Annotated in this window: 92 protein-coding genes (1 of these 92 cut by a window edge); 51 read left to right on the top strand and 41 right to left on the bottom strand. The window is 73.2% G+C overall.

From position 1 onward, the window contains the following. On the bottom strand, positions 1-227 hold the start of the coding sequence (locus H7344_RS06945; protein WP_186345283.1) for a thiolase family protein. Its footprint begins 1,000 nt before the window's first position; 227 of the gene's 1,227 nt are visible here — the first part of the coding sequence; the start codon lies at positions 225-227; its stop codon lies beyond the left edge, outside the window. Positions 228-383: 156 nt separating this feature from the next. Here H7344_RS06945 and H7344_RS06940 point away from each other — a divergent pair, with 156 nt between their 5' ends. Genes H7344_RS06940 through H7344_RS06925 form a run of 4 tightly spaced genes read left to right on the top strand, consistent with a single transcriptional unit; the run spans position 384 to position 4,293 of the window. Then, positions 384-1,535 carry an acyl-CoA dehydrogenase family protein gene (locus H7344_RS06940; protein WP_186345282.1) on the top strand — a complete coding sequence of 384 codons (1,152 nt, stop codon included), beginning with the start codon at positions 384-386 and terminating at the stop codon, positions 1,533-1,535. Positions 1,536-1,578: 43 nt separating this feature from the next. Next, positions 1,579-2,721, top strand: coding sequence for an acyl-CoA dehydrogenase family protein (locus H7344_RS06935; RefSeq protein WP_222130337.1), 1,143 nt, complete (start codon positions 1,579-1,581; stop codon positions 2,719-2,721). Beyond that, positions 2,721-3,470 carry an SDR family NAD(P)-dependent oxidoreductase gene (locus H7344_RS06930; RefSeq protein ID WP_186345281.1) on the top strand — a complete coding sequence of 250 codons (750 nt, stop codon included), beginning with the start codon at positions 2,721-2,723 and terminating at the stop codon, positions 3,468-3,470. Before H7344_RS06935 ends, H7344_RS06930 begins: the two co-directional genes overlap by 1 nt. A 25-nt stretch (positions 3,471-3,495) precedes the next feature. Further along, complete coding sequence (locus H7344_RS06925) at positions 3,496-4,293, top strand: amidohydrolase family protein (protein ID WP_186345280.1); 798 nt, start codon at positions 3,496-3,498, stop codon at positions 4,291-4,293. Between the two features lie 109 nt (positions 4,294-4,402). Here the strand turns inward: H7344_RS06925 and H7344_RS06920 are convergent, their stop codons facing one another. From H7344_RS06920 to glnA, 6 genes are all read right to left on the bottom strand, one after another. After that, positions 4,403-5,140 (bottom strand): FadR/GntR family transcriptional regulator, encoded by a 738-nt coding sequence (locus H7344_RS06920; protein WP_222130336.1) that lies wholly within the window; start codon positions 5,138-5,140, stop codon positions 4,403-4,405. Continuing rightward, positions 5,137-6,210, bottom strand: a complete 1,074-nt coding sequence (locus tag H7344_RS06915; RefSeq protein WP_186345279.1) for an alpha/beta hydrolase — start codon at positions 6,208-6,210, stop codon at positions 5,137-5,139. Before H7344_RS06915 ends, H7344_RS06920 begins: the two co-directional genes overlap by 4 nt. Positions 6,211-6,214: 4 nt before the next feature. Next, complete coding sequence (locus tag H7344_RS06910; RefSeq protein WP_186345278.1) at positions 6,215-7,420, bottom strand: CaiB/BaiF CoA transferase family protein; 1,206 nt, start codon at positions 7,418-7,420, stop codon at positions 6,215-6,217. After that, positions 7,417-9,030, bottom strand: coding sequence for a flavin-containing monooxygenase (locus H7344_RS06905; RefSeq protein WP_229707062.1), 1,614 nt, complete (start codon positions 9,028-9,030; stop codon positions 7,417-7,419). Before H7344_RS06905 ends, H7344_RS06910 begins: the two co-directional genes overlap by 4 nt. Before the next feature lie 103 nt (positions 9,031-9,133). Beyond that, positions 9,134-9,547 carry a universal stress protein gene (locus H7344_RS06900; RefSeq protein ID WP_186345276.1) on the bottom strand — a complete coding sequence of 138 codons (414 nt, stop codon included), beginning with the start codon at positions 9,545-9,547 and terminating at the stop codon, positions 9,134-9,136. Positions 9,548-10,574: 1,027 nt separating this feature from the next. Beyond that, on the bottom strand, positions 10,575-11,999 hold the full coding sequence (gene glnA, locus H7344_RS06895; RefSeq protein ID WP_186345275.1) for a type I glutamate--ammonia ligase: 1,425 nt from the start codon (positions 11,997-11,999) through the stop codon (positions 10,575-10,577). A 195-nt stretch (positions 12,000-12,194) separates the two neighbouring features. On the opposite strand from glnA, the gene H7344_RS06890 reads away from it, so the two are divergent. Together H7344_RS06890 and H7344_RS06885 are read left to right on the top strand one after the other, a co-directional pair. After that, positions 12,195-12,614, top strand: coding sequence for an RDD family protein (locus tag H7344_RS06890; RefSeq protein WP_186345274.1), 420 nt, complete (start codon positions 12,195-12,197; stop codon positions 12,612-12,614). A 101-nt stretch (positions 12,615-12,715) separates the two neighbouring features. Beyond that, positions 12,716-13,627 (top strand): hypothetical protein, encoded by a 912-nt coding sequence (locus tag H7344_RS06885; protein ID WP_186345273.1) that lies wholly within the window; start codon positions 12,716-12,718, stop codon positions 13,625-13,627. A 96-nt stretch (positions 13,628-13,723) separates the two neighbouring features. On the opposite strand, the gene H7344_RS06880 is transcribed toward H7344_RS06885, so the two are convergent. Together H7344_RS06880 and lipA are read right to left on the bottom strand one after the other, a co-directional pair. Further along, the gene (locus H7344_RS06880; protein WP_186345272.1) at positions 13,724-14,482 is read right to left on the bottom strand and encodes a DUF4191 domain-containing protein; all 759 of its coding nucleotides are present in this window, start codon (positions 14,480-14,482) and stop codon (positions 13,724-13,726) included. Between the two features lie 52 nt (positions 14,483-14,534). Further along, positions 14,535-15,479 (bottom strand): lipoyl synthase, encoded by a 945-nt coding sequence (gene lipA / locus H7344_RS06875; protein ID WP_186345271.1) that lies wholly within the window; start codon positions 15,477-15,479, stop codon positions 14,535-14,537. Between the two features lie 98 nt (positions 15,480-15,577). Between lipA and H7344_RS06870 the strand changes: the two genes are divergently transcribed. Further along, on the top strand, positions 15,578-16,066 hold the full coding sequence (locus H7344_RS06870; protein ID WP_186345270.1) for an SRPBCC domain-containing protein: 489 nt from the start codon (positions 15,578-15,580) through the stop codon (positions 16,064-16,066). Between the two features lie 15 nt (positions 16,067-16,081). On the opposite strand, the gene H7344_RS06865 is transcribed toward H7344_RS06870, so the two are convergent. The 3 genes from H7344_RS06865 to lipB are packed head-to-tail and all read right to left on the bottom strand — an operon-like array spanning position 16,082 to position 18,740. Next, the gene (locus tag H7344_RS06865; protein ID WP_186345269.1) at positions 16,082-17,038 is read right to left on the bottom strand and encodes a hypothetical protein; all 957 of its coding nucleotides are present in this window, start codon (positions 17,036-17,038) and stop codon (positions 16,082-16,084) included. Then, positions 17,035-17,952 (bottom strand): ABC transporter ATP-binding protein, encoded by a 918-nt coding sequence (locus tag H7344_RS06860; RefSeq protein WP_186345268.1) that lies wholly within the window; start codon positions 17,950-17,952, stop codon positions 17,035-17,037. The genes H7344_RS06865 and H7344_RS06860 overlap by 4 nt, the downstream gene beginning before the upstream one ends. 59 nt (positions 17,953-18,011) lie before the next feature. After that, positions 18,012-18,740 carry a lipoyl(octanoyl) transferase LipB gene (gene lipB, locus H7344_RS06855; protein WP_229707063.1) on the bottom strand — a complete coding sequence of 243 codons (729 nt, stop codon included), beginning with the start codon at positions 18,738-18,740 and terminating at the stop codon, positions 18,012-18,014. Positions 18,741-18,812: 72 nt separating this feature from the next. On the opposite strand from lipB, the gene H7344_RS06850 reads away from it, so the two are divergent. From H7344_RS06850 to H7344_RS06840, 3 genes are read left to right on the top strand one after another with little or no spacing between them, the layout of a single operon-like run. After that, positions 18,813-19,313, top strand: coding sequence for a hypothetical protein (locus H7344_RS06850; protein ID WP_186345266.1), 501 nt, complete (start codon positions 18,813-18,815; stop codon positions 19,311-19,313). Positions 19,314-19,345: 32 nt separating this feature from the next. Further along, positions 19,346-19,858 (top strand): GNAT family N-acetyltransferase, encoded by a 513-nt coding sequence (locus H7344_RS06845; protein ID WP_186345265.1) that lies wholly within the window; start codon positions 19,346-19,348, stop codon positions 19,856-19,858. A gap of 24 nt (positions 19,859-19,882) precedes the next feature. After that, a complete protein-coding gene (locus H7344_RS06840; RefSeq protein WP_186345264.1) occupies positions 19,883-20,518 on the top strand; it encodes a maleylpyruvate isomerase family mycothiol-dependent enzyme in 636 nt (211 codons plus the stop codon). Here H7344_RS06840 and H7344_RS06835 read toward each other — a convergent pair. From H7344_RS06835 to lpdA, 3 genes are all read right to left on the bottom strand, one after another. Beyond that, complete coding sequence (locus H7344_RS06835; RefSeq protein WP_186345263.1) at positions 20,499-21,389, bottom strand: TIGR01777 family oxidoreductase; 891 nt, start codon at positions 21,387-21,389, stop codon at positions 20,499-20,501. The genes H7344_RS06840 and H7344_RS06835 overlap by 20 nt on opposite strands. 76 nt (positions 21,390-21,465) lie before the next feature. Next, positions 21,466-23,403, bottom strand: a complete 1,938-nt coding sequence (gene sucB, locus H7344_RS06830) for a 2-oxoglutarate dehydrogenase, E2 component, dihydrolipoamide succinyltransferase (protein WP_186345262.1) — start codon at positions 23,401-23,403, stop codon at positions 21,466-21,468. A gap of 31 nt (positions 23,404-23,434) precedes the next feature. Next, a complete protein-coding gene (gene lpdA, locus H7344_RS06825; RefSeq protein ID WP_229707064.1) occupies positions 23,435-24,826 on the bottom strand; it encodes a dihydrolipoyl dehydrogenase in 1,392 nt (463 codons plus the stop codon). A gap of 118 nt (positions 24,827-24,944) precedes the next feature. Here lpdA and H7344_RS06820 point away from each other — a divergent pair, with 118 nt between their 5' ends. The 3 genes from H7344_RS06820 to H7344_RS06810 all read left to right on the top strand — a co-directional run bounded on the left by H7344_RS06820 (position 24,945) and on the right by H7344_RS06810 (position 27,570). After that, complete coding sequence (locus tag H7344_RS06820; protein WP_222130335.1) at positions 24,945-25,304, top strand: hypothetical protein; 360 nt, start codon at positions 24,945-24,947, stop codon at positions 25,302-25,304. A 252-nt stretch (positions 25,305-25,556) separates the two neighbouring features. Continuing rightward, entirely contained in the window at positions 25,557-26,870 is a 1,314-nt protein-coding gene (locus H7344_RS06815) for an HNH endonuclease signature motif containing protein (protein ID WP_186345260.1), read from the top strand. Positions 26,871-26,964: 94 nt separating this feature from the next. Continuing rightward, a complete protein-coding gene (locus tag H7344_RS06810) occupies positions 26,965-27,570 on the top strand; it encodes a class I SAM-dependent methyltransferase (protein WP_186345259.1) in 606 nt (201 codons plus the stop codon). A gap of 37 nt (positions 27,571-27,607) precedes the next feature. On the opposite strand, the gene H7344_RS06805 is transcribed toward H7344_RS06810, so the two are convergent. Together H7344_RS06805 and H7344_RS06800 are read right to left on the bottom strand one after the other, a co-directional pair. Continuing rightward, positions 27,608-28,642 (bottom strand): MerR family transcriptional regulator, encoded by a 1,035-nt coding sequence (locus H7344_RS06805; RefSeq protein ID WP_186345258.1) that lies wholly within the window; start codon positions 28,640-28,642, stop codon positions 27,608-27,610. A gap of 80 nt (positions 28,643-28,722) precedes the next feature. Continuing rightward, entirely contained in the window at positions 28,723-30,234 is a 1,512-nt protein-coding gene (locus H7344_RS06800) for a leucyl aminopeptidase (RefSeq protein ID WP_229707065.1), read from the bottom strand. A 39-nt stretch (positions 30,235-30,273) separates the two neighbouring features. Here H7344_RS06800 and gcvT point away from each other — a divergent pair, with 39 nt between their 5' ends. The 4 genes from gcvT to H7344_RS06780 all read left to right on the top strand — a co-directional run bounded on the left by gcvT (position 30,274) and on the right by H7344_RS06780 (position 34,042). Continuing rightward, positions 30,274-31,413 carry a glycine cleavage system aminomethyltransferase GcvT gene (gene gcvT, locus H7344_RS06795; RefSeq protein ID WP_186345256.1) on the top strand — a complete coding sequence of 380 codons (1,140 nt, stop codon included), beginning with the start codon at positions 30,274-30,276 and terminating at the stop codon, positions 31,411-31,413. Beyond that, on the top strand, positions 31,410-31,667 hold the full coding sequence (locus H7344_RS06790) for a hypothetical protein (RefSeq protein WP_186345255.1): 258 nt from the start codon (positions 31,410-31,412) through the stop codon (positions 31,665-31,667). The genes gcvT and H7344_RS06790 overlap by 4 nt, the downstream gene beginning before the upstream one ends. Positions 31,668-31,685: 18 nt before the next feature. Then, positions 31,686-33,152 carry a hypothetical protein gene (locus H7344_RS06785; RefSeq protein WP_186345254.1) on the top strand — a complete coding sequence of 489 codons (1,467 nt, stop codon included), beginning with the start codon at positions 31,686-31,688 and terminating at the stop codon, positions 33,150-33,152. Positions 33,153-33,277: 125 nt separating this feature from the next. Further along, positions 33,278-34,042, top strand: a complete 765-nt coding sequence (locus H7344_RS06780) for a hypothetical protein (RefSeq protein WP_186345253.1) — start codon at positions 33,278-33,280, stop codon at positions 34,040-34,042. A 12-nt stretch (positions 34,043-34,054) separates the two neighbouring features. Here H7344_RS06780 and H7344_RS06775 read toward each other — a convergent pair whose 3' ends face one another. Together H7344_RS06775 and H7344_RS06770 are read right to left on the bottom strand one after the other, a co-directional pair. Beyond that, a complete protein-coding gene (locus tag H7344_RS06775; protein WP_229707066.1) occupies positions 34,055-34,744 on the bottom strand; it encodes a response regulator transcription factor in 690 nt (229 codons plus the stop codon). Continuing rightward, complete coding sequence (locus tag H7344_RS06770; protein ID WP_186345252.1) at positions 34,741-36,201, bottom strand: sensor histidine kinase; 1,461 nt, start codon at positions 36,199-36,201, stop codon at positions 34,741-34,743. Before H7344_RS06770 ends, H7344_RS06775 begins: the two co-directional genes overlap by 4 nt. 612 nt (positions 36,202-36,813) lie before the next feature. Between H7344_RS06770 and H7344_RS06765 the strand changes: the two genes are divergently transcribed. The 5 genes from H7344_RS06765 to H7344_RS06745 are packed head-to-tail and all read left to right on the top strand — an operon-like array spanning position 36,814 to position 43,559. Beyond that, on the top strand, positions 36,814-38,508 hold the full coding sequence (locus H7344_RS06765) for a P-loop NTPase family protein (RefSeq protein ID WP_186345251.1): 1,695 nt from the start codon (positions 36,814-36,816) through the stop codon (positions 38,506-38,508). Continuing rightward, on the top strand, positions 38,505-40,187 hold the full coding sequence (locus H7344_RS06760) for a lipopolysaccharide biosynthesis protein (protein ID WP_186345250.1): 1,683 nt from the start codon (positions 38,505-38,507) through the stop codon (positions 40,185-40,187). The genes H7344_RS06765 and H7344_RS06760 overlap by 4 nt, the downstream gene beginning before the upstream one ends. Beyond that, entirely contained in the window at positions 40,169-41,068 is a 900-nt protein-coding gene (locus H7344_RS06755; protein ID WP_186345249.1) for a sulfotransferase family protein, read from the top strand. The genes H7344_RS06760 and H7344_RS06755 overlap by 19 nt, the downstream gene beginning before the upstream one ends. Further along, complete coding sequence (locus H7344_RS06750; RefSeq protein WP_186345248.1) at positions 41,065-42,390, top strand: methyltransferase domain-containing protein; 1,326 nt, start codon at positions 41,065-41,067, stop codon at positions 42,388-42,390. Before H7344_RS06755 ends, H7344_RS06750 begins: the two co-directional genes overlap by 4 nt. Beyond that, the gene (locus H7344_RS06745) at positions 42,387-43,559 is read left to right on the top strand and encodes a hypothetical protein (RefSeq protein ID WP_186345247.1); all 1,173 of its coding nucleotides are present in this window, start codon (positions 42,387-42,389) and stop codon (positions 43,557-43,559) included. Before H7344_RS06750 ends, H7344_RS06745 begins: the two co-directional genes overlap by 4 nt. Here the strand turns inward: H7344_RS06745 and H7344_RS06740 are convergent. The 3 genes from H7344_RS06740 to H7344_RS06730 form a co-directional block, all read right to left on the bottom strand. Continuing rightward, positions 43,549-44,601, bottom strand: a complete 1,053-nt coding sequence (locus tag H7344_RS06740; RefSeq protein WP_186345246.1) for a glycoside hydrolase family 26 protein — start codon at positions 44,599-44,601, stop codon at positions 43,549-43,551. The two genes, H7344_RS06745 and H7344_RS06740, sit on opposite strands and share 11 nt — an antisense overlap. A gap of 172 nt (positions 44,602-44,773) precedes the next feature. Beyond that, positions 44,774-45,712 carry a glycosyltransferase family 2 protein gene (locus H7344_RS06735; protein WP_186345245.1) on the bottom strand — a complete coding sequence of 313 codons (939 nt, stop codon included), beginning with the start codon at positions 45,710-45,712 and terminating at the stop codon, positions 44,774-44,776. 48 nt (positions 45,713-45,760) lie between these two features. Further along, on the bottom strand, positions 45,761-47,872 hold the full coding sequence (locus H7344_RS06730) for a hypothetical protein (protein WP_186345244.1): 2,112 nt from the start codon (positions 47,870-47,872) through the stop codon (positions 45,761-45,763). 151 nt (positions 47,873-48,023) lie between these two features. Here H7344_RS06730 and H7344_RS06725 point away from each other — a divergent pair, with 151 nt between their 5' ends. From H7344_RS06725 to H7344_RS06715, 3 genes are read left to right on the top strand one after another with little or no spacing between them, the layout of a single operon-like run. After that, the gene (locus H7344_RS06725; protein ID WP_186345243.1) at positions 48,024-50,102 is read left to right on the top strand and encodes a delta-60 repeat domain-containing protein; all 2,079 of its coding nucleotides are present in this window, start codon (positions 48,024-48,026) and stop codon (positions 50,100-50,102) included. Beyond that, positions 50,099-50,974, top strand: coding sequence for a LamG domain-containing protein (locus tag H7344_RS06720; protein WP_186345242.1), 876 nt, complete (start codon positions 50,099-50,101; stop codon positions 50,972-50,974). The genes H7344_RS06725 and H7344_RS06720 overlap by 4 nt, the downstream gene beginning before the upstream one ends. Then, on the top strand, positions 50,971-51,690 hold the full coding sequence (locus H7344_RS06715) for a response regulator transcription factor (RefSeq protein ID WP_186345241.1): 720 nt from the start codon (positions 50,971-50,973) through the stop codon (positions 51,688-51,690). The genes H7344_RS06720 and H7344_RS06715 overlap by 4 nt, the downstream gene beginning before the upstream one ends. Before the next feature lie 100 nt (positions 51,691-51,790). On the opposite strand, the gene H7344_RS06710 is transcribed toward H7344_RS06715, so the two are convergent. From H7344_RS06710 to pssD, 4 genes are all read right to left on the bottom strand, one after another. Beyond that, the gene (locus H7344_RS06710; RefSeq protein WP_186345240.1) at positions 51,791-53,344 is read right to left on the bottom strand and encodes a cellulase family glycosylhydrolase; all 1,554 of its coding nucleotides are present in this window, start codon (positions 53,342-53,344) and stop codon (positions 51,791-51,793) included. Between the two features lie 275 nt (positions 53,345-53,619). Then, a complete protein-coding gene (locus H7344_RS06705) occupies positions 53,620-55,137 on the bottom strand; it encodes a sugar transferase (RefSeq protein WP_186345239.1) in 1,518 nt (505 codons plus the stop codon). Then, positions 55,134-55,724, bottom strand: coding sequence for a glycosyltransferase (locus tag H7344_RS06700; RefSeq protein WP_186345238.1), 591 nt, complete (start codon positions 55,722-55,724; stop codon positions 55,134-55,136). The genes H7344_RS06705 and H7344_RS06700 overlap by 4 nt, the downstream gene beginning before the upstream one ends. After that, positions 55,721-56,170: a PssD/Cps14F family polysaccharide biosynthesis glycosyltransferase gene (gene pssD, locus H7344_RS06695; protein WP_186345237.1), complete on the bottom strand. Its 450-nt coding sequence runs from the start codon at positions 56,168-56,170 to the stop codon at positions 55,721-55,723. Before pssD ends, H7344_RS06700 begins: the two co-directional genes overlap by 4 nt. A gap of 207 nt (positions 56,171-56,377) precedes the next feature. On the opposite strand from pssD, the gene H7344_RS06690 reads away from it, so the two are divergent. The 4 genes from H7344_RS06690 to H7344_RS06675 are packed head-to-tail and all read left to right on the top strand — an operon-like array spanning position 56,378 to position 66,035. After that, positions 56,378-63,778, top strand: a complete 7,401-nt coding sequence (locus tag H7344_RS06690) for a PKD domain-containing protein (protein ID WP_186345236.1) — start codon at positions 56,378-56,380, stop codon at positions 63,776-63,778. A 52-nt stretch (positions 63,779-63,830) separates the two neighbouring features. Then, positions 63,831-64,703 (top strand): PhzF family phenazine biosynthesis protein, encoded by an 873-nt coding sequence (locus H7344_RS06685; protein ID WP_229707067.1) that lies wholly within the window; start codon positions 63,831-63,833, stop codon positions 64,701-64,703. Between the two features lie 34 nt (positions 64,704-64,737). After that, a complete protein-coding gene (locus H7344_RS06680) occupies positions 64,738-65,547 on the top strand; it encodes a thymidylate synthase (RefSeq protein WP_229707068.1) in 810 nt (269 codons plus the stop codon). Next, positions 65,544-66,035 carry a dihydrofolate reductase gene (locus H7344_RS06675; RefSeq protein ID WP_186345234.1) on the top strand — a complete coding sequence of 164 codons (492 nt, stop codon included), beginning with the start codon at positions 65,544-65,546 and terminating at the stop codon, positions 66,033-66,035. Before H7344_RS06680 ends, H7344_RS06675 begins: the two co-directional genes overlap by 4 nt. A gap of 170 nt (positions 66,036-66,205) precedes the next feature. On the opposite strand, the gene H7344_RS06670 is transcribed toward H7344_RS06675, so the two are convergent. Beyond that, positions 66,206-66,796, bottom strand: coding sequence for a hypothetical protein (locus tag H7344_RS06670; protein ID WP_186345233.1), 591 nt, complete (start codon positions 66,794-66,796; stop codon positions 66,206-66,208). A 39-nt stretch (positions 66,797-66,835) separates the two neighbouring features. Here H7344_RS06670 and H7344_RS06665 point away from each other — a divergent pair, with 39 nt between their 5' ends. The 3 genes from H7344_RS06665 to H7344_RS06655 are packed head-to-tail and all read left to right on the top strand — an operon-like array spanning position 66,836 to position 70,403. Beyond that, entirely contained in the window at positions 66,836-67,774 is a 939-nt protein-coding gene (locus tag H7344_RS06665; protein WP_186345232.1) for an LLM class F420-dependent oxidoreductase, read from the top strand. A gap of 9 nt (positions 67,775-67,783) precedes the next feature. Next, complete coding sequence (dapA, locus tag H7344_RS06660) at positions 67,784-68,707, top strand: 4-hydroxy-tetrahydrodipicolinate synthase (RefSeq protein ID WP_186345231.1); 924 nt, start codon at positions 67,784-67,786, stop codon at positions 68,705-68,707. Between the two features lie 10 nt (positions 68,708-68,717). After that, on the top strand, positions 68,718-70,403 hold the full coding sequence (locus H7344_RS06655) for a ribonuclease J (protein ID WP_186345230.1): 1,686 nt from the start codon (positions 68,718-68,720) through the stop codon (positions 70,401-70,403). Positions 70,404-70,502: 99 nt separating this feature from the next. Here H7344_RS06655 and H7344_RS06650 read toward each other — a convergent pair whose 3' ends face one another. After that, complete coding sequence (locus H7344_RS06650; protein WP_186345229.1) at positions 70,503-73,388, bottom strand: M4 family metallopeptidase; 2,886 nt, start codon at positions 73,386-73,388, stop codon at positions 70,503-70,505. Positions 73,389-73,620: 232 nt separating this feature from the next. Here H7344_RS06650 and H7344_RS06645 point away from each other — a divergent pair, with 232 nt between their 5' ends. The 7 genes from H7344_RS06645 to H7344_RS06615 all read left to right on the top strand — a co-directional run bounded on the left by H7344_RS06645 (position 73,621) and on the right by H7344_RS06615 (position 84,211). Beyond that, on the top strand, positions 73,621-76,308 hold the full coding sequence (locus H7344_RS06645; protein WP_186345228.1) for a DNA translocase FtsK: 2,688 nt from the start codon (positions 73,621-73,623) through the stop codon (positions 76,306-76,308). Next, a complete protein-coding gene (locus H7344_RS06640) occupies positions 76,305-78,242 on the top strand; it encodes a helix-turn-helix domain-containing protein (protein WP_222130334.1) in 1,938 nt (645 codons plus the stop codon). Before H7344_RS06645 ends, H7344_RS06640 begins: the two co-directional genes overlap by 4 nt. Positions 78,243-78,377: 135 nt before the next feature. Further along, positions 78,378-80,447 (top strand): binary toxin-like calcium binding domain-containing protein, encoded by a 2,070-nt coding sequence (locus H7344_RS06635; RefSeq protein WP_186345227.1) that lies wholly within the window; start codon positions 78,378-78,380, stop codon positions 80,445-80,447. Positions 80,448-80,635: 188 nt separating this feature from the next. Further along, the gene (locus H7344_RS06630) at positions 80,636-82,003 is read left to right on the top strand and encodes a GntP family permease (protein ID WP_186345226.1); all 1,368 of its coding nucleotides are present in this window, start codon (positions 80,636-80,638) and stop codon (positions 82,001-82,003) included. 112 nt (positions 82,004-82,115) lie between these two features. After that, entirely contained in the window at positions 82,116-82,277 is a 162-nt protein-coding gene (locus H7344_RS06625; RefSeq protein WP_186345225.1) for a hypothetical protein, read from the top strand. 32 nt (positions 82,278-82,309) lie between these two features. After that, entirely contained in the window at positions 82,310-82,744 is a 435-nt protein-coding gene (locus H7344_RS06620; RefSeq protein WP_186345224.1) for a VOC family protein, read from the top strand. A gap of 72 nt (positions 82,745-82,816) precedes the next feature. Then, positions 82,817-84,211 carry a GntP family permease gene (locus H7344_RS06615; protein WP_186345223.1) on the top strand — a complete coding sequence of 465 codons (1,395 nt, stop codon included), beginning with the start codon at positions 82,817-82,819 and terminating at the stop codon, positions 84,209-84,211. A gap of 102 nt (positions 84,212-84,313) precedes the next feature. Here H7344_RS06615 and H7344_RS06610 read toward each other — a convergent pair whose 3' ends face one another. The 4 genes from H7344_RS06610 to H7344_RS06595 are packed head-to-tail and all read right to left on the bottom strand — an operon-like array spanning position 84,314 to position 88,248. Further along, positions 84,314-85,126: an ABC transporter ATP-binding protein gene (locus tag H7344_RS06610; protein ID WP_186345222.1), complete on the bottom strand. Its 813-nt coding sequence runs from the start codon at positions 85,124-85,126 to the stop codon at positions 84,314-84,316. Beyond that, positions 85,123-86,157, bottom strand: coding sequence for a FecCD family ABC transporter permease (locus H7344_RS06605; RefSeq protein WP_186345221.1), 1,035 nt, complete (start codon positions 86,155-86,157; stop codon positions 85,123-85,125). The genes H7344_RS06610 and H7344_RS06605 overlap by 4 nt, the downstream gene beginning before the upstream one ends. 13 nt (positions 86,158-86,170) lie before the next feature. Continuing rightward, entirely contained in the window at positions 86,171-87,220 is a 1,050-nt protein-coding gene (locus tag H7344_RS06600) for a FecCD family ABC transporter permease (protein WP_229707069.1), read from the bottom strand. Then, a complete protein-coding gene (locus tag H7344_RS06595) occupies positions 87,217-88,248 on the bottom strand; it encodes an iron-siderophore ABC transporter substrate-binding protein (RefSeq protein WP_186345220.1) in 1,032 nt (343 codons plus the stop codon). The genes H7344_RS06600 and H7344_RS06595 overlap by 4 nt, the downstream gene beginning before the upstream one ends. A gap of 124 nt (positions 88,249-88,372) precedes the next feature. On the opposite strand from H7344_RS06595, the gene H7344_RS06590 reads away from it, so the two are divergent. After that, positions 88,373-89,173, top strand: coding sequence for a siderophore-interacting protein (locus H7344_RS06590; RefSeq protein ID WP_186345219.1), 801 nt, complete (start codon positions 88,373-88,375; stop codon positions 89,171-89,173). 12 nt (positions 89,174-89,185) lie between these two features. Here H7344_RS06590 and H7344_RS06585 read toward each other — a convergent pair whose 3' ends face one another. From H7344_RS06585 to H7344_RS06560, 6 genes are all read right to left on the bottom strand, one after another. Beyond that, a complete protein-coding gene (locus H7344_RS06585) occupies positions 89,186-89,527 on the bottom strand; it encodes a hypothetical protein (protein WP_186345218.1) in 342 nt (113 codons plus the stop codon). 1 nt (position 89,528) lies between these two features. Next, positions 89,529-90,662, bottom strand: a complete 1,134-nt coding sequence (locus tag H7344_RS06580) for a glycosyltransferase family 2 protein (RefSeq protein WP_186345217.1) — start codon at positions 90,660-90,662, stop codon at positions 89,529-89,531. A 152-nt stretch (positions 90,663-90,814) separates the two neighbouring features. Continuing rightward, on the bottom strand, positions 90,815-91,504 hold the full coding sequence (locus tag H7344_RS06575; protein ID WP_186345216.1) for a VC0807 family protein: 690 nt from the start codon (positions 91,502-91,504) through the stop codon (positions 90,815-90,817). A gap of 152 nt (positions 91,505-91,656) precedes the next feature. After that, entirely contained in the window at positions 91,657-93,144 is a 1,488-nt protein-coding gene (locus H7344_RS06570) for a sensor histidine kinase (protein ID WP_186345215.1), read from the bottom strand. An 84-nt stretch (positions 93,145-93,228) separates the two neighbouring features. Further along, complete coding sequence (locus H7344_RS06565; protein ID WP_229707070.1) at positions 93,229-93,918, bottom strand: response regulator; 690 nt, start codon at positions 93,916-93,918, stop codon at positions 93,229-93,231. Continuing rightward, a complete protein-coding gene (locus tag H7344_RS06560) occupies positions 93,905-95,566 on the bottom strand; it encodes a sensor histidine kinase (protein ID WP_222130333.1) in 1,662 nt (553 codons plus the stop codon). The genes H7344_RS06565 and H7344_RS06560 overlap by 14 nt, the downstream gene beginning before the upstream one ends. An 85-nt stretch (positions 95,567-95,651) precedes the next feature. On the opposite strand from H7344_RS06560, the gene H7344_RS06555 reads away from it, so the two are divergent. The 8 genes from H7344_RS06555 (at position 95,652) to H7344_RS06520 (ending at position 106,656) form a co-directional block, all read left to right on the top strand. Beyond that, positions 95,652-96,638: a Bug family tripartite tricarboxylate transporter substrate binding protein gene (locus tag H7344_RS06555; RefSeq protein WP_186345213.1), complete on the top strand. Its 987-nt coding sequence runs from the start codon at positions 95,652-95,654 to the stop codon at positions 96,636-96,638. Continuing rightward, a complete protein-coding gene (locus H7344_RS06550) occupies positions 96,635-97,156 on the top strand; it encodes a tripartite tricarboxylate transporter TctB family protein (protein WP_186345212.1) in 522 nt (173 codons plus the stop codon). The genes H7344_RS06555 and H7344_RS06550 overlap by 4 nt, the downstream gene beginning before the upstream one ends. Next, positions 97,156-98,709, top strand: coding sequence for a tripartite tricarboxylate transporter permease (locus H7344_RS06545; protein WP_186345211.1), 1,554 nt, complete (start codon positions 97,156-97,158; stop codon positions 98,707-98,709). The genes H7344_RS06550 and H7344_RS06545 overlap by 1 nt, the downstream gene beginning before the upstream one ends. Beyond that, complete coding sequence (locus tag H7344_RS06540) at positions 98,706-99,104, top strand: universal stress protein (protein ID WP_186345210.1); 399 nt, start codon at positions 98,706-98,708, stop codon at positions 99,102-99,104. The genes H7344_RS06545 and H7344_RS06540 overlap by 4 nt, the downstream gene beginning before the upstream one ends. 55 nt (positions 99,105-99,159) lie before the next feature. After that, complete coding sequence (rimO, locus tag H7344_RS06535) at positions 99,160-100,662, top strand: 30S ribosomal protein S12 methylthiotransferase RimO (protein WP_186345209.1); 1,503 nt, start codon at positions 99,160-99,162, stop codon at positions 100,660-100,662. Beyond that, positions 100,659-101,276 (top strand): CDP-diacylglycerol--glycerol-3-phosphate 3-phosphatidyltransferase, encoded by a 618-nt coding sequence (gene pgsA / locus H7344_RS06530; protein ID WP_186345208.1) that lies wholly within the window; start codon positions 100,659-100,661, stop codon positions 101,274-101,276. The genes rimO and pgsA overlap by 4 nt, the downstream gene beginning before the upstream one ends. A 251-nt stretch (positions 101,277-101,527) precedes the next feature. Beyond that, positions 101,528-103,741 carry a bifunctional metallophosphatase/5'-nucleotidase gene (locus H7344_RS06525; protein WP_222130332.1) on the top strand — a complete coding sequence of 738 codons (2,214 nt, stop codon included), beginning with the start codon at positions 101,528-101,530 and terminating at the stop codon, positions 103,739-103,741. Between the two features lie 86 nt (positions 103,742-103,827). Then, complete coding sequence (locus H7344_RS06520) at positions 103,828-106,656, top strand: ExeM/NucH family extracellular endonuclease (protein ID WP_186345207.1); 2,829 nt, start codon at positions 103,828-103,830, stop codon at positions 106,654-106,656. Between the two features lie 106 nt (positions 106,657-106,762). Here the strand turns inward: H7344_RS06520 and H7344_RS06515 are convergent, their stop codons facing one another. Next, positions 106,763-108,565: a glycoside hydrolase family 15 protein gene (locus tag H7344_RS06515; protein WP_186345206.1), complete on the bottom strand. Its 1,803-nt coding sequence runs from the start codon at positions 108,563-108,565 to the stop codon at positions 106,763-106,765. An 86-nt stretch (positions 108,566-108,651) separates the two neighbouring features. Here H7344_RS06515 and H7344_RS06510 point away from each other — a divergent pair, with 86 nt between their 5' ends. Next, a complete protein-coding gene (locus tag H7344_RS06510) occupies positions 108,652-109,140 on the top strand; it encodes a CinA family protein (RefSeq protein ID WP_229707071.1) in 489 nt (162 codons plus the stop codon). Between the two features lie 32 nt (positions 109,141-109,172). Then, the gene (locus tag H7344_RS06505) at positions 109,173-109,490 is read left to right on the top strand and encodes a helix-turn-helix domain-containing protein (RefSeq protein WP_186345205.1); all 318 of its coding nucleotides are present in this window, start codon (positions 109,173-109,175) and stop codon (positions 109,488-109,490) included. Positions 109,491-109,503: 13 nt separating this feature from the next. Here H7344_RS06505 and H7344_RS06500 read toward each other — a convergent pair whose 3' ends face one another. Together H7344_RS06500 and H7344_RS06495 are read right to left on the bottom strand one after the other, a co-directional pair. After that, positions 109,504-110,304, bottom strand: a complete 801-nt coding sequence (locus tag H7344_RS06500) for an Fpg/Nei family DNA glycosylase (protein WP_186345204.1) — start codon at positions 110,302-110,304, stop codon at positions 109,504-109,506. After that, complete coding sequence (locus H7344_RS06495; protein WP_186345203.1) at positions 110,297-114,943, bottom strand: ATP-dependent helicase; 4,647 nt, start codon at positions 114,941-114,943, stop codon at positions 110,297-110,299. The genes H7344_RS06500 and H7344_RS06495 overlap by 8 nt, the downstream gene beginning before the upstream one ends. A gap of 92 nt (positions 114,944-115,035) precedes the next feature. Between H7344_RS06495 and H7344_RS06490 the strand changes: the two genes are divergently transcribed. Continuing rightward, entirely contained in the window at positions 115,036-115,266 is a 231-nt protein-coding gene (locus H7344_RS06490; protein ID WP_186345202.1) for a hypothetical protein, read from the top strand. The last annotated feature ends 77 nt before the right edge of the window (positions 115,267-115,343 follow it).

Here is a 115,343-nt window from a genome sequence, read left to right as displayed (position 1 = left end):
TGCGAGACGCAGCCCATGATCACGTCGTCGACCGTGCCAGGGTCGACCTCGGGGGAACGGGCCAGCAGGGCCGCCATCGTCTGGGCGAGCAGGTCGACCGGGTGCACGTCGGAGAGCGCGCCGCCGGGCTTGCCCTTGCCCACCGGTGAGCGCACCGCGTCGACGATCACGACGTCGCGGGCACCTCCGGCCTGGCGAGGGCTGCTGTTCCCTTGCGTCTGAGCCATGCCTATTGCTTATCATGATTGTCATGCCTGTGTCCACGGGCGTGCTCAGGGTGGCCGACGCTCGCCGGCGGGTCCTCGGTCTAGCGAAACGAATCCTTGACATGAATTCGACCCGGAATCTAGGATAATGATTACAACCAAGGAGGAGGTGATCCCGTGACGGACCAATATGCGGAGATCCGGCAGCTCGCAGCCCAGGTGGCGCGCGAGGTCTATGAGCCCATGGCGGAGTCGCTCGACGTCAACCGGACCCCCATCCCCATGGAGGAGCGGCGCCGTCTCGGCGACCTCGGCTTCCTCGGCATCGCCCACCCGGAGAAATACGGCGGCTCCGGCGCCCCGCTGGAGGAGGCGCTCGTGGTCATCGAGGAGCTGGGCAAGGTCTGTCGCCCCGCTGCCTTCCAGGTGTTCGAGGCCAACACCGGGCCCGCCCAGGTGATCACCCACCTCGGTTCCGAGGAGCAGCGCGAGCGCTGGCTTCCCCCGGTCATCAGCGGCGAGAAGACCATGGCGGTCGGCATCTCCGAGCCGGACGCCGGTTCCGCGGCCACTGACATGCGCACCACCGCCAAGCAGGTCGGCGACAAGCTGGTCATCAACGGCACGAAGCGGTGGATCTCCAACGGTGGCGAGGCAGACCAGTACCTGCTGTACTGCCGCCTCTCCGACGCGCCAGGGGCCAAGGGCATCGGTGCGGTCGTCGTGGAGAAGGGCACTCCCGGCTTCAGCTTCGGCGCCAGCGAGCGCCTCATGGGGTTCCGCGGCATCCCGTCGGCCGACCTCTACTTCGACAACGTCGAGGTGCCGGTCGAGGACGTCGTCGTCCCCGCCGGCTCGTTCAGCAAGCTCTTCGGCATCTTCTCGATCGAGCGGATGGGCAACACCACGATGAGCCTCGCCATCGGCCAGGCCGCGCTGGACAAGACCCTGAGGTACGTCGAGGAGCGCGAGCAGTTCGGCAAGCCGCTCGTCGAGTTCCAGTCGATCCAGGTGATGCTGGCCGACATGGTCCTCCAGGTCGAGGCCGCCCGGCTGCTGCGCGACCGTGCTGCCGCCACCGCCACGGAGACCGGCATCCCGGACCCGCTCGCGGTCTCGCTGGCCAAGTGCACCGCCAACGAGATGGCCAAGAAGGTCACCGACCTGGCCATGCAGATCCACGGCGGCAACGGCTACACGGAGGAGTACGGTCTCGAGCGGCTGCACCGCGACTCCCACGGCTGGGCCATCGCCGGCGGCACCCCCACGATGCAGCGGATCCGCATCGTCTCCGAGGTGCTCGGCCGCAAGTTCGACCAGCGGCGCTGACCGACCCGGTCCGACCCCAGCAGACTTCGAGAAGGGACCCATCGTGGAAGACAGCCAGTTGTTCGACCTCGGCAGTGAGCACCGCAAGGTCCAGGAGGTGGCGCGCGAGGTGGCCGCGAAGGTCCAGCCCTTCGCGGCCGAGGCCGACGAGGCTGTCACCGTGCACCATGGGTGCCTCGACGCGCTGCGCAACAGCGGGCTCGCCCGCTACGTCGTCCCTGCGGCGTACGGCGGCCACGACGAGGTCCTCGACCCGCTCACCCTCGCGGTGGTCCGGGAGGCCCTGATGTACTCCTCGGCCCACCTCGACTCGATGTTCGGGATGCAGGGTGTCGGCAGCTACTCGCTGTCGGTGGGCGGCGCGGAGGAGCTCAAGCAGGAGTGGCTGCCCAAGGTGGCCACGCTCGACGCGATCGCCGGGCTGGCGCTGACCGAGCCCGACGTCGGGTCGGACCTGCGCGCCATCACCACCACGATGGTCGCCGACGGCGACGAGCTGGTCGTCAACGGCCGCAAGTCGTTCATCACCAACGGCGGCGCCGCGGACTTCTACTGCACCCTGGTCCGCGAGGACGAGGGCTGGTCGATGGTGCTGGTCCCCGCGGCCACGCCGGGCCTGGGCATCGAGCGCGGCGCCGACCTGATGGCTCCGCACATCCTCGGCGAGCTCACCTTCACCGACGTGCGGGTGCCGGCCAACCACCGGCTCGGCGTCCCCGGCAAGGCGTTCTCCCTGATGCTGCAGACCCTCGCGGTCTTCCGCGTCACCGTCGCCGCGTCCGGGGTCGGCCTGGCCCAGGCCGCGCTCGACGAGGCGAAGCAGCACGCCCTGAGCCGCGAGCAGTTCGGCGCCCCGCTGATCGAGCTCGGCGCGGTCTCGCAGAAGCTCGCCCAGTCGTGGACCGACGTGGAGGCCGCCCGCGCGTTCGTCTACCGCGCCGCCGCGCTGGCCAAGAGCGACCCGCTCGGCCACCTCGACTACTCCTCGATGGCCAAGGTGCACGCCACCGAGGCCGCCGCCCAGGTGGTCGACCGCTCCGTGCAGACGATGGGCCGCTTCGGTCTGGTCCGCGGCTCGAAGATCGAGCGGCTCTATCGCAACGCCCGACCGCTGCGCGTCTACGAAGGGGCCACCGAGGTGCTGCTCGACTCCCTGGCCCGACGTCTCGCGAAGGGTGCCCGCTGATGGACCTCCAGCTCGAGGGCACCGTCGTCCTGGTCACCGGCGCCAGCCGCGGCCTCGGCGCCGCCATGGCGCTCGCCCTGGCCAAGGAGGGCGCCACCGTCGTTGCGGCCGCCCGCTCCAAGGACAGCCTCGCCGAGGTCGCCGCGCAGGGCGAGGGCCGGATCTCGGCCGTCACCGTCGACATGCGCGACGAGGAGTCGGTCAAGGCGCTCGTCCCCGAGGTGATGTCCCGGCACGGACGGATCGACGGCCTCGTCAACAACGCCGGGATCGCGCCGGCCGGCAAGTTCGCCACCCAGGACCCCGAGATCTGGAAGGACGCGATGGCGGTCAACGTCATCGCCCCGATGCTTCTGGCGCAGGCCGCCGGGCAGCACATGATCGAGCAGGGCGCGGGGCGGATCGTCAACATCGCCTCCACCACCGGGGTGCGCGGCAAGCCGTTCCTGGTGCCGTACTCGACGTCCAAGGGCGCGGTCGTCCGGTTCACCGAGGCGCTCGCCGCCGAGTGGGCCGCGAAGAACGTCCAGGTCAACTGCATCGCCCCGGGCGCCTTCGTCACCGAGGCGCAGAAGGCGGTCACCGAGTCGCCCGAGCTGCACGCCAAGCGGGTCGCCAAGATCCCCGCCGGCCGGATGGCCGACCCGTCGGAGATCGTGCCGCTGACCTGCCTGCTCGTCTCCCCGCTCTCCTCGTTCACCACCGGCGCGATCTTCGTCGTCGACGGTGGCGAGTCCGGCAAGCTCTGACCCCCACGCCCGGAAGGACGCGCTCGTGATCATCGACGCCCACACCCACGTCTGGCCCGACAAGATCGCCCAGATCGCCCTCGGCGGCAACCGGGTCGAGGGCCTCGAGGCCCGCGGCGACGGCACCGTCAGCGGCCTGACCGAGGACATGGCCGCCAGCGGCGTCCAGGTCAGCTGCTGCCTCGCGATCGCCAACGAGGCCCGCCACGTCGACTCGGTCAACCGGTTCGTCGCCGGCCTGGCGGACGACACGCACGTGCCCTTCGGCACCGTGCACGTCGAGCTCTCCGTCGAGGAGAACCTCGACAGCCTCCAGCGACACGGGGTGCGCGCGGTCAAGATCCACCCGCTGTTCCAGAAGTACGCGCTGGACGACTCCCGTCTCTGGGAGATCTTCGAGGCGTTCGGCAACGACTACGCCGTGATCACTCACGTGGGCGAGGGCGGCGACGCCTTCACCAACAGCCTGTCCAACCCGGGGATGATCCGGGACATCACCAGGCAGTTCCCCGGCCTGCGGCTGATGGCCTGTCACTTCGGCGGATACAAGATCCTCGACGACGCCGAGGAGATGCTGGCCGGCACCGACGTGGTCCTCGAGACCTCTTGGCCCCCGTCACTGGCGACCCTGCGCCCCGAGCGGGTGCGTGACCTGATCCGCAAGCACGGCGCCGAGCGGATCGTCTTCGGTTCCGACTGGCCGATGACCAGCCCCGCGGAGGAGATCAGGGCGATCGAGGCCCTCGGACTCACCGACGACGAGGTCAAGATGGTGCTCGGCGGGACCCTCGCCAGCGTGCTGGGAGACCGGCTCCCCGGCTGAGTTGTTCTCCTGTCGGCAAGCGGTCGGGCGTCATGTCCGGCCCTTGCTGCGTCCTGCGGGTCCACCGAGCTCGAGTGACGCGCGGCCGGGCTCGGCGGCGGCGCTCAGGTCAACCCTGGCCCCAGACAATGGGGGCGTCGAGGACCTCGGGGAACTTCTTCTCCGCGTAGCGCACGTACTGCTGGATGTGTTCGTGCATCGAGGCGGCCGCGGCGCCGGGGTCCCGGGATGCGATGGCCTGGTAGATCTGGAAGTGGGCGTCGTGGACGGCCTCGCGGCGGTACTCCGGGTACTCGATGCCGATCGCGGAGCCATCGAGGATGCCGAGCAGCGCGTCGACCAGGTAACCGAACATCGCGTTGCCGGAGCCGTGCGCGATCACGTCGTGGAAGCGCTTGTTCTCCTCCAGGAAGACCGTTTGGTCATCGAGGTTGTTCCGCATCGTCTTGACGCTGTCCTCGAGGGAGGCGATGTCCTCCTCGTTCATCCGCTCGGCGCACAGCTGCGACATCATCGGCTCCAGGCCGAGCCGGGCCTCCGCGATAGTGCGGAAGGGCGCGTTGGAGAACTGGAGCAGCAGCGTCAAGGCGGTGGCGAGGCTCGAGGCGTCGGGCTGCACGACGACGGGGCCGCCGCCGGGACCGGGCTTTAGCGTGATCACGCCCTGGAGCTCCAGGAAGCGCAACGACTCGCGAAGCGTCCCGCGGCCGACCTCGTACTTCTCGAGCATCAGGCGCTCGGGCGGCAGGCGGTCGCCGACCACGTTGCCGCGGTCGTTGATGTCCGCGACGATGCGCTGGGCGACCAGCATGGCGGTCTTCATGGGGCGCAGCGGGTTGGCGGTCATCTGGTGTCCCCCTCTAGGAACCGGCGACGCGTGAGCGACAGATCCGAGCAATGGTAATCATCTAATTCGCGATCTGCAGCAGTCGCGTCGCCCCGGGCGAGGCGCGCCACGAGTCCGACCAGGTCGTCCCGCGCCGCGGTGGAGGCGGGGGAGGCGCCGGTGAAACGAAGGAATCCGTGGCACAGGGTCGGGTGGTCCACCAGCGTCACAGGTACGCCTGCATCCTGGAGGCGTGCCGCGTGGGCGACCCCCTCGTCGTGCAAGGGGTCGTGCCCGGCCACCACGACCAGCGCCGGGGGCATCCCGCTGAGGTCCGCGCGGACGGGGGAGACCTCGACGCCGACGCGGACCGCCGGGTCGGGGGCGTAGTGGGCGAAGCAGTGCTCCAGGTCGGCGCGGCCCAGGGGGAAGCCGTGCTCGCAGGCGCGGTACGAGTCGCGGTCGAAGTCGCTGTCCGTGACCGGGTAAACCAGCACCTGGAAGGCCACCGCCGGGCCGCCGTCCCGGGCGCGGAGCAGGGTCGCTGCGGCGAGGTTGCCGCCGGCGCTGTCGCCCGAGATCCCGAGCGGAACGTCGGGGAACTCGGCCGCGGCCCATGCCAGCGCAGCTTCCGCATCGTTGAGCGGCAGCGGGTACGGGTGCTCCGGGGCGAGCCGGTAGTCGACGCTCACGACCCGCAGCCCGGCGTCCTGCGCCAGGAAGCGGCACAACTCGTCGGCGTAGTCCAGGTCGCCCGTGAACCAGCCGCCACCGTGCAGGTAGACCAGCGTCGCCGCGACCTCCGCGTCCGGCGTGTAGACCCGGACCGGGACGGCGGCGCAGTCGGCGTTCGCAGCGACCGCCAGCTCCTCGACCTTCGCCACCTCGGGGCCGGCCGAGCACAGCCGATGACCAGCGACGATGCGCGCCCGGTTCTCCTCGACCGAGGCCCGCGTCATCGGTGTCGCCCCCGACGCGTCCCGCCCCTGGCGCAGGGTGTCGAGCCCGGCGTCGAGTGGCTGAGATGCGGCTGGGCGGACGCTCGGGAAGCCGCCGGTCGTGATCGGCGAGGTCGCCCGAGAGGTGGTCATGAGGTCAGGCCTCGCTCACCACGCCGCGCCCGGCGAGCTCGGCGATCCGCTCGGGGCTCAAGCCGAGATCGCCCTCGAGCACCTGGCGGGTGTGCTGGCCGACGGTGGGGACGCCGTCGTACACCGGTCCGTCGTAGTCCTTGACATGGAGGATCGGGCCCGGCATGAGCGCCTGGCCGAAGACGGTGTTCGCCAGCTCCACGAGGGTTCGCTCGGAGAAGTGCGGGTCCTCGGTGACATCCTTGGCGTCGTTGACCGCGGCCGCGACGACCTCGTGCTGGTCGAGGATCTCCAACGCCTTGTCGCGCGGGTAGGACTTCACCCAGTCGATGACGATCTGCTGCATCGCCTCGTTGTTGGTCATCCGGGCGGTGTTGGTCGCGAACCGCTCGTCGTCCTTGAGATCCGGGCGGCCCATCGCCTCGAAGAGGCGCATCGCGATCGACTGGTTGGACGCCGCGATCGAGAGCCAGCCGCCGTCGGCCGCCTCGTAGATGCCGCGCGGGGAGGCCGCACCTGAGGCGTTGCCGTGGCGCTGCATGATCGTGCCGCTGGCGGTGTAGTTGAGGACGGCGTCGCCGAGGATGAACATCAGCGGCTCGTAGAGCGCCACGTCGACCTCGGAGCCCTGGCCGCTCAGCTCCCGCCGGAAGAGCGCCATCGAGGTGCCGAACGCCGCGGAGATGCCAGCGATCGAGTCGGCGAAGCCGAACGGCGGCGCGGTCGGAGGAGTGTCGGGCCACCCGTTGAGGAAGGCGTAGCCGCTGGCAGTCTCCGCGACCGTGCCGAAGCCCGGGCGCTCGCTGTAGGGACCGGTCTGGCCGAAGCCGCTGACCCGGGTCATCACCAGGCGCGGGTGCTCGGCGCTGAGCTGCTCGTAGCCCATGCCCCAGGCCTCCATCCGGCCCGGGCGGAAGTTCTCGATCACCACGTCGGCGCCCCTGATCAGCTCCTTGGCGACCGCCCGGCCCTCCTCCTGGCGCATGTCGATGCCGACGGAGCGCTTGCCGGAGTTGAGCCGGGAAAAGCCGATCGCCAGGCCCTCGTGGGCCGGCTGCCACTGGCGGGCGAAGTCGCCGGAGGTCGGGTCCTCCACCTTGACGACGTCGGCGCCGAAGTCGCGGAGCATCCGGCCGGCTGTGGGGGCGGCGTACATCGAGCCAAGCTCGACGACCTTGATCCCCGCGAGGGGGGCGTGCTGGCTGCTCATAGGGTGGCGAACCCTTCGTACTCGTTGTCGGCGACCTTCTGGCAGATCTGGCGGTAGGTGCCGACGCCGCCCAGGTACAGGGCGAAGACCCGCGGCTTCCCCGGGACGTTGGCGCCGACGTACCAGCTGTTGCCCTTCATGAAGAGGGTGGGCTGGGCGACCTCGTACACGTGGTGGGTCCACTGCTCCTGGTGGTCCAGCTCGGCCTCGGAGCGGCGCAGCCCGTTCTTGGCGAGCCAACCGATGTGGTCGGTGATCCACTCGACGTGCTGCTCGATCGAGATCAGCACGTTGCTGATCACCGAGGGGCTGCCGGCGCCCGCGACGACGTACATGTTGGGGAAGCCGTGCGTGCTGATGCCCAGGTAGGTCTGCGGGCCGTCCTTCCACGCCTCGGAGAGCCGCTGCCCGCCGACCCCGACCGGGTCGATGTTGAAGAGCGCGCCGGTGAGGGCGTCGAAGCCGGTGGCGTGGACCAGCACGTCGAGCTCGTGCTCGGCGCCGCTCACCAGCCGGATGCCGCGCTCGGTGATCCCGTCGATGGGGTCGGCCTTCACGTCGACGAGCGAGACGTTGTCGCGGTTGTAGGTGTCGTAGTAGTCGATCTCGAGCACCAGCCGCTTGGAGCCGAACGGGTAGCCCTTGGGCTGGAGGATCTCGGCCTTGACCGGGTCCTTGACCAGCTGCTTGATCTTGTCGCGCACGAACGAGCCGGCCCGCTCGGCCGCCTCCTCGTTGGTGCGGATGTCCTTGTACGCCGCGAGGATGTCGGGGCCACCGCGCTCCCAGTGGCCCTCGAAGGTCTCGATCACGGCCTCGGGGTCGACGTCGAGGGCGGAGTCCTCGCCGATGTGGCGGTGGGTGCCGCCGGGGTGGTTGCGGGCGATCTCGCGGTACTCCTCGAAGCGCTCCTTGAGGTCCGCGGCGTACTCCTGGTCCAGCGGGCGGTTGCGCGCCGGGATGGCGTAGTGCGCGGTGCGCTGGAAGACGGTGAGGTGCTCGGCCTGCTTGGCGATCTGCGGGATCACCTGGACGCCGGAGGAGCCGGTGCCGATCACGCCGACCCGCTGGCCGGATAGGTCGATGCCCTCGTGCGGCCAGTTGCCGGTGTGGATGGTCTGCCCGCCGAAGTCGTTGACCCCGGGGATGTCGGGGAGCTGCGGGACGGCGAGCTGACCGGTCGCCATGACCACGTGCTGCGCGGTGATCTCGTCACCCCGGTCGGTGGTGACGTGCCAGACGCAGGCGTCCTCGTCCCAGACCATCGAGTCGACCTCGGTGTGGAACGAGATGCTCGAGCGGAGGTCGAACTTGTCGGCCACGAAGTTGATGTAGGCCAGGATCTCGGGCTGCGCGGGGTAGCGCTCGCTCCAGTTCCACTCCTGGACCAGGTCGCGGGAGAAGGAGTAGCAGTAGTCGACGCTCTCGATGTCGCAGCGGGCGCCGGGGTAGCGGTTCCAGTGCCAGACGCCGCCCACCTGGTCGGCGCGCTCGACCAGATGGGCCGTGTGCCCCATCTCGCGGAGGCGGTGAAGCGCATACAGGCCGGAGAATCCGGCGCCGACGACCAGCGTGTCCAGCCGAGCGGGGGGTGCGATGCGATCTGTCACGGTGGTCCTCTCATGGCAATCAATGCATATGAATACTAGCATTGGGAGAGAGGAGGTACAAGGGTTCGGAGCGCTCGGGCCTGTCCGACCTCGGGGGGCGCCGTCAGTTGGTGTAGGCGACGTAGACGTCGCACGGCGCGTGAGCCGCAACCGCGCCGGCCACGGTGCCGAGCGCGCGGACCAAGCTCTGCACCCGCTTGTTGCCGACGACTATCAAATCGGCGGAGAGTCGCTCCGCCTCGGCGACCAGCACCTCTGCGGGCCGGCCGCGGGTCGCCGAGCTGGTGGTGCGAGAGGGGTCGCGGGTGATCCGGCCTGCGACCTCGGCGGCGATCCGGGCCGACTCCTCGGCGATCGAGATGCGCTGCATGCGCCCAGCATCCTCGACCTCCGCCACCTCGTTGCGAGGGTAGGCGCAGACCACGTGCAGCCGGGCGCCCGTCGCCTGGGCAAGGTCGGCGGCGGTCCTGGCGGCGCGCTCCGACGGCTCATTGCCATCCACGCCGACGATGATCATGTCCATGGGGGTCCTTGTCGTAAGGGAGCGAGGTCCGCAGGAAGATGATAACCATCCTGTTAGTTTCCGGGTAGTTCCCGATAATGGGTTCCTGTTGCGGCGGGGAGCGCTGCCCAAGCACGGTCGAGCTCAGACCTTCCCGCGTGGGTGCCCCTGCAGCCGGTCGGACCTTTCGGCCCCGTGTCGCCTGAGATTGACCGCGGCAGGTTGATTGCGCGGACGTCGACGAGCCGGTCGTCCGAGAGCTCCTTCAGCAGTTGAGTGCCGTCGCCGGCTCCGTGCCCGGTCGACCCGCTCGTCAAGGCCCGAGTGCGGCTGTCGAGTCAGCCGTCCGGGACGAGAAGGGTCCCTGGTGGTGGCCGGACATGAGTCCTTACCTCGTGCGTTGTGTCATGGCCGACGGAGGGCCCTGCGTGGTGAGGGTGGCGATGCCCGACCAAGTCGCCGGGCGGCACGCGTGGGCTGCCATTGAAGAACCGCGAGGAGCAGATGGCGGTGTGTGGCGCCTCCGAGACGTAGGCAGCTACCGGGAAGCGGCCGCTGACTGCGGCACGACCCACAGGGCCGTCGAGCGGACCGTCGCGGCCCACCCGGCGAACGGCGACGGCGCGGTGATGCCGGCGCGGCGACCGCGGGCGAGGAACGACGACGAGGTCACCGACCTTTCGCCGGCGCGGTCGCGAAGGAGCCTTGCGGTCAAACGACGATGACACCGACGTGCAGTCGCGAGCGTGGTCCGCGGCTGGGTCGCGCGCCGCCCCGGACGTGGGCGACCGCAACGAGCGCTTCGTCCCTCTCGAGTAGCTCGCACTAGCAGTGCGGTGGTCAGGAAGCGGGATGAAGCACCCGTGTCCGCTGAGTCGTGCGCGGCGCGATCGCCTACGGCACCGCACCTGTTTGGCCGCGCGGGCCCCACTGGGGCCGCAGCGAACGAGGAACGACCCCTGACACTGGAAGACGTTGGAACGTGTCTTCACAGGTCAGGGGCCGTTCTCGGCGGGTGTCGCGTGGCCGTTCGGTCGCCGGCTCAGATGTCGTAGTACAGCTCGAACTCGTGCGGGTGAGGACGGGCCTGGACGGGCGCGATCTCCTGGGTCCGCTTGAAGTCGATCCAGGTCTCGATCAGGTCCGGCGTGAAGACGTTGCCGGCGGTGAGGAACTCGTGGTCGGTCTCGAGGGAGTCGAGGACCTGGTCCAGGCGCGTGGGCACCTGGTCGATGTCGGCCATCTCGTCCGGCGGGAGCTCGTAGATGTCCTTGTCGATCGGGGCGGCCGGCTCGATCTTGTTCTTGATGCCGTCGAGGCCGGCGAGCAGCAGCGCCGAGAAGGCGAGGTAGGGGTTCGCCGACGGGTCGGGGCAGCGGAACTCGATGCGCTTGGCCTTCGGGTTCGAGCCGGTGATCGGGATGCGCACGCAGGCCGAGCGGTTGCGCTGGGAGTAGACCAGCGAGATCGGGGCCTCGAAGCCGGGGACCAGGCGGTGGTAGGAGTTCACCGTCGGGTTGGTGAAGGCCAGCAGCGACGGGGCGTGCTTGAGGATGCCGCCGATGTAGTAGCGCGCCATGTCCGAGAGGCCGGCGTACCCGGTCTCGTCGTAGAAGAGCGGCTCGCCGTTGTTCCAGATCGACTGGTGGCAGTGCATGCCCGAGCCGTTGTCGCCGAAGATCGGCTTCGGCATGAAGGTCGCGGTCTTGCCGTTGCGCCAGGCGACGTTCTTGACGATGTACTTGAACTTCATGACGTCGTCGGCGGCCTGGAGCAGCTCGCTGAAGCGGTAGTTGATCTCCGCCTGGCCGGCGGTGCCGACCTCGTGGTGGGCCCGCTCGACCTGGAGGCCGGCACGCTCCATCTCGATGACCATCTCGTCGCGCAGCTCGCCGAAGTGGTCGGTCGGCGCGACGGGGAAGTAGCCACCCTTGTACTTGACCTTGTAGCCGCGGTTGTCGTTCTCGAACGCGTCACCGGTGTTCCACGCGCCGGCCGAGGAGTTGACCTCGTAGTAGCCGGCGTTGGCCTTGGTCTCGAACCGCACGTTGTCGAAGACGTAGAACTCCGCCTCGGGAGCGAAGTACGCCGTGTCGCCGATGCCGGTGGTCGCGAGGTACGCCATCGCCTTGCGCGCGATGTTGCGCGGGTCGCGGGAGTAGGCCTCACCGGTGAGCGGGTCGTGGATGAAGAAGTTCACGACCAGCGTCTTGGCGCTGCGGAACGGGTCGAGGTACGCGGTGGTCGGGTCCGGGAACAGCGACATGTCGGACTCGTGGATGGCCTGGAAGCCGCGGATCGAGGAGCCGTCGAAGCTCAACCCGTCCTCGAAGACGCTCTGGTCGAACGCTCCGGCCGGCACGGTGAAGTGCTGCATGATGCCCGGCAGGTCGCAGAAGCGGACGTCGATCATCTCGACGCCCTCGTCCTTGATGTATGCGAGCAGCTCGTCGCTGTTCTGGAACATTCGTCCTCCTGTGGCTGCGACGTGGGCCGCCAGCCGGCGAAAATCTCTGGGGTCGTGACGGCCGGGGCGGCACTGCACCGGACGACTGCCGCCACCCTGCTCGGGGGCGGTTTCTCGACCATATCCAGATTGTTTCCGCCGTGTAACAGGTGTCCCGCAGTCCAGCCCACCGGCGCCGCCGCCTAGGCTCGGGCCGTGACGAGCGCAGCCGCCGGGACCCCGTTCGAGACCGCGACGTGGGCACGACGCATCGCCGCTCTGCTCGTCGACTGGCTCGCCTCGACGCTGGTCGTCATCGCCTTCATCGGGCTCGACGACTACGCCGCGACCGGCAGCCCCGCGCCGGCGTACGTCCTGGTCGTGTACGTCGTGGAGTCGGCGCTGCTGACCTGGGCCGCCGGCGGCAGCTTCGGCAAGCTCGCCACCCGCCTGCGCGTGGTCCGGGCCGACCTCGGCACCCGGCCGCTCAACCCGTTAGTGCTGCTGGCGCGCCAGGTCGGCATCGCGCTGGTCATCCCGCCGCTGGTCTACCGCCCCGACGGACGCGGCCTGCACGACATCATGGCCGGCACCGCCACGGTCACCCTGCAGACGTACCGCTCGCTCGGCCGCTGAGGCCCTGCGTGACCGGGTCGTGACCCGCGCGCAGGTTTGGGGGCAGGGGAGCGCGGGCCATGCTGGAGACGTCAGCCTCCCTTCCGCGAAAGGCTCTTCACGTGATCCGTCGTCCCCGCACCCGCCGCCTCCTCGCCGCCGTGGCGGTTGCTCCGCTCCTCTCCGCCGCCCTCGTCGCCTGCGGCGGTGACGGGGACGGCGAGGAGGCCAACGACCCGGCGGCCAGCAGCAGCGCGACCACCGAGCCCGAGGCGGACGACGCTGCCGAGAGCGACAGCGACAGCGCCGACGACCTCGAGGAGGGCCAGGAGGTCCCCGCCGCGCAGTTCGTCGACATCGTCGGCGCCGGCGTCGAGGCGTCCACGACCGCGAAGCTGAGCACGAGCACCACCTTCGGCGGCACGAAGGTCACCGGCACGGGCGTCATCGACTACACCCGGACGCCGGCGGCCATCGAGATGGACCAGGACTTCGGCGGCGGCAGCACCACGGTGATCTCTGTGGACGGCATCAGCTACATCAACATGGGCGAGCTGAGCCAGGGCAAGTACTGGAAGGTCGACCCCTCCGACCCCGACGGCCCCTTCGCCGAGCTCGGCATGGACGAGGTGCTCAAGCAGAGCGACCCGGTCGCCTCCCTGCAGGCGATGGAGGAGGGCATCGAGAAGGTCGTCTACGTCGGCGAGGAGGACGTCGACGGCCGCGACCTCGACCACTTCGAGATGACCGTCGACCTCGCCGCGGCCATGAAGAGCCTCGGCGGCGACATGCCGAAGTCCGCACTGCAGGGCATGCCCAAGGCGCTGACGTACGACGTGTGGCTGGACGAGGAGGGCCGGTTCGGCCAGATGGTCATGGAGATGCCGGTCATGGGCCAGTCGTCGACGACCGAGATGGTCATCGACGACTGGGGCACCGACGTCACCATCGAGGCGCCGCCGGCCAACGAGGTCACCGAGATGCCCGACCCGAGCCAGATGATGGGGCAGATGGCTCCCTCGCCGACCGTCTGACGGCGTACGAACGGGAGCTGGGAGGTCCTCCCGCACCAGGTGCGGGAGGACCTCCCCAGTTCTGTGCCTGTCGGCGGCCGGTCGGGGCTGGCTTGCTCAGCGGCCGCGGAGGTTGCCGCGCATGCCCTTCATCGAGGTCGGGACGGGGCCCTTGGGCAGCGGGATGTTGGAGCGGGTGGCGTCGAGCGCCTTGAGCCGGCTCATCACGTCGGTCATCTCGGCGGGCTTCACCTGGCGGCCGAGCTTCTGGACGTGGCGGACCAGCTTCGGCAGCGGGACCTGGCCCTCGCCGTTGCCGCAGATCACCTCGTGGATCGGGACCTCGGAGGCGACCCGCTCGTGCTTGCGGTGCTCGTTGACGAGCAGCTGCTTGATCCGGGTCGGGCTGCTGCCCTCGCCGATGAGCACGATGCCGGGAGGGCCGACGACGCGGTGGACGACGTCCTGGTTCTTGTTGAACGCGATGACCGGGTCGGACTTCCAGCCGCGGCGCAGCATGCGGAGCGCGGCCGCGGCGGCGCCGGGCTGGCCCTCCATCTGGCGGTAGGCGGCGTTCTGCGCGCGTCGCCCGAAGACGATCATCGCGGCGAGCGAGCCGGCCAGCAGCGAGCCGACGACGGCGAGGATCCAGCCGATGACGCCCTCGCCGGGCAGCACCCAGAAGATCAGGAACCCGAGGGCGCCGGCGAGCAGCGCGGAGCCGAAGGTGAGCAGCCCGACCTTCGGGTCGTTGCGCCGCGTCATCTTGTAGGTCTCGACGAGCTGCTGCCGACGGTTCATGTCGGCGGTCGCGACCGGGGCCTTCGCGGCGTCCTTCGAAGCGTTCTTGGCGGCGTTCTTGGCGTCCTTGGCCATGGGGGTGGTTCGTGCCCTTTGCTGTCGTGCCGAGGTGAGGGAGGACCGCCGGTCAGGCGGTCGCGACGCCCGCGCGGGCGTCCATGGCCTGACGGTACAGCCGCCCGGCGCGGTAGGACGAACGCACCAGCGGCCCGGACAGGACGCCGGAGAAGCCGATCTCCTCGGCCTCGGCGGCGAGCTCGACGAACTCCTCGGGCTTGACCCAGCGCTCGACCGGGTGGTGGCGGACCGAGGGGCGGAGGTACTGGGTGATCGTGATCAGCTCGCAGCCGGCCTGGTGCAGGTCGCGCAGCGCCTGGCTGACCTCCTCGCGGGTCTCACCCATGCCGAGGATGAGGTTCGACTTGGTGACCAGACCGAAGTCGCGGGCCTGGGTGATGACGTCGAGGGAGCGCTCGTAGCGGAACGCGGGGCGGATCCGCTTGAAGATCCGCGGCACGGTCTCGACGTTGTGGGCGAGCACCTCGGGACGGGACTCGAAGACCTCGGTCAGCAGGTCGGCCTTGCCGTTGAAGTCGGGGATGAGGTTCTCGACGCCGGTGTCCGGGTTCAGCTCGTGGATGGCGCGCACCGTCTCGGCGTACAGCCAGGCGCCGCCGTCGGGCAGGTCGTCGCGGGCGACGCCGGTGATCGTGGCGTACCGCAGCCCCATGGTCTGCACGGACTCGGCGACACGGCGCGGCTCGTCGCGGTCGAGCGCCTGCGGCTTGCCGGTGTCGATCTGGCAGAAGTCGCAGCGCCGGGTGCACTGGTCGCCCCCGATGAGGAAGGTGGCCTCGCGGTCCTCCCAGCACTCGAAGATGTTGGGGCAGCCGGCCTCCTGGCACACGGTGTGGAGTCCCTCGGACTTCACCAGGCTCTGGAGGTGCTTGTACTCCGGCCCCATCTTCGCCCGGGTCTTGATCCACTCCGGCTTCCGCTCGATCGGGGTCTCGGCGTTGCGGACCTCGAGGCGGAGGAGCTTTCTTCCTTCGGGAGCGGGAGCCTGCGTCACGTCCTTCACTGTACGCCGCGGGGGTGCGGCGCCCCGACTCGGCAGCCGCGGACGCCGGGCACGTGCCGCGGGTGCACCAGCGGGTGCACCATGGGGCCATGCCCGCTCCCACCGGCCGCGTCGTCGGCGGCACCCTGATGCTCACCCGTCACCTCCCGCTGCCCGCCTCGGAGGTGTGGGCCGCGCTGACCGAGCCCGCGCGGCTGGAGCGCTGGATCGGGACGTGGACGGGGGACCCGGCCGAGGGCCGGGTCATGTTCACGATGACCGCCGAGGGCGAGCACGCGCCGGCCGAGCAGATGACGATCAGCGTCTGCGAGCCGCCGCTGCGGCTGGTCCTGGTCTCCCGGGTCGGCGACGACTGGTGGGACCTCGAGCTGGAGCTGGGGGCGGCGGCCGACGGCGGCACGCTCCTGACGTTCAGGCAGCCGGGCGTCGACCCCGCCGCGGCAGAGAGCGTCGGCCCCGGGTGGGAGTACTACCTCGACCGGCTCGTGGCCGCCGAGACCGGCGGCGACGTGTCCGCGATCGACTTCGACCGTGACTACTACCCGGCGATGGCCGGGCACTACCGCCGGATCGGCTGAGCGAGCCTCTCCGGCTCAGGGCACGTCGCGGCGGCGGAAGGACAGCACGCTCGCGGCACCCACCAGCACGACGGCGCCGCCGTAGTACGTCGCGCCCCGCCACAGCGGGAGCTCGCGGATGTCGTCGCACTCGGCCCGCCCCTGCGCGTAGCGCCCGTCGTAGCACGACGGCGGCACGTGGACGTAGTACTCGGTCCCGTTCGCCAGCACCGCGGCGATGTTGTCCAGGGGCTCCCACTGCCCGCTCATCGGCAGCGAGTCACCGAGGACCAGCGTGGCGAACCCGAACGCCAGCACCACGCCCAGCGTCGCGACCGTGCTGCGCAGCAGCATGGTGAGCGCGTAGCAGCCCAGCGCCGCGGCGGCCGCGAGCCCAGCGCCCCGCAGGCCGAGCCCGAGCGAGGCGCTCAGCCCGCCGTCGGCGACCGGCAGGTCCCGGGCGCGCATCGCGGCCCACATCGTCAGCCAGTACGCCGTGCTGACGAGGACCGCGGTGAGCAGCGCGACGCCCGTGACGGCGACCGCCTTGGCAGCCCACACCCGGCCGCGGCGCGGACGGAACAGCAGCTGGTTGCTCATCGACCCGCTGTTCCAGTCGTGCCCCGCGAAGGTGGTGGCGGCGAGCATGAGCAGCACGGTCAGCGCTCCGGCGACGCCGATGCCGGAGCCGCCGCGTTCGCGCGCCAGGCTCAGGGGCTGGCGCGCGGTCTGCCACTCGACGACCAGCTCGGGGCAGCGCGCCTCCGCCCGCGCCGGCCGGACGCCGTACTGCCGTGGCTTGCGCTCGCAGCGGGCGATCTCCTGCGTGGACGCTGCCCGGATCTCCGCCTTCTCGGCCTCGGAGACCGGACGGGTGTCCCACAGGGTCGCCGCCGCGATGAGCGCCGGCACCACGAGGCAGGCGAGCAGCAGCAGGAGCACCGCCCGGCGCCAGCGCAGGCGGGTCAGCTCGACCCGCACCAGCCCCCTCATGCCGCGTCCTCGCCGTCGGCCTCGGTGAGCTGGAGGAAGAACGACTCGAGGTCGGCGCGCACCGGCGTCAGCTCGGTCAGCCAGAGGTCGCGCGCGGCGAGCAGCCGGGTCACGGCGGCGGGGTCGCCGGTCTCGACGCGGAGCGCGCCGTCCTGCTCGGTGACGGGGACGCCGGCAGCCGACAGCGCGGCGGAGGCGGCGGGGAGGTCCGGGACGACGAGGCGGTACGCCGTGCTCCCACCCAGCAGGTCCTCGACCGTCCCGGTGGCGAGCAGCCGGCCGTGGCCGACGATGGTGGCGGAGGTGCACACCTGCTGGACCTCGGCCAGGATGTGCGAGCTCAGCAGCACGGTCACGCCCGCGGCGCCGAGGCCGCGGATGGTCTCGCGGATCTCCCGGATGCCGGCCGGGTCGAGCCCGTTGGTCGGCTCGTCGAGGATGAGCAGGTCCGGCTCCTTGAGCAGCGTGGCCGCGATGGCGAGCCGCTGCTTCATGCCGAGGGAGTAGGCCTTGTACCGGTCGCGGTCGCGCCCGCTCAGCCCCACGGTCTCGACGGCCGCGTCGACGCGGGCGTCCGGCACGCCGATCGAGCGGGAGAGCAGCAGCAGGTTCTGCCGACCGGTGAGGTTGGGGGAGAACTTCGGGGACTCGACCACCGCGCCGACCCGGTCGATGACGGCCGGGAGGCGGTCGGGGACCGGCTCGCCCAGCAGCCGCATCGTGCCGCGCGTCGGGCGGGCCAGCCCGAGCAGCATCCGGATGGTCGTCGTCTTGCCCGAGCCGTTGGGCCCGAGGAAGCCGTGGACCCCGCCGGCAGGCACCGCCAGGTCGAGGTCGGACACCGCGACGCGCGTCCCGCGGCGGGTGCGGAACTCCTTGCGGAGGCCCTGGGTCTGGATCGCGAGGTCCGGCACCCGTCGATGAAAGCAGCGGGCACGACCGGGGAGGTGCGGGCGCGCCGGGGGCCCGGCCCCTACTTCGGGGTGAGGATCTCGATGCGGGGTCCGCGCCCGGGCTCGGGGCGCGGGTCGTAGTCCGGCGTGGCGTCGTACGGCTTCCAGGCGAGGTACGCCGCCAGGTGCCGCTCGACGAGCGGCAGCACGTCGGCGGTGGTGACGCGGCGACCGAGCTCGGCGGTGAGGGTGGTGACCCCGGCGTCGGCGATGCCGCACGGGACGAACCGGTCGTACCAGCCGAGGTCGACGTCGCAGTTGAGCGAGAAGCCGTGCATGGTCACGCCGCGGCTGACGCGGATGCCGATCGCCGCGATCTTCCGCTCGGGTCCCTTGTCGTCGGCCCGCAGCCACACGCCGCTGCGGCCGGGCACGCGGGCGGTGGTGACGCCGAGGTCGGCGCACACCCGGATCAGCGCCTCCTCGACCCGGCGGACGTAGTCGACGACCTTGACGTGGTCGGGCAGCGCGACGATCGGGTAGCCCACCAGCTGGCCGGGACCGTGGAAGGTGATCTTGCCGCCGCGGTCGACGTCGACCACCTGGGCGCCGCCCGGGTCGAGCGGACGCTCGTGCGGGTCGGTGCGCTTGCCGGCGGTGTAGACCGGCGGGTGCTCGAGCAGCAGGACGGTCGGGGGCGCGGCGCCGTCGGCGACCTCGGCGTGGACCTCGCGCTGGAGGTCCCAGGCGGCCAGGTAGTCGAGCGCGTCGTCACCGAGGCCGACCGTGCGGAACGTCAGGCTGCTCACCTCCTCGACTCTACCCATCGCCGCCTGTGGAGGACGGTCGGGCCGTCGGCTCCCGGTGGGTAGGTGGTCGGGGTGCGCCGACTCCTCGTGCTCGTCGTCTCCGCCCTGCTCACCGCCGCGCTCGTCGTGCCCGGCGTGCTCCTCGCCGACGGCCCGTCCCCGCCGTCCGCGCCGTCCCCGCCGCTCCGGCCGGTCGCTGCCGAGGCCCCTGCCGCCCGCGCGGTGCTGGCGGCCTGGGACCGTCGGCGCTCGGCCGCGTGGGCCGCGGGCGACCCGGATGCGCTGACGCGGCTCTACGCCCCGGGCTCGGCGGCCGGGCGGCGCGACCGCGCGATGCTCTCGCGCTGGACGCGGCGCGGTCTGGTCGTCCAGGGCCTGCGGCACGTCCTGCTGTTGGTCGACGTGGTCGACGCCTCCGCCGACCGTCTGGTGCTGCGGGTGACCGACCGGGTCAGCGGTGGTCGCGCCGTCGGCCGCGGCCTCGACGTGCGCCTGCCCCGGGACGGTCCGACCACGCGTCGGCTGACCCTCGTCCGGCGGGGCGGGGCGTGGGTCGTGGCGAAAGTCGTGTGACGGGTGGGACGACCGGCTGGGAGGATGAGCGCGTGCCCGAGCTGCGACTGCGACCCCTCCGGACCGACGACGAGGCGGAGGCGCTGCGGGCGCACGAGGAGCTGCTCGCCGACGGCTTCGAGCTGCTGCTCGGGTGGTCGCCGGAGCGGACGTGGGCCGACCTGTTGGAGCAGTACGAGCGGGAGCGGCTCGGCCTCGACCTCGCCGAGGGACGGGTGCCTGCCGTGTTCCTCGTCGCGGAGGTGGACGGCCCGCTCGTCGGGCGGACGTCGATCCGCTTCGCGCTGAACGACTGGCTGGCGGCGTACGGCGGGCACGTGGGGTACGGCGTGCGACCCGCGCACCGCCGTCGCGGGCACGCCACCGAGATCCTGCGCCAGTCGCTCGTGCTCGCGCGGGCCGGCGGCGTCGACCGGGTGCTGGTGACCTGCGACGACGACAACCTCGGCTCGGCCGCGACGATCGAGCGGTGCGGCGGGGTGCTCGAGGACCTCGTCGAGCAGCCGGGCGCCGGGGTGCGCACGCGGCGCTACTGGGTCGACTGACGCGAGGGCGGCCAGGATGGCGCCATGGACCTCTTCGAGGAGATCGCCGACGAGCGACGCGCGCTGGCCGACCTGCTGACCGGCCTGGCGCCGGAGGAACAGGCGACACCGAGCCTGTGCGCGGAGTGGACCGTGCACGAGGTCGTCGGCCACCTGGTCGTGCCGCTCGAGGTGGGCCTCGCGAAGTTCGCGCTGGAGATGGTCCGCAGCCGCGGGAGCTTCGACCGCGCCAACGCCCGGCTGGCCCGCGAGTGGGCGCAGCGGCCCTGCGAGGAGCTCCTCGGCGTGCTGCGCCAGCGGGCCGACTCGCGGTTCACGCCACCGGGGATGGGACCCGAGGCCCCGCTCACCGACCTGCTCGTGCACGGCCTGGACGTCCGGTGGCCGCTCGGCATCGACCGCGAGGTGCCGGCCGGACGGCTCCGCGCGACGCTGGACTTCGTGGCCGGCGCCCCGGGCGGCATCGTGCCGCGCGGCAGCCTCGACGGTCTGCGGTTCGAGGCCAACGACCTGGACTGGGTGGCCGGCGAGGGCGCGGTGGTGCGCGGCAGCGCGGAGGCGCTGCTGCTCGGTCTCACCGGTCGCAGCGCCGCCCTCGACCGCCTCGACGGCGAGGGGCTGGCGACGCTGCGCGGCCGGCTCAGCGCAGGCCGCTCCTGAGCACCGCCTCGACGTCGCGGTCGCGGAAGGTGAAGCCGGCCGTCTCGAGCGCCGCGGGGCGGACGTTCAGCGAGCCCAGCAGCTCCGGCGCCATCGCACCGGCGCCGAGCTTCAGCGCGAGCGAGGGGACCGGCAGCACGGCCGGGCGGTGCACGGCGCGGGCGAGCGCGCGGGTGAACTCCGCGTTCGTCGGGGTCTCCGGGCAGGTGAGGTTGACCGGGCCGCTCACCGTGTCGTGCTCGGCGAGGAACGCCACGGCGTCGACCCAGTCACGCAGCGAGATCATCGCCATGTGCTGCCGGCCGCTGCCGAGCCGCGCGCCGAGACCGGCCTTGAACAGCGGGAGCAGCGTCTTCAGCGGAGCCGCTCGGCGGTCCATGACCGGCGCGGTCCGCAGGTAGCAGACCCGAGCGCCCGCCTCGACCGCCGGCCGCGCGGCCGCCTGCCACTCACGCGTCACCTCGGTCAGCAGCGCGTGGCCGCGGCTGTCCGACTCCTCGGTCAGCACCCGGTCGCCGTGGTCGCCGTAGTAGGAGATGCCGTTGCCCGCGAGGTACGCCGGTGGGCGGGGCGCCTCGGTGACCGCGCGCGCGAGCACCTGCGTCGAGGTCACCCGGCTCTCGCGCAGCTCCCGCGCCCAGCGGCTCGAGTGCGGGTTGCCCAGCGTGGGCGAGCCGGCCAGGTTGACCACCACGTCCGAGGCGTGGAGGGCGTCGCGGTCGTAGGTGCCGGCGGCCGGGTCCCACCCCGCCTCGTCGGGCGCGGTCGGCACGCGTCGTACGAGCCGGGTGACGTCGTGGCCCCGCTGCCGCAGCGCGTCGACCAGGTGGCTGCCGAGGAAGCCGGACGCCCCGGCGATCACGATCCGCATGCCCCGAGCCTCGCAGGACGCGCAAGGGGCCCGGAACCTGTGCGGTTCCGGGCCCCTGGCGTGGAGCGGGTGGTGCTCAGACGTCGAAGACGCCGGCCTCCAGGCGCTTCTTGACGTCCTGGAGGAAGCGGCCCGCGTCGGCGCCGTCGACCAGGCGGTGGTCGTAGGTCAGCGCGAGGTAGACCATGTGGCGCACCGCGATCGTCTCGCCGAGGTTCGGGTCGTCGATCACGACCGGGCGCTTGACGACGGCACCCGGGCCGAGGATGGCGACCTGCGGCTTGTTGATGATCGGGGTGTCCCACAGGGCGCCCACACTGCCGAGGTTGGTGATCGTGAAGGTGCCGCCGGACAGCTCGTCCGGACCGATCTTGTTGGTCCGGGTGCGCTGCGCGACGTCCGCGATCTTCTTGGCCAGGCCGGCGATCGACAGGTCGCCCGCCTCCTTGATCACCGGGGTGATCAGGCCCTTCTCGGTGTCCACCGCGATCGCGAGGTTCTCGCGGTCGTAGTAGGTGATCTCGCCGGCGTCGGTGTCGATCCCGGCGTTCAGCTTCGGGTGCTGCTTGAGCGCGTCGATCGCGGCCTTGGCGAAGAACGGCAGGTACGACAGCTTCACGCCCTCGCGGGCCTGGAAGTCGGCCTTCACCGCGTCGCGCAGCCGCGCGATGTTAGTGACGTCGACCTCGATGACCTGCGTGAGCTGGGCGCCGGTCTGCAGCGAGTCGACCATGCGCTCGGCGATGATCTTGCGCAGGCGGCTGATCTTCTCGGTCGTCCCGCGCAGCGGCGAGGGCGTGACCGAGGGAGCCTGCTGCTGGCTCGCGGCCGGGGCCTGCTGCGAGGCGGCCGGCTGGGCCGGGGCCCGCTGGGACTCCTTGGCCTTCGCGGCGGCCTCGAGGACGTCCTGCTTGCGGATGCGGCCACCGACGCCGGTGCCCTCGACGGTCGACAGGTCGACGTCGTGCTGGGCCGCGAGCTTGCGGACCAGCGGAGTCACGTAGCCGGAGCCGTCGGAGGTCTTCTCCGAGCGCGCCTGCTCCTTGTCGCCGCTGTCGCCGGTGCTGCGCTCGCCGGTGCTGCGCTCGCCGGTGCTGCGCTCGCCGGTGTCGGGCGACTGCGAGCTCGGGGCGGGGGCGGTCTCGTCGGCCTGCTCGTGGTCCTTCTCGGGCTCGGGCTGCTCGGTGGCGGCCTCGCCCTCGTCGGTCGGCTGGGTCGGCTTGGTCTCCTCCTCGGCCGGGCTCGGCTCGGGGGCCTTCTCCTCGGCCTTCGCCTCGGCCTTGGGCTCGGTCTTCTCCTCGGCCTGGGGCGCGGCGCCCTTGTTGCCGATGATCGCCAGCTCGGCGCCGACCTCGACGGTCTCGTCCTCGTCGGCCTTGATCTCGAGCAGGGTGCCCGCCACGGGGGAGGGGATCTCGGTGTCGACCTTGTCGGTGGAGACCTCGAGCAGCGGCTCGTCGACCGCGACCTCGTCGCCGACCGACTTCAGCCAGCGGGTGACGGTGCCCTCGGTCACCGACTCGCCGAGCGCCGGCAGCGTGACCGGCGTACCGCCGCCGCCACCACCACCGCCGCCGCCGCCGCCGGAGGAGGCGGCAGGTGCGTCGGACTTCTCCTTCTCGGGCGTCTCGTCGCCGGGGGGAAGGTCGCCGGTCTCCTCGGCGATCTCCTCCTCCTGCTCGGCCTTCTTCTCCGACTCGGCCTCGTCCTTGGGCTGCGCCTCGGGCTCTGCCGACTCCTGGGCCGACTCCTCGGCGGAGTCGTCGCCGCCCTCGCCCTCGTCGCCGATCAGCGCGAGCACGGCGCCGACCTCGACGGTCTCGTCCTCCTCGGCCTTGATCTCGAGCAGGGTGCCCGCGACCGGCGAGGGGATCTCGGTGTCGACCTTGTCGGTCGAGACCTCGAGCAGCGGCTCGTCCACGGCGACCGAGTCGCCCACGGACTTCAGCCAGCGGGTGACGGTGCCTTCGGTGACGGATTCGCCGAGGGCCGGGAGGTTGACTTCGGTGGCCATGAGTTCCTTCGCTCTTCGGTGGTTGCGGTGGTCAGGAGTGCGCGTGGAGGGGCTTGCCGGCCAGAGCCAGGTGCGCCTCGCCGAGCGCCTCGTTCTGCGTGGGGTGGGCGTGGACGAGCGGGGCGACGTCCTCCGGGTACCCCTCCCAGCCGTAGATCAGCTGAGCCTCGCCGACGAGCTCGCCTACGCGCTCGCCGACCAGGTGGATGCCGACGACGGGGCCGTCGGTGCGACGGACGAGCTTCACGAAGCCCTGCGTCTTGAGGATCTGGCTCTTGCCGTTGCCGCCGAGGTCGTAGGTCACCGTCTCGATGCCGTCGGCGCCGAACCGCTCCGCGGCGGTCCGCTCGTCGAGCCCGACCGAGGCGACCTCGGGGGAGGAGTACGTCACGCGCGGGATCGCCGTCTCGTCGACCGGCCGCGGGTCGAGTCCCGCGATGTCCTCGGCCACGAAGATGCCCTGCTGGAAGCCGCGGTGCGCCAGCTGGAGCCCCGGGACGATGTCGCCGACGGCGTACACGCCCTCGGCGCTGGTGCGGCAGCGCTCGTCCGTCAGCACGAACCCGCGCTCCATCGCGACGCCCTGCTCGTCGTAACCCAGGCCCTCGGTGACCGGTCCGCGGCCGACCGCGACGAGCATCAGCTCCGCCTCGATCGTGCTCTGCTCGCCGGCCTCGGTCTCGACGGTGACGCGCACGCCGTCGTCGGTGTGCTCGACCGACGAGAAGCGGGTGCCGGTGCGGAAGGCGATGCCGCGCTTGCGAAACGCGCGCTCGAGCGCCTTGGAGCTGGCCTCGTCCTCGGCCGCGACCAGGCGGGGGAGGGCCTCGACGATGGTGACCTCGGCGCCGAAGCTGCGCCACACGCTCGCGAACTCGCAGCCGATGACGCCTCCGCCGAGCACCACGACGCTGCGCGGCACGCGGTCGAGCCGCAGGGCGTGGTCGGAGGTGAGCACCCGCTCGCCGTCGACCTCGAGGCCAGGCAGGCTTCGGGCGTGGGAGCCGGAGGCGAGCACGACGTGGCGGCCGGTGATCGTGGTGTCGCCGACGGTGACCTGCTTCGGGCCGGTGAGCCGGCCCTCGCCCTCGACCACGGTGATGCCACGGCTCTTGACCAGACCGGTGAGGCCCTTGAAGAGGCGGCTGACGACGCCGTCCTTGTAGCTGTTGACGCCGGTCATGTCGATGCCGTCGAGCGTGGCCCGGACGCCGAACTGCTCGGACTCGCGGGCGCTGTCGGCGACCTCGGCGGCGTGCAGCAGCGCCTTGGTCGGGATGCAGCCGACGTGCAGGCAGGTGCCGCCGACCTTGGCCTTCTCGACGAGTCCCACGGTCAGGCCGAGCTGGGCCGCGCGGAGCGCGCAGGCATAGCCACCGGAACCCGCACCGAGGATGAGTACGTCGTAGTCGGCGTCGGCCACCGTGGTCCTTCCCTGTCGGCCTCGGCTCCTCTGGATCGCAGGGGAGCGCCCGACCATCTTTGCACCCTTTCCGGGCGTGTCCACACCGGGTCGGGCCCGCCCCGGCAGACTGGTGCCCATGGCATGGACCGACCGTTTCCGACGTCGCCCGCGGACGAGCAAGCCCGCGACCGACGGACACCGCACCGGCTCCACGCGGGTGCGTGCGTCGGACAAGGTGGACGAGCAGCACCTGCGCACCTGGGTCGAGGAGCGTCGCGGCGTCGAGGGGTTCGTCGAGCCCCGCACCGCCGTCAGCGACGTGACCCTCCTCCTCGTCGCCCACGACGGGGAGTGGACCCGCCGTCGCGTCCCCTCGGTCGAGTGGGCCCACCGCTTCTGCAACGGCTTCCAGATCCCCTCCTACGACGCCGCCGTCGTCGGCATCCCCCAGCGGATGCGCGACTACAACCGTCGTCGCAAGCAGCAGGGGTTGTAGGTCTGCCGTTGGTCGAGCAGCGAGCCCGGCCAGCGTCGGCGAGGGTCGACGAGGGTCGACGAGACCGCTGGCAGCCGACTACGGCCTGCGGGCCCCGGGTGGTTGCGGTACTGGCAGCGACGGGGACGGGTGCGCCGCGGGTCGCTCGCCGTCGCCGGCTCGCGGCTGGTGAGGAGCGCGCGCCGAAATCACGCGTCCAAAGCTCTCGAGCGACCCCTTTCATACGAACACGTGTTCGAGTAGAATGAGGCCATGACACTGGCCCATCTCGCGACACCGGAGACCACGCTGGACGACCCAGCCATGGTCCTCGCTGCCGCGCGGGCCAACCAACGCGAGGCCGACGCAGCCGAGGTCCGCGTCCTCCAGGCTGCGGTCGAGTGGTGCGCGATGCACCCCGCCGAGTCGCTGGCGGAGTCGGCGTCGTGGGCGACGATGCAGGGCTTCGGCGACCAGCCCGTCGGCCTCGCCGGCGACGGCGCGCCCCTGGTGACGGAGTTCGCGGTCGTCGAGCTCGCCGCCGCCCTCGGGAAGTCTCTGGACGCCGGACGTGCGTACCTGTCCGAGGCGCTCGAGCTGCGCTACCGGCTCCCCAAGGTGTGGGCGAAGGTCACCGGCGGCGACCTCCCCGCCTGGAAGGCCCGGACGATCGCCCGCAAGACCCTCCCGCTCCCGAAGGCGGGCGCACGGTTCGTCGACACCCACGTCGCCCAGTTCGCTTCGTCGATCAGCCCCGCCGCGCTCGGCCGCCTGGTCGACGAAGCGCTGGTGCGGTTCGACCCCGACGAGGCCGAGCGGATCCGGTTCGAACGCACCGAAGCGCGCCATGTCACCGTGCAGACCCGACAGGTGTCCTTCGACGGCCACGTCGACGTCTGGGCCACCCTCGACCTCGCCGACGCGCTCGACCTCGAGGACGCGATCGCGAAGGGCGCGGACCGCCTCGCCGCGCTCGGCTCGCGTGAGGTCGAAGGGTCGCGCCGTGCCACCGCGCTCGGTGACATGGCTCGCCGGCAGCTGGTCCTGGAGTTCGACACCGACCCCAAACCGATGGTCGTCCACGTCCACCAGCACCCCGACCCCCACACCGGCGAGCCCGTCCTCGACCAGGTCGTGCGCGTCGAGAACGTCCGCGGGTTCGTCCTGACCGGTCAGCTCGCCGAGTGGTGCACCCGCGCCGCCAAGATGACGATCAAGCCGGTCATCGACCTGGCCGAACGCATCCACGTCGAGGCCTACGAGGTCCCCGACCGCCTCTCCGAGCAGACCCGGCTCCGCGACCACCACTGCGTCTTCCCCTGGTGCACCCGCCCCGCCTTCCAGCACTCCAAGGTCGACGACGACCACGTCGTCCCCCACAACCGCGGCGGCCCCACCGCCACCGAGAACATCGGCCCCCTCTGCAGACGTCACCACCGCGCCAAGACCCACGGCGGCTGGCAGCACTCCTCACCCAGCCCGGGCAGCTACCACTGGACCAGCCCCTCCGGCGTCACCTACACCGTCGACCACCACGGCACCCACGACCACGACACCGACCCACCCGGACACCCGCCCGAGCAGTAGCCACCCCGTCCCCGCACCCCGCCGAAGCACCTGGTCGGCGGGGTACGGGCACGTCGTCCGTCTGTTGTTGCGCCTCGTCGCCTACGGTCGCCGCATGGCGGACGCCGACGAGATCGCGGCCTGGGACGGCGAAGCCGACACCTTCGACGTGGTCGCTGACCACGGCCTGCGCGATCCCGCCGTGCGAGGTGCCTGGAGGGAGCTGCTCCTGGGCGTGCTGCCCGAGCCGCCTGCACGGGTCGCCGACCTCGGGTGCGGCACCGGCACGTTGTCGGTGCTCCTCGCCGAGTCCGGCTTCGAGGTCGACGGACTCGACTTCTCCCCGCGGATGATCGCGCGTGCTGAGCAGAAGGCGAACGGCCCTGACGGCCTTGACGGCCTGCGCTTCACGGAGGCCGACGTGTTCGACCCGCCGCTCGCCGAGGCGACGTACGACGTGGTCCTCTGCCGGCACGTCCTCTGGGCGATGCCGGACCCCGCGGTCGCCCTGGGACGCTGGCTCCGGCTGCTCACACCCACTGGCCGGCTGCTGCTGGTCGAGGGGCGTTGGTCGAACGGCGTCGGGTTGTCGGCCGAGCACACCGTGCGGCTCGTCGAGGAGGCCGGGCGGACCGCGGCCCTGACCCGCCTCGTCGACCCCGCGTTCTGGGGTCGGAGGATCGACGACGACCGCTATCTCGTCGTCGGCACGGACTGGTGACGGGTCCCGACGGCGGGCGATCGGCACGCCCGGGACGTCAGTCGACCAAGTCGGCCACCACCACCGACCAGTTGTCGGGAGCGCCTGCGGCCTCGACGGCTCCAGCGACGGCGTCTGCCACCACGGCGGGCTCGGCGTGCGCGGTCAGGAGGGCGGCCAGGGTGGCGACATCGAGCGCGGAGTGGACGCCGTCCGTGGTCAGCACGAAGCGGTCGCCCGGCTCGGCCACCCGCACCGCCAGGTCGGGGTCGGAGGACGTGCCGGCGCTCAGCGCACGGTTGATGAGCACACGGCGGTCGTCGAGGAGGGCTTCGTCGGCGCGGAGCCGCCCCTCGTCGACGAGGGTCTGCACGACCGTGTGGTCGCGGGTCAGTCGCTCGACCCGGCCGTCCCGGACGAGGTAGGCCCGGGAGTCGCCGAGGTGGGCGAGCAGCACCTCGCGGCCCACGACGACCAGCGCGGTCACCGTCGTGCCGTCCTCCGGGGAGCGGGAGGTGGCGACGACCGCGTCCGCGGCGCGGCGCACGGCGGCGTCCAGCTCGGCGACGGACCGGGGCGAGCCGAGGACAGCGAGCGCGGCGTCGGCGACGCCGAAGGTGCGGCCGAAGCCGTCGGCCACGGCGACCAGCGTGCGGTCGACGCGGACGGCGTCCAGCTGGATGTCACGGGCGCCGATGCCGGTGCGCGTGGCGCTGCTGAGGTGCAGGGTCAGGGCGTGGCCCACGGGTTCCTCCTCGGGAGACAGCTCCTCGACGAGGCCGGCCACGATGCGGCGGGCGGTGGCGGCGTCGGCCTCGACCTGGCGCCAGTACGACGTCAGCTCGGCCGCGGCGGCGGCCGGCGGGAGGTCCGCGACGACCCGGATCCTGGCCAGCGGGATGCCGGCGAGGCGCAGTCGTGCGACGAGCCGGGCCCGGGCGAGCTGTCCGGCGGCGTACCGCCGGTAGCCGGTGGCGGCGTCGACCTCCGCCGGTGTCAGCAGCGCCATCTCGTCGTAGAGCCGCAGCGCCTTGACGGTCAGCCCGCTCGCGTGGGCGAAGTCGCCGATGGTGAGCAGCGGTTCGTCGGACATCTCGCCTCCTCGTCACCGGCGCGGGTGCGCCGGTGACGGCACGGTGCCGCCTGCCCCAGGGGGAGGGTCAAGCCCGCCGCTCAGCCCTTCGCGACGAGCGCCCGGGCGTAGTCGACGAGGGTGGCGACGGCGACGCCGGTGCCGCCGGGGGTGACGTGGCCCGACGGGCCGCTCGAGGCGAACGACGGGCCGGCGATGTCGAGGTGGGCCCAGGGCAGCCCGGCGGTGAACTCGCGCAGGAACGCGGCGGCGTACAGCCCGCCACCCCAGCGGATCCAGTCGTGCTGGGCCAGGTCGGCGATCTTGCTGGAGGTGATCCGCTCGCGCATGTGCTCGGGGATCGGCATCGGCCAGAACTCCTCGCCGGCGACGACGGCGGCGTCGAGCACGTCCTGGACGACGGCGTCGGTGCCCATGACGCCGGCGACCTTGTCGCCGAGCGCGACGACCATGTGGCCGGTGAGGGTGGCGACGTCGAGGATCGTGTCGGGCTGCTGCTCGGTGGCACGGACGAGCGCGTCAGCGAGGATCAACCGGCCCTCGGCGTCGGTGTTGAGGACCTCGACGGTGGTGCCGCCGTAGATGCGGAGCACGTCGCCGGGGCGGGTGGCGTTGCCGGAGATCATGTTCTCGGCCATCGGGACGAACGTGCTGACCTTGACCGGCAGGCCGAGCGCGGCGATCGCGAGGGTCGCCTGGACGACGGCGGCGGCGCCGGCCATGTCGGACTTCATCTCGTGCATGCCCTGGGCCGGCTTGATCGACAGGCCGCCGGAGTCGAACGTGATGCCCTTCCCGACGAGCGCCAGGTGGTGCTTCGCGCCGCGGGGAGCGTAGGTCAGCTCGACCAGGCGCGGGGGGGCGTCCGAACCGGCGCCGACACCGAGGATGCCGCCGCAGCCGAGCTCGGCGAGCGCGGCCTCGTCGTGGACCGTGATCCCGATCTTCGGGGCGCCACGGCCCTTGGTGGCGGCCTTCGTCGCGGCGACGACGGCGTCGGCGAAGGTGGGCGGGCGGAGGTCGCCGGGAGGGGTGTTCACCCAGTCGCGGGTGGCGGCCACGGCGTCGGCGACGACCTGCGCCTCCTCCAGCGCGGCGGCCGTCTCCTTCTTGCGGGCGGCGGGGGACAGCACGACGACCTCGGCCGGCGCGGAGTCCTGGGCGTCCTTGGCGTCCTTCTTGTACGCCGTGAACGCGTAGCCGCCCAGCCGGTGGCCCTCGACCACGGCGCGGACCAGGTCGGGCGACGAGGCGGGCAGCGCGAGCGCGACCGAGGCGGCGTTGGTGACCGCGCGGGCCGAGGCGCCGGCCGCGCGGCGTACGCCGGCGGGCGTGACCTCCTTGCCGAGCCCGACGAGCACCAGCAGCGGGGTCGCGACCGTGTCGCCGGTCGGCACCTTCACGACCTCGCCGGCCTTCCCGGTCACCCCGAGCGTGGACAGCAGCGGGCGCAGCTTGCGGCCGTAGGCCTTCGCGACGTCGTCGCCGCCCTCGGCGAGCCCGGGGCCGTCACCGCCCTGCAGGACTCCGACCACCACCGCGTCGGTCGTGGTCTTGGCGGGGCTGGCGTTGCGCAGTGTGTACGACGTCACCCGAGGAAGGATAGACACGTGCTGGGGTAGGTTCCGGGCATGGCCGAGGACCCCACGTCGGACCCCACCCAGGACACGGCCCTGCTGCGGTCGCCGCTCCACGAGCGGCATGTCGCGCTCGGCGCGAAGATGGCCGAGTTCGGCGGCTGGTCGATGCCGCTGGAGTACGCCGCCGGCACCGTCAAGGAGCACACGGCGGTGCGCGAGGCGGTCGGCGTGTTCGACGTCAGCCACCTCGGCAAGGCGATCGTGTCGGGCCCCGGCGCCGCGGCGTACGTCAACAGCACGCTGACCAACGACCTCGGGCGGATCGTCCCGGGCAAGGCGCAGTACACGCTGTGCTGCGACGACGCGACCGGCGGCGTCGTCGACGACCTCATCGTCTACCTGCACGACGACGAGCACGTGCTGCTCGTCCCGAACGCCGCCAACACCGCCGAGGTGGTCCGCCGGCTGCAGGCCGAAGCGCCCGAAGGGGTCACGGTCGAGGACCAGCACCGCGACCACGCGGTGCTGGCGGTCCAGGGGCCGCTGTCCGACGAGGTGCTCACCGCGGTCGGGCTGCCGGCCGGCCACGACTACATGTCGTTCGTCGTCGCGCCGTTCGCCGGCACCGAGGTGGTGGTCTGCCGCACCGGCTACACCGGCGAGCGCGGCTACGAGCTGATCGCTCCCGCCGACGCTGCTCTCGCGCTCTGGGACGCCCTGGTCGAGGCGGGGGAGCCGCACGGGATGCTCGCCTGCGGCCTGGGGTCGCGCGACACGCTGCGCACCGAGATGGGCTACCCGCTGCACGGGCAGGACATCGCCCTCGACGTCACGCCGAACGAGGCGCGGATCGGCTGGGCCGTCGGCTGGTCGAAGCCGGCGTTCTGGGGCCGCGACGTGCTGCTCGCCGAGCGGGAGGCCGGCCCGAAGCGGGTGCTGCGCGGCCTCGTCGCGACCGGCCGGGGCATCCCTCGCCCGGGCATGAGCGTCTCGCTGACCGCCGACGTGCTGCTCGGCGAGGTCACCTCGGGCACGTTCTCCCCGACGCTGCGCAAGGGCGTCGGCCTCGCGCTGCTGCCGGCGTTCGTCGACCCCGGGGCGGAGGTCGGCGTCGACATCCGCGGCCGGCGCGAGATCTTCCAGCTGACCAAGCCGCCGTTCGTGCGTACCAACGTCCGGAGCAGCGAGTGAACCTCCCCGAGCAGCCCAGCACCTTCCGCCCGCCGACGGAGTCCGAGCGCCCCTGGTGGTGGCGGCTGGAGAACGCCGCCGGCGAGGAGGTCAGGGTCGAGGGTCACCTCGGCACCGAGCGCTTCAGCAACCAGTCCGACGCCGAGTCGTGGGTGGGCGAGGTCTTCGCCGAGCTGGCCGCCGAGGGGGTCGACGCGGTGACGCTCTTCGAGCTCGAGCGTCGCGTCTACGGCCCCATGTCGCTGCACCCCTAGGCCGCTGCGGGAGGACGGTTGCGCGCGGCGGACGACTTCCCGGACTACCTCGCCGCACGGTGGGCGCCGCTGGTCCGCGTCGCCGTCCTGCTCGGCTGGTCGCGCGCGCTCGCCGAGCGCATCGTCGCCGCCGCCCTCGGCTCGTGCCGCCGGGACTGGCGCGAGCTGAGCGACACCGGCGACCTCGACGGCGAGGTGCTCGCCACCCTCGCGGCGACCACGGCCCAGGCCCGTCGGCACGGCCTCGGCCCGGACGGCCCAGAGGACCCCGCCGACCCCACGGACGACGGGGCCGTCGACCACCACGTCGCCACGTACGCCGCTCTCGACGCTCTGCCGGACCGCGAGCGGACCAGGCTCGTCGTGGCGGCGGTGCTCGGCCGGGGGAGGACCGACCACGCGGCGCTCCTCGACGACGTACGCCGCGTGGCGGCGGCCGTCCGGGTCGGGCCGGCGCCGGGCCCGGAGGAGCTGCCGACCCGGCTGGTGCCGCGGCGCACCGGCCGGCTGGTGGTCGTGGGTGTGGCCGTGGTCGGGCTGCTGGTGGCGGCGACGTACGCGCTGGGCGTGGTTCGCCCCGACGGAACCGGCGGCCCCGACGACCCGGACGGGCGAGGGGTGCAGCGCCTCGCGCCCGTCGAGGTGGAGGAGGCGCCGAACCCGGTGCCCGTGTCGTGGTGGGCCGACGGCGTGCTGCACCTCGCGGCGGTGTCGCTGCGCGTGCCGGGGGTCGTCGACCTGGCCGAGGTCCACGACGGCGCGGTCGTCACCGACGACGACGGGCGGGTCGTGCGCGTGCGCGAGGACGGCGAGCGGGCCCTGCTCGGTCGGCACGTCGGGGGGTCGGGACTTGCGGCCGACGAGGGGACGACCATCGCCTGGATCGAGCCCGACGGGACGGTGGTCGTCCACGACCTGTTCACCGACCGGGACGTGGACCGGCGCCGCCTCGACATCGTCGACCTGGCCACCGTGCGGGTGGTCAGCCTCGACGGCGGCGCGGTCCACCTCACGTCCTCCTACGGCGACGTCCGCTGGGCGCCGGGCGACACCTCGACCACCGTGGCGCAGCCGCCGGTGCTCGTGGACCGCGCGTCGGGGGCCACGCTGAGCCGGGTCGGTCCGGGGACCGTCCGCGTCGAGCAGCCGTTCTTCAGCGTGGGCTTCACGCGTCCGGGCGACGGCGGCTCGATCTCCCCGGACGGCTCGGTCGTCGTCACCACCACGGCGGACGACCGATCGGCGTACGGCACGGTCCGCGCGTACGACACCCGCTCCGGCGAACGGCTCCCCACCGGCCTGGGGCCGGACGACGTCGCGCTCGCTCTCGAGCCAGGCCGCCCCGACCTCGTCACGTACGTCGTGGCGCCGCCCGCCACGTCAGGCCGGCTCGAGCTCCGCAGCTGCCGGCTCCGCACCGGTCGCTGCCGGTCCCACCTCGCCCTGCCGGCGAGCGACGGCGTACCGGTGCTGGCCGCACGTTGACGAACCTCGTCCCAATTCGCGGATTCCCCTCCCATGTCCGCCCGGGCGGCCCCATGCTGATCGGGTGAACGGTCGTGCACGAACGGCCGTGCGGGGGGAACCGATCGAGCGTTGACGGGACTGCCATGCGTGCTGACACGGAGGACCGCGCGCCGCTGCGCGTCCTGGCGGACCAGCGTGCCGTCGGCGAGGCCCTGGCCGCCGCGCTCACGATCCAGGGCCTCCCGGCTCGGGGCGAGGTGTGGGGCGCGCCCTCGGACGTGGACGACGGGCCGGACGAACCGGACGTGCCCGGCAGGGCGGCCGGCCCCCGCGGCGCCGCGGCACAGGTGGCCGGGGTCATCTGCTGCGCCGTCGACGACGGTCTCGCGCTGGCCCACCTGCGGGCGTACCTCGCGCGGTCGCTGCGGGCTTGGGTCGTGGTCGTGGACCCGCCGTCGGACGCTCGGTGGGGCGCGCTCTACGCGTCCGGCGCGTGTGAGGTCGTCAGCACCGGGCGTGGCCTCGCCGACCTCGTCTCGGCGGTCCAGCGGTCGAGCACCGACGACACCAGGCGGGCGACGCAGGCGTTGTTCCGCGACTGGGTCACCTCCTGCCCGGTCGAGGCGGGGATCCTGGAGTCCCTGACCGGGATGCCTGCGAGCGGCCGGGCGGCGCTGCGCCGGCTGGACCACGGTGGCTCGGGCACGGCGACCGGCGGGAGCCGGCCCGACGCCGACGGCGTCACCGAGGTGACCGAGGCGGTCGAGGCGGTCGAGGGGTCCTTCCTCCTCACGGCGATCGACCGGCTCGGGGTGGCCGACGAGCTCGCCGCCGCCGCGGCGCTGCGTGCCCTCGACGCCTCCCCGCTCTTCGAGCACAGCCCCGGACGCAGCGGCGCCTGGTTGTGACCGGCGGACCGGTCAGCGCGGTGGCGGCACCCAGCCGACGTGGTGGGCGAGGCCGACCGCCGCGAGCTGGGAGGACACCTCGAGCTTGGCGAGGATCGACTTGACCTGGGTGCGCACGGTCGCCTCCGAGACCACCTTGTCCGCAGCGATGTCGCGGACGGCCTTGCCCCGCACGAGCATCGCGAGGACCTCCCGCTCCCGCTGGGTCAGCCGGTCCAGCCGCTGGCGGGCCAGCTGCTTGTCGCTGCGCTCCTCGTGCCAGACCCGCAACAGCTCCTCACGCTCGGCGACGTCGGTCACCGGCAGCCCCTGCACGAGCCTGCGGACGGTCGAGAGGATGTCGCTCAACGGCCGGGACTTGCTCAGCACCTTGCGAGCGCCGAGCCGGAGGCACTCGCCCCAACGACCCTTGTCGGGGCTCGCGGTCACCACGACGACGTTGACGCCGCCCCGGGCGAGCGGGCCGATGAGCCGGGTCGCGTCGCCCAGCCGACCGAGGTCCAGGTCGAGCAGCACGATGCGTGGCCGGGCGGCCAGGATGGCCGAGAGGATCGAGGCCATCGAGCCGCTGTCCTCCGGGATGGCGACGCGACGCACGTCGTAGCCCTCGAGGGTGAACACCATGTCCAGGGAGTCGGCGAAGAGCGTGTGGTCCTCGACCAGCGCGATCCGCGTCGCATGGCGCGCGGCCGCGCTCGTCACGGGGCGGTCCTGTCGTCAGCGTCGTGGTGTGGAGGGGGCGGGTGGGCCCCGGCCGCCGGGACGGTGACCAGGAAGGTCGTCCCGGCGGAGCTGCTCGACTCGACGTCCAGGCTGCCGGCCTGCTCGGTCATCAGTCGGTGGGCGACGTTGAGGCCGATGCCCTGGCCGCGGGAGGACGCCCCGCGGCTGCCCCAGTGGAACAGGCGCGCCCTCGTCGCGGGGTCGATCCCCGGCCCGCGGTCGCAGACCCGGACCTCGACGCGGTCGCCCCTGCGGCTCAGGTCGAGGCGGGTGTCGGTCCCGGCGTGCTGTGCGGCGTTCTCCAGCAGGATGTTGACGACGGCGGCGAGGTCGTCGGGCCGGCACCACGCACGCAGCCCGGTGGGTGACCAGTGCACGGCCCGCCCGCGTGAGCGGTGCGCGACGACGAGCGGCTCGACGAGCTGGTCGACGTCGACCTCCTCCACCGGCCCGACCTGGCGGTCGGACAACAACCGCTGGAGCCGCGCCACCTCGAGGTCGACCATCCGCTCCAGGTCGCGGCGGCGGGACTGCGCAGGCAGCGTGCCCTCGTGCAGGAGTCGCGAGGCGTGGGCGATGCCGGCGAGGGTGGCGTTGATCTCGTGCAGCCGGGCCCGGTCCACCCGCACACCGGCCTCCAGGTGCTCGACCTGTTCGCGGAGGCCGCGGAGGGCACCACGCTGACGGCTGAGGGCGAGCTGCAGCACGTCGAAGCCGGTCGTGGCCAGCACCACACCGCCGGTCACGGTCAGGGCGATCGCAATCACGTCGCTGCCGGGGAAGGTCACCTGGGCCTGGGGTACCAGCAGGTGGCTCACGGCGAGCACCACGACGGCGGTGGCCACCCGGGCGCGCACCCACGAAGGAGTGTTGCGCAAGCGAACCAGGAGCAGTGCGGTGAACAGGGCGGCGAGGAAGAGCACGGAGGCCAGCACGACGTCGAGGGCCGCGGAGTCCCAGGAGGCAGGGGCGTGGAGGACGGCGGCCCGCAGGGCGGCCACCCCGATCCCGGCGAGCAACCCCGAGACGAGTGGGTCGACGGGCAGCACCTTCCGCGCGGCGAGCACGATGAGCACGATGATGGCCACCTGGACGGCGATGTCGATCGCCGCCTGCCACGACAGGTGGCTCGCGACCGACGCGGGACGTGCCAGACGCACGGCGGCCGTGCCGAGCCCCTGGGCCCCGACGAAGATGACGGCGGCGGCGAACCACCCCATCGGCGGCTCCTGGCACACCCGCCAGGCGACGTAGAAGAGCAGGCCGGCGACCACCACCGAGGGGTAGACGAGCAGCTCGTGCGCCAGCGCAGCGTCCTCGACGTCGCGATACCCCGGCACCAGCCACAGGGCGAGAGGGAGTGGCGCGCCCACGAGCAGCAGGACCAGCAGGACCTGCCCCGCCGCGTGGCGGTCCACTCCGTTCGCCCTACTCATCCCCGGCCTCCATCGGTGTACACCGCCTGGATGCTGGTTGCCCGAGCTCGCAGCCTTCGACGCGTCGGCGTGGCCCGAAGCAGTCGCCCCCCACGTGGTGATCCCTGTGCTCATGCCCTGCACCGTCTTCGCGCCTGGCTCGACACGACACGATTCACGTTCCGTATACCGCAAAGTGGGGAATCTAACACTCGCGGTTCGGGTCAAATCTGGCCCGTTCGTGCTATGGCGCCGCGTGGTAAGTCGTCGTACGTCGTCGTAGCGCCGGAGGGCACAATCGGGGCGCTGACGAGCGCCGGGCATCCACGGAATGGCGTGCCCGCCAGCCGCGGTTCGCGGGGAGCCGTCGCATGGGGTCGACGACCGCCGGCGAGGCGGGGGGTGCCGGGCCCGGGCGTCACGTGAGGACTGCCGGGACCCACCACGACTGGCGGGACGCGTGCCGGGCAGCACGACCCGACGTCCCCAGCATGGGCCGGGCGCTCCTCCGCGCCATCCCCAAGTTCGGTGAACCACGCACGGCGTCCCCAATACGGGTGAGAAAGCGTCCTGAACGCGCGGCATGAGCACGGCCGCTGCCCACGATGACGGCTCCCCTCGAGAGGAGCCCTCGTGCATGAGCAGCTGATGACCGGTCCGTCCGGCGCGCGCCCCACCGAACCCCGCTCCGGCCGACCCCGCCGGCTGGCCGTCCTGCTCGTGGTCGCCTGCACGCTGCTCGGCGCCGGCGCCGGGCTGTGGTGGGGGCTCCAGCAGCAGTCGGTGCATCGGGCGTCCGCGGTCGTCCTGGTCAACCCGCTGGAGGGCAACCCGTTCAGCCCGGACGGACGCGGTGACGAGCTGGTCAACCTCGAGACGGAGGCGCAGCTCGTGCGCTCGGACACGATGGGGGACCTCGTGGGCCGGGCCCTCGACGAGGACTCGCGGACGTTGCTCGGCGACCTGTCGGTCTCGGTCCCGCCGAACACCCAGCTGCTCGAAATCACCGCCGAGGGCGCGACGGCGGACCGGGCCGGGCTGCGGGCCCAGGCGTTCGCGGAGACCTACCTGGCCTTCCGGCGGACCCGCACCGAGTCCGCGCGCTTCGACCGCGCCGCCGAGCTCGAGGAGCGGATCCGTGACCGCGAGGCCGAGCACGCGGCGCTGTCGGAGCAGCTGGACAAGGCGACGCCGCGCTCGTCGCAGGCGGCGGTGCTGACGCAGCAGATCGTCAACCTGAGCGTGCAGGCCGACGAGCTGCGCGCCCAGCTCGGCGCGACGCAGGGGCTCAACCCCGACCCGGGGCAGATCGTGACCCCGGCGGTGGCAGCCCGGTCGGGCCTGCCCGGTGGCCTGGTCACCGCCGCGCTCCTCGGCGCCCTCGCCGGAGCGGCGCTGGGCTGGGTCGGCGGGTCGGGCCTCGGACGGGACGGCACCCCCGGCGAGGATCCCGGCGCGCGGGCCGTCGGCCCCGGGGGTCGGGCTCCGGGTGCCCCCGCCCGCGCGTGGCCGGTGCCGCCGCTCGGCGCCCTGCCTCCGGCCGCCCCGGCCTCCGCGATGGCCACCGTCCGCGCAGCGCTGCTCGCCGCGGAGCGCGCGCGGCCCCTCACCGCCCTGGTCTGCCACCCGGCCGACGCGTTCGGCTCCGTCGCGGCCATCGGGCTCGCGCGATCCATGGCCGCCGCCCGGCTGCGCACCGTCCTCGTCGATGTCTCGCGCCCCCTCGGCCCGCCCGGACGTGGACTCGCCGACGTGCTCCGCGGCGACGTCCCGCTCGGGGACGTGCTCCTGGGCGAGGGACCGCACCTGCGGATGGTCGGCGCCGGGACCCGGGCCGCCGATCTCGACGACGTGCTCGCCGGACCGGCGGCCGAGCGGCTCCTGGCCGAGCTGCGCGCCGACGCCGACGTCGTGCTCATCGGTGGTGGCGCGGTCGGCGACCCGCGCACCCTGGCGCTCGTCGCGGCGGTCGACACGGTCCTGCTCGAGGCGTGCGCCGACACCGCCGACACCGCCGACCCCGCCGCGGCGTTCGAGCTGCTCCGCCGCGTCGGCGCCCGCTCGGTCCGGCTGCTCCTCGTCGACGGACCCGCCCCGACCACGGTGACGGGGGCCGCCCCGACGCCCGAGGCGGCCACGACCGGAGCCACGACCGGAGCCACGCCGGCGACCAAGGACGGGGCGGTCACCCCGTCGGAGCGCCAGCACGCGCGGCCGCGGTGGCGGCTGCGCCTCACCCGGTGGGTGGTCGGCCGGCCGCCGCCGGCGACCGAGCCTGCGCTGTCGGGGGGAGGCAGCGTTCACCGCGGCTCCGGCGGGGCCGGGTGAGCCCCCCGGGCGCGAGCGCGGGTCACCTGGGCCACGTCGCACGCGGAGGCCTGGTCGGCCTGGTGGGCTCGGCGTACGCCGCCGTCTGCGGCTTGGCGACGACCGTCCTGGTCGCCCGTGGGGTCGCCGCCGGTGACGCCGGCACGTTCTTCGCGGCGACGGCGCTCTTCGGCACCCTGGCGGTGATCTCCTGCCTCGGCACGGACGCGGGGCTCGCCCGGTTCCTGCTCCGGCTCGAGGCCGACGGCCGGGCCGACGACGTGCGGCGCGCCGTGCGGACCGCGGCGCTGCCCGCCCTCGGGGTCGCGTGCGCCACCGTGCTCGGCCTGCTGGTCCTTGCGGAGCCGCTCGCCTCGGGCCTCGGCCTGGGCGAGGACGGTGCCCGAGTGCTGCGCGCGATCGCGCTCGCGCTGCCGTGCTGCGTGCTCGCCGACGTGATGCTGGCTGCCACCCGGGCGGTCGGCCAGATGCACCAGACGGCGGTCGTCGACCGGGTGCTGCGGGCAAGCATCCAGCTGGTCGCGGTCGGTGCGGTGCTGGCCGCCGGGGGAGGACCCGCGGCGCTGGGCCTGGCGTGGGCGGCGGCGTACGTCGTGTCCCTGGTCGTGGCCGCGCTCGCCCTGCGTGCCTGCCTGCGCCGCCGGCCGCGTCCGGCCCGAGCCGGCGGCCCGGCCCGGGGTGGTCGTTCCTCGCTCGCCGGCGAGTTCTGGTCCTTCACCTGGCCGCGCGGCGTGGCCGGCCTGGCCCAGGTCGTGGTGCAGAAGGCGGACATCATCCTCGTGGCCGCGCTGCTCACGCCGGGCCACGCAGCGCTCTACACCGCCGCCACGCGCTTCGTGGCCGTGGGACAGCTGGCCAACCAGGCGGTCCACCAGGTGCTGCAGGCGCGCTTCACCGTGCTCCTGCTCGGCGGGGACGCCTCGGCCCTGCGGCGCACCTTCGCCGTCACGACCGCCTGGGCGGTGCTGCTCGTGTGGCCGCTCTACCTCGTCGTCGGCACGGCCGCACCGACCTACCTCGCCGTCTTCGGCTCCGACTACGTCACCCCGGGCACGCTCGCCACCGTCGCGGTCATGGCGGCCACGATGCTGCTGGCCGTCGGCTCCGGCCCGGTCGACACGCTGCTGCTGATGGCCGGACGCAGCCGGCTCAGCATGACCAACGGCCTGGTCGCCCTGGCGGTCGACATCGCCGCCTGCCTCGTCCTCGTGCCCCGCCTCGGCATCGTCGGCGCAGCGATCGCCTGGGCCCTGGCCCTGGTCGTCCGCTCGTCCCTCGGGATCTGGCAGGTCCGCAGCGCCGTCGACCTCCGCGGCGCCTGGGGCGTGCCGGCACTCGCCGGCGGTGTCGCCCTGGCGTGCTTCGGCCTGCCCGGCCTGATCGCAGGGCTCGCCCTCGAGCCGTCGCCGGTCGGTGCGCTGCTCGTCGCCGCGCTCGGCGGCGTCGCGTACGTCGCCGTCCTGGCCGCCCTGGCTGATCGGCTGGACCTCGACACCGCCGTCGCGGCGCTCCGGCGTCGGCGTCGCGCCACCCCGGACCCCACACCCACCGCGTCAGCCACCACACCCACCAGCACCACCACCACCACCACGCGGGAGCGGCTCACTGCGACGTCGACGACGTCCGGCCGCCCCGCACGCTCGAAGGAGAGTGACGACCCATGCTTGCTCGAGACCTGACCCGACGGATGGGCGAACACCTGCCCGCACCCGTCACCGAGGGCCTGCGGGCCGCGGCGCTGGCGTGGGGGTGGCTGACCGCCCCGTGGCGGGTGCTGCCCGACGTCCTCGTGGTCGGCGCCCAGCGCGCCGGCACGACGACGATGTTCCGGCTCCTGTCCGAGCACCCCGACCTGGTGCGGCCGACGACGACGAAGGGCACGAGCTACTTCGATGACGAGCACGCCCGCGGTCCGCGGTGGTACCGCGCCCACTTCCCGCTGCGCCCGCTGGCCCGCCTGGCCCGGCCCGGGCGCCGGCTGCGGGCCTTCGAGTGCAGCGGCTACTACCTCTTCCACCCGCTGGCCGCCGGCCGGATCGCTCGCGAGCTGCCCGGCGCCCACGTCGTCGTGCTGGTCCGCGACCCCGTCGAGCGCGCCCGCTCGGCCCACCGCCACGAGCTCGCCCGCGGGTTCGAGACGCTGCCCTTCGACGAGGCCCTCCGGGCCGAGGAGGGGCGCCTCGCCGGCGAGCAGGAGCGGCTGGTGACCCGGCCGGGCAGCACGAGCTTCGAGCACCGGCACCACGCCTACCTGGCCCGCGGCCGCTATGGCGAGCAGGTCGAGCGGTTCGTCGCGGCGCTCGGGCCCGACCGCGTCCACGTGGTCGACGCCGACCGGTTCTTCGCGGACCCGGTGCCGCACTTCGCTGCGCTCCAGGAACGCCTGGGCCTGACGCCGTGGACGCCGCCGGTCGTCGAGCGGTGGAACGCCCGACCTGCCGACCCCTTGCCGCCGGACGAGCACGCTGCGCTGCTGGAGCACTTCGCGGACTCCGACACGGTGCTGTCGGGATACCTCGACGACGCACCGTCCTGGCGGGCCGAGGCGGTGGCCCGATGAGCGCCGTCGTCACCGGTCACCGCTCCCGCGTCCGCGACCTGCGCCACCGGCTCGGCCGCCGCCTGCACGACGGCGCTGCCGCGGGGACCAAGGCGGTCGGCCAGGCGCCGATGCCCCCCGGGCTGAAGAAGGCGCTGTCGGTCGCCGTCTGGCACCAGGGCACGACGAAGGTCCCGCTGTCCAAGGTGCTCCTGGGTGGGCAGAACGGCCTGCCGGTCGAGACCGTCGCCGAGGCCACGGGCGACCTCCTGTGGGGCTCGCGGACGGTCGCCGACGGTCCGCACGTGGCGCTCCTGCGCGCCGGCCTCGAACGGCCGCTCACCGACGAGGAGGTCCTGGCCTCGCCGTACGCCGAGCTCGCCCGCGCCTGCATCCGCCTGTCGGGGCAGTACTTCGGGGTCACCGACGACGTCGGCATCCTGCGGCTCGCCCGCGACTTCCTCGCCCGGGCGGCGGCGCCCGAGACCCCGGTGGACCCGCACGCGGCACCGGTGCGGCCGCACCAGAGCGACCCGGGGACGCCGGTGCTGCTGGCGCCGGTGCGCGACTCCGACTGCTACCAGGTCGTCGACGGCCACCACCGGCTCGCGATCGAGGTGGTGCGCGGCGCGGTCGGGGTCCGGGCGCGGGTCCGGCGGCTGTCGGTGACGACGCCGCTGCAGGACGTCCTCGACGAGATGTCGTGGATCGGCGGGGAGCTCGAGCTCTACCAGCCGGTCGACGCGCCCGAGCTGCGACGGGGCTACCGACTGGTGCGCCGCTGCACCGACCGGTTGGCGATGATGACTCCGCTGCTCGAGGAGGTCGCCGCCGAGGCGGACGCCCGGCCGACGTACCTCGACGTCGCCGCCTGCTACGGGTGGTTCGTCGACGCGGTGGGCGGGCTCGGCTACGACGCCGAGGGGGTCGAGCGCGACCCGGCGGCGCCGCGGGTGGCCGCCGCGCTGCACGGCACGGACCCCGGCCGCGTGCACGTCGCCGACGCCGTGGACTTCCTCGCCACCGGCCGGACCTGGGACGTCGTCTCGTGCTTCAGCCTGCTGCACCACTTCGTCCTCGGCAGGGGTCCCTGCCCTCCGGAGGAGCTGGTGCGGCTGCTGGACGGGGCGACCGGACGGGTGCTGTTCCTGGACACCGGCCAGGCCCACGAGCACTGGTTCCGCGACTCGCTGCCGGAGTGGGACGCCGAGCACGTCCGGTCGTTCCTGGCGGAGCACACGACGTTCGACCGCATCATCGACCTGGGCACCGACAGCGACGCCGTGCCGCCGTACCAGGACAACTACGGCCGCCACCTCTTCGCCTGCGTGAGGGACCGGTGACCACCCTCGGCGTGCACCGCGGCGACGACCCGCTGGTGTCCGCCTTCCGCTCGCTGTGGCCCGAGGCCGTCGTGGCCGAGCAGCCCGGCGGCAGCTGGGCGCTGGTCCCGAGCGCCCGGCGGCCCCGGCTGGTCGTGCCGGTCGCCTCGCGGATGGCCGCCGGCCGGTCGCTGTGCCGCTTCAGCGCGGACTCCTCCGCCGGCCAGGTCGTACGCCGCGTCGCCGGCGCGGCCGTGGTCGGCGCCACCCGGGGGTCGGTGCTGGGCACCCGGGTGAGCGTCAACGGAGGGTCGACGGACTCCTTCGCCCGCCACCTCGAGGGGCTGATGGGGCACCCGGTCGTCTTCTCGGTCGGCGTGGGCTCGGAGCGGGTCAACCGCAAGCCCGTGCTCCAGGTCTTCGACGAGCGCGGGCGCACCGTCGCCTTCGTCAAGATCGGCGACTCGGACGTCTCGCGGGCCGACGTCGCGGCCGAGGGGTCGCACCTGCGCCGCATCGCCGCGGCGCCCCTGCACCACGTGGTCGCGCCGCGCGTGCTGCACGAGTCGTGCTGGCACGGCCGGGTGGTGCTGGTGCTCGAGGCGCTGACCACCCGCCACGCGGGCGTGCCGCGTCCGCGCCGGACCCGGACGGCACCGCCGGCGGCGGCGATGGCCGAACTCGCGCGCGCCTTCGCCCAGCCGGAGGTCCCCCTCGAGGGGCTGCCCTGGTGGGCCGAGCAGCGGCGGTTGACCACGCGGATGCTCGATCCGACCTGGGGGCGGCGGGTGCGGCGTGCCATGGACCGACTGGAGGCCCGTGCGGCCGGTAGGCCGTGGGCGGTCGGCGCCTGGCACGGTGACTGGACGCCCTGGAACATGGCGCCGCGCGGCGACAAGGTCCACCTCTGGGACTGGGAGCGGTTCGAGACCGGCGTGCCGCAGGGCCTGGACCTGCTGCACCACGTGGTCAACGTCGCCACGGTCCGCGCCGGCGCCTCGCCGGCGGTCGTGGTGGGTGCCCTGCCCGCCGGGTCGCCGCGGGAGCGGGTGCTCGCCGGGGCGTACCTCGTCGCGGTGACCAACCGCTACCTGCTGCTGGCGGCCACCGAGCGCGGCGAGCACATCCGCGACCGCGGGCTGTGCACGCTCGCCGCGCTCGAGCGGCTCGCCGGGGACGTCAGCGGCTGAGCCGCGGGCTGGTGCGCAGGGTCGCGCGGAACGCCTTGCGCTTCACCTTCGTCGTCAGCGGCCAGGAGCCGTAGGCGTTGAGGTGGGTGTCGAAGTAGGTGAACGCCACGCCGCCGTGTCGGACCAGCGAGCGGTACGTCGCCTTGATCCAGCCCGGGTACGCCGCGGCCGCCTGGTGGGTCAGGCCGGTCTCGGCGATGCCCCAGGCGACGTCGTGCCGCTTCGCCCAGCGCGCGAACGGGCGGAAGTACCGCTTGCCCATCTGCGGCCACTCGCGGATCGTGCGGCCGTCCTTGGTCACGCCGACCTCGTTGTAGACGTCGAAGCCGGCCACGTCGACCTTGACCCCGCGGGGCCAGATCTTGCCCAGGCGGTACGCCGGGTCGCCGTAGAGCTGGTTCCAGCCCGTGAGGACCACGGTGAAGCCGACGTTGTCGGCGGTGCGCCGGACGAGCGGGGCGAGCCGCTGCTGCATCTTCCGCCAGGCCTGGACGTCGCCGTCGCCCTCGGGCTCGTGGTGGAAGGCGACCCAGACCGGTCCGGGGACCTTGTCGAGCCGGCGGGCGACGCCGCGGGCCCACGCGTCGCCGTCGCCGGCGGCCATCTGCTCCCAGGAGCGCGGCAGCTTGAAGCTGATCCACGGCAGCCGGCCGCGGCGCACGTCGCGGCGCGCGGTGCGCACGGCGCTGTCGACCTGGCTCGCGGTGTAGTAGGTGCGGCGCACGCCGAGCGGGCGGCCGCTGGGGCGCTCGAGGCCGGCCGGCTCGGTGTTGGCGCCGTGGGCCGCGCCGACGAGGGCGCCGCAGCTCGGGACGCCGCGCCGGCTGACCCGGCAGCCGTTGCTCAGCCGGGACGGCGTGGCGGTGCGGGCGGACTGCTCCGGCGTCGCGGACCCGCGAGCGGCGGACGCCCGGGGGGCGTCGGCTGTCGCGACCAGGAGAGCGGTCACCAGGAGGCCGGCGAGACCGGCGGCGAGCGCCGCCCAGGTGCGCAGGGCGAGGCGTCGACGGGCGGTGGGGGCATGCGGTCGGGCGTGGGACACGGTTCCTCGGTTCGGTGCGGGACACCCCAGATGGGGTATGGACCGCGGAGGAACGTACCGAGGAGTGGGATCCGAGGGGCCCCGCGACGTACCCCAGATGGGGTACGTCGGCGGGTGCCGTCAGGCTGAGGGATCGGTCACACGGGCGCGCTCGCAAGGCGCGCGGCGGCGCTCAGATGCCGTGCCCGCGCCGGTTCGCCAGGTCGAGCACACGGTCGGCCGACAGCAGGTGGAGCGCGATCGCGCCGGCCAGGTAGGAGCGGCGCTCCCACGGCCAGGTGCGCACCGCCCGGACGGCAGCGGCGAGCGCGCCGGCGTCGCCGGACGCCGCGAGCGCGAACGCCCGCTGGCCGTAGATGCGACCGAGGGCGCGGGGGTCCTCGGCGAAGGCGGTGTGCTTGGCGAGCAGGTGATCGAGGGCCGCGACGATGACCGACCACTGCCGGGCGAACTGCGAGGAGCCCCAGCGCACCAGCACCAGGCCCATCTCGACGACGGCCACCTCTCCGACCGCGGCGGCGCGGAGGATCCAGTCGTAGTCCTCCGCGTAGCTGCCCGGGAGGTCCTCGTCGACCAGGCCGATGGGGCCCTCGAGCGCGTCGCGGCGCACCATCACCGTCGAGGGGTGGGCGGCCATGACGCGGTGCCGCGCGAGCGCGCGGACGGTCATCTCCTCGGGCCGCGGGATGCGCGTGGTGTGGTGGTCGCGGTAGTCCACGACGATGCCGGTCACCGACGTCGATGCGCCCGTCCGCCCGAGCAGCTCGACCTGGCGGGTGAGCTTGTCCTCGAACCACACGTCGTCGTCGTCGCAGAACGCCACGAGGTCGCCGTGCCCGGCGAGGATGCCGGTGTTGCGCGAGCCGGCGAGCCCGGGCGTGCGGGTGTTGACCAGGACCTCGACCGACCGGCGGTCCCCGTCGTGGACCAACGAGGTGTCCGGCGCGCACCGGTCGTGGACGACCAGGCACCGGATCACCCCCGGGTAGTCCTGGGACATCACCGCGTCCACGGCCGTCCGCACCAGCTCGGGCCGGTCGTGGGTGGCCACCACGACGTCGACGCTCGGCAGGTGGGTGGGGCGGGCGGTGCTGCTGCGGGGTGCGGTCACGGTGGAGCTCCTCGGGTCGTCGGGGACGGATGTCGGGCAGTCGGGTGGTCAGGTGGTCCGGCGGCGTCGGGCGAGCAGGACGCCGGCGAGCAGGCCGAGACCCGCGCCGGAGGCGACGGGCACCTCCGCGCGGCCGGGCAGGCGCTGCGCCGGCGAGGCGCCCACGACCTCACCGACGCTGGGCCGCGACGTCTCGAGGTAGTCGACCTCCCGCAGGATCCGCTCGCGCTCGGCCCGCAGGAGCGTGAGCCCGGGGTCGAGCTCGGCGAGCTGGCGGGTGAGGCTCCGGACGAGGTCGTTGCGGCGCTGGGTGAGGAACACGTCGCGCTCGCGGAGGTACGACGCCGCGACGGCGTCGGCGGCCCGCTCGGCGTCGCGGGGGTCGGGGAGGTCGACGGTCAGCCGCAGGACGTCCGAGCGGGGTGCGGCGGTGACGGCGACGGCCTCGCGCAGCTCGGCGACGTCCTCGCCGGTCGCGGCGGCGGCCCGCCGCAGGGAGCGCTCCGAGACGAGCAGGGCGGCCTCGGTGTCGACGGTGATGTCCCGCGGCGGGTCGGCCTCCCCGTCCACGGTGAGCGGGGTCCCGGGCGTGCCGGTGGCGAGGTAGACCGGTGCGGGCGTGACGAGGATGACCGCCGTCGCCCGGTGCACGGGGTCGGCGGGCGCGGCGGCGAGCGCGGTGCCGGCGGTCGCACCCACGAGGCCGCAGGCCGCGACGACGGGCGCGGCCCGCCGCAGGGCGCGTCGCAGGTCGCCCCGGTGGACCTCGCGGTGGCGACCCTCGCCGGCCGCCGCCTGCTCGCGGGCGAGGAGGCCGACGGCGACCATGACGACGTACAACGGCAGCCCGAGGGTGTCGTAGACGGGCAGCTGGACCACGAAGAACAGCACGACGAACGCGCAGGTCACCTCGGTGGTGGTCCGGCACCGGCGGCTCCGCGCCAGGGCGGCGGCCAGGAACGCCAGGAACAGGCCGAGCCCGACCCAGCCCTGGGAGAACAGCACGAGCCACAGCTGCCCCTGGGTGCCCAGGGGCGGGACGCCGCAGGCGGGGCACTCGGGGGTCGCGGCACCGCTGATCGAGGCGAAGCTGCCCTGGACGTCGCGGGTGCTGCCGAAGCCCGCGACCGGCGAGCCGGTCGTGACCGACGTCGTGGTGGTCGTCAGCAGCTGGCCGCGGCGCTCGTTGCTGTGCTGGTTCTCGAAGCGGTCGACGTAGACCTGGGCCAGGGGGCTCGCGACGAGCGCGCCCAGCCCGACGACCGCGGCCAGCACCAGGCCGGTCACCGCCCGCGGGTCCCCGCGGCGGGCCTTGAGCACGACCAGGGCCAGCAGGCCGATCACGAGGGTGCCCCACAGCCCCCGGTTGAGGGAGTAGACGACCGGCCAGGCGGCCACGACCAGCAGCGCCGGCACCGCGAGGCGCAACCAGCGCCGCCGGCGGCGGTCGAGGGCGAGCAGGAAGACCAGGCTGAGCGAGAGGCAGCTGCCCCAGGTGTTGGTGAAGGGGAACGGCGCCTTGGGGCGCGGCTCGGGACGGCCGAGCACGTCCTGGACGTCCGCGACCTGCGGGTGCACCAGCGACGCGACGAACGCGTTGTTGCTCAGGCCGGCCGGCAGCAGCGACTCGACCAGCGAGGTGACCTCGAGCTCCGGCGCGAGCAGGCCGACGATCCCGCCGGCCGTGCAGAGCACGAACAGCCACGCCAGCAGCGCCCGGACCCGGCCGTCGGGAAGGTCCTCGCGGCGCGTGTTGGCCACCCAGACCAGGACGATCCCGCACGCGACGTACCAGGCCAGGCGGAAGCCGAAGACCAGCAGCCGCGAGGAGTCCCCGCCCGGGACGGCGTCGGGGGCGTCGGTCCACAGCAGCGCACCGCCGAGCAGGACCCAGCAGCAGAAGAGCGCCCACCAGCCCACGCCCGCCGGCAGCACGAGCGTCCGGCGCTGCCGCAGCTGGTGCAGCATCGGCACGGCGAGGGCGAGGGGCAGGAACGAGTCCAGCCCGAGCAGCCACCACACCGGGTAGCCCGCCAGCAGGACCACGATCGGCCAGCCCGGCCCCAGCCCGCCGTGCGACCGCGGCGCCGGCGCCGGCACCCGGGTCGGCGGGGGTCCGGGCGTCGGTGCAGGGCGCGCGACGAGAGCGCTGGATGGCATGCCACCACCCAACCCGGGAGCCGCGCGCAGGCCCTCACCAATGTTGAGGAACTTGCCAGGCACGGACCGGCGTCGCGATCGGGCGCTCCTAACGTCCGATCCACGGACGGCGGACCGGCCGCACCGTCATCGAAGAGTCAGGACTCCGCTCATGTGCGCACGCCCCTCGGCGCTGCTCGTGGGCGTCGTGGCCATCGGGGCCGCGGCGGTCGCGCACCTTCCCGTCGCGTCCGGGTCCGCCGGCGCTGGTCCCGGCGCTGGCCCCGGCCACCTCGCGGACCGCACCGTCGCCGAGCAGCCGGCGGCGGGCACGCCGCAGGTCCTCGACGGGCGGGTGTACGCCGTCACGCAGGTCGGCGACACGATCGTCCTGGGCGGCACCTTCACCCGGGTGCGCGACGCCGGTGCCGGCCCGGCCGACGTGCTGCGTCGGCGCGGACTGGTCGCCTTCAGTGCGACGACCGGGCGGGTCGACCGGACGTTCGACGGCCGGGTGGTGGGGGAGGTGCGCGCCCTGGAGCCCGCCGCCGACGGCCGCTCGGTCTACGTCGGAGGCACCTTCACCAGGATCGGCGGCAAGCCTCGCGGACGGCTCGCGAGGGTGCGGCTCGCCGACGGGTCGGTCGTCGGGTCGTTCCGTCCCGGCCGGGTCGCGGGCAAGGTGCGCGACCTGGCCCTGCACGACGGGCGGCTGTGGGTCGGCGGGGCGTTCACGCACATCGGTGGCCGGGACCAGGTCGCCCTCGCGACGCTCGCGCCGGGGAGCGGCCGCGCGACGTCGTACATGTCCCTGCGCGTGCGCGGCAACCACCGACGCGGCGTCACGCAGGTCCTCAAGCTCGACCTGACCCCGGACGGCTCGCGGCTGGTCGCGGTCGGCAACTTCGCGCGGCTGCAGCAGCGCCGGTCGCACCAGGTGCTCGTGCTGCGGCTGACCCGCTCCGGCGCCCGGCCCGCAGCGTTCCGCACGCGCTTCTTCGAGGCGCCGTGCTCGCGCGCCTACGACAGCTACCTGCGCGACGTCGACGTCGCCCCGGACGGCTCGTTCTTCGTCGTGACCACGACGGGCGCGTACGGCGGCCCGCACGGCCCGTGCGACTCGGCCAGCCGGTTCGAGACGCGTGCGACCGGTGCCGACGTGCGGCCCTCGTGGGTCGACCGGACCGGGGGCGACACGTCGTACGCCGTCGAGGTCACCCGCAGCGCGGTCTACGTCGGCGGCCACCAGCGCTGGTGGAACAACCCGCGCGGCCGCAACCGGCCCGGTCCGGGCGCGGTCCGTCGTGAGGGGATCGCCGCGCTCGACCCCCTGAACGGGCTGCCGCTGTCCTGGAACCCGGGCCGCGACCGCGGCGTGGGCGTCTTCGACTTCCTCGCCACCGAGCGGGGACTGTGGGTGGTCTCGGACACGACCTGGATCGGCGGCCTCCGGCGCGCCCGCGTCGCGCTCATGCCGGCCGCCGCGCCGGCCGTGCCGGTCTCGCGGACCGCCACCCTCCCGGCCGAGGCGTACGTCGCCGCGCCGGGCGGCCGCGACGAGCTGCTGCGCCGGCGGCTGACCACGACGTCCGCGACGCCGGCGTCGGTCGTGGCGACCGGTCCCAGCGGCACGGTGGACTGGCGCACGGTGCGCGGCGCGTTCATGGTCGACGGCTGGGTCCACCTCGCGCGCCGCGACGGCACCTTCGTCCGCCACACCTTCGACGGCAGCGTGCTGGGCCCGGCCCGTGCCGTCGCGACCCAGGACCGGCTGCGCCCGCTCACGGCGTGGCGCGCGGACGTCCGGGCGGCCACGTCGATGGCCTACCAGGACGGCCGGATCTACTTCACCCGCGCCGGCACGGACCGGCTCTTCTACCGCTACTTCTCCCCGGAGAGCGGCGTGGTCGGCGCCCAGCGGCACGTCGCCTCCGGCCCGGTGCGCGGCTTCCGGCCGAGCCGGGTCCGCGGCCTGGCGCTCACGCGGCGCCACGCGTTCGTCGTCGGGGCCGACGGCGCGCTCCGCCGGGTCGGCTGGCGGCGGGTCGGCGGCTCGTCCCGGCCCGTTCCCGCGAGCGCCCGCCGCGTGGCCGGTGGGGGAGCGTGGACCGGGGGCGCGATGTTCCTGTTCCAGGGCCCGGGTGGTGCGGCCGGACCACCGCCGGCCGAGACGCCGGCCGAGACGCCGGCCGAGACGCCGCCAGAACCATCGCCTCCGGCGGGCCCGGTCGGCCCGGGGAGTGCGCCGTGAGCGCCGGCCGGACCGCGTCCGTCGTGGTCGTGGTGGTCGCGGTCCTCGGCCTGCCGGCGTGCCAGGGTGACGGCGCCGACCGGGGCGCGGCCGGCGCGCCGGCACGTGAGGACCTCGCCGCGTCGACCCGGCCGACCACGTCGTCCCGGGCGGTCCCCGGCCGTGAGCTGCTGCTCACCTTCGACGACGGCGCGGCGCCGGTCGGGTCGGTGATCGGCTCGGTGGCCAACCGCGGCCGCCAGGAGGTCGAGGTCGCCATGGTCACCCACAACGGCGGCCGCATCGTCCGCGAGGTGGGGACGGCCGGGACGGGAGCGCGGCTCCCGGCGGTGGACGAGGACGAGACGACCGCGGCCGCGGCCGCGGTCGTCGTGCGGCCGGTCGGGCCGAAGGACCGGCTGAGCCCCGGAGGGGCGCGCTTCGTCATCAGCGCGGACTTCGTCCTCGACGCCGACTCCGTCGCACCGCACGACGACGGCGACAACATCGTGCAGCGCGGGCTCTACGCGGACGCCGCGCAGTACAAGCTCCAGGTCGACGGCCGGCGCGTGTCCTGCCGGGTCGAGGGCGACCGCGGCGAGGTGGTCGTCCGGTCGTCCCTGGCGGTGCGCCCCGGTCGGTGGTACTCCGCCACGTGCTCCCGGCGCGGGCAGCGGCTCACGCTGACCGTGGCCGGCGTGCGCAACAACCTGGCGTGGGCGCGTCCGCGTGCCTGGACCGCGAGCGGACCGATCGGCTCGGTGGCCTTCGACCCCGCCGTGCCGGTGACGGTGGGAGCGAAGGTGCTCGCCGCCGGGGACATCGCGACGTCCGACAGCGACCAGTTCAACGGAGCCCTCGACAACGTCCGCATCGATCGGCCGGGGCGATGACCGCGGGCCCGGGCGACCTGATGCTGCCCGACGCCCAGGGTGAGCACCGCCCCGGCGTACGGCGCCGGCTCGTGCTGATGGCCGAGGAGCGGCTGGTGGGGGAGACCGTGCGGGTGGCCCTGCGCAGCCGCGGGTTCGACGCGGTCGCGCTGGACTGGCCGCCGCCGCACCGCTCGGCCCCCGAGCACCGGCGCCAGGTGCAGCTCGCGCGCTCGCGGGTCGGCGTCATCTTCGGCGACCTGGTCACGGCACGTCGTCGGGAGGAGGCACGGGCCGTCGTGGAGGCTGCGCCGCTGCGGTGGCTGCTCGTGGTCAGCGACCCGTCCGACCCGGTCTGGGGGGCGATGGTGCAGGCGGGGGCCGCCGGCGTGCTGCCGACCTCGGTGAGCCTCGACGACCTCGCGCTCGCGCTCGCGCTGCTGTTCGGCGGGCAGGACCTGCTCTCGCCGGCCCGGCGACGGGCGATGGTCGAGGCGTGGCGGGAGAGCGAGCGGAGCGACTCGCGGGCGTCGACGTTGATCGGCCGGCTGAGCACCCGCGAGCGCGAGATCCTCGGGCTGCTCTACGAGGGGGTCACGGTCGCCGAGATCGCCGAGGGGACCGGCGTGAGCGAGCAGACCGTGCGCAGCCAGGTCAAGGCGGTGCTGCGCAAGCTCGAGGTGAACTCCCAGCTCTCCGCCGTCGCGGTCTACCGACGGGTGGTGGCGAGACGGTGACGAGAGACGGTGACGAGAGACGGTGGCGAGAGACGGGGACGGGGGCCGGTCACCGAGGTGACCGACCCCCGACGGGTCGTGCGTCAGGCGGAGCGGTGGGTCACGGGCGCGGCAGCGCCGCGGAGTCGCTCAGCCCGTTGGCGAAGTCCTGCCGCTTCGACGCGCTGCCGAGGAGCCACGAGCCGTAGGCGTTCAGCTCGGTGTTGAAGTACGCCGCCGCGACGCCGCCGCGCGCGACCAGCTGGTCGTAGGTGCGGTCGATCCAGCGCGGGTCCTTGGCGTGTCCCTCGTCGGTCAGGGCCCACTCGGCCATGCCCCACGCGACGTCGTTCGCCTGTGCCCAGGTCTGGATCTTGGCGAAGTAGTCGGTGTCGAAGTCGGACATCTTGGTGATCGTCTTGCCGTTCTTCACGACGCCGTACTCGTTGTAGAGGTCGAAGCCGGCGACGTCGATCTTGGTGTTCCGCGGCCACAGGTTGTCCAGGCTGTACTGGCTCGCGCCGTAGAACTGGTTCCACCCGGTCAGCACGACGGTGTACGCCACGTTGGGCGCCGCGGCGCGGACCAGGGGAGCAAGGCGCTCCTGCATCTGGCGCCAGGCGTCGATGTTGCCGTCACCCTCCGGCTCGTGGTGGAAGGCCACCCAGACCGGGCCGTCGAGCGCGGCGAACCGCTTCGCGATGTCCTTGGCCCAGGCGTCACCTGCGCCGGCGGCCATCTGCTCCCAGGAGTGGGGCAGCTTGAAGCTGATCCACGGGAGGCGACCCTGCGCGAGGTCGGTCGTCGCGGTCCGGACCGCCGAGCTCACGCCGGTGGCGGTGTAGAACGTGCGCCGCACGCCCAGCCGGCGGCCGGCCTGCTGCTCGAGGGTGGCCGGGTCGGAGTTGCCGCCGTACGCCGCCCCGAAGTATGCGCCGCAGCTCGGGATGCCCCGGGCGCTGTAGGTGCACCCGTTGGTCAGCGTGCCCGTGGGAGTGGGCGCGGAGACCGGCGGGACGGTCGGGACCGGCGTGGGGGTCGGCGTGGGGGTCGGCGTGGGCGTCGGGACCGGCGTCGGCGTGGGCGTCGGCGTCGGCGTCGGGGTCGGCGTGGGCGTGGGCGTGGGCGTGGGCGTGGGCGTGGGGGTGGGCGTCGGGGTCGGCTCGGGCGCCGTGGTGTCGGCGGGCGCGCCGGGCGTGGCCATCGCGACGTCGTCGAGGAGCACGTCGTGCTTGCGGCCGGCCTTGGGAAGCACGACCCGGACGCGCAGCGTCGACCCGGCGCGCGTGGTCGTGATCGGCACCTGGAGCGAGGTCCACCGGCCGGCGGCGACCGTGGTGCTGGTGCGTCGGCTCTGGACCCAGCCGCCGGAGCGGGTGACCTCGCGGGCGACCAGCGTGACCTTCTGGCGCGCGGACGTGCGGAACCAGGCGCCGGCGGTGCCCTGGGTGCCTCGCGGCGCGGCGGTGGCGTCGGGCGTGGCCAGGCTGTCGACCTGGACGTACGCGGGCCGGATCGTCCGCACGCGCAGCGACCGGTTGCCGGTGCGCGCGGTCGTGGACGTCTGGAGCTGGGCACCGGCGCCCCCGGAGACGGAGTAGCCGCTGGTGCCGCGCTCGACGCTGCCGTTCCGGACGCCGAGGTCGGCGACCGCGGCGGCGGCGGGGGTGTTCATGGACAGGGTGGAGAGGAGCAGGGTCGCCGTTCCGACGGCGGCCGCTGCTGTGGCGGTGGTACGGATGATCGTCTGCCTCTGCGGTTCGGGTACGCCGCACCGAGCTCGGCGGGCGCGTCACCGTAGGCAGGCGAGGAGAGCAGCAGGCCTCGTGTCATCCCCCAAATTGGGCATGTGGTGGCGTACCCCACATTGGGTATGCGGAGGGTCGACCCCCGGCGCAGCCGGGTGCCGGTCCGGGTGTTACGCGCGCGCGACGTCGGGCGAGCGCCGCGTCAGTACGCGCCGTCGTGCCGGACGACGGCCCGGACGGTGCGGCACAGGATCCGCAGGTCCAGGCCCAACGACCAGTTGTCGACGTAGCGCAGGTCCAGCCGCACGGTCTCCTCCCAGGAGAGGTCCGAGCGTCCCGAGACCTGCCACAGCCCGGTGATGCCGGGGCGGACGGCCAGCCGGCGCCGGGTGTCGGCGTCGTACCGCGCGACCTCCTCGGGCAGGGGCGGTCGCGGTCCCACGAGCGACATCTCGCCGCGGACCACGTTGACGAGCTGGGGGAGCTCGTCGAGGGAGTAGCGGCGCAGCACGGCGCCGACCCGCGTCACCCGGGGGTCCGTGCGTGCCTTGAACAGCACGCCGTCGGACTCGTTGAGCCCCTCGACCGTGGCGCGGCGGTTCTCCGCGTCGGCCACCATGCTCCGCAGCTTGATCATCGAGAACGGGCGGCCGTTGCGGCCGATCCGGACCTGTCGGAAGAAGGCCGCGCCCGGGGTGTCGTGACGCACCGCGAGGGCGAGCAGCCCGAGCAGCGGTGCGAGCAGGACCAGGGCCACGGCGGCCGCGACCCGCTCGGCGCCGGCCTCGAGCAGCCGGCGGGCGCCGGTGAGCTCCGCGTGCCGGACGTGCAGCAGCGGGAGGTCCCCGGCGTACCCGATGCGCGCCCGCGCCGCGGCCACGTCGAAGAGGCCGGACGCGACCATCAGCGAGGTGCCGGATCCCTCGAGCTGCCAGCCGAGGCGGCGGAGGGTCATCGGCTCGAGGTGCCGGCAGGGGACGACGATGACCGCGCGCGCCCCGTGCTGGACCGCGACGGTGGGGAGCCGGTCGAAGCCGCACGTCTCCGGCACGCCGAGCGAGCGGCCGGTGCTGGTGGCGACGCAGACGCCCGCCACGCGGTACCGGTGGCCCCGGCTCCGGTCGAGCTCGGCCATCACCCGCGCGACCTCCCGACGGTGCCCCGCGACGACGACCGGGATCCGCTCCCGGGTGCCGCCACGCCACCGGTCCCCGACGAGGCGCTGGGCGCCGCTGATCGCCGTGGCGGTCAGCGTCAGCACCAGCAGCTGCCGTGGACGGAGCTGCGGCTCGAGGAGGGTGGCCCCGACTGCGGAGGCGGCGACCAGCACGGTCCCGCAGCGGGCCACGCGACGGACCTGGTCCAGCCGTGAGGCGACGTGCCGGTCGTAGCAGTGGTCCGCCGAGAGCAGGAGCAGCCAGGCCACGACGAGGAGCGCCACGACGGGCACCGAGGGCGTGTCGCGGACGGCCACCGTGGCGGCGGCCGTCGCGGCCGCGACGTCCCCGGCGGCCAGGAGCAGGGGCGGGCGCCAGTGCAGGTCCCCGCGCATGGGGTCGCGGCTGAGGATCGCGGAGATCGGGCTGGGTGCCCGCGTCGCGGACACGACCGGCGGCTGCGCGCCCGGCTCCTCCAGGTCCGGCTCGTCCAGGTCCGGTTCCTCCAGATCCGGGAGCGCGGGGTCGAGGTCGGGAAGGCCCGTCGGCGCGGTCGCCGTCACGAGGACCGGCCCAGCAGCTCGTCGACGAGGCGACCGAACCGCGCCGGGGCGGTGTCCGTGGTGCCGAGGGCCGGTCCGGTTGCTCCGGGTGGTCCGGCCGGTCCGGCTGGTCCGGCCGCAGCGGCCGCCGCGAGGCGCGCCGCGCTGCCGGGGGCGAAGGGCCGCTCCCCGCCATCGACGAGGGCGAGCGCGACGGCCCGGCGGAACAGCGGGAGCTGCGGCGCCGCGGCGACCAGGCCGGTGCCGCCGATCCGCGCGACGAACCGCTGCTGGTGGTCGTCCACGTGCTCACCCAGCCGGGGGTCGCGCGGGACCACGACCGGGACGTGCCCGGCCGCCCGCGCCTCCATGATCAGGCCGGGTCCGCCGTGGGTCACCACGGCCGTCGCGCGGTCGAGCAGGCCGAGGAGCTCGCCGGTGCCCAGCATCGCCGCACCCGGCACGTCCGCCGGCAGCGCCGTCGCGCCGTGCTGGACGAAGACGTCGGCGCCGGTCGCACGGCGTACCTCCTGGACCCACGTGACCAGCCGGTCGAAGGGGTGGTGGTCGGTGCCGAGGAGCACCGCGACGAGCGGCGCGGTGGTCACCAGACGCTCCCGAGGAGGACGCTGGACCGGTAGAGCTGCTGCTGCTCGGGCCACTGCACCAGGAACAGGTCGGTCATGGGGCGGCACAGCCGGCCGGTGAGGGTCGGGGTGTCGATCCGGTCGAAGACCTCGAGGTAGACGCTCGACGCGCCGCAGGACCGGTGCAGCCAGAAGAACGGGACGGCCACCCCGGCGCCGGTGCTCACCACCACGTCGGGGCGGTGCTCGGCGAGGAGCCGTCGGGCCAGGAGGGTGTTGCGCAGCAGGTTGCGGACGTTGCGGGTGGTGGGGTGGTGGGCCCACGTGACCTGCTCGCCGTCGAGCTTGCTCACCGCGTCGGGGGTGTCGAAGGTGACCCAGTGCCGCTCGTGCTGGCTCCACCACGGCCGCAGGCACATCAGCTGCGCGAGGTGCCCTCCGGAGGAGCTGACGAGCAACACCTTCATGACGCCTCCTGGTTCGGGACCTGCGGGACGACGCTCACGCTAGGAACCAGCCGCCGGAGTGGCATGACCAATTTCGGTGACCTCCGTCGTCGGTGAGCGGGCCGCCGGGGCGGCCGGCGAAGGTCCATCAAATTTGGGCATGAGGCGGGCGGCCGACGAGCCGACGATTCCGGACAGGTCGCACTCCTGCGGCCGTCTCCTTCGTGGATGGGTGAGCTCGTGTCCCAGCACCTCGTACGGCGCCCGGCGCCGGTCCCTGCGCCCCGCTACCTGCCCGGTCGGCGTCGCACCCGGGCCGGCCGGCTGCTCGCCGCGATCCTCACGGCGCTCGTGACGATCCTGCCCGTCCTGGCCGTCACGACCATCAGCGCGGCGCCCGCCCACGCCGCACCCGGCGTGATCGGGTTCGTCGCGGCGGACAGCACCGCCGGCAACCGGACGGCGCACACGGTGCGTGTCCCGGCGGGCGTGCAGGCAGGTGACGCGCTGGTGCTGACGATCACGACCAGCTCGTCGACCGACACGTTCACCGACACGCTGCCGGGATGGACGCTGCTGGAGTCGCGTGACGGCAACGGCATCCGGGGCCGGGCCTGGACCCGGACCGCGACGGCCGCCGACGCCGGCACGAACGTCACGGTCACCACCAGTGCGTACGTCAAGTCGGTCATCAGCGTGGCCGCGTACCGCAGCACCGGCGCGGCCGCCGTCGTCGAGAGCGCGGTCGGAGGGAGCAACACGAGCGGCACCAGCCACACCACGCCCAGCGTGCCGGTGGCGGGCGACGGGTCCTGGCTGGTGAGCGTGTGGTCGGAGAAGTCGTCCTCGACGCTCGCCTGGACCCTGCCCACCGGCGCCACCTCACGCACGACCGCCGCGGCCACCGGCTCGGGCAAGATCAGCGCGGTCCTCGCCGACTCCGCCGGGCCGCTCGCGGCCGGCGCGGCCACGACCCGAACCGCCACCACCGACGTCGCCGCCTCGCGGACCGCGCTCTACTCGCTGGTGGTCGCCCCCGGCGAGGTCGACGAGCCGGTCAACACCGCCCCGACCGCGGCTTTCACCTCCACCTGCGACCAGCTCACCTGCACCTTCAACGCGTCCGGGTCCGCCGACGCCGACGGCGACGACCTGACCTACGCCTGGACCTTCGGCGACGGGGAGACCGGCACCGGCGCCACCCCGTCCCACACGTACGCCGCCGACGGCACGCGCACGGTGACCCTGACCGTCAGCGACGGCACCGCCACCGGCACCACGTCCCGCGAGGTGACCGCGTCGGCGGCGGTCGCGCAGGGCCAGATCTCGTTCGTCGCCGCGGCCAGCACCAACGGCTCGCGCACCAACCACCGGGTGGTCGTGCCCAACGCCGTGGAGCCGGGTGACGTGCTCGTCGCCTTCCTCACCACCAACGACAGCGTGGCCACCGTCGGCAACCCCGCAGGCTGGACGCTCCTGCAGTCCCGCGACGGCAACGGCATCCGCGGTCGCACCTGGACCCGGGTGGCGACCGCGGCCGACGCCGGCGCGGACCTCACCCCCACGACCAGCGCGACCGTGAAGGCGGTCGTCGGCGTGGCGGCGTACCGCAGCACCGGCGGCGGGGACGTCACCGCCTCGGCCATCGGCGGCAGCAACACCACCGCCGGCAGCCACACGACGCCCGCCGTGGCGGTCGCCCGCCCGAACTCCTGGCTGGTCAACATCTGGAGCGAGAAGTCCTCCACGACCGCCACCTGGACCTTGCCGGCCGGCGCCACCCAGCGCACCACCAACGCAGCGACCGGCACCGGCCGCATCAGCGCGGTCCTCGCCGACTCCGGCGCAGCGGTCCCGGTCGGGACGGCCGCCGGCCGCACGGCCACCACCAGCGTCACCGTCTCGCGCACCGCGCTGTCCTCGATCGTGATCGGCCCGGAGCAGGAGGCGCCCAACCAGGCCCCGACCGCGTCGTTCACGTCGAGCTGCGACGCCCTGACCTGCACCTTCGACGCGAGCGCCAGCAGCGACCCGGATGGGGACGAGCTGACCTACGCCTGGACCTTCGGCGACGGCGCCACCGGCACCGGCCGCACCGCCCAGCACGCCTACACCGGTCCCGGTTCGCGCACCGTCCGACTCGTCGTCGGCGACGGCACCACCACCGACGACGCCGAGGGCACGGTCGACCCGACCGAGGACGTCGTGCAGGGCGAGATCTCGTTCGTCGCCGCTGCCAGCACCCAGGGGGCCCGCACCAACCACAGCGTCCGCATCCCGACCTCGGTCGAGGCCGGTGACGTCATGGTGCTCTTCCTCACCACCAACGACACCTCCGCGACGGTGACCGCCCCCACCGGGTGGACCCAGCTCGGTGCCCGGGACGGGAACGGCATCCGTGGCCGCACCTGGACGAAGGTCGCCACCGCGGCGGACGCGGGCACCAACGTGATCCCGCGGACGAGCGCGACGGTCAAGGGCGTCGTCGGCGTCGCGGCGTACCGCGGCGACGACGTCTCGGTGGCCGACTCCGCGATCGGCGGCAGCAACGTCTCGAGCACCAGCCACACCACGCCTCCCGTGGCGGTGCCGGCCGCCAACTCGTGGCTGGTCAGCATCTGGAGCGAGAAGTCGTCGACCACGGCCACCTGGACCCTGCCGGCGAACGCCACCTCGCGGACCACCAACGCGGCGATCGGCTCGGGCCGGATCAGCGCGGTGCTCGGCGACTCCGCCGGACCAGTGCCGACCGGCACGGCCGCGGGCCGCACGGCCACCACGAGCGTCGCGGTGTCCCGCAGCATGCTCGCCTCGGTGGTGATCAGCCCCGGGCAGGCGCCGCCCAACCAGGTGCCCACCGCGGCGTTCACCTCCAGCTGTGACGCGATGGTCTGCAGCTTCAACGCCGCCGGCTCCACCGACCCCGACGGTGACCCGTTGACCTACAGCTGGGCCTTCGGCGACGGCCAGACCGGGACGGGCCAGGCGGTCCAGCACACGTACGCCGCGGCGGGGGACCGCACGGTCACCCTCACCGTCAGCGACGGCGAGGACACCGACACCGAGACCGCGACGGTCTCGCCGGCGTCGACGACCGTCCAGGGCGACATCACCTTCGTCGGCTCCGCGAGCACCGCGGGCAACCGCCCGTCGCACACCGTGCGGATCCCGGCGACCGTCAAGCCGCTGGACCGGCTGGTGCTCTTCCTCACCACGAACAGCACCGACGTGGCACTCCCGACCGCGATCCCCGGCTGGACCCTGCTGGAGTCGCGCGACGGCAACGGGATCCGCGGCCGCGCCTGGACGCGCAGCGCGACGCCCGCCGACGTGGGCGCCGACGTGGCCGTCACGACCGCGTCCTGGATCAAGTCGACCATGTCGGTGGCGGCGTACCGCAGCACCGGCCCGGCGGTGGTCTCCGCCTCCGCGGTCGGCGGCTCCAACACCACCGGCACCGCCCACACCACGCCCAGCGTCCCGGTGGCGCACGCCAAGTCGTGGCTGGTCAACGTCTGGAGCGAGAAGTCCTCGACCGACGGGACGACGTGGACGCTGCCGGACGGCACGACGGAGCGGACGGCCGCCTCGGCCACCGGCTCGGGCAAGGTGAGCACGGTGCTCGGCGACTCGGCCGGCGCGGACCTGCCGGTCGGCACCGCCGGTGGTCGGACCGCCAGCACGAGCAACGCCGCCTCCCGGTCGATGCTCTTCTCCGTGGTCGTCGATCCCGGCACCGACGCGACGCAGACCAACGAGGCGCCGACGGCGACCTTCTTCGCCGGGTGCTCCGGCCTGACCTGCGAGTTCGACGCGGGCAACTCCTTCGACCCCGACGAGGACCAGCTCACCTACACCTGGGACTTCGGCGACGGCTCCACCGGTGACGGCGTCGACCCCGCGCACACCTACGCGTCGAACGGATCGCGCCTGGTCCGGCTGACCGTCAGCGACGGCGAGCTCGAGGACGAGGCCACCCAGACGGTGCAGACCTCGCCGGTCGGCCCCCCGCCCGGCCACACCCGGATCGTCCCGGACACCCCGCGCACCAACATGCCCTACATCGGCACCGGTGAGATCTGGGACATCGAGTTCGTCGGCAACCGGGCGTACGTCGCCGGCACCTTCACCACGATCGCCAACCGCGCTCCCGGCAACAACACGACGTACCAGCAGGCCGGCCTGGCGGCGTTCGACGCCACCACCGGCCTGGTCGACCCCAGCTTCCGCCCGGTCTTCACCAACGGCGGGGTGGAAGCGGTCGAGGCCTCGCCGGACGGCACCAAGCTGTTCATCGGCGGCAGCTTCGGCACGGTCAACGGCGTCCGCCGCGCGGCGATCGCACGGATTGACCCCGCCACCGGCGCCCCGATCGACGGGTTCCAGGCCAACGGCAACGGCAAGGTCCAGGAGCTGGCGGTCACCAACACCACGGTGTACGCCGGCGGCCGGTTCACCCTCATCAACAACGTGCCGCGCGGTGCGCTCGTCGCGCTCGACGCGACCACCGGCGAGGTCCGCTCGGACTTCGTCAACAACCTCTCCGGCGGCATCGGCACCAACGGCGACCTGACGGTGCAGCGGCTCAAGCTGACCCGCGACGAGGGGCGCCTGCTCGTCGTCCACACCGGCCGGCAGGTCAACGGCCAGGACCGCTACGGCATCGCGATCATCAACACCCGCACCAATCAGCTCACGCCGTGGCGCAGCCGGCTGTGGGAGGAGAACCTGCAGTACGTCGGCGGCATCCAGCGCATCTACGGCGGGGACATCTCGCCCGACGGCACCTGGTTCGCGGTGAGCAGCGGCTCCGGCGGCGACCGCCCACCGATCAACGACACGATCATCGCCTACCCGATCGACGGCGGCGACAACATGCAGCCGATGTGGATCTCCCGGGCGTTCGACAGCGTCTACTCGGTGGCGATCTCCGAGCAGGCGGTCTACATCGGTGGTCACTTCGCCTGGAACGAGTCGCCGACCTCGCCGCAGCCGTGGCCGGGTCTCGACGACCAAGGCTACGGCACCGGCCAGGGCCTGTCGGGCTACGGCCTCGGTGACGCCGTCGTCAAGCGCCAGCACCTCGGCGCGCTCAACCCGGCCGACGGCACGGCGCTGGAGTGGAACCCGACCTCGAACTCCTTCGAGGGCAACAAGCACATCGAGCTGACCTCGCGCGGCCTGTGGACCGGCGGCGACGCCACCACGCAGGGTGAGTACAACGTCGGCCGGCTGGCGTTCTTCGACTTCGCCTCGATCCCGAACGGCAACGGCGTGGAGACGACGATCGTCGACCCGATCGAGGGCCGCATCAAGCCGGTCGCGGAGTCCTTCACCGTCAACGGCACCGCCTCGGCCGCCAACGGCGTGCGCAGTGTCCAGGTCGAGATCATGGACCGCCAGTCGCGCCGTTACCTCAACGACGACCTGACGACCTGGGGCACCACGACCAGCAACACGATCGATGCGACCCTGGCCAACCCGGGCACCCCCTCCACCGCGTGGACGCTCCCGCTGACGGTCGCCAACAACCGCGAGCTGACGATCACCGCCCGCGCGGTGTCCAGCTCGGGTGCGCAGGACCCGTCGAAGGCGACGAAGAAGTTCGAGACCTTCGGCACGGCCGACCAGGCGCCCAACACCTCGGTCAGAGGGCCGTCAGGCAGGCTGATCAACAGCCGCACGTTCATCATCACCGGGTCCGCGACCGACGACGTGGGCGTCAACTCGCTGACGCTCGCGATCAAGGACTCCCAGAACCGCTACCTCCAGGCCGACGGCACGGCCTCGACGGCGTACAACGCGTTCCGGGTCACCCCGGACGTCGTCGGCGGCCTGTCGACCACCTGGTCCTTCGAGGTCACCGTGCCCCACGAGGACGAATGGATGGTGCAGGTCCGGGCGACCGACACCGCGGGCCAGGGCGACCTGGACACCGCCGACCGGTCCTGGCTGGTGGCGGAGAACGCCGTCGCGCCGACCGTGACCATCTCCCAGCCGACGGCGATGACGCCGCCGACGACGGTCGGCACCGTGCAGGTGACGCCGGGCCAGCCGATCACCTTCAGCGGCACGGCCACCGACGACGAGGACCTCGCGTTCGTCGAGATCACCCTGCGCAACACGACCACGCGGGAGAACCTCGCGGCCGACGGCACGTGGGGTGTGGACTCGATCGCGGGGCAGTACCGCATCTCGCCGGTCAACATCTCGGGCTCGACGTACAACTGGAGCTACACCACGCCGTTCAACCTGAAGCCGGGTTCCTACTCCTTCTCGGTCTCCGCGCAGGACGACATGGGGCTGAGCACGCCCTTCAACATGCAGGGCCGGCTGAACCTGGCTGCCCAGATCGCCGGTGACGCGCCTCCGGACGGCCTGCTGGACGTCACCGGGACGATCACCGGCGGCCAGTCCCTCCAGCTGGACCTGACCGGGCGGGCCACCGACGACAAGGGCGTCGCCGAGGTCCGGATCTCCCTCCGCGACCAGGACACGAACCGCTACCTGCAGCCGAACGGGTCGATGGGCGCGGCCTTCGCGACCCTGAACGCGGCGTTGGCCACGCCGGGCGGCACGAGCACGACGTTCTCGCTGCCGGTCACCCTCCCGACGCAAGGCGACTGGGCCGTCACCGCGTTCGCCTTCGACACCGTGGGCCAGCAGGACACCTCGACCAGCGGCGCGACGGCTCGCTACCGGATCTACCCCGGTGACCAGCCGCCGACGCTGACCGAGAACCTCTTCGCCCCGGTCGAGGGCGCGGTCTTCCCTGACGGCAAGATCTTCATCAGCGGCCGCGCCGAGGACGACCAGGCGATGCGGGAGGTTGAGGTCGCCGTCATCAACGCCGCAGGCCAGTACATGAGCGGCTCCGGGACGTTCACGAGCACGAACCCGAGCTGGCGGGAGGCGTTCCTCAACAGCCCGGGCACGCCGGGGTCGAACTTCTCCTACACCACCCCGGTCATCCCGGCGGGGGACTACACCGTCCTCGCCCGGGCCATCGACCAGCACGACCAGGTGACGCCGGTCCCGACCGAGCGGCACGTGACGGTGACCGTCCCCGACGGCAACCAGGCGCCGGTGCCGAGCTTCACGGTCAGCTGCAACCAGAACGTCTGCACCTTCGACGCCCGCAGCTCGACCGACGAGAACCCGACGGCGCTGACCTACTCGTGGAACTTCGGCAACGGCAGCGGCTCGGGAGCGGTGGTGACGCGGACCTACACCGCCGCCAACACCTACACCGTCACCCTGACCGCCCGCGACGAGTGGGGCACGACGGCGGCGACCACGCAGACGGTCACCATCACCGAGCCGACCACCAACCAGCCGCCCACCGCGGTCTTCAACACGCCGGCGTGCACCAACCTGTCGTGCAACTTCTCGGCAGGCGGGTCGACCGACCCCAACACCGGCGACACGCTGGCCTACCGGTGGAACTGGGGCGACGGCACCCCCGACTCCACGTCGTCCGGCGCGACCCACGCGTTCGCGGCGGCCGGGACCTACACGGTGACCCTCACCGTCACCGACGGCTGGGGCAAGGCGACCACCGCGACCCGTGAGGTCACGGTCGCCGCGGCCGCAGCGGTCGGGCCGGCAGCGAGGACGGCGGCACCGTAGGGACTCGGGAGCCGCACCGAGGGGGCACGCTCCCGGCCGTAGGGTCGGGGGCGTGTCCTCCGCCGTGTCCTCCGCCGCGTCCCACGTGTTCCGTCAGGTCGACGTCTTCTCCGCCGAGCCGCTGCTCGGCAACCCGGTGGCCGTCGTCCACGACGCCGACGACCTGACCGACGAGCAGATGGCGGCGTTCGCGCGGTGGACGAACCTCTCGGAGACGACGTTCCTGCTGACGCCCACCGACCCGGCCGCGGACTACCGGCTGCGGATCTTCACCCCAGGCGCGGAGCTGCCCTTCGCCGGCCACCCCACCCTCGGCAGCGCGCACGCCTGGCTCGAGGCCGGCGGCGTGCCGGCGGGGGAGGACGTCGTGCAGGAGTGCGGCGCCGGGCTGGTTCGCCTGCGTCGCGGTGAGGTGCTCGCCTTCGAGGCGCCGCCGCTGACCCGGTCCGGCCCGGTCGACGAGACGGACCTCGAGGCCGTGGCCGCCGCGTTGCGCGTCGGGCGGTCCGACCTGGTCGACGCGGCGTGGATCGACAACGGCCCCGGGTGGGTCGGCGTGCTGCTGCGCGACGCCGACGCCGTGCTCGCGCTGGAGCCCGACTTCGCGGCGTTCGGCGACCTGAAGATCGGCGCGGTGGGGGAGCACGTTGCTGGTGGCGCGGCCGGTGGGGACGCTGCGGTGGAGGTGCGCGCGTTCTGCCCGCAGTACGGCGTCCCGGAGGACCCGGTCACCGGCAGCCTCAACGCCGGGATCGGCCAGTGGCTCGCGGGCACCCGCCTGCCGGCGTCGTACGTCGCGGCGCAGGGCACCGCGGTCGGCCGGCGGGGCCGCGTCCACGTCGCCCGCGACGTGCCCGGTGATGGGGGAGCCGTCCACGTCGGGGGCGCCACGCGGACCACCATCACCGGCACGCTGGACCTCTGAGCGGAGCCGGCGCCGAGCAACTAGGCTCACCCCCGTGCAGCAGTACCTCGACCTCCTCCGCCGGGTCCTCGACGAGGGCGTCGAGAAGGGCGACCGCACCGGCACCGGCACGCTGAGCGTGTTCGGCCACCAGATGCGGTTCGACCTGCAGGCCGGCTTCCCGCTGGTGACGACCAAGAAGGTGCACACGCGGTCGGTCTTCGGGGAGCTGCTGTGGTTCCTGCGCGGCGACACCAACGTGCGCTGGCTGCAGGAGCGCGGCATCTCGATCTGGGACGAGTGGGCCGACGAGCAGGGCGACCTGGGGCCGGTCTACGGCCACCAGTGGCGGTCCTGGCCGACGCCCGACGGCCGCACGGTCGACCAGCTCGCGCAGGTGGTCGAGCAGATCCGCCGCGACCCCGACTCCCGCCGCCACATCGTCTCCGCCTGGAACGTCGCGGACATCCCCGACATGGCGTTGGCGCCGTGCCACACGATGTTCCAGTTCTACGTCGCGCCGCAGGGCGACGGACCGGGCCGGCTGTCGTGCCAGCTCTACCAACGCTCGGGCGACGTCTTCCTCGGCGTGCCGTTCAACATCGCCTCCTACGCGCTGCTGACCCACATGGTCGCCCAGGTGACCGGGCTGGAGGTCGGCGACTTCGTGCACACGCTCGGCGACACGCACCTCTACCTCAACCACCTCGACCAGGCCCGGCTCCAGCTCACCCGCGAGCCGCGGCCGCTGCCGCGCCTGGTGCTCGACCCGACCGTGACCGCGATCGACGCCTTCGAGCTCGAGCACATCGAGGTCGCCGGCTACGACCCCCACCCGGGCATCAAGGCGCCGATCGCCGTATGACGCCGGGCGGACGCCGCGTCGTCCTGGTCGCAGCCGTCGCCGATAACGGCGTCATCGGCGCCGGGGGCGACATCCCGTGGCGGATCCCGGAGGACTTCGCGCACTTCAAGCGGACGACCCTGGGCCACACGCTGCTCATGGGCCGGGCGACCTACGACTCGATCGGCCGGCCGCTGCCGGGCCGCACCACCGTGGTGCTGACCCGCGACCGCGAGTGGTCGGTCGACGGCGTCCTGGTCGCGCACGACCTCGACGAGGCGTTCGCGCTGGCCGACGGCCTCGACGGCGACCTGATGGTCGCCGGCGGAGCGCAGGTCTACCGCGACGCGCTCCCGCACGCCGACGAGCAGGTGCTGACCGAGGTGCGCCGCTCGCCCGACGGCGACACGTTCTACCCGGCGTTCGACCGGGCCGCGTGGGAGGAGACCTCCCGCGAGGTGCATGACGGGTTCGACATCGTCCGGCTGCGACGGGCCGACCGGCCGTAGCCCCGGCCCGGCGCTGTCGCTGGCCGAACCTCCGAACCTCCGAACCTCCGAACCTCCGGGCGTCAACGATCGTTCAATTGCGCGGTTGTGGACGGGTGGAAGCGCTGCCACCGCGACATTCCGGCGCAATTGAACGATTGTCGACCAGCCCCGGACGGGTGCCCGAAGGCTCAGCGCGCCGAGCGGTAGACCTCGAGGTCGGCGGCGTAGTGCTCCTCGAGCCGCGCACGGGTGCGCGGCGAGACGTCCAACGGCCGCGCCGGTGAGGCGTTGGCGCGGGAGGGGGCGGGCAGGTCGACGCCGAGCCGGTCGGCCATCCAGGCGGAGGCCTGCTCGAGGTGCTCGTAGCGGTAGATCCGCTCGACGATGACGTTGCCGTCGACGTCGGAGACGAAGTTCGCGGAGCTGCCCAGGTTGAGCTCGCCGGCGAGGATCTGCTCGGCGAACTCCTCGAACGCCGTGTCGCCGGTGTAGCGCGGCTTGCCCTCGAAGCCCGGCCGCGCGCGGTAGCGCCACCACGACGCTGCCCAGTCCACCGGCTCCCGCACGAGGCAGACCAGCTCGTAGCTCTCCCGCGGGAAGCCGTAGGCCTCCAGCGTCGGCGCGATCCGCTGCTCGAAGGTCCGCGCACGCATGTGCTTCATCGTCGGCGGCTTGCGCACGACGAGCTGCGCGTGGGCGTCGAAGCGCCGCTGGATCGCCGTCGAGCCGGTCTTGGTCATCGAGAGGAAGACGAAGCCGGCGTGCGCCATGGCGAGCATGGTGCAGACCGTATCGGCCGTGCTGGCAGGCTTGGCGCCATGGAGCTGCGCATCTTCACCGAACCCCAGCAGGGCGCGACGTACGACGACCTGCTCGCCGTCGCCCGGACCACCGAGGAGCTCGGCTTCGGGGCGTTCTTCCGCTCCGACCACTATCTCGGGATGGGCACCGAGGGCCTCCCGGGCCCGAGCGACGCATGGATCACGCTGGCCGGCCTGGCCCGCGACACGAGCACCATCCGCCTCGGCACGATGATGACCAGCGCGACCTTCCGCCACCCAGGTCCGCTCGCGATCAGCGTCGCCAACGTGGACCAGATGAGCGGCGGCCGGGTCGAGCTCGGCATCGGCGCCGGCTGGTTCGAGGCCGAGCACACCAAGTACGGCATCCCGTTCCCCTCCACCGGCGAGCGCTTCGACCGGTTCGAGGAGCAGCTCGAGGTGATCACCGGCCTCTGGGCGACCGAGGGCGGGTTCGACTTCGCCGGGCAGCACTACGCGGTCACCGACAGCCCCGGCCTGCCCAAGCCCGTGCAGACCGGCGGCCGCCGCGGCGGCCCGCCGGTGCTCATCGGCGGCCTGGGCAAGAAGCGGACCCCCGCCCTGGCGGCGCGCTTCGCCGACGAGTTCAACCTGCCGTTCGTCGACGAGGCGACCACCGAGGCGCAGTTCGCCCGCGTCCGCGCCGCCTGCGAGGCGGTCGACCGCGACCCGGCGACGATGGCCTGGTCCAACGCGCTGGTGCTCTGCGTCGGCGAGGACGAGGCCGAGGTCGAGCGCCGCGCCGCCGCGATCGGCCGCGACAAGGACGAGCTGCGCGAGAACGGCCTGGCCGGCACCCCGCAGGAGGTCGTCGACAAGATCGGGCGGTACGCCGCGCTGGGCGCGGAGCGCGTCTACCTCCAGGTCCTGGACCTGGCCGACCTCGACCACCTCCGGCTGGTGGCGCGCGACGTGATGCCCCACGTCGGGCGATAACCTGACCCCATGACCGACACGGCCGCCCCGACCCCCGCAGCCAGCACGGGAGCGCCGTTCGGGCGCGTCCTCACCGCGATGGCCACGGCCTTCGCCGAGGACGGGTCGGTGGACCTCGAGGCGACGCAGCGGATCGCCCGCCACCTGGTCGAGCACGGCCACGACGGCCTGGTCGTCTCCGGCACGACGGGGGAGTCGCCGACGACCACCCCGGACGAGGACGGCGACGTCCTCGCAGCGGTCCGCGACGCGGTTGGCAGCGGGATCCACCTGGTCGCCGGCGTCGGCACCAACGACACGCGCACGTCGCTCGGCCTGGCCAGGCAGGCGAAGAAGAACGGCGCCGACGGCGTGCTGCTGGTGTCGCCCTACTACAACAAGCCCGGCCAGCGCGGCATCCTGCAGCACTTCCGCCAGGTCAGCGGCGCCGCCGAGCTGCCGGTCATGCTCTACGACGTGCCGGGGCGGACCGGGTCGACGATCGCGCTGGAGACCTACGAGCAGGCGATCGCCTGGGACGAGGTCGTCGCGGTCAAGGACGCCGTCGGCGACTTCGCCCGCGGCGTACGCATCCGCGAGCTCGGGTACGCCGTCTACTCCGGTGACGACGAGGCCAACCTCGGCTGGCTCGCGCACGGCGCGGTCGGCTTCGTGAGCGTCGTCGGCCACGTCGCCGGCGACCAGCTCCGAGCGATGGCCGAGAGCTACTGGGCCGGCGACACCGCCGCCGCCCTCGAGACCTACACGCGGATGCTCCCCGCGATCGACGCCGTCATGGGCGTCGCCAACTACGGAGCGACCACCGCCAAGGCAGCGCTCCAGCTCCTCGGCGTCCTCGACAACCGGCGGGTGCGGTCTCCCCTCGTGGAGCTCGACGACGACGAGGTCGCCGCGCTGCGGACCGGCCTCGAGGCCGCCGGTCTTCTCACGTAAGGAACCGCGCTTGAGCCACCCCCACCCCGAGCTGTCCGCACCGCGTGCCCTCCCGAAGGGTGGCCTCCGGGTCATCCCGCTCGGCGGCCTTGGCGAGGTCGGGCGCAACATGACCGTCTTCGAGCACGAGGACCGCCTGCTCGTCGTCGACTGCGGCGTGCTCTTCCCCGAGGACCACCACCCCGGCGTCGACCTGATCCTCCCCGACTTCGGGCCCATCCGGGACCGGCTCGACCAGGTCGAGGCGCTGGTGCTCACCCACGGCCACGAGGACCACATCGGCGCGACGCCGTACCTGCTGCGCGAGCGCGGCGACATCCCGCTCGTCGGCTCGGAGCTGACGCTGGCGCTGCTGGACTCCAAGCTCCGCGAGCACCGGCTCAAGGAGACCGTCCACCACAAGGTGAAGGAGGGCGACCGGCTCACGTTCGGCCCCTTCGAGCTGGAGTTCGTGGCGGTCAACCACTCGATCCCCGACGCGCTCGCCGTCGCCATCCGCACCAGCGCCGGGATGGTGCTGCACACCGGCGACTTCAAGATGGACCAGCTGCCGCTCGACGGCCGGATCACCGACCTGCGGGCGTTCGCGCGGCTGGGGGAGGAGGGCGTCGACCTGTTCCTGACCGACTCCACCAACGCCGAGACGCCCGGCTTCACCCCGGCGGAGAAGTCGATCACCCCGGTCATCGACCAGGTCTTCCGCGAGTCCTCGCAGCGGATCATCGTCGCTTGCTTCGCCTCCCACGTGCACCGGGTCCAGCAGGTGCTCGACGCGGCGTACGCCCACGAGCGCCAGGTGGCGTACGTCGGCCGCTCGATGGTCCGCAACATGGCCATCGCCCGCGACCTCGGCTACCTCAAGGTCCCGCCGGGCACGCTGGTCGACACCAAGGACCTCGCCGACCTGCCGCCGGAGCGCCAGGTGCTGATCTCGACCGGGTCGCAGGGCGAGCCGATGTCGGCGCTGAGCCGGATCGCGCAGCGCAACCACCACTTCGTGCACATCGAGGAGGGCGACACCGTCCTGCTCGCCTCGAGCCTCATCCCCGGCAACGAGAACGCCGTCTACCGCGTCATCAACGGCCTGGCCCGCTGGGGCGCGCGGGTCGTGCACAAGGGCAACGCGCTCGTGCACGTCTCCGGCCACGCCAGCGCCGGCGAGCTGCTCTACTGCTACAACATCGTCAAGCCGCGCAACGTGCTGCCCGTCCACGGGGAGATGCGGCACATGCTCGCCAACCGCGACCTCGCACTGGCCACCGGCGTCGAGAACGTCGTCGTGGCCGAGGACGGCGTCGTGGTCGACCTGGTCAACGGGGTCGCCTCGGTCGCCGGCAAGGTGGAGTGCGGCTACGTCTTCGTGGACGGCTCCTCGGTCGGCGACATCACCGAGTCCGACCTCAAGGACCGCCGGATCCTCGGCGAGGAGGGCTTCATCTCGGTCATCGTCGTCGTCGACTCCGTCAGCGGCAAGGTCTCCGGCGGGCCCGAGATCCACGCCCGCGGCAACGCGCTCGACGGTGCGTCGTTCGACGAGGTCAAGCAGCCGATCATCGACGCCCTCGACCGCGCGATCGCCGAGGGCAACACCGACTCCTACCAGCTCCAGCAGACGGTACGTCGCGTGATCGGCCGTTGGGTCTCCGGCACCCACCGTCGCCGGCCGATGATCATCCCCGTCGTGATCGAGGCCTGAGCACCCCGCTCCTCGACCAGCGAACGACGAGAGGCCCCGCCCGGATCGCTCCGGGCGGGGCCTCTCGTCGTGCTGGTCGTGCTGGTCGAGCAGCAGGGATCAGCGGATGGCGGCCATCTCGCGACGACCCTTGCCGCCCGCCTTCTTCTTGCAGGCGACGATCTTGACGTCGTCGACGGCCCAGCCCTCGAGGCCGCCGCAGCCGTCACGGCCCATCTCGAAGCGGAGCTTGATCTTCATGCCCGGCTTCGCGCCGATCTTCTTGAGGTCGACGATCGAGCGGCCCCACGAGCCACCGGCGACGTTGCCGTCGGTGCCGGAGAAGGCCGGCTCGGAGGCCATCGGGTTGGTGTTGCCCTCGGCGGTGGACAGCAGCTCGGTGTTGGGGGCGTTGAACCGGTAGGCCGACGGCTTGACGACCTTCCACTTCCCGTTGCCGAGCTTGACCTTCACGTTGCCGCCGTCGATGTCGAGCTCGCTGGCGATGTAGTGACGGAACTGCAGGCGCAGACCCTTGCCGCCGCCCTGGAGGCGGATGGCGCGGCTGGTGATCGCGTTCGCGCTCGACCGGTCGTTGGCGTCGTAGGTGCACGTGCCGCGGTCGTCGCTGGGGTCGAAGGCGACCTTGCTGTCGTTGCCGCCGATGCCGCGACCCGCGCGCCACGGGATGCCCTTGCCGCCGTCGAACGTGACGCGCTCGGACTTCCTCCAGCCGGCGAGGCCGTCCTCGAAGTTCTCCCGGAAGAGCACCTTCGACGTCGTGCCCTTGCCGCAGGTCGCCGGGCCGCCCTTGCGCAGCAGCGGGCCGAAGTTGCACTGCGCCGGCTCCTCGCGGAGCTCGGTGGCGGCCACGATCGCGGAGACCGACGAGCAGTCCTCGGCCGCGATCGCGGTCGCGGGCTCGGTGGTGTCGGGCTGGACGGTGACCCGGTTGATCTCCTTGCCGACAAGCTCGGCGCAGGAGGCCTCGAGCCCATCGGCCAGGTCCACGAAGTTCGACGTGGGCGTCAGGTGCGCTACCTGGGTCTGCCAGAAGATGTTCGCGGCCTTGTCGAGCCCGAGGCCGGCGACGTCGACACCGTTGGAGGTGCCGCCGTCGACGAGCAGGGCGTAGGCGTGGTTGACCACGCCGGAGTTGCTGTGGACGCCGCCGGAGTCGTCGGTGGAGCACTTGTACTCCGCGTCGGAGACCTTCGCCGGGTCACCCAGGCAGGTCGGGTTCCACATGTCGCGGATCGCGCCGCCGAAGGCGGGGTCGCTCTCGCCGGAGAGCCAGCGGTAGGAGTCGAACCGCTCGCCGCCGGCGTCGACGATCTCGACCTCGACCACCTCGCCGTCGGCGAGGGCCGTGCGGATCGCCTCACGGTCGGTGAGGCCGATCGAGACCGTCGGCGGGAGGGTCTTGTCGGCGTCGGTGAAGCTGACCGGCGCGTCCTCGCGGTTGCCGATGATGACGGCCTTCGCGCCGGCCGCCTTCGCGCGCTGCGCCTTCTCGACGAAGGTGCACAGGCCGCGGTCGACCAGGACGACCTTGCCCGCGACGGCGGACGCGTCGTCGTACGTCGAGCAGCCGTCGGTCGTGGTGCCGCCCTCCTCCTCGGCGTCGGTCGGGGCGACCACCTCACCGGTGACCGGGCCGTCCAGCTCGCCGAGCGTGCCGCCGGTGACGCACTCCTTGGCGATCGACTCGGGCGCGGTGATGGTGAGGACCGGGATCGCGCCGGTGTACGCCGAGCAGACGCCGTCGGCGCGCACGGTGTCGGGGGTCTCGTTGTAGCGGTCGTTGAGCTGGTCGACCGTCTCGCCCCAGATGTCGGAGAACGCCTCGTTCATCGCACCGGACTGCCACTGGTAGACGAGGCCGGAGGTGTACTCGGTGTAGGCGTGGGCCCACTCGTGGGCCACGGTGTCGTCGGAGCTGACGCCCGAGCAGTAGTTGGTGGTCTCGCCGTTCCAGTTGGCGTTGGGGCAGGAGATGGTCGGGTCGTTGTTGACCGTGATCATCTTCGCGCCCTTGCCGTCGAAGGAGTCGCGGCCGAAGGCGTTGCGGAAGAACCAGTACGCCTCGCCGGTGCCGTGGACCTCGTTGAGCTGGTCCTCGTCGAGCGAGCCGGGCAGCGGGTCGCCCTCGCGGTAGACGGTCGTGTAGGAGATCTCGTCGTCGCTCGGGTCGTCCGGGGTCCCGCCGTCGTTCTCGAGCTTCGCCTCGCGCAGCTCGCGGTCGAGGGCGTGGTGGATCATCGAGTAGCGGTTGAGCGACTTGCCGGTGAGGGCGTCGACGAAGACCATCTCGCGCACGGTCGTGCCGTTGCCGACCTCGACGACGTGGACCAGGCGGGCCGGTCCGGTCTCGCCCTTGACCGAGCCCATCCGGTAGATCGAGAGGGTGTTGTCCCTGACCGCCAGGCGCGCCAGGCCGCGCGTGCCCTCGCCCGGCGGGTCGGCCCGCACGAGCGCGACGGCGCGGCGGCCGGCCTCGGCGGCGCTGATGCGCGGGTCGGTGCCCAGCCGCAGGTCGGGGGCGACGTACCCGCTGACCGCGGTGAGGTCACCCTCGTCGTCGACGCTCGCGACCAGCTGTCCGCCGAAGACCGGCAGGCCGCGGTAGGTCTGGTCGAACCGCACGGCCCAGCCGCGGGCGGTCTCATGGGTGGAGACCTCGCGCAGGTGGTCGGCGGTCGTGCCGAACGCGCGGGCGTGGCGGTCGAGGAAGGTGGTGGACTTCTCGACGGCGCCGGCGCGCCCGGTGGCGCGGACGTCGGGCAGCAGGTCGCCGCCGCGCGATGCGCGCGCGAAGCCGATCTTCCCGGTGGCGGGCTCGGTGGCGAGCCGCACCGCTCCCTCGGCGTCGTTCTTGAGCCGCTGCACGAGGGAGGAGCCGTCCGCGGGAGCGGGTCGCTCCGCCGCGGTGGCCAGCTGGGTGGGAACGGCGGCGATGCCGGCCCCCAGCACAACGAGGCTCAGCCCCGTCTTCAGGATCTTCACGTAGGTAACCCTCCGAGTTGGGTGAGGCCGGCCGGTCTCCGGGCCGACCCGGGCACCCTAAGGACGGCTCTGCCTGCAGGTCCAGAGGCGCGGGACAATTCGCTGCCGATCCGTGCTCGCGCCGCAAGGCGTGCACCGCAGGCACCCCCGCGAGTGCCTGCCGGATCCGGCCGCACGACACGCACTCGTGTGGTCCCTGTGACTGGTGTGACGCCGAAGTAGGTTGACCACCATGGCGACCCGTACGTCTTCCCCGCCGGGGTCGCGGAGCACGAGCACGTCCACGTCCAAGTCACCCAGCAGCACCAGCAGCGGCCGTGGGAGCTCGAGCACCCGATCCCGGAGTACGCCCACCCGACGACCAGCCGCGAGCGCGAGCAAGAAGCGCCCCGCGGCCCGCAAGCCCGCCCGCGGCGCGGCTCGCCCGGCTCGTCCTGCTCCCCGGGCGGTGCGCAGCGGCACCGGACCGGTCGCCCGCTCCTTCCAGGCGCTCGCCCGCGGGGTCGTCGCCGTCTGGCTCGGCATCGCGCACGGCGTCGGTGCCGTCGCCCGTGGCATCGGCCACGGCGCGCGGGACATCGACCCCGCCCACCGGCGCGACGGCGTCGGCCTGCTGCTGCTCGGGCTCTCGCTCGTCGTGGCGGCGGCCGTGTGGTTCCAGGTGCCGGGCGGCGCCATGGAGGTCGCCCGCACCGCGGTCTCCGGCACCGTCGGCAAGGTCGGCTGGTTCGTCCCGATGGCCGTGGCGTACGCCGGGGTCCGGACCATGCGCGACCCGGTGCGCAACGGGCCGGCCGGCCGCCAGGTGATCGGCTGGACCGCGCTCGCCTTCGGCGTGCTCGGCATCGTCCACATCGCCAACGGCAACCCGCAGCCGGTCGCCGGCGACGCCAGTGACCTGCAGGGCGCCGGGGGAGCGGTCGGCTTCGTCGTCTCCTCGCTCCTGCTCGACCTGCTGCGCACGGCGTACGTCGTCGTCCCGCTGCTCCTGCTCGTGGCGGCCTTCGGCGTCCTGGTCATCACCGCGACGCCGGTCTACCTCGTGCCGGAGCGGCTCGCCGAGCTGCGCGACCGGCTCCTGGGCCGCGAGCCGCTCGACCCCGACGAGCCCGCCTCGCGTCGCGGCCGCCGCGACCTCGAGGACGAGATCGACCCCGACATGGGCGACCCGGCGTACGACACCCCGGTCCTGGAGGACCGCGAGGTCAGGAAGCGCCGCGGCCGGAAGGCCGCGGCTGTCGAGCCGGTCGAGCCCGACGCCGGCCTGGAGGTCTTCGACCCGTACGCCGACGAGGTCGCCACGCCGGACGCGGGCCCCGGCTTCGACCCCGGTCTCGACCCCGATGCGACCGTGCTCACCGAGGCGGTCACCGACGCGGGCACGGGCGGCATCGAGCCGCCCCCGCACACCCCGCTGCCCGAGCGCGCCGAGCAGCTCGCGATCTCCGGCGACGTCGTCTACTCGCTGCCGGGCAACGAGGTGCTCAAGCCCGGCTCGGTGCACAAGGCCCGCTCCAAGGCCAGCGACGCGGTCGTCGACCGGCTCACCCAGGTGATGGAGGAGTTCGGGATCGACGCCCAGGTCACGGGCTACACCCGCGGCCCGACGGTCACCCGCTACGAGGTCGAGCTCGGCCCCGCGGTCAAGGTCGAGAAGGTCACGGCGCTGTCGAAGAACATCGCCTACGCCGTCGCCTCCGCCGACGTCCGCATCCTCAGCCCGATCCCCGGCAAGTCCGCGATCGGCATCGAGATCCCGAACGTCGACAAGGAGATCGTCTCCCTCGGCGACGTGCTCCGCTCCGGCGCCGCCCGCGGCGACCACCACCCGATGGTGGCCGGGCTCGGCAAGGACGTCGAGGGCGGCTTCGTGGTCGCGAACCTCGCGAAGATGCCGCACCTGCTCGTCGCCGGCGCCACCGGCTCGGGCAAGTCGAGCTTCATCAACTCGATGATCACCTCGATCCTCATGCGGGCCACGCCCGACGAGGTCCGGATGATCATGGTCGACCCCAAGCGGGTGGAGCTGAACGCCTACGAGGGCGTCCCGCACCTGATCACCCCGATCATCACCAATCCCAAGAAGGCCGCCGAGGCGCTGGCCTGGGTCGTGCGCGAGATGGACATGCGCTACGACGACCTGGCCAACTTCGGGTTCCGCCACATCGACGACTTCAACAAGGCGGTCCGCGCTGGCAAGGTCGAGGTGCCGCCGGGCAGCGAGCGCGAGCTCACGCCGTACCCCTACCTCCTGGTCATCGTCGACGAGCTCGCCGACCTGATGATGGTCGCCCCGCGCGACGTGGAGGACGCGGTCGTCCGGATCACCCAGCTGGCGCGTGCCGCCGGCATCCACCTGGTGCTGGCCACCCAGCGCCCGTCGGTCGACGTGGTCACCGGCCTGATCAAGGCCAACGTGCCCTCGCGGCTGGCGTTCGCGACCTCCTCGCTCGCCGACAGCCGGGTCATCCTCGACCAGCCGGGCGCGGAGAAGCTGGTCGGCCAGGGTGACGGCCTGTTCCTGCCGATGGGCGCCTCCAAGCCGGTCCGCGTGCAGGGCTCGTGGGTCACCGAGGCCGAGATCGCGCAGGTGGTCAAGCACTGCAAGACGCAGCTGGAGCCGACGTACCGCGAGGACGTCACCGCCCCCGCCGCGGCCAAGCGCGAGCTCGACGACGACATCGGCGACGACATGGACCTGGTCATCCAGGCCATCGAGCTCGTCGTCTCCACGCAGTTCGGGTCCACCTCGATGCTGCAGCGCAAGCTCCGGGTCGGGTTCGCCAAGGCGGGCCGGCTCATGGACATCCTCGAGAGCCGTGGGGTGGTGGGTCCGAGCGAGGGCTCCAAGGCCCGTGACGTGCTCGTGAAGCCCGACGAGATCGACGGCGTCATCGCGACCCTGCAGGGGGAGATGTGAACGGATCGGCCCAGGAGCAGTCAGCACGGCTCCACCACCACGACGACCAGGGCTCCGCGCCCGACGGGCACGACGACACCTACGGGGAGACGTACGGGGAGACGTACGACGGGTACGACGACGGATCGGCGACGGTCCCCGACGACGGCCTGGTCGTGCGGCGCAACGCGGCGCTGTCCGCGGCCGTCGGCGGTCTCGCCTCCGCCGTCGCCATCGCCTACCTGGCCCGCGCGACCGGCTCGGGCGCCTGGCTGGACTGGGTGCTGTTCGTGGTGATGGGCGGCCTGGCGGCGGTCCACCTGCTCGGGCTGCTCGACTCGCGCGGACCGCTGCTGGTGGCCGACGGCCACGGCGTGCGGATCCGCGAGGGACGGGCCTGGCAGGGGATGACCTGGGACTCGCTGCTCTCGATCGAGCACCTGCCGCGCCGCGGGCTGCTGCGGGACGGGCGGGTCGACGTGGTCACCACCGGTCCCGGCGGCGAGGAGCAGGTGCTGTCGGTGCCGCTCTCGATGTCGACGCGCGTCGCCAGCGCGGACCCCGACCTGACCTCGGTGCTGCTCAGCCTCGCCGACGGCCGCACCGAGGTGGTCGAGCTCGACCCCACGCTGCCGGTCGACGAGGACGCCGATGACGCGGCCGAGGACGAGGTCCTGGAGGTGGCCGTCGGGGACGAGGTGCTCGAACCGGCCGACGAGCACCCGGCCGTCGAGGACCCGGCCGTCGAGGACGAGCACGCCGACGAGCGACCCGGTCCGCGCCTGCACGACCCGCGACCGACGATCGCCCGCGGCATCGGTGCGCTCGCGGCCCGGCTGGCCCGCCGTGGCGACGGCGGCGAGCAGGTCGGCCCGCCTGGCGAGCCGGTGCCGGTGGTGCCGTACGCGCTCGACCTGCCGACAGGCAGCCCCACGGCCACTGAGCCCACGACGGCCAGCCCCACGCCCGACCCGTTGCGGCCGCCGGTGACGGCGGTGCGTGCAGAGACCGTCCGCGACGGCCTGGCGCTCGACGCGGTCCAGGGCTCGAACGCGCTCGACCTCGGCGACGGCGTCACGCCGTTGTCGAGCACCCTGCCGGAGGCGCGCGAGCTGCGCCGACCGGGCAGCGTCGACCTGGTCGAGGACACCCAGATCTGGGGCGCCCGCACGGACGCGCCGCGGACCCCGGTCGTCATCGACGGGTTCGCGATCGAGGCGCCGGCGCAGCCGGCCGTCGACCCGGTGATCGGCCCGCAGCTGGCCGCGGCCCGGGAGCGGATCGGCCTCACCGTCGACCAGCTCGCCGACCGCACCCGGATCCGCCCGCACGTGATCGAGTCGATCGAGGTCGACGACTTCGCCCCGTGCGGCGGCGACTTCTACGCCCGTGGCCACCTGCGCACGCTCGCCCGCGTGCTGGGCACCGACGTGGCGCCGCTGCTGGCGTCGTACGACGAGCGGTACGCCGACGCCCCGATCGACCCCCGCCGGGTCTTCGAGGCCGAGCTCGCCACCGGCACCGGCGGGTCGATCCGCGGCACCCGCGGCGGCCCGAACTGGTCGGTGCTCGTCGCGGCCGTCATGGCGCTCGTCCTCGCGTGGTCGGTCGCCCGGCTGGTGATGGAGAGCCCGGTCGACCTCAACGGCGACGCGCTCGTGCTCAACGGTTCGCGCGGGATCGACAACGGAGGCACCCAGGTCGGCAAGCCGGTCGCGGTGCTGCTGACCGCTGCGGGCGGCGGCACGAACGTCGTGGTGCGGGACGGCTCGAACGAGATCGTCTTCTCCGGCGACCTCGCCTTCGGCGAGTCCAAGGAGCTGCGGGTCGCGCCGCCGGTGCGGGTGCAGTCCTCCGACGGCTCCCTCGAGGTCGGCGTCGCCGGCAACGAGCCGGAGGCGGTCGGCGAGACCGGTCAGCCGGCCACCGGGACGTTCATCGCCCCGGCCGACTGACGGGCGCTCCTGCACCGGCGTGTGGTCTAGCCCACTTTATGTTTCAGACGAGGTCTTAGCGTGTCGGCGCCGCCGTCCGATCCTGGTCACCCACACCAGAGCGGCGGTTCCCCCACAAGCGATCTCGAGGAAGTCATGCGCATTCGTCCCTCTCGCGGCCCCGCAACGGCCGCTGTCCTCTCCCTGGCGGTCTCGACCGCCGCGGCCGGCCTCGCCGTCACGAGCGGTGGCGCCGCCGCGGCCGCGGAGCCGTCGCCGTTCTCGGCCACCGGCTCCGCCAACGTCCTGAGCGTGGACGCCGTCGCGGTGCCGCTGCTGCCGATCCCGAGCGTCGCGGACCTCGACATCGGTGACGTCTCCACGACGGTCGACTCGAGCAAGGCGCCCCGCGCGACCGCCACGGCCGCCGGCCTCGGCGGCGAGGGACTCCTCGGCTTCAGCATCCCGGGGCTCGCCGCCGTCCAGCAGCAGGCGTCCACCACCGGCGCGCCCGCGAACAACACGGCCGTGAGCGACACCTCGCTGCCGATCGACATCCCGGCCCTCCTCGACCTCGACGTCTCCACCGCCACCGCGCTCGCGCGCTGGGCCGGGGACAACCAGTGCCTCCCCGCCGGCGGCGCGCTGACCGAGGCCGACGCGACGCTCGCCGGCGCGACGGTCCTCCCGCTCTCGCTGCCGGGCATCGGCGACTTCCCGCTGGTCTCCCTGCCGGGCACCGCCGGTGTGCAGCACGCCGTCCGGGTCGACCCCGTCGGCAACACCGGCCGGGGCGCCGTCGTCTCCCAGGCGTCGGGCACGGTCGCCGACCTCTCGCTCTTCGCCGGCAACGTCGGCGTCAAGATCATCGCGCCGCCGACCCTGACGGCCCGCGCCGACGGCACCCCGGGCGGCGCCAAGGTCACCTACGACCCCGCGGTCCTCGCGATCACCGGCCCCGGCGGCGCGGAGGTGCCGATCCCCGACTCGGGCGAGATCCCGAAGTTCGCGCTCCCGGCGAACCCGCTGCTGACCCTCGAGCTGTCGGCACCGGGCACCGAGAACGTCGTCCAGAGCGCCGACGGCCGCACCGCCTCCGCCGAGGCGAGCACCCTGCACCTGAAGGTGGCGCTCGGTCCGCTGACCGTCGCCGAGGTCGACCTGCTGCCGATGTCGGTCTCCGCCAAGGCCGCGACCGGCGGGGTCGTGTGCGACGGCGGCGACGCCGACGAGGACGGCCTCACCGACGGCCAGGAGAAGCAGCTCGGCACCGACCCGACGAAGGCCGACACCGACGGCGACGGGCTCAAGGACGGCGCCGAGGTCAACCAGCACAAGACCGACCCGCTCAAGCCCGACACCGACGGCGACGGGGTCAAGGACGGCGCGGAGGTCTCCGGTGAGACCAACACGGCGTACGGCAAGGAGCCGACCGACCCGACCAAGGCGGACACCGACGGCGACGGCCTGAAAGACGGCGCCGAGATCACCCGCGGCACCGACCCGAACAACGCCGACACCGACGGCGACTCGTTCTCCGACGGCACCGAGGTCGCCAACGGCACCGACCCGCTCGACCCGACCGACCCGGGCACCTCCGGGCCGCCGGTCCCCGGCCTCGGTGACAGCGACGGCGACGGGCTCAGCGACGTCCGCGAGCGAGCGCTGGGCACCGACCCGCGGAACCCCGACACCGACGGTGACGGCATCCGTGACGGCGCCGAGGTGAACGGCACCGCGAACACCAAGTACGGCAACCGCCCCACCGACCCGACCCGGGCCGACACCGACGGTGACGGCATCAAGGACGGCGCCGAGATCCGCGGTGTCCGGATCGGCAAGAAGGTCGTCTCCGCGAAGGGCAAGCCGAAGGCGATCGGCCGGGTCCGCACCAACCCGAACGACGCCGACACCGACAACGACGGGCTGCGCGACGGCGCCGAGGTGAAGGGCAAGAAGGTCAACCTGAAGGTCCGCGCCAAGGGCGGCAAGAGCTTCAAGCTCAAGCGGCTCGTCTCGAACCCGCTCGTCAAGGACACCGACCGCGACGGCCTCAACGACCGGGTGGAGGTCACCGGCAGCCGCACCAAGAAGTTCGGCAAGGTGCCCTCGGACCCCGCCCACTGGGACACCGACCGGGGCGGCATCAGCGACGGCCGTGAGGTCAAGGGCGGCTACAACCCGTCCGACGTGAAGTCCGGCCCCGGCAAGAAGACCCGAGGCTGACTCCGTCCTCCGTCCTCCGTCCGCCCCGTCCCGCGCTGATCCTTGCTGCGGGGCGGGGCGGACTGGCGTCCCGGGCCCCCTCCTCCACAGGTCGGGGTCCGTCCGCGCTGTACCCCGGCGGCGGGGTGAGCCGGCCCGGGGCTGTCGCTTAGCGTGGGCCGCGCTCGGACCCGACAGGACGGAAACCCATGGAGATCCTCCACTCCGCGATCGCGATCCTCGCCGCGATCCTGCTGATCATCCGGTTCAAGGTCGACCCGGTGATCTCGCTGCTGGTCGCCTGCATCTACCTGGGGCTCGCGACCCAGCAGGGCGCGGAGGGCACGGTCAGCGCGATCACCGGCGGATTCGGCGAGATCATGGCCGAGGTCGGCCTGCTCATCGGGTTCGGCGTGCTCATCGGTGCGCTGCTGCACTCGATGGGGACCTTCCGGGACCTGGTCGAGCTGCTCGCGCGCAAGGTGGGCAAGCGGCTGCCGTACGCCATGGCGGCGGCGATGTCGACGATCTTCCCGTCGATCTACGTCGACGTGCAGGTGGTGCTGGCCGCGCCGATGGCCAAGGAGTCGGCACCCGCGGTCGACCGTCGGCACGGGCTGCCGTGGCTCGCCGGCGCCATGGGCATCGGCATCTTCTCCGGCTACGTCTTCGTGGTGCCCGGCCTGGCGGCGGTCTCGGTCGCCGGCCTGATGGACGTGCCGCTCGGCACCTACCTGATCTACGGCCTGCCGATCGGTCTGGTGACCGCCGTCGTGACGACGTTCCTCTTCCGCGTGCTGCTGGGGCGGGGCCTGTGGAAGGAGGACGGCGACCTCGACGCCGACGCGGCGCAGGACCAAGAGGTGGCGGACTCCGAGGCCGAGGCCGTCCCGGGCGCCGAGCGGGCCGCCCGGCTGCCGCTGCTGGTCCGCCTGCTGCCGATCCTCCTGCCGCTGGTGCTCATCGCGACCGGCGCCATCGTCGACGTCGCAGGCGGCTCGCACCCGGTCGTGACGTTCCTCGGGGATGCCAACATCGCGCTCTTCCTGGGCCTGCTCGTCGCGGTCGGCATGGTCCGACCGTCGCTGGGCGCCGACGGCGTCGGCCGGGTCCTGACCGCCGGTTTCCACACCACCGGCGAGATCCTGCTCGTCACCGGCGTCGGCGGCTCGCTGGGAGCGGTGATCGGCGGCAGCGGCCTCGAGGGCACGCTCGCCGACCTGTTCTCCGCCGAGGAGGGCGCGCCGGTGGTGCTGAGCATCCTGCTCGCGTGGTGCATCGCCGCGGTGCTGCACTTCGCGATCGGGTCGGTCTCGGTCGCCGCGATCACCGCCGCCGGCATCATCGCGCCGGTGGTCGGCTCGCTGGGCGTCGACCCGGTGGTCATCGCGCTGGCGATCGCGTCCGGTGCGATGTTCGCGCTGCACGTGAACAGCAACTTCTTCTGGATGTTCACCACGCTGCTCGACCTGTCCACCAAGGGCAGCCTCAAGACGCTGACGCTCGCCACCTCGCTGGGCGCCGTCGTCTCGCTGCCGCTGGTGCTGCTCGCCAGCCTGGTGGCCGCGGCGACGTAGCGACCGGACTCGTCCGATCGCAGGACGCGTCACGCTCCACACCGACCGCACCCGCCGCCTGCCGCCGCCGACCCGCACGATCCAGGTCGGCCGGCGTGACGTCCGCATCCGGATGCGCCTCGGCCCCCGCGCCGGTCGCTACGGGTGCCGGGTCGTCAGCCGCGCCGCGGCGGAGTCGGTGCTGCCGTACCACCTCATCGTGGACCGACGGTTCGACGTCCGCTCCGGACAGCGCACGTCGGTCCGGGTGCCGGTGGGCATCACCGGAGGCTGACGGGCGGCGCTGTCCGGGTCTAGCGTGGCCCCATGGCGTCCGTGCGCGAGGTCCAGGTCACCTTCGACTGCGCCGAGCCGGAGCGGGTCGCCCGCTTCTGGTGCGAGGTGCTGGGGTACGTCGTGCCCCCACCGCCGCCGGGTTTCGACTCCTGGGCCGACTTCGACGCCTCGCTCCCCGCGGAGCACCAGGGGTCGGCGTTCGCCTGCGTCGACCCCACCGGGGCGGGGCCGCGGTTGTTCTTCCAGCGCGTCCCGGAGGGCAAGGTCGCCAAGAACCGCGTCCACCTCGACGTCCGGGTGGGCACCGGCCTCGTCGGCGACGAGCGGCTCGCCGCGCTGGTGGCCGAGCAGGAACGGCTGGCCGGCCTTGGTGCCACGCACGTCCGCACGATGCCCGCCGACGGGTACGACGAGTCGTGCATCGTCATGCAGGACGTCGAGGGCAACGAGTTCTGCCTCGACTGAACCGAGCCCGGGGGCGTTGCGGGCGCGCCCTCCTCAGGGAAGGGTGTGGGCTCCCGCCTCGGAAGGACAGCCATGGAAGCGATCGACCCCGTCTACGGCACCGTCACGCTCCTCCTGATCGCGGCAGGCGCGGTCGCCCTGCTGCTCGCGCTGATCATGGTGGTGAAGCTGCACGCGTTCATCGCGCTCGTGCTGGTCAGCGTGGTGACCGCGGTCGCGGTCGGCTTCGACCTCGGCGACATCCCGGACGTGCTGATGTACGGCTTCGCCGACACGCTCGGGTCGGTGGCCCTGCTCGTCGCCTTCGGCGTGATGCTGGGCCGACTGCTGGAGGTGACCGGCGGGGCGCAGGTGCTGGCCGACACCCTCATCGGGCGGTTCGGGGAGAAGCGGGCGCCGCTGGCGCTCGGCGTCGCCGCACTGCTCTTCGGGTTCCCGATCTTCTTCGACGCCGGCCTGGTCGTCTTCCTCCCGATCATCCTCACCGTCGCGCGGCGCTTCGGCGGCTCGCTGCTCTACTACGCGCTCCCCGCGGCCGGTGCCTTCGCCGCGATGCACGCGATGGTCCCGCCGCACCCGGGTCCGGTCGCCGCCGCGCAGCAGATCGACGCCGAGGTCGGCGTGACGCTGCTGGTCGGGCTGCCGATCGCGGTGCTGTCCTGGTACGTCGGCGTCTACCTGGTCTCGCGCTTCCTCGGCGCGCGGATCGACGTGTCGATCACCGACGCCGTGTTCGGCAAGGTGGAGGACGGCGAGAGCGACGAGGACGGTTTCACGGGCGGCCCGCCGCGGTTCGCGACCGTCCTCGGCCTGCTGCTCATCCCGCTGGTGCTCATCTCCTTCGACACCGTCCTGGACACGCTGGTGACGACCGGGACGATCGAGGAGGGGGCGGGCTGGGTCGACTTCCTCGGCCTCCTCGGACAGACGCCGGTCGCGCTGCTCATCACCGTGCTCGTCGCCATCGCGGTGCTTGGCCGGCCGCACGCGTCGATGGCCCGCGTGACCACGATCCTCGACCAGGCGCTCGGACCCATCTGCGCGATCATCCTGATCACCGGCGCCGGCGGCATGTTCGGCGGCGTGCTCGAGCTCAGCGGCGTCGGCGCCGCGCTCAGCTCCTCGCTCTCGGGCCTCGGGTTCTCCCTGATCCTGCAGGCGTTCGTCATCGCCACGCTGCTGCGCGTCGCCCAGGGCTCCGCCACCGTCGCGCTGACCACGGCCGGCGGCCTGATCGCCGGGCCGGCCGCCGACGCGAACCTCGGCAGCGTCGAGCTGAGCCTCATCGTCATCGCGATCGCCGCCGGCTCGACCGTGCTGTCCCACGTCAACGACTCGGGCTTCTGGCTGGTCAGCCGGTTCTTCGGGATGGACGAGAAGACGACCCTCAAGACCTGGACGGTCATGGAGACGACCCTCGGCCTCTCCGCCTTCGGCCTCGCCTGCCTGGCATGGCTCGTCGTCTGAGCCACAGGGACGACCTGGCCGGACCGGCCCGTTGTGCGGTACCGAGGTGTCAGCCGGTGACAGCGGCCTACCGCGCAGTCCGACCGGACGACGGAGCGACGCTCAGTGCGCCGGCGCCGCGACGTGGTGGCGGCCGATCGGCAGCATGAGCGGCCGTCCGGAGACGGGGTCGGTGATGACCGAGCAGTCGAGGCCGAAGACCGCGCGGACGTTCTCCTCGGTCAGCACGGCGTGCGGCTCGCCGGCCGCGTGGAGGCGGCCGTCGGCGAGGGCGACGAGGTGGTCGGCGTACCGCGCGGCGAGGTTCAGGTCGTGCAGGACCATCACGATCGTCGTGCCGCGGGTGCGGTTGAGGTCGGTGAGCAGGTCGAGGACCTCGACCTGGTGGCTGACGTCGAGGTACGTCGTGGGCTCGTCGAGCAGCAGCACGTCGGTCTGCTGCGCGAGCGCCATGGCGATCCACACCCGCTGGCGCTGACCGCCGGAGAGCTCGTCGACGGGCCGGTCGGCGAGCCCGACGGTGTCGGTGGCCTCGAGCGCGGCGGCCACGGCGGCGTCGTCCTCGGCGCTCCAGCGCGAGAGCAGCCGCTGGTGGGGGTTGCGGCCGCGGCCCACGAGGTCGCTGACGGTGATGCCCTCGGGCGCGGTCGGCGCCTGGGGGAGCAGGCCGAGGGTGCGGGCCAGCTCCTTGGCGGGCAGCCGGTGCACCTGCTCGCCGTCGAGGAGCACCTGCCCGGTGCGCGGCCGCAGCAGCCGCGACATCGAGCGCAGCAGCGTGGACTTCCCGCAGGCGTTGGCGCCCACGATCGCGGACACGCGCCCCGGCGGCACGAGGAGGTCGAGCCGGTCGATCACGGTCCGCTCGCCGTAGCCGAGGGTCAGGCCCTCGACGTTGAGCACGTGGTCGCGGGTCACAGGGAGCCTCCGGTGCGGTTGGAGCGGACGATGAGGTAGATGAGGTACGGCGCGCCGAGGACGCCGGTGACCACGCCGACGGGATAGCGGTGGTCGAAGGCGTTCTGCCCGGCCAGGTCGGCCACCAGGACGAGCAGCGCGCCGACCAGCGCCGAGGGGACCAGCAGCGAGACGCCCGGCCCGATGAGGCGGGCAGCGATCGGGCCGGAGAGGAAGGCGACGAAGGCGATCGGGCCGGCGGCCGCGGTCGCGAACGCGACGAGGCCCACGGCTGCGACGATGGCGACCACGCGGGTCCGCTCCACGCGCACGCCCAGCGCGGAGGCGGTGTCGTCGCCCAGCTGGAGCAGGTCGAGGTGCCGGCCGCTCGCGAGCAGGACCGGCCCGAGCACGACCAGCGCCACGAGGGTCGGCACGACGTCGCCCCAGTGGGCGCTGTTGAGGCTCCCGGCGAGCCACCGGGTCGCCTCCTGGAAGTCCCACGCGGCCGCCTGCTCGAGCAGGTACGAGATGACGCTCTCCAGCATCAGCGCGACGGCGATCCCGACCAGGATGAGCCGGGCGCCCGCGACGCCGTCGCGGAAGGAGAGGAGGTAGATGAGCATCGCGACGCCGAGGCCGGAGGTGATCGCCAGCGCGGAGACCACGGGGCCGTCGACCTGGAGCGTCACGATGGCGAACGCCGCGGCGGCGCTGGCACCCAGGCTGATCCCGATGATGTCGGGGCTGGCCAAGGGGTTCCGCAGCATCGTCTGGAAGGTGACGCCGCCGAGCCCGAAGCAGAGACCCACGAGCAACGCCAGCACGGCCCGCGGCAGGCGCAGCCGCCCGACCGTGAACGAGGCGCCGGCGACGTCCTGCCCGAGGATCACCGAGACCACGTCGCCGGGCGGGTAGAACGTCCGACCCACCATCAGGTTGGCCGCGAGCGCCACCAGCACCAGGACGGCCAGGACGAGCAGCACGGAACGTCGGCGAGCCGTGCGCCTCGCTCGGGAGCGGACCACCCGCTCGACGGTCTGCGCGCTCACCGCTCCACCGCCGTCACAAGGCACGCAGCTTCTGGCGGCGGACCACGTGGATGAAGAACGGCGCGCCGATGAGCGCGGTGATGATGCCGACGTCGATCTCGCTCGGGCGGGCCACGACGCGGCCCACCACGTCGGCCGCGGTCAGCAGGCTCGCCCCGCCGAGCGCGCACAGCGGGAGCAGCCACCGGTGGTCGACCCCGGTGAGCATCCGGAACAGGTGGGGCACCACCAGGCCGACGAAGGAGATCGGTCCGGCGATCGCGGTCGCCGCGCCGCAGAGGACGACCGCGCCGAAGGCGGCGGCGCCCCGGGTGATCGCCACCCGTTCGCCGAGCCCGGCGGCCACGTCGTCGCCCAGGGCGAGCGAGTTCAGTCCGCGCGCGCAAGCCAGGCAGACGAGCAGGCCGGCGACGAAGAACGGGGCGGCGAGGACGATCGTGTCGAAGGAGGCGCCGCCCACACCGCCGACGCGCCAGGACTGGAAGCGGTCGGAGATGTCGCCGCGGGGCAGGACCACCGCGGTGATGAAGGAGGCGAACGCCGCGGAGGTGGCCGTGCCCGCGAGGGCGAGCTTCAGCGGCGTGGCGCCGCTGCGCCCCAGCGAGCCCACGGCGTACACGAACACCGCAGAGATGCCGGCCCCGGCGATGCCCACCCAGATGTGGGTGGAGGGGGCGGTGAGGCCGAACCAGGCGATGCCGACGAGGACCGCGAGCGAGGCCCCCATGTTGACCCCCAGGATGCCCGGGTCGGCCAGCGGGTTGCGGGTGACGCCCTGCATGACCGCGCCCGCGACCGCCAGCGACCCGCCGACCACGACCGCGAGGAGCGTGCGGGGGATCCGCTTGGTCACCGCCGCCTCGGCAAGGGTCTCGCTGGAGCCGCCGAGGGCCGCTACGACGTCGGACCAGTCGACGTCGCGCGAGCCGATCGTCACGGAGGCGGCCGCGGCAGCCACCAGCGCGGTCACGCCGAGGAGCAGCCAGAGCGCGCGCGACCGCCCCGGACGTCGTGTGGCGACGACGTCCGGGGCGGGTGCGGGTGCGGGTGGTGCGATCGTCACTCGGCGCCGGCGGCCTTCGCGAGCATGGCCACGTAGTCCTCGAGGACGTAGGAGATCGAGAGCGGCGTCGGGTTCGCGGCGGTGCCCAGCGGCGTGTTGGGCAGCAGGACGATCGCGTCGTTCTCGACCGCGGGCATCTTCGAGAGCAGCGGGTCGCTCTCGAGCGCCTCGACCAGCTCCTGGTCGCCGTAGGTCACGATGACCTCGACGTCGTCGAGCTTGTCGACCTGCTCGGCACTGAGGGTGCCGGAGAACTGGCCGGCTTCCTGCGAGGCCTCCTCGATGCTGGCCGGCGTGGCGAGCCCGAGGTCGGTGAAGAACTTCGCCCGGGTGTCCTGGGTCGTGTAGTAGCTGACCTCGCTGAGGTCGGTGGTGTCGACGTGGGTGAGGAACATCGTCTTCTTGCCGGCCAAGCCCGGGTGGGCGTCGACGGCCTCGGTGATCTCGGCCTCGAGATCGGCGACGAGCTCCTCGCCCTCGGCGGCCATGCCCATGGCCTCGCTGCTCTGCAGGATCATGTCGCGCCACTCCGTCGACCAGGGAGCCTCGGGGTAGGCGATGGTCGGTGCGATCTCGGTGAGGGTGTCGTAGTCCTCCTGGGTGAGGCCGGAGTACGACGCCAGGATCAGGTCCGGCTCGGTGTCGGCCACGGCCTCGAAGTCGATGCCGTCGGTCTCGTCGAAGAGCACCGGCGTCTCCGCGCCCAGCTCCTCCAGCTCGTCGGAGACCCAGGGGAGCAGGCCGTCGCCGTCGTCGTCGCCGAAGTTGGCCGCGGCCATGCCGACCGGCACGACACCGAGGGCCAGCGGCACCTCGTGGTTGGCCCACGCCACGGTGGCGACGCGCTCGGGCTCCTCCTCGATCGTGGTGGTGCCGAGGGCGTGCTCGATGGTGATCGGGAACTCGGCGGACGACGACGAGTCCTTGCTCGGCGCGTCGGCGGCGGCTTCGTCGTCGGACGAGCCACAGGCGCTGAGCACGAGGGCGGCCGCTCCGAGGGAGGCGGTGAGGAGGCGCAGGGAACGCACGGTGGTCCTTTCGGGCACGAGGGGCGCCGGCGGCGCCCGATCTCGCCACGACCCGGGGGTGGACCTCGGTCGCGACGGAGGTGAGGCTAACCTAAGTGCACCGGTCGTTGTCGAGGGAGGTCCCGTGCACGGAACTGTGGTGTCGGCCACGTGGGTCACCCCCGCGATGGTCCGGGTGGTGCTTGGCGGCGACGGGCTCTCGGGCTTCGAGATGCCCGACTGCACCGACGCCTACGTCAACCTCGCGATCGCGCCCGAGGGCGCGCCGTACGGCCCGGTCTTCGAGCCCAAGCAGGTGCGCGACGAGCACGACGCGCAGTGGTGGCCGGCGCGCCGCCGCTACACCGTCCGTGCCTGGGACGGTGAGCGGCTGACCATCGACTTCGTCGTCCACGGCGACCTCGGCGCGGCGGGCCGCTGGGCGGCCTCGGCCGCGCCGGGGGACGTGCTGGTGCTCGAGGGTCCGGGTGCGGGCTACAAGCCGGACCCGACGGCCGACTGGCACCTCATGGTCGGCGACGAGTCCGCGCTGCCCGCCATCGCCGCCTCCCTGGAGGCGGTGCCCGCCGCGCGGCCCGTGGTCGTCCGGCTGGTCTGCGACGACGCCGAGCACGAGCTGCCGCTCACCACCCCGGGCGACCTGGACCTCCAGTGGCTGCACCGCGCCGGCGACGACGACCCGGCCACGCTGCTGCTGCGCTCGCTCGAGGCGCTCGACGCCCCGGCCGGCCGCGCGCACGCCTTCGTCCACGGCGAGGCCGAGGAGGTCCGCGGCCTCCGCAAGCACCTCCTCGTCGACCGCGGTCTGGGTCGCGCCGACATGTCCTGCTCGCCCTACTGGCGCCGCACGATGACCGACGAGGCCTGGCGCGCGGTCAAGTCCGACTTCGTCGCCGCCATGGAGGCCGACGTCCCGGCTGTCTGACCTCGGCCGGGCTCAGGCGGCGGCGACGGCCCGCCGGTCCAGCAGGGCCCAGAGCCGCAGGACGACGGCGAGCACGACGAGCACGCACAGCCCGACGGCGGCGCCGGCGAGCAGCGTCCCGGCGGCGCCCCCGGCGGGCCCGCGTGCGTCGACCGCGCGGCCGACGACGACCGCCGTGGTGAGCAGGGCGGCGACGACGCCGAGCGCGAGCGACGCCTGGCGGCCTACAACGGCCCAGCGCTCGCGGCTGCTGCGGCCGCGGGCGGTGAGGTAGAGCTCGCGCAGCGGCATGAACAGTGCGAGCAGCACGTAGAGCAGGCCGCCGAGGCCGGTGCCGGGGAGTCCCGCGGTCACCTCAGTGGCCCTTCTCGTAGACGAGCAGCGGCTTGCGGAGGACGACCTCGCTCCAGAGCGCCCGGATCATGAAGACCCCGTTGACGATGCGCAGCACGAGGAACGCCGGCACCGACGCCAGCGCCTTGCCGACCTCGCCGCGACGGCGGGCCGCCACGAGCACGGGCACGAGGATCGCCGGCACGTCCACGACGTACGCCGCCAGCAGCCAGGGGCTCACGACGACGGCCAGCACGGGCAGCACGAGCAGGTAGACGAGCGAGGCGACCACGGCGTCGACCATCGCCACGCCGACGGCGGTGCTGAGGAACGGCAGGGGGAGGATGCCGCGCCAGTGCAGCCGCACGTTCTGCACGAAGCCGTGCGACCAGCGCCGCAGCTGCTTGGTCATGAAGTCCAGGTCGTGCGGCTCGATCGGGTAGCAGACCGCCTCCGGCACGAACCGCACGCGGTGGCCACGCTGGAAGAACGTCCAGGTCAGGTCCATGTCCTCGGCGCGGGTGCGTTCCGACCAGCCGCCGGCGTCGCGGAGCACGTCGGTGCGGTACGCCGAGAAGCAGCCGGACGCGATGAGCGGCGCGCCGTAGTGGTCCTGGGTGGGCTTGTAGAAGGTGAACGACAGCAGGTACTCGACGTACCGCCCGCGCTCCCACACCGACCGCACGTGGCGCGGGACGACGAAGCCGCAGGCCGCCGCGACCGACGCGTCGGCCTCGAGCGGCTCGAGGAGCGTCTCGATCGCATCGGGCGCGAGCGTGGTGTCGGCGTCGATCGCCATGGTGTACGCCGTGTCGACCAGGCCGAGGGCCAGGTTCTGCGCCCCGGCCTTGGAGCCGGTGTTGTGCTCGGGCCGGATCACCTCCGCGCCGGCCGCGCGGGCGGCCTCGCCGGTGCCGTCGGTGGAGCAGTCGTCGACGACGACGACCCGCGCCGGCGGGGTCGACTGGCCGAGCACGCTGCGGACGGTGTCGGCGATCGAGGCGACCTCGTCGTAGGCCGGGATGATGACCGTGAGGTCGTCGGCGGGGACCCGCTCACGACGGTGCCGGCCCGGCCGCTGCTCGGGCCGGTCACGTCGTGAACGGGCGGGGTCGACGAGGTCACGCTCGACGTCCGGGTGGACCGAGGTCGTCACGGGCGGCTCCTGGAAGGCGTGCTGCGCCGCGGGGGAGTCGGCGCAGGGCGACGCACGGCGCGCCGCCCGACCACCACCTGTCGCCGGGAGCGGCTGCCGTTACATCAGCCGCTGACCGACCGCTGGGTCGGCGCCATGCCGCTACGCCGCTGCTAGACGGCCGTGGCGGGCAGCGGTGCGCCCGGGAGCAGCCCCTCGCGCCGGGCGACGAGCACGGCAGCGCCGATCGTGGCGACGACGGCAAGGGCGTTCAGCGTCGGCATCGAGACCGTCTTGACGAGCACGAACGTCTCCAGCGAGCGCGACTCCAGCAGCCACAGCGTGCCGGCCGCCTTGGCCGCGCCCAGCGCGCCCCACAGCAGGGTGAGCCGGGCGAAGAGCCGCCGGATCCCCGGCCGGAGCGCCAGGTCGTCGTCGAGCGGGTAGAAGTCGCCCGCGAGGCGCGCCACCACCGGCCGGGCGGTGGCCAGCGACAGCAGGAACAGCGCCGCGATCAGGCCGTCGGTGACGATCGGCTGGAGGAAGTACAGGTACGTGCTGTCGAAGACGACGGACACCCCGGTCCGCACCGTCATCACCGCCGCGGTGAGGTAGAGCAGCCCGGACGCGCGCCGACCGGTGCACGCCCGCCACGCGATCGCGCCGTACGACCACGCCAGCGCGGCGCCCATCGCGACCCAGACGTCGCCGAGCCGGAAGCAGGCGTAGAAGAGCGCCGCCGGCACGGCGCACGCGACCAGCAGGTTGACCCCGACCCGGCGGACGACGGCGCCAAGACGGGGACGGGCCGGAGGACACCCGGCTCCGGTCGGCAGGACGGGTGAGGGGTGCGACAGCGGCATGGGTGGCCCTTCAGGCCGGAGGGCCGAGTCGAGGAGGCACTGCGACCGGCACCGTGTCGGTGGTGCCGTTCCCCGCAGTACCTCCAGCGTAGGTGGCGGCCGGTCGCCGCGGGCCGGATCGGGGAGGCGGCCGCCAGATCGGAGCGGCAGGGTCAGACCGGGAGGGTCACGGTGAAGACGCTGCCACGACCGGGCTCGCTGTCGACGGCGATGGTGCCGCCGTGGGCGCTCACGATCGAGCTGACGATCTCGAGGCCGAGGCCGGTGCCGGGGATGTGCCGCTCGAGCGCGGCGCCGCCGCGGAAGAACCGGGTGAACACGTCGGTGAGCTCGTCGCGGGCGATGCCGATGCCGGTGTCGCGGACCGTCAGCTCGACCGCACCGGCGACCAGGCCGAGCACGACCTCCACCGACCCGCCGCGCTCGGTGTACTTCACGCCGTTGGAGACCAGGTTGTCGACGACCTGGCGCACCCGCTGCTCGTCGACGCGCGCGACCAGGCTCGTCGGCAGGTCGGCGTCCAGGGTCACCCCGGCGCGGTCCGCGGCGGCGCGCGCGGTCTCGACCGCCTCGCCGACGAGCGCAGCCAGGTCGACGTCGCCGCGGTGCATCTCGAGTCCCACCTCGCCGGCCTGGGCGACCAGCAGCAGGTCGGAGACGAGGGTGCGGAGCCGCTCGGCGTTGCGGCGCACGACCTGCAACCGGTCGACGACGTCCCCCGGCAGGTCCTCCTCGCAGAGCATCTCCAGGTGCCCCAGGACCGCGGTGAGCGGGGTGCGGAGCTCGTGGGAGACCGAGGAGACGAACTGGTCCTTGACCTGGAGCGCCCGCAGCAGGTCGGTGATCTCCTGGTAGGCCAGCGCGGCGCCGACCCGCTCGCCCGACGGCGCACGGACCTGCCGGGCGCTGGTGGTGAAGGCCGCCCGGGTTAACGGGTCGTCGCCCACCCAGTAGCGGTAGTCGGTGAACTCCTCGCCCTGGGTGGCGAGGTACGACGGCATCTCCTCACGCGTCAGCGGCGTGCGGCCGTCGAGGTGGTAGACGTGCCCGAGCTGTCCGGCCGCGCCGTCGTGCCCGTCGGGGAACGGCAGGTTCATGGTCTCGCGGTGCCGCCGGTTCATGCGGAGGTAGCGGCCGTCGGCGTCCAGCAGGAGCAGGCCGACCCCGACGGTCTCGAAGACCGCCTCGAGCGCCTGCCGCTCACGTTCGATCTCGGCGTTGGCGGCGGCGAGCCGCTGCTCGGCCCCGTGCTGCTCGGTGACGTCGAGGATCTGGGCGACGAGGTGGTGCAGCCGGCCGTCGGCGTCCCGGACCGCGCCGACGGACAGGTCGGTCCACACCGAGCGGCCGTCGGTGTGCAGGTAGCGCTTGCGGAGCCGGTAGGAGTCCAGCTCCCCGGCGGTGGCGCGGTCGAAGTGCTGCACGTCGTGCTCGAGGTCGTCACCGTGCGTGAACTCCGCGAAGTGCAGGCCGCGCATCTGCGCGGGGTCGCGTCCCAGCATCTCCGCGAACGCCCGGTTGACCAGCATCACCCGCCCCTCGAGGTCGACCAGGGCCATGCCGACGGGGGAGTGCTCGAGCGTGAGCTGCCACAGCACGGCGGCATCGGCTGCCGGCCCGTCGTCGGTGGGCGTGTCCATCCGCGCCTCCTCCCCGTCCCTCCTAGGGGTGTGGTGGCCTCACCGTAGGCGACCGGCCCGCCCCGTGTGCGGGTTCGCGCCGGTCTAGGTCGCTCGGTAGCGACGCTCCGGGCGCCCGGTCCCGCCGTACCGAAGCCGGACGGCCGCTGCACCGTGATCGACGAAGTGCTCGAGGTAGCGCCGGCAGCTGACCCGGGAGATCCCGACGGCCTCCGCTGCCTCGGTCGCGGAGAGCTCGCCTGCCCCGCGGAGCGCGGCGAGGACCGTCTCGGCGGTCTCGGGGCTCAGCCCCTTCGGTAGCGTCGTCCGGGGCCGTCCGAGTGGCGCAAAGACCGCGTCGATGTGCGCCTGGTCCGGCGCGTCGACGCCCTGCAGCGCCGCGCGGGCGGCTCGGAACACCTCCAGCCGCGCGAGGAGGTCCTCGTGCTCGAACGGCTTGACCAGGTAGTGCGCCGCGCCGGCCGCCGCCGCAGCGCGGACGGTGTCGACCTCGCGCGCGGCCGTCACGACGATGACGCCGACGTCGTCCCCCCGACCGCGCAGCCGGCGCAGCACCTCGATGCCGTTGAGGTCGGGCAGGTGGACGTCGAGCAGCACGAGGTCGGGACGGAGGCGCTCGACCGCGTCCAGCGCCTCGGCACCGGTCGCCGCCCGGCCGACCACGACGAAACCGGGGGCGCGCTCGACGAAGCGCGCGTGGATCGAGGCGACCATGAAGTCGTCGTCGACGACCAGCACCCGCAGGTCGTCCCCGCCGCCGTCAACGTCCGTCACGCTCGCTCCTCCCCGCCGGCAGCCGCGCGGTGAACACCGCCCCCGGTCCGTCCTCACGCTCGTGCACGGAGACGGATCCGTCACGCCTTTCGCAGACGACCTGCACCAGCGCCAGGCCGACGCCCCGCCCGCCGGCGTCGCTCGGCTTCGTCGTGAAGCCTCGCCGGAAGACGGTCTCGACCTGGTCGGACGGTACCCCCGGCCCGGTGTCGGCGACCTGGACGACCGCCGTACCGTCCGCCTCCAGCGCCAGGCGCACGTCGACGCGTGCCCGCCGCCCCGTCCGCCCGGTGGCCGCGACCGCCTCGACCGCGTTGTCGACCAGGTTGCCGAGCACCGTGCCGAGGTCGGCCGACAGCTCGTGGTCCAGCCGCGGAAGGCGGGTGTCGTCGGTGAGGCCGAGCCACATGTGCCGCTCCGCGGCCGCGCTGGTCTTCGCGATGAGCAGCGCGGCGACCGCGGGGTCGTCCACGCGGGCGGTGACCGCGTCGCTGATCGCCGCCCGGCGGCGGGTGAGCGTGCTGATCATCCGGGCAGCTTCTTCGGGCTCGCCGAGCTGCAGCAGCCCAGAGATCGTGTGCAGCTGGTTGCTGAACTCGTGGGTCTGGGCGCGCAGCGTCTCGGTGACGCTCTGCCGGGCGCTGAGCTCGCTCTGCAGCGCCAGCAGCTCGGTGCGGTCGCGGACGGTGGTGACGGTGCCGGTCGGCCGACCGTCGTGCCGGACCCGGTTGCGGTTGGTGACCAGTACCCGGCCGGCGACGACGAGCACCTGGTCGTGGACCTCGGTGGCCCCGCTGAGCAGCTGGTGCACCGAAGGCTCGAGGTCGAGGTCGTCGACGCGACGGCCGGTCGCCGCACCGGGCAGCCCGAGCAGCTCGCGAGCGCTGTCGCTCACGACGGTGAGGACCCCCGCCTCGCTCACCGCGACCACTCCCTCCCGGATCGAGGTGAGCAGCGCCTCGCGCTGGTCGGCGAGGGCGGCGATCTCGTCGGGCTCGAGCCCACGCGTGCGACGCCGGACGAGCCGTGAGAGCAACCACGACCCGGCGCCGCCGAGCGTCAGCCCGAGTCCGAGGAAGAGGGCGAGCTCCTCGGTCGCCTCGCCCAGGCGCTCGGTGGCCGGCGGGTAGTCCTCGGTCACCACGACCACCCCGACCAGGGTCCCGGTCGGAGGGCGTCGCCCGGCCTCCGCGGCGTCGCTGTCGCTGTCGGAGAGCACCGGCACCATCGCGGCGATCGCTCGCCTGCCGCGGTCGGTGATGTCCCCGGTCCACTCACGCCGGTCGAGCACGCTGCCGTCGCCCAGGTCGACGGGTCGTCCCCGCCGGGTGGGGTCGGTGCCGACCACGACCGTGCCGCTCGGGTCGGTGAGGTGGACCGACGTCGCGCCGACGAGGTCGGCGCGGTCCTGGATGTACGCCGCCAGCGCGGTCCGGTCGCCCGGCACCTCCATCGCGTCGCGCACCGACTGCGTGGAGGCGAGGTTCTCTGCCGTGGCCCGGAGCCGGTCACCGCGGGTCTCGCGGAAGGCGGCGTCGGCCTGGCGGACGGACACGACCGCCGAGACGAGCACGACCGCCACGAGGACCGTCAGCTGCAGGAGCAGCACCTGCGCCGCGAGGCTCAGCCGCGGGCGACGTGACCACAAGTTCCACAACCTCCATTGGTTCCCGAAGGGTGACGACCGCCACAAGGGTCGAGATGCTCGTCCCCCCGAACGTGACAGGAGAGACATGCTGACGGCAACACGAGCGCTCGCGGCGGCCGTCGCCGCAGTGGTGGTGACCGTGACCGCCGGGTGCGGGGTGACCCGCGGGGACGCGTCGCGCGACCTGGCGATGTGGATCCCCAACAGCCCCGGCGGCGGCTACGACCAGACCGGGCGGGCTGCGGTCAGCGTGATGGAGCACGACGACGTGACCGGCGGCGACTTCGAGGTCACCAACATCCTCGGTGCGGGCGGCTCGGTCGCGCTGACCCGCCTGATGGGCGCCGCCGGTGACGAGCACACGCTCATGACGATGGGCCTCGGCGTGGTCGGTTCGGCGTACTCCTTCGCCCTGCCGTTCAAGGTCACCGACGCCACGCCCATCGCGCAGCTGATCGAGGACCAGGAGGGCGTGCTGGTGCCCACGGACTCGCCGTACGAGTCGATCGACGACTTCGTCGACGCCTGGCGTGCGGACCCCGCCGGCATCGCGGTCGGCGGCGGGTCGAGCCCGGGCGGGCCCGACCACCTGTTCCCGATGCAGCTCGCCGAGGCGGTCGGCATCGAGCCGTCCACGGTGCGCTACGTCCCGTACGACGGCGGTGGTCCGCTGACCAGCGCCCTGCTGGGCGACAAGATCGCGGTCGGGTTCTCCGGACTCGGGGAGTTCGAGGGCCAGATCGCCGCCGGGGAGCTGCGGGTGCTGGCGGTCTCCGGCGAGGAGCGGCTGGCCCGCGGGCCGGCCGCGGACGTGCCGACGCTGACCGAGTCGGGAATCGACCTGGTCTTCACCAACTGGCGTGGCGTCCTCGCCCCGCCGGACCTCTCCGAGGAGCGCCGCGCCGAGCTCATCGCCTTCATCGAGGAGATGCACGCGTCGCCGGAGTGGCGGCGGGCCCTGGAGGACAACGGCTGGACCGACGCGCTGGTCACCGGCGACGACTTCGGCCGGTTCCTGGACGAGCAGGACGCGCGCGTCGCGTCGACACTGGAGGAGGTCGGTCTGCTGTGACCGCGACCGCGCACGAGACGACGGCGGCTCCGGGACCGGCTCCCGTCGACCGACCGCAGCTGGGCCTGGCCGCCGGCCTGGCAGCGCTCGGCGGCTACACCGTCTACGACGCCACCACCCTCGAGGTCGGCTTCGCCGATCCCGTCGGCCCCCGGGTCTTCCCGTTCGTCGTCGGTGGGGTGCTGGTGGTCCTCGCCGTCCTGCTGGTCGTCGCGACGCTCCGCGGCTCGCGCCCCGAGGCGGAGGACGGCGAGGACATCGACCTCGACACCCCCGCGGACTGGGTCACCGTCGGCAAGCTCGTCGGCGTCCTCGTCCTCACGATCGCAACCATCGACGTCCTCGGCTGGGCCATCTCCGGCGCGCTGCTGTTCGCGGGGGCCGCCTGGGCCCTCGGCAGCACCACCCTGGTGCGTGACGTGCTCGTGGGCGGCGTGATGTCGGTCGGCAGCTGGTACGCCTTCTACGTCGGGCTCGGCATCCCGCTGAGCCCCGGCCTGCTCGACGGGATCCTGTGATGGACAACCTCTCGCTCCTGTGGGGCGGCCTCGAGTCCGCGGTCACCCCCGAGAACCTCCTCTGGGCCGCCCTCGGCGTGCTCCTCGGCACCTTCGTCGGCGTGCTCCCGGGCATCGGGCCGGCGATGGCGGTGGCGCTGCTGCTGCCGGTGACCTACGGCCTGGAGCCGACCCAGGCGTTCATCATGTTCGCCGGGATCTACTACGGCGGGATGTACGGCGGGTCGACCACCTCGATCCTGTTGAACACTCCCGGCGAGTCGTCGTCGGTGATGACCGCGATCGAGGGCAACAAGATGGCCAAGGCCGGCCGAGCGGCCCAGGCGCTGGCCACCGCGGCGATCGGCTCCTTCATCGCCGGCACCGCCGGCACGCTGGGCGTGGTCTTCTTCGCGCCCGCTCTCGCGGACGTCGCAGTGCGCATCGGCGCGCCGTCGTACCTCGCCATCACGATCATGGCGCTGGTGCTGGTGACGGCAGTCCTCGGGACCTCCCGGCTGCGCGGCTTCATCGCGCTGTTCCTCGGCCTCACGATCGGCCTGGTCGGCCTGGACCTCAACACCGGGCAGCCGCGGTTGGGCTTCGGCACGACCCAGCTCGCCGACCGCCTGGACATCGTGGTGGTGGCCGTTGGGATCTTCGCGCTCGGCGAGGCGCTGTGGGTGGCCGCCCACCTCCGCCGCACGCCCATGCAGATCACGCCCGTGGGGCAGCCGTTCATGGGCAAGGACGACTGGCGCCGCTCGTGGGGCCCGTGGCTGCGGGGCACGGCCCTCGGGTTCCCCTTCGGTGCGGTCCCAGCCGGCGGCGCCGAGACCCCGACGTTCCTCTCCTACCTCGCCGAGAAGAAGCTCAGCAAGCACCCGGAGGAGTTCGGTCGGGGCGCCATCGAGGGCGTCGCCGGGCCGGAGGCCGCCAACAACGCCTCCGCGGCCGGCACCTTCGTGCCGCTGCTCGCGCTCGGCCTCCCCGTCACCGCGACCGCGACGATCATGCTGGCGGCCCTGCAGGGCTACGGCATCCAGCCCGGCCCCCAGCTGATGACCGAGCAGCCGGACCTGGTCTGGACGCTGCTCGCCAGCCTCCTGATCGGCAACACCCTGCTGTTGGTGCTCAACCTCCCGCTCGCGCCGTTGTGGGCCCGGCTGCTGCGGGTGCCGCGTCCTTACCTCTACTCGGGCATCCTGTTCTTCGCCTCGCTCGGTGCCTACACAGTCAACCTCGACGCCTTCGACCTGTTCCTGCTGCTCGTCTTCGGGCTCCTCGGCCTGGCGATGCGGCGGTTCGGGCTGCCGGTGCTGCCGCTCGTGCTGGGCGTCATCCTGGGGCCGATCCTGGAGTCCAAGGCAAGGGAGGCGCTTGCCATCTCCGGTGGTTCCGCCTCCGGTCTCGTCGACGAGCCGCTCGCCGTCGCGGTCTACGCGGTGGTCGCGCTCCTCCTCCTGGCGCCCTTCGTGCTCGCCCGGCTGCGCCCGGGCCGTCCACGAACGGACGGCCGGGCAACGCCGGAGGCAGGGGAACGGACCGACGACGGAGAGCTGGTGGACCGATGAGCACGATCCTGGTGGGCTTCACGCCCGACGAGTTCGGGAGGGCCGCCGTGCGGCACGCCGCGGCGGAGGCGCGGCACCGCGGCTACCGGCTGCTGATCGTCAACGGCAGCAAGGGCGATGCGTACGTCGACCGGCGCTTCGCCGCCCCGGAGGTGCTGGCCCACGTCGGTGACGACCTCGCCGGGGTCGAGCACGAGGTGCGCCAGGTCGTCGTGGCGGACGTCGCCGAGGAGCTGCTGCGGATCGCCGGCGCGGAGCAGGTGCGCCTGGTCGTGCTCGGCCTGCGCCGGCGGACGCCGGTCGGCAAGCTGCTCATGGGCAGCGTCGCGCAGCGGGTGATCCTCGAGGCGGTCTGCCCGGTCCTTGCCGTGAAACCGGACACGGAACCGGTCTGAGCGGCGTCGACGGTTCGCGGGTGGCGTCCTCGGCCGGTCATACTCGGCGACGACCATGACTGCAGCAGACACCCGCCCCGGACCGACGCCCCCGCTCTCGGTGGCGCTGCTGACCCTTGGGTGCGCGCGCAACGACGTCGACTCCGAGGAGCTCGCCGGCCGGCTCGAGGCTGACGGCTTCCGCCTCGTCGAGGACCCGGCGGACGCCGACACGGTGGTGGTCAACACCTGCGGCTTCGTCGAGAGCGCCAAGAAGGACTCCGTCGACACGCTGCTCGAGGCCGCCGACCTCAAGCCGTCCGCCGGCGGGCGGGGCAAGGCCCAGGCCGTGGTCGCGGTCGGGTGCATGGCCGAGCGGTACGGCAAGGAGCTGGCCGAGTCGCTGCCCGAGGCCGACGCGGTCCTCGGCTTCGACGACTACCCCGACATCGCCGCGCGGCTGCGCTCGATCGTGGCGGGGGAGGCCCACCACCCGCACACGCCGCAGGACCGCCGCCGGCTGCTGCCGATCTCCCCGGTCGAGCGCGCCGCGTCGACGCTCGCGGTTCCCGGCCACGGCTCGGCGCCCACGTCGACCGCGGAGATCGGCCAGGGCGCGCCGGCCACCGGCCCCCGCGCCGTACGCCGCCGGCTGGACGGCGGGCCGACCGCCCCGCTGAAGCTGGCCTCCGGCTGCGACCGGCGCTGCTCGTTCTGCGCGATCCCGGCCTTCCGCGGCTCCTTCGTCAGCCGCCGGCCCAGCGACGTGCTCCAGGAGGCGCAGTGGCTGGCCACCCAGGGGGTCCGCGAGCTGTTCCTGGTGAGCGAGAACTCCACGTCCTACGGCAAGGACCTCGGCGACCTGCGGCTGCTGGAGACGATGCTCCCCGAGCTGGCCGCCATCGACGGCGTCGACCGGGTGCGCGTCTCCTACCTGCAGCCCGCCGAGACCCGCCCCGGGCTGGTCGAGGCGATCGCGACCACGCCGGGCGTCGTGCCGTACTTCGACCTCAGCTTCCAGCACGCGAGCGCGTCGGTGCTGCGCCGGATGCGTCGCTTCGGTGACCCGGAGAGCTTCCTCGGCCTGCTCGAGCAGGTCCGCGGCCACGCGCCCGAGGCGGGCGTGCGTTGCAACGTGATCGTCGGGTTCCCCGGCGAGACCGAGGAGGACCTGCAGACGCTGTGCGACTTCCTGGTCGCCGCCCGGCTCGACGTCACCGGCGTCTTCGGCTACTCCGACGAGGACGGCACCGAGGCCGCGAGCTACGACGGCAAGCTCGACGAGGACGAGGTCCGCGCCCGCGCCGAGCACGTCACGGCCCTGGTCGAGGAGCTCACCGCCCAGCGCGCGCTCGAGCGGCTCGGCGAGACCGTCGAGGTGCTGGTCGAGTCGGTGACCGACGAGGACGGCGAGCTCTCGGTCGAGGGCCGCGCCGCGCACCAGGGCCCCGAGGTCGACGGGTCGACGTACCTCCTCGGCCACCGCGCGCGGGTCGGCGACCTCGTCACCGCGGTCGTCGTCGACGCCGAGGGCGCGGACCTCTACGCCGAGCCGATCGTGCAGGAGGCGCACGCATGAGCGAGACCCAGCCGCAGGTGTCGAACCTGAACCTGCCCAACGTGCTCACCACGTTGCGCATCGTGATGGTGCCGTTCTTCGGCTGGGCGCTGCTCGTGGACGGCGGCGACTCGATCCTGTGGCGCTGCGTGGCCTACACGCTCTTCGTCGTCGCGATGATCACCGACAAGATCGACGGTGACATCGCCCGCGCACGCAACCTGGTCACCGACTTCGGCAAGATCGCCGATCCCATCGCCGACAAGGCGATCACCGGCATGGCCTTCATCGGACTGTCGATCGTGGGCGACATCTGGTGGTGGGTGACGATCGTCGTCCTCGTCCGCGAGTGGAGCGTGACGCTGCTGCGGCTCTCCGTCGCCAAGCGCGTCGTCATCGCGGCCGCCAACCTCGGCAAGCTCAAGACGACGATGCAGGCGCTCGCCCTCGGCGGGCTCGTCCTGCCCCTGCGCGACCCCGACCTGCCCGACGCGCTCGAGGTGCCCGGCGAGGTGCTCTTCTACGTCTTCCAGGCGTGCCTCGTCGTCGCGGTGGCGCTGACCCTGTGGTCGGGCTACGAGTTCTTCCGCGACGCCTGGAAGCAGCGCCGCGCGCTGGGCGCCGGCGCCCGCTGACCCGCGCGCTGACGGCCGAACCTGTCGGCGATTGGTCACCTGTTCGTCACCTCGGGTGAGGTCGAAAGGGTCCGGTGTCGTATTAGGGTGACAGCGGCCTCATCGGCCGTCCGCCCCTCGTGCCGGAAGGTTTCCGCTTGCTCGCGCTCGTCTCGGGACGTCGTCTGTCGACGGCGATGGCGTGCGCTGCTGCCTGCATCCGGGGCCGTCATCGGGCACGCGCCCGTCACCCCCACCTGGAGATCGCCCACATGCCTGCCACCCCCAAGCGGTTCGTCGCGCCCCTCGGGCTCGCCGTCGCCGCCACGACGCTGGTGCTCGTCCCGGCCCCCGCCCACGCCGCCACCGTCGACATCACGCTGCTCAACATCAACGACTTCCACGGCCGGATCGACGCGAACACCACGAAGTTCGCCACCACGGTCGAGCAGGTCCGCGCCGAGGCCGGTGACGCCAACACCCTGTTCCTCTCCGCCGGCGACAACATCGGCGCCTCGCTCTTCGCCTCGTCGAACCAGCAGGACCAGCCGACCATCGACGTGCTCAACGCGCTCGATCTCGCCGGCTCCGCGGTCGGCAACCACGAGTTCGACCGCGGCTTCGCCGACCTCCAGGGCCGGGTGCAGGACGCCGCCGACTTCGACTACCTCGGCGCGAACGTCTACAAGCAGGGCACCGAGGAGCCGGTCCTCGACGAGTACGCCACCTACGAGGTCGGCGGCGTGACCGTCGGTGTCATCGGCGTCGTCACCGAGGAGACCCCCGCGCTGGTCAGCCCGGCCGGGATCACCTCGATCTCCTTCGGCGACCCGGTGGAGGCGGTCAACCGTGTCGCGGCCGAGCTCTCCGACGGCGACGAGGCCAACGGCGAGGCCGACGTGCTCGTGGCGGAGTACCACGAGGGCGCCGGCGCCGGCACCCCCGACGGCTCCACCCTCGAGGAGGAGGTCGCCGCCGGCGGCGTCTTCGCCGACATCGTCGAGGACACCGCTCCCGAGGTCGACGTCATCTTCACCGGCCACACCCACAAGCAGTACGCCTGGGACACCGGCACCCGCCCGATCGTGCAGACCGGCTCTTACGGCGAGAACATCGGCCGCGTCGACCTGACCGTCGACGACGCCACCGGCGAGGTGACGGCGTACGCCGCCAGCAACGTCGCCCGCGCCGCCGAGGCCGACCTGACCCTGCCCCGCGTGGCCGAGGTCGCCGAGATCACCGAGGCCGCGCTCGACGCGGCCGCCGAGGTCGGCAACGAGCCGGTCGCGACGATCACCGGCGACATCACCACCGCGTTCGCCGACGGCAAGCGCGACGACCGCGCCTCGGAGTCGACGCTCGGCGGCCTGGTCGCCAACGCCCTGCGCGACGGCCTCTCGGAGATCGCCGAGCCCGACCTCGGCCTCACCAACCCCGGTGGCCTGCGCGCCGACCTGCTCTTCGCGGGGGACACCGCGGAGAACCCGGCCAACACCGACGGCGTCGTCACCTTCGCCGAGGCGAACGCGGTGCTGCCGTTCAACAACACCGTCGCGCTGGTGGAGCTCACCGGTGCCTCGCTGAAGAAGGTGCTCGAGCAGCAGTGGCAGACCGACGACGAGGGCAACGTCCCGTCGCGGCCCTACCTCCAGCTCGGGATGTCCGACAACGTGCGGGTCACCGCCGACCCGAGCAAGCCGGCGGGCCAGCGGATCACCTCGGTCCGCATCGACGGCGAGCCGCTCGACCTCGACCGCACGTACACGGTCTCCACGCTGTCGTTCCTCGCCACCGGTGGTGACAACTTCCGTGCCTTCACCGAGGGCACCTACACCGACACCGGTCTCCTCGACGCCGAGCTGTGGCGCGATTACCTGGCCGGCAACGACCCGATCTCCCCGGACTTCGCCCAGCGCCAGGTCTTCTCGACGATCCCGGCGAACGTCCAGCCGGGCAGCACCGCGTCGTTCACCATCGAGAAGCTCGGTCTGACCTCGCTCGGCGCGCCCGCCGACGGCACGGTCACCGCCACCCTCGGCGGCGAGACCATCGGCACCTTCCCGGTCACCGACCGGACCGCGCAGATCGACCTCGCCGTCCCGGCCTCGGCGACGCCCGGTGACGTCATCACCCTGACCACCGAGCAGGGCGCCGTCCTCACCACCACGGTGGCGGCGGCCGGCCCCGGCCCCAAGGCGGCGGCGAACCTCACCGCGCAGAAGAAGCCAGCCAAGGTCACCGTCGGCAAGAAGGTCCGGATCAAGGTCGCCGTCCGCACCGAGGGCGAGGCCGCGACGGGCAAGGTCAAGGTGTTCGGCTACGGCAAGGCGCGCACCGTGACGCTCAAGCCGAACGGCAAGATCACCGTGAAGCTCGGGTCGTACGGCAAGCCGGGCCAGAAGAAGGTCCGCGTGAAGTACCTCGGCAACGACACGACGAAGTCGGACACCCAGGTCCTGAAGTTCTGGGTCAGCAAGAAGAAGTGATCCACCCCGCGGGGCCCGCCGATCCGGCGGGCCCCGCGGTTTCCCCCAGCACCACCACCCCCCACCCCTCTCTCGGAGGTACCGCCATGCCCGCACCCGGGCGTTCCCCCCGCAGGCTTCTCGCCTCGCTCGCCGGTCTCGCGGTCGCCGCGACCGGCCTGTCCTTCGCGCCGCTCCCGGCGCACGCCGACCCCGCCGGCACCGGCCTCGTCATCAGCGAGGTGTACGGCGCCGGCGGCAACAGCGGCGCGCTCTACGACGCCGACTTCGTGGAGCTGTACAACCCCACGGACGCCGCCGTCGCGCTGACGGGCATGTCCATCCAGTACCGCTCCGCCGCAGGCAACCCGGGCTCGTCGCCGGCAGCGCTGACCGGCTCGGTCCCGGCCGGCGGGCACTACCTGATCCAGATGAGTGCGGCCGGCAGCACCGGCCAGCCGCTGAGCGGCGCCGACGCCGCGCCCGCGAAGTTCTCCATGGCCGCCGCCGGCGGCCAGGTGATCCTCGCCGGCACCACCTCCGCGATCACCGCCCAGGGCGACCTGGCGGGCGCTCCGAACGTGGTCGACATGGTGGGCGCCTCGGGTGCGACCAGCTACGAGTCCGCCGCGACCTCGTCCGGCGCGTCCTCGACCCGGTCGCTGAACCGGGCCGCCGGCGGGACCGACACCGACGTCAACGCGGCCGACTTCGTCCTCGCCGCGCCGACCCCGGTGGGCTCGGGCGGCGGGACCACGGAGCCCGAGCCCGAGCCCGAGCCGACCGCCGCGAGCATCCCGGAGATCCAGGGCAGCACCTCCGAGTCGCCGCTGGTCGGCGACACGGTGACCACGCGCGGCGTGGTGACCGCCGTGCCCGAGTTCCTCTACGGCTTCTACCTCCAGTCACCGACCGGTGACGGCGACGCCGCGACGTCCGACGGCGTCTTCGTCTACTACCCGAACGGCTCGGGCGACGTCACCGTCGAGGTGGGCCAGCACGTCGAGGTGACCGGCCAGGTCGCGGAGTACGCCGGCCAGACGCAGGTCCGTTCGACCGAAGCGGACACGACGGTGCTGGCCGAGAGCGCGCCGGCGCCGATCGCCTACGCCGGCGAGTGGCCCGCGACGGACGCCGAGAAGGAGGCGCTCGAGGGCATGCTCTTCAGCGCCGACGACTTCGAGTTCACCGTCACGAACACCTACTCGACCAACCAGTACGGCGAGGTGGGCCTGGCTCTCGGCGACCGGCCGCTGATCCAGCCGACGGAGGTCGCGGACGCGCAGGACGAGGCCGCGATCCGCGCGGTCGAGGATGACAACGCCGCGCGGGCGATCACCCTGGACGACGGGTCGAGCACCGACTACACCCGCACCCCGGGCCTGACCCCGGCGTACGTCTCCACGACGGCTCCGGTGCGCGTCGGCGCTCCGGCGGACTTCACCGAGGACGTGATCCTGACCGAGGGTGGCTCGCCCAGCGCGCCGACCTACCGGTTCCAGCCCGTGGAGTCGGTCGACGCGACGCGGGACTACACGGCCACGTCGCCGGTCGTCTTCGCCGACACCCGCACCGACGCTCCCGACGAGGCGCTGCTGAGCGCCGACGGCACGCCCGACGTCAAGGTCGCGGCCTTCAACGTCCTGAACTACTTCACGACGCTGGGCGCGGTGACGCCGGGTTGCCAGTCCTACGACCACCCGAGCGGGGAGGAGAACAACGTCCGCACGGGCTGCGACCCGCGCGGTGCCTGGGACGCCGAGGACCTCCGGCGCCAGCAGGAGAAGATCGTCACGGCCATCAACGCGCTCGACGCCGACGTCGTGGGCCTGATGGAGATCGAGAACTCCGCGCGCCTCGGGGAGACCCCCGACGAGGCCACGCGGACGCTGGTCGACGCCCTGAACGCCGCCGCCGGTTCCGACCTGTGGGCGGCGAACCCGTCCTCCGACGAGCTGCCGCCGGCAGCCGAGCAGGACGTGATCACGAACGCGATCATCTACAAGCCGGCCGCGGTCGAGCGGGTGGGTGAGGCTCGTGCCCTGGACGCGAAGGAGGGGGCGTTCCGCAACGCCCGCGAGCCGATCGGCCAGGTCTTCCGTCCGGTCGACGGCGGTGAGGAGTTCCTCTACGTCGTCAACCACTTCAAGTCCAAGGGCTCCGGCGTGGACGACGGCACCGGGCAGGGCAACGCCAACCCGGACCGCGTGGCGCAGGCCGAGGCCCTGGTCGAGTGGGTCGACGGGGTGCAGGCCGAGGCGGGCGTCGAGGCGGTCCTGCTCGGCGGCGACTTCAACGCCTACACGATGGAGGACCCGATGCAGGTCCTCTACGGCGAGGGCTACCGGGACGTCGTCACCGCGGCGGGCACCGGCGAGTTCTCGTACTCGTTCAGCGGCCTCTCCGGCTCGCTCGACCACATCGTCGCCAACGCGGCCGCGATGGAGCACCTCACCGGCGCGGACATCTGGAACATCAACGCGCCCGAGTCCATCGCCCTCGAGTACAGCCGCTTCGGCTACCACGGCACCGACTTCCACGTGCCGGGCCCGTACCGCTCCTCCGACCACGACCCGGTCGTCGTCGGTCTCGACCTGACCGACGACACCGAGGTCCCCGAGCTGGCCGAGCCGACCATCACGGCCAAGCACGCGCCGCAGCGGGTCTGGGCCGGCAGCACCCGGACCAAGCTCAAGGTCCGGGTCACGGCTCGCGGCGAGCGCCCCACCGGCCTCGTCGAGGTGACGCTCGCCGACGGCACGACCCTCGTCGCGCGGCTGAAGAACGGCAAGGCCGACGTCCGGCTGCCTCGGTTCGAGGCTCCCGGTGACCACCGGGTCACCGTGACCTACCGGGGCGACGACACCGTCGCCGCGGGCTCCCTCACCCACACCATCCGGGTCGACAAGAAGAAGGGCAAGGGCGGGCACCGCTGACGCGGCGTCACCCAGCAGCGCCCCGCGACGGGGGTCGGCCCACCAGGGCCGGCCCCCGTCGGCGTGCCGGTGCCGCTCCCGGCCGGCCGGCCGGGAGCTCACCACCTCAGCGGTCGACCGGTGGATCCGCCCTCCGGCTGTCCGTCTCGGCCAGCACGAGCGCCGCCTGGACGAGCGTCAGGTGGCTGAAGGCCTGGGGGAAGTTGCCGGTCATCCGGTTGGCGACGGGGTCGTACTCCTCCGACAGCAGGCCGACGTCGTTGACGAGCGTGGCCAGGTGGTCGAAGAGGGAATGGGCGTCGTCCAGTCGCCCGGCGAGGGCGTACGCGGAGACCAGCCAGAACGAGCAGGGGAGGAAGGGGTGCTCGTCGCCGGAGAGCCCGTCGACGCCGGTCTCGGTGCGGTAGCGCAGCACCAGCCGGTCGCGCACCAGCTCCCGCTCGACCGCCTCGATGGTGCCGAGGACGCGCGGGTCGTCGCCGGGCAGGAACCCGACGAGGGGGAGCACCAGCAGCGAGGCGTCGACCTCGTCGGTGTCGTAGTGCTGGGTGAACGTGCGCTTGTGCTCGTTCCAGCCGCGGGTGAGGACCTCCTCGCGCACCTCGTCGCGGATCCGCCGCCACTCCTCGACCGGCCCCGCCAGGTCGTGCTCCTCGACTGCCCGCACCGCGCGATCGAACGCCACCCACACCATCGCCTTGGAGTGGGTGAAGTGGCGCGGCTCGCCGCGGATCTCCCAGATCCCGTGGTCGGGCTCGCGCCAGTGCTTGGCCAGGTCGTCGACCAGTGCGCGCTGGAGCGCCCAGGCGTCGGGGTCGGCCTGTCCGCGGGCGGTGCGCACGCGGTCGAGGGCGTCCATCACCTCGCCGAGCACGTCGTGCTGCTGCTGCACGGCCGCGCCGTTGCCGATCCGGACGGGCAGCGAGCCCTCGTAGCCGGGCAGGTGCGGCAGCTCGTGCTCCGGTAGGCGGCGCGCGCCGTCGACGGCGTACATGATCTGGAGGTCCTCGGGGTCGCCGGCGACGGACCGGAGCAGCCAGTCCCGCCAGAGCATCGCCTCGTCGGTGTAGCCCGCGTCGATGAGCGACGTGATCGTCAGTGCCGCGTCGCGCAGCCAGCAGAAGCGGTAGTCCCAGTTCCGCTCGCCGCCGATCTCCTCCGGCAGCGACGTCGTCGGCGCCGCGACGATCCCGCCGGTCGTCTCGTGGGTCATCAGCCGCAGCGTCAGCAGGGACCGCTGCACGAGGTCGGCGTGGGGCACGTCCCCCCGGCACACCGCGATCCAGCTCTCGTCGTCCTCGATGCTCGCCTCGACCCGGTGGCCGAGGTCGTGGAGGTCGTCGAGCGGCACGTGCGAGGGCAACCAGGTCATCGTGAAGGTCAGGTCGTCGCCGGCGGCCACGTCGAAGACGTCGTTGTGGCTGTGGTCGCTTGCGCGGGGGAGCCGCGGACCGCTGAGCACGAGTTGGTCCGGGCCGGCGATCGCGACGATCACCTCCTCGCCCCGGATCCGGTGGCGGCGCACCCAGGGGTGCACCGCGCCGTAGTCGAGCCGGATCCGCCACTCGTGGCGCAGCCGCACCGTGCCCGACATCCCGGTGATGCGGCGTACGACGTCGGCCCGGTCGTCGCCCGGCGGCATGTGGTCGGTCAGCCGCACCACGCCGTCGGCGGTGGTGAACGTCGTCTCCAGCACCGACGAGGCGCCGAGGTAGCGCCGCTCGGTGGAGTAGACGCCGTCGGGCACCAGCTGCCAGTGACCGTGCTCGTTGGTGCCGAGCAGCGCGGCCAGGCAGGCGGGGGAGTCGAAGCGGGGGAGGCACAACCAGTCGATCGAGCCGTTGGTGCCGACGAGCGCCGCCGTGTGACGGTCCCCGATGAGCGCGTAGTCCTCGATCGGCAGAGCCATGCCGCGAGGCTAACGGGGCGGACCCACCCGCACTCCGAGGACGGGTGGCCGCGGGCCGTCACCGCGGTGGTCCTAGCATCGGGCGGGTGATCGACGTCGCCGCCCGCGTCCACCTGACCCTGCGTGCCAGTGGGCACACGATTGCCTCCGCCGAGTCGCTGACCGGCGGCCGGCTGGCGGTGAAGCTGACCGAGACGCCGGGCGCCTCCGAGACCTTCCTCGGCGGGGTCGTCACCTACGCCACCGAGCTCAAGCACAACCTGCTCGAGGTGCCGCAGGAGGTCATCGACGAGCACGGCGTCGTCTCCGCGGAGTGCGCCAAGGCGATGGCGGTCGGCGTGCGGAAGATGACCGGTGCGACGTACGGGGTGTCGACGACCGGCGTTGCCGGGCCGGGCGAGCAGGAGGGCAAGCCGGCGGGCACCGTGTTCGTCGGGCTGTCGGGCCCGGGACTGCTCAAGGCGCTCGAGCTCGAGCTCGGCGGAGATCGCGGCACGATCCAGGAGCTCACCGTGCAGCAGGCACTGTCGGCGCTCGAGGACATGCTGGGCACGGAAGAAATCGCGATCGGGTAGCGTTGACCAACCGACCAGGAAGGGGAACCCGCATGGTGCTGTTTCGTCGGCTTCTCGGCGACGTGCTCCGCGAGCGCAGGATGCAGCGCGGGATGACCCTCCGCCAGGTCTCGGCCGAGGCCCGCGTCAGCCTCGGTTACATCTCGGAGATCGAGCGCGGCCAGAAGGAAGCCTCCTCCGAGCTGCTCGCGTCCCTGTGCAGCGCCCTCGACGTCCCGCTCAGCGACGTCCTGCGCGACGTCTCCTCCGCGGTCGCCGTCGAGGAAGCCGCCCTGGCCCCCATCCCGATCACCGTCAGCAAGGTCGCGGCACGCCGCGGCGCCGGCGAGGTCGTCGCCTCCGCCGCCTGACGCTGCTGGTCGGTCAGCCCGACCGGCTCGGCTGGCAGGACGGGCACCAGTACGCCGCGCGCTCGCGGCCGGCGGGCCCGGTCATGGTCACCGCGATCGGCGTGCGGCACCGGCGGCACGGCGACCTGTCCCGCCGGTAGACCCACATCCGCTCCCGCTCGCGCAGGGCGCCGGTGGTGGACTGCACCGCACGCTCCTTGTTGACCTCGAGCATCTGCTTGCCGCGGCGGACCAGCCGCGGCAGGTTGCCCACCGCGGCGACCGGGTCACGCGGGTCGACGCCGGAGACGAAGCAGAGCTCGGCCATGTACATGTTGCCGATGCCGGCGAGGTTGCGCTGGTCCAGCAGGGCCTCACCGATCGGCCGGTCCGGCTCGGCGAGGAGCCGGCGCAGCGCCTCGTCCTCGTCCCAGTCGGGCCCGAGCAGGTCCGGGCCCAGGTGACCGACCACCGAGTCCTCCTCGGCGGTCGGCAGCAGCTCGACGATGCCGAGGGTGAACCCGACGGCGACGCGGTCGTCGGTGGTGAGGACCACCCGCGCCTGGTGCGCAGGCCGCTTCCACGGCTCGCCGCGCCGGTGCACCCGCCACGCGCCCTCCATCTTCAGGTGGGTGTGCAGCGTCCAGGACCCCTGGTTGCCGTCGATCCGCGTGAGGATGTGCTTGCCGCGGGACAGCGACCGCACGACCGTCGAGCCGGCGAGGTCGACCGTCGCGTGCTGCGGGACGCGGAAGTCCGTGCGCTCGAGCACGTGGCCCGACAGCGTGCGGTCCAGCAGCCGCGCCGCTCGGTGGACGGTGTCGCCCTCAGGCACCGGCACCTCGCAGCCGCAGGCCCTTGGGCGTCGAGACGAACCCGGCCGCAGTCAGCGCCTCGCGCAGCGGCGTCGCCCCGGAGCCGAGCAGCTGCTCGCCGTCGGCACGCTCCACGGTCAGCCGGCCCAGCGAGCCGCGGCGCGCGGCCTCGGCCAGCGCCTGGGCGGCCGGCGTGAGCCGGTCCTCCTCGTCGGACCAGGTCAGCAGGGTGCGGCCGCCGCGCTCGACGTACATCGTCAGCACGCCGTCGACCAGCACCACCATCGCGCCCGCCTTCCGGCCTGGGCGGTGGCCGGCGGCCGGCTTGCCGTCGCCCGCCTCGCTCTCGACGACCCGCTCGGGCCACGGGAGCGCGGCGCCGTAGGGGTTGGCCGGATCGGTCGCGGCCAGCGCGACCGCGACGGGCTTGGCGTCGGGCGCCAGCTCGGAGAACGTGCGCAGCCGGTCGATCGCGCCGGAGGTGCCGAACTGCGCGGCGCCCAGGCCCTCGACGAAGTAGCCGCGCCGGCAGCGCCCGGAGTCCTCGAACGCCGACAGCACCTTGTACGCCGCCGCGAACCCGCCCGGGAGCCGCTCGCTCACGACCGCACCGCGGATCACGACGCCGTGCCGGTCCAGCAGCCGCTCGGCGGTGGCGTGCGCGCGCCGGGTGGGGTCGTCGTCGATCTCGGGGAGCACCGCCCAGCGGCCGGCGGTCTCCGGCGGGCCGGTGCGCGCGGGCATCCGGCCGCGGGTGGTCTGGCTCATCCGCACCCGCGGCGCCGCCCGCTTCGTGCGGTGGCTGGCCGAGCCGGCGCGCACGAGCGCGCGCAGCGGGGTGAGCGTGTCGTTGCTGATCCGACCCGCCCACACCAGGTCCCACAGCGCGGCGGAGACGGCCGGGTCCGGGGTGGCGCCGACGACCCCGGTGACGGTGTCGGCGAGCTGGCGGAAGAAGTAGGCGCCGCCGGGCGCGAGCGCGTCCAGGATCGCCTGGTGGAGCTCGCTGTGCTCGAACGGCTCGTGCTCGGGCAGCGTCAGGTGTGCGGAGTCGGCGAGGTGGAGCGAGACCCAGCCGTCGGACCCGGGGAGCGCGCCGTGGCCGGCCCAGACCACCTCGCCGGACGCGGTGAGCTCGTCGAGGTAGGAGGACTCGTAGTCGCGCACCCGCGCCGAGAGCACGAGCGGCTCGAGGGCCGAGGCGGGGACCGGGCAGCCGGCGAGCTGCTCGATGACCGTGAGCACGCCGTCGACGCCGCGCGGTCCGCGGCCGGTGCCGGTGTCGACGTGCTGCCAGGCGGTGAGGAAGCGGCCGAGCGCGGCCGGCTCGACGGGCTCGACCTCCTTGCGCAGGCGCGCGAGCGAGCGGCGGCGCAGGCGGCGGAGCACCTCGGCGTCGCACCACTCCGAGCCGGAGCCGGACGGGCGGAACTCCCCGTCGAGCACCCGCCCCTGACCGGCCAGGCGCTGGAGGGTGTGCCGGACGACGGCCTGGCCGAGCCCGAGCCGGTCCGCGCACTGCTCGGTCGTGAAGGGTCCGTGGGTGCGCGCGTAGCGCGAGACCAGGTCGGCGAGGGGGTCCTCGACCGGCTCGGTGAAGACCGATGGCGTGCCGGATGGCACGGCGACGCCGAGCCCGTCGCGCAGCCGCCCGACGTCCTCGATCGCCGTCCACCGCTCCTCGCCGGCCATCCGGACCTCGGCGACGCGGCGCGCGTCGGCGAGCGTGCGCAGCCAGCCGGCGGCGTCGCCACCCTCGACGCAGCGCAGGGCGACCTCGGCGGTCGTCAGCGGACCGAGCCCGCGCAGCAGGTCGGCGACGCCCTCGGCGTCCCGGGCCCGGCGGTCGGGGTGCAGGCGCTGCACCTCGGCCTCGACCTCGGCGAGCACGTCGGGGTCGAGCAGCTCGCGCAGCTCCGCGCGGCCGAGGAGCTCGGCGAGCAGCCCCTGGTCGAGCGAGAGGGCCGCCGCCCGGCGCTCGGCGATCGGGGAGTCACCCTCGTACATGAACTGCGCGACGTACCCGAACAGCAGGCTGCGCGCGAACGGCGAGGGTGCGTGCGTGGAGACGTCGACCACCTGCACCTCGCGCCGGTCGACGCTGCGCATCAGCGCGACCAGGGAGGGCAGGTCGTAGACGTCCTGGAGGCACTCGCGGACGGCCTCGAGGACGATGGGGAACGACGGGTACTTCGAGGCGACCTCCAGCAGCGCTGCCGAGCGCTGGCGCTGCTGCCACAGCGGCGACCGGCGACCCGGGTCGCGCCGCGGGAGCAGCAGGGCGCGGGCGGCGCACTCGCGGAAGCGGGAGGCGAAGAGCGCCGACCCGCCCACCTCGGTGGTGACCAGGTCCTCGACCTCCTCGGCCTCGAACACCACGACGTCACCGCCGGGCGGGTCCGCGTCGGTGTCGGGGATCCGGATGACGATGCCGTCGTCGGAGGCGACCGCCTGGCCGTCCACGCCGTACCGCTCGCGCAGCCGGGCGTTGATCGCCAGCGCCCAGGGCGCGTGCACCGGCGTGCCGAAGGGGGAGTGCAGCACCAGGCGCCAGTCGCCGAGCTCGTCGCGGAACCGCTCGACCACGAGCGTCCGGTCGGTCGGCAGCGTGTTGGTCGCCTCGAGCTGCTCGTGGAGGTAGGTGACGAGGTTGCCGGCGGCGTACGCGTCCAGACCGCGCTCCCGCGCGACCGCCTCGGCCCTCGACGGCGGCAGCGCGCCCAGCTCCCGGGTGAACGAGCCGATGGCGGCGCCGAGCTCGGCGGGGCGGCCGGGGGCGTCGCCCTTCCAGAACGGCAGCCGGCCCGGGATGCCCGGCGCCGGCGTCACCAGCACGCGGTCGTGGGTGATGTCCTCGATCCGCCAGCTGGTCGCGCCGAGGGCGAAGATGTCGCCGACGCGCGACTCGTAGACCATCTCCTCGTCCAGCTCGCCGACCCGCTTGCCCGGGCCTTCACCCCCGACGAGGAAGACCCCGAACAGCCCCCGGTCGGGAATGGTGCCGCCGCTGGTCACGGCGAGCCGCTGCGCGCCGGGGCGACCGGTGAGCGTGCCGTTGACGCGGTCCCACACGATGCGCGGGCGCAGCTCGGCGAACTCGTCGGAGGGGTAGCGGCCGGCGAGCAGGTCCAGCACGGCGTCGTAGGCCGAGCGGGGGAGCCCTGCGAACGGCGCGGTGCGGCGGACCAGCTCGAAGAGGTCGTCGGCCTGCCACGCCTCCATCGCGGTGACGGCGACGACCTGCTGGGCCAGCACGTCGAGCGGGTTGGTGGGGACGCGCAGCGACTCGATCGCGCCGGTGCGCATCCGCTCGACGGCGACCGCGGTCTGCGCGAGGTCGCCGCGGTGCTTGGGGAACAGCACGCCCCGGGAGACCTCGCCGACCTGGTGGCCGGCCCGACCGACGCGCTGCAGGGCGCTCGCGACGCTGGGCGGGGACTCGATCTGGACGACCAGGTCGACCGCGCCCATGTCGATGCCGAGCTCGAGGCTGCTGGTGGCGACGACGGCCGGGATCCGGCCGCGCTTCAGGTCGTCCTCGATGAGCGCGCGCTGGTCCTTCGACACCGAGCCGTGGTGGGCCTTGGCGACGACCGTCGCGTACGGGTCGTCGGCCGAGACCGGGCGGGAGGACCCCGACTGCGCCATCACCTGGGCCGGCGGCCCGGTCTGCCCGCCGCCGGTCTGGCGCTCGAGCGCGTCGGGAGGCGGCGCGGCCCGCTCGGTGGCGATCTCGTTGAGCCGGGCGGTCAGCCGCTCGGCCAGCCGCCGGGAGTTGGCGAAGACGATCGTCGAGCGGTGCTGCTCGATCAGGTCGACGACGCGCTCCTCGACGTGCGGCCAGATGGACTGCGCGCGAGCCGGGTCCTCGGAGTCCTCGTCGTACCCCTCCGGCGCCGTCATGTCCTCGACGGGGACGACGACCTGGAGGTCCCACTCCTTCGAGGCGGGCGGCGCGACGATCTCGACCGGGGCGCTGCCACCGAGGAAGCGGGCGACCTCCTCCAGCGGCCGGACGGTCGCCGAGAGGCCGATGCGCTGCGCCGGGCGCTCCAGGAGCGCGTCGAGCCGCTCGAAGGTGAGCGCGAGGTGCGCGCCGCGCTTGGTGCCGGCGACCGCGTGGACCTCGTCGAGGATCACCGTCTCCACACCGCGCAGCGACTCGCGCGCCTGCGAGGTGAGCATCAGGAACAGCGACTCCGGCGTCGTGATCATGATGTCGGGCGGGCTGGTGACCAGCTTGCGGCGGTCGGCCGCCGGGGTGTCGCCGGAGCGCACGCCCACGGTCACCTCCGGCACCTGGGTGCCGAGCCGGTCGGCGGTCTGCCGGATGCCGGTCAGCGGGGTGCGCAGGTTGCGCTCGACGTCGACCGCGAGGGCCTTGAGCGGGGAGACGTAGAGGACGCGGCAGCGCTTCTGCTTGTCGTCGGGCCGCGGCTCGGTCAGCAGCCGGTCCAGCGACCACAGGAACGCCGAGAGCGTCTTGCCCGAGCCGGTCGGCGCCACGACCAGAGCGTGCCGGCCCGCGCCGATCGCCTCCCAGGCGCCCGCCTGCGCCGGCGTCGGCGCCGCGAACGCGGCGCGGAACCACGTGCGGGTCGCGTCGCTGAACCGGTCCAGCGCGCCGGTGGTGTCGGTCGGGTCGGGCACGTCGTCCATCCTCGCTCAGGGCACCGACAGTTCTCCTGGTCGAGCGGTCGGAGGCGCCGCAGGGCGCTTGTGCGGACCGTTGCCCGGGTACGTTCGGGAGCATGAGCCACGAGCACCAGCACGACGCCACGGACCAGGACCGCATCGACCGCCGCGCGGAGCTCCTGCCCGAGGAGGAGACCGTCGGCAGCGCGGACCCCGAGGCCCAGGCCGAGGCGATCCTCGAGGAGTCCGACGCCCGCACCGAGGACCCGGAGGGCACCCAGGGCGAGTTCGGCCAGACCGGCGCCCGCACCTCCGAGCAGGCCAGCCACACGCCCACCGGCGCCTGAGGCGCCGCTCCGCCCAGGTGAGGTGGCGTGACTGCTGTCACGTCCGGCCGTTGTACGTCGCGTGACGAGACGTCTGG

The organism is Nocardioides deserti (assembly GCF_014266025.1).
GTDB lineage: Bacteria > Actinomycetota > Actinomycetes > Propionibacteriales > Nocardioidaceae > Nocardioides > Nocardioides deserti.
This window is presented reverse-complemented; position numbering and strand designations above follow the sequence as displayed.

Coding starts and splice junctions, on each gene's coding strand:
- H7344_RS06930 (WP_186345281.1), top strand. CDS start 2,721: ATGGACCTCCAGCTCGAGGGCACCGTCGTCCTGGTCACCGGCGCCAGC.
- H7344_RS06920 (WP_222130336.1), bottom strand. CDS start 5,140: ATGACCGCCAACCCGCTGCGCCCCATGAAGACCGCCATGCTGGTCGCC.
- H7344_RS06915 (WP_186345279.1), bottom strand. CDS start 6,210: ATGACCACCTCTCGGGCGACCTCGCCGATCACGACCGGCGGCTTCCCG.
- H7344_RS06910 (WP_186345278.1), bottom strand. CDS start 7,420: ATGAGCAGCCAGCACGCCCCCCTCGCGGGGATCAAGGTCGTCGAGCTT.
- H7344_RS06900 (WP_186345276.1), bottom strand. CDS start 9,547: ATGATCATCGTCGGCGTGGATGGCAATGAGCCGTCGGAGCGCGCCGCC.
- glnA (WP_186345275.1), bottom strand. CDS start 11,999: ATGTTCCAGAACAGCGACGAGCTGCTCGCATACATCAAGGACGAGGGC.
- H7344_RS06880 (WP_186345272.1), bottom strand. CDS start 14,482: ATGGCCAAGGACGCCAAGAACGCCGCCAAGAACGCTTCGAAGGACGCC.
- H7344_RS06870 (WP_186345270.1), top strand. CDS start 15,578: ATGCCCGCTCCCACCGGCCGCGTCGTCGGCGGCACCCTGATGCTCACC.
- H7344_RS06865 (WP_186345269.1), bottom strand. CDS start 17,038: ATGAGGGGGCTGGTGCGGGTCGAGCTGACCCGCCTGCGCTGGCGCCGG.
- H7344_RS06840 (WP_186345264.1), top strand. CDS start 19,883: ATGGACCTCTTCGAGGAGATCGCCGACGAGCGACGCGCGCTGGCCGAC.
- H7344_RS06835 (WP_186345263.1), bottom strand. CDS start 21,389: ATGCGGATCGTGATCGCCGGGGCGTCCGGCTTCCTCGGCAGCCACCTG.
- sucB (WP_186345262.1), bottom strand. CDS start 23,403: ATGGCCACCGAAGTCAACCTCCCGGCCCTCGGCGAATCCGTCACCGAA.
- H7344_RS06820 (WP_222130335.1), top strand. CDS start 24,945: ATGGCATGGACCGACCGTTTCCGACGTCGCCCGCGGACGAGCAAGCCC.
- H7344_RS06815 (WP_186345260.1), top strand. CDS start 25,557: ATGACACTGGCCCATCTCGCGACACCGGAGACCACGCTGGACGACCCA.
- H7344_RS06810 (WP_186345259.1), top strand. CDS start 26,965: ATGGCGGACGCCGACGAGATCGCGGCCTGGGACGGCGAAGCCGACACC.
- H7344_RS06805 (WP_186345258.1), bottom strand. CDS start 28,642: ATGTCCGACGAACCGCTGCTCACCATCGGCGACTTCGCCCACGCGAGC.
- gcvT (WP_186345256.1), top strand. CDS start 30,274: ATGGCCGAGGACCCCACGTCGGACCCCACCCAGGACACGGCCCTGCTG.
- H7344_RS06780 (WP_186345253.1), top strand. CDS start 33,278: ATGCGTGCTGACACGGAGGACCGCGCGCCGCTGCGCGTCCTGGCGGAC.
- H7344_RS06770 (WP_186345252.1), bottom strand. CDS start 36,201: ATGAGTAGGGCGAACGGAGTGGACCGCCACGCGGCGGGGCAGGTCCTG.
- H7344_RS06755 (WP_186345249.1), top strand. CDS start 40,169: ATGCTTGCTCGAGACCTGACCCGACGGATGGGCGAACACCTGCCCGCA.
- H7344_RS06750 (WP_186345248.1), top strand. CDS start 41,065: ATGAGCGCCGTCGTCACCGGTCACCGCTCCCGCGTCCGCGACCTGCGC.
- H7344_RS06730 (WP_186345244.1), bottom strand. CDS start 47,872: ATGCCATCCAGCGCTCTCGTCGCGCGCCCTGCACCGACGCCCGGACCC.
- H7344_RS06725 (WP_186345243.1), top strand. CDS start 48,024: ATGTGCGCACGCCCCTCGGCGCTGCTCGTGGGCGTCGTGGCCATCGGG.
- H7344_RS06715 (WP_186345241.1), top strand. CDS start 50,971: ATGACCGCGGGCCCGGGCGACCTGATGCTGCCCGACGCCCAGGGTGAG.
- H7344_RS06710 (WP_186345240.1), bottom strand. CDS start 53,344: ATGAACACCCCCGCCGCCGCCGCGGTCGCCGACCTCGGCGTCCGGAAC.
- pssD (WP_186345237.1), bottom strand. CDS start 56,170: ATGAAGGTGTTGCTCGTCAGCTCCTCCGGAGGGCACCTCGCGCAGCTG.
- H7344_RS06690 (WP_186345236.1), top strand. CDS start 56,378: ATGGGTGAGCTCGTGTCCCAGCACCTCGTACGGCGCCCGGCGCCGGTC.
- H7344_RS06675 (WP_186345234.1), top strand. CDS start 65,544: ATGACGCCGGGCGGACGCCGCGTCGTCCTGGTCGCAGCCGTCGCCGAT.
- H7344_RS06670 (WP_186345233.1), bottom strand. CDS start 66,796: ATGCTCGCCATGGCGCACGCCGGCTTCGTCTTCCTCTCGATGACCAAG.
- H7344_RS06665 (WP_186345232.1), top strand. CDS start 66,836: ATGGAGCTGCGCATCTTCACCGAACCCCAGCAGGGCGCGACGTACGAC.
- dapA (WP_186345231.1), top strand. CDS start 67,784: ATGACCGACACGGCCGCCCCGACCCCCGCAGCCAGCACGGGAGCGCCG.
- H7344_RS06645 (WP_186345228.1), top strand. CDS start 73,621: ATGGCGACCCGTACGTCTTCCCCGCCGGGGTCGCGGAGCACGAGCACG.
- H7344_RS06635 (WP_186345227.1), top strand. CDS start 78,378: ATGCGCATTCGTCCCTCTCGCGGCCCCGCAACGGCCGCTGTCCTCTCC.
- H7344_RS06630 (WP_186345226.1), top strand. CDS start 80,636: ATGGAGATCCTCCACTCCGCGATCGCGATCCTCGCCGCGATCCTGCTG.
- H7344_RS06625 (WP_186345225.1), top strand. CDS start 82,116: ATGCGCCTCGGCCCCCGCGCCGGTCGCTACGGGTGCCGGGTCGTCAGC.
- H7344_RS06620 (WP_186345224.1), top strand. CDS start 82,310: ATGGCGTCCGTGCGCGAGGTCCAGGTCACCTTCGACTGCGCCGAGCCG.
- H7344_RS06615 (WP_186345223.1), top strand. CDS start 82,817: ATGGAAGCGATCGACCCCGTCTACGGCACCGTCACGCTCCTCCTGATC.
- H7344_RS06575 (WP_186345216.1), bottom strand. CDS start 91,504: ATGCCGCTGTCGCACCCCTCACCCGTCCTGCCGACCGGAGCCGGGTGT.
- H7344_RS06570 (WP_186345215.1), bottom strand. CDS start 93,144: ATGGACACGCCCACCGACGACGGGCCGGCAGCCGATGCCGCCGTGCTG.
- H7344_RS06555 (WP_186345213.1), top strand. CDS start 95,652: ATGCTGACGGCAACACGAGCGCTCGCGGCGGCCGTCGCCGCAGTGGTG.
- H7344_RS06545 (WP_186345211.1), top strand. CDS start 97,156: ATGGACAACCTCTCGCTCCTGTGGGGCGGCCTCGAGTCCGCGGTCACC.
- H7344_RS06540 (WP_186345210.1), top strand. CDS start 98,706: ATGAGCACGATCCTGGTGGGCTTCACGCCCGACGAGTTCGGGAGGGCC.
- rimO (WP_186345209.1), top strand. CDS start 99,160: ATGACTGCAGCAGACACCCGCCCCGGACCGACGCCCCCGCTCTCGGTG.
- pgsA (WP_186345208.1), top strand. CDS start 100,659: ATGAGCGAGACCCAGCCGCAGGTGTCGAACCTGAACCTGCCCAACGTG.
- H7344_RS06525 (WP_222130332.1), top strand. CDS start 101,528: ATGCCTGCCACCCCCAAGCGGTTCGTCGCGCCCCTCGGGCTCGCCGTC.
- H7344_RS06520 (WP_186345207.1), top strand. CDS start 103,828: ATGCCCGCACCCGGGCGTTCCCCCCGCAGGCTTCTCGCCTCGCTCGCC.
- H7344_RS06515 (WP_186345206.1), bottom strand. CDS start 108,565: ATGGCTCTGCCGATCGAGGACTACGCGCTCATCGGGGACCGTCACACG.
- H7344_RS06505 (WP_186345205.1), top strand. CDS start 109,173: ATGGTGCTGTTTCGTCGGCTTCTCGGCGACGTGCTCCGCGAGCGCAGG.
- H7344_RS06495 (WP_186345203.1), bottom strand. CDS start 114,943: ATGGACGACGTGCCCGACCCGACCGACACCACCGGCGCGCTGGACCGG.
- H7344_RS06490 (WP_186345202.1), top strand. CDS start 115,036: ATGAGCCACGAGCACCAGCACGACGCCACGGACCAGGACCGCATCGAC.